The organism is Sphingomonas daechungensis (assembly GCF_014489495.1).
GTDB classification, from domain to species: Bacteria; Pseudomonadota; Alphaproteobacteria; order Sphingomonadales; family Sphingomonadaceae; genus Sphingomicrobium; species Sphingomicrobium daechungense.
Genome location: NZ_CP060780.1, coordinates 1,174,641 through 1,285,969, shown reverse-complemented (window position 1 = coordinate 1,285,969; position 111,329 = coordinate 1,174,641). Strand labels below are relative to the sequence as shown.

Below are 111,329 nucleotides of genomic sequence, written 5' to 3'. Positions count from 1 at the left end.
GAATATGCGTGGAAGGTACTCGACCGCCTTGGCATCGCTGCTGTCGTCGATCACCTGCACGATATCTTCGCGGCGGACCTGACCCCCAAGCCCGAGCTACACGGCTATCAAAAATTGCTCGACCAGTTCGGGATCGACCCGACGCAAGCGGTCATGGTTGAGGACATGGTTCGCAACCTGGGCCCCGCGAAATCGCTCGGAATGACGACAGTCTGGGTGGACAATGGGTCGGAGCGCGGCAACCACGGTTATGACGACGCAATCGTCGACGTTCGGGTGACAGACGTCGGCGAATGGCTCGAAAGTATCTTGAAGGACGATCGATGAGCGACAGCCTGCAGCAGACAATCGACGCCGCCTGGGAAGACCGCAATTCGGTCGGACCGGATACGAAGGGCGAGATTCGCTCGGCGGTCGACGGCGCCATCGCCGCGCTCGACAGCGGGGACCGCAGGATCGCCGAGAAGGTCGATGGCGAATGGGTCGTCAATCAGTGGCTGAAAAAGGCCGTCCTGCTTTCCTTTCGGCTCAATCCGATGGAGCATATTGCGGGCGGACCCGGCGGCTCGAACTGGTGGACAAGGTTCCGTCGAAGTTCGTCGGCTGGAGCGACAAGGATTTTGAAGCCGCGGCGTTCCGTGCGGTGCCCGGGAGCATTGTCCGCCGTGGCGCCTACATCGCACCGGGCGCCGTGTTGATGCCAAGCTTCGTGAACATCGGCGCGCGCGTAGGCGAAGGCACGATGGTCGACACCTGGGCGACGGTCGGAAGCTGCGCTCAGATCGGCAAGAACGTCCACATTTCCGGCGGCGCGGGATTGGCGGGGTGCTCGAGCCTCTACAGGCCGGGCCCGTTATCATCGAGGACGACTGCTTCATCGGCGCTCGCTCCGAGGTCGCAGAAGGCGTGATCGTCGAACAGGGGCAGTGCTGTCGATGGGCGTGTTCCTCGGCGCTTCGACGAAAGTCGTCGATCGCGCTTCGGGCGAGGTCGTCTACGGCCGCGTTCCCGCCTACTCGGTTGTGGTACCCGGCGCCTTGCCCGGCAAGGACGGCGGTCCCTCGCTGGCCTGCGCGGTGATCGTGAAGCGCGTCGATGAGCGCACGCGGTCGAAGACCAGCATCAACGAGCTTCTCCGCGACTGATAAGCTGAGCTTATGATCTGAAACCGCCCTTTTGTTGGCGGCCCGGCCCGGCGTCAGTCAGAATCCGGAGATGACGAAGCTCGATCAGGAAGCGTTTGAGAGCAAGCTCCGGGAAGCTGCGGAGCAGGCTGGATCGCATGATCAGCCGATGATCCGCAGCGTCATGAATCGTAGCGACTGGATGACCCTGATCGGCCTCGCGGTCATCTGGGAAGCGCATTCTTCTGCATCCACGTCGCCGTGCATTCGGTGCCGCCGCTCACTTACGTCTGGCTGCGTGTCACGATCGCGGCAGCCGCGCTTTGGGGTTATCTTGCCTGGCGCAGGGAACCGGCCGGCCTCCCGAAATCGGTCTGGGGTTCGATGATTCTCCTGGCACTACTCAACAATGTCATTCCGTTCGTCCTGTTCGGCTGGGGGCAAACCCACATCGCCAGTGGGCTCGCCTCGATCCTTAATGCCACCACGCCGATCTGGGGCGTCATCGTCGCCCACGTTTTCACGCAAGACGAGCGCATGACCCGCGGAAGATTGCCGGCGTCTTGCTTGGCTTTGGGGCGTCGCACTGATGATCGGCCCGGACCTGCTCGGCTCGATCGGCAACAACGTCCTTGCCCAGCTCGCATGTGTGACGGCAGCGCTGCTCTATGCGCTGGCTGGTGTTTGGGCGCGCCGCTTCAAGCGGCAGGGCGTCTCGCCCCTATCCGTCACAACCGGTCAGCTGACCGCCAGCGCCATCGTCATGCTGCCCGTGGCACTGATCTTCGATCGCCCTTGGGTGCAAGCCATCCCGCCCCTCAATGCCCTCGCAGCAATCGCCGTACTGGCCGTGATCTGCAGCGCTTACGCCTACATCCTCTATTTCCGCCTGATCGATTCGGCTGGCGCGACCAATGCGCTACTGGTCACCCTGCTGGTTCCGCCCGTCGCGATCGTCATGGGCGCGCTGATCCTGGGTGAAGTGATCGAACCGCGCGATTTCGCCGGTCTCGGCTTCATCGCCTTGGGCCTGGCGGCCATCGACGGGCGGCTCCTCAACCTTTTCCGGCGGCCGGAACCTCGGCGAGCAGCTTCCTAGCCTCGTCGCTGGTCCAGTCGAGGTCGCCGACGTAACGCCAGACTTCCTTTCCGTCCGCGTCGTACAGGATCGTGGTCGGCAGGACCTGCGCGTTCAGCGCGCCGGAAAGTGCCATCTTTGGATCGTGATAGGCGCCAAGGTCGTCGACCTTCAGCTTGGCAAGGAAAGCCTCGACCGAGCCTTGCTCGCCCATATCCTGGCTGACGGCAATGACGCCAAGAGTCCCATCCTTGTCATGCTCGCGAGTGATCGCGTTGATCGTCGGCAGTTCCTTGACGCACGGTGCGCACCAGGTCGCCCACAGGTTGACGAGGACTGGAGTGCCCTTGAAATCGGCCAGCGAAATTTCACCGCCGTCGGGATCAAGGAACTTCGCATCCGGTGCGGGCTGCCCCTTTTGGCCGCGATCGACACCCTTCACCGGAATTCCGATGGCGTCGTCCGCCGCATCGTTATTGGCGGCATCCTGCTGCTGTCCGCAGGCAGGCAGGACTAAAGCGATGGCAAAGAGTGGAAGCAGGGCTCGCATCCCGTGCGGATAGGAATTCGGCGCCGTCCCCGCAACCGCCACGGCCTTCGAGCGTCTGGCGCTCGCAGGGATCAGCGGCTAGGCGGAAATCATGCTTCGACGTCTCGCAGTCTTGGTGGCGATCGTGGCGCTTGGCGCCTGTGGTCGCGTGTCGCCGCTCTCCCCGGCGCAGGGGAAGCCGCTACCGGTGAAGCCGCTGATGGCGCAAACCACACCGACGGCCGACGATTTGCTGACCAGGCCGGCCATCGCCGATCCCCAGCGCGTCGATGAGCTGATCAAGAAATCGCAACCGCGGCAGGTCGACCCGTTCGACCTTCCACCTGCTGGCGGGGGAGCGGCACCTGCAGCTCCTGCCGGCGCGGACCAGGACACCAACCAGACAGGACCAGCGACACCGCAATGACCAATCGAGTTCGAAAGGCCGTGTTTCCCGTGGCCGGATTGGGCACGCGCCTGCTGCCCGCGACCAAGGCGATTCCGAAGGAATTGCTGACCGTCGTCGACCGGCCTTTGATCCAATATGCGGTGGATGAGGCACGCGAAGCGGGCATCGAGCAGCTGATTTTCGTCACCGGCCGAGGGAAGTCTGCCCTGGTCGACTATTTCGATGCAGCCTTCGAGCTTGAAACGACGATGCGCGAGAAAGGCAAAAGCCTCGACCCGCTGGAGCCGTCGCGAGTGCATTTCGGCGAGCTCGTCTCCGTCCGGCAGCAACAGCCGCTCGGCCTTGGTCATGCGGTCTGGTGTGCCCGCGAAGTCGTTGGCAATGAACCATTCGCGGTGCTCCTCCCGGACGATCTGATGTCCGGTACGCCCGGTGCGCTGAAGCAGATGGTCGAGGCCTGGGAGAAGGTCGGCGGCAACATGCTCGCCACCGAAGAGGTGCCGCAGGACCGGACGGGCAGCTATGGCGTTATTACGCCTGGAAAGACCGATGGAGCCGTCACCGAGGTGCTCGGTCTCGTCGAAAAGCCGAAACCCGAAGAGGCTCCATCCAACCTCGCAGTCATCGGGCGCTACATCCTGCAACCCGACGTCATGCGTATCCTCGACCGTGGGGATGTCGGCGCGGGCGGTGAAATCCAGCTGACCGATGCGATGGCCCAACTGATCGGCAAGCAGCCATTCCACGCCATCAAGGTCGACGCCGTTCGACACGATTGCGGCGACAAGGCGGGCTATGTGATCGCGAACCTGGCGCTGGCCTTGGAGCGCGACGACATCAGCCCCAAGATCCGCGAGTATCTGGACCGGGCTTAGTTTTCCGACGGCTCGACGAGGGCCTGCAGGCGGCGGAGCTCGGCTTCAGTCTCAAGCCAGCGTTGGCGCATCTCTCCGAGCTCAATGGCCCGGCCGACGACGCGTGCGTCGAGCGTCGCATTGTCGCTCTGTAACCTGGCAAGCACGCGGGACCGTTCGATTTCGCGTCCGATCCGAGCGATCAGGACTTCAAAGTGGAAAGGCTTGGCAATGACGGTGTCGGCTCCGCTCCGGTAGGCGAGCACTGCGCCCTCCGCGTCATGCTTTCCGGTCAAGAGGAAGATCGGGACATCGCGATGAACGGGATCGTCGCGAACCATTTGCACCAGCTCCAGTCCGCTGACTTGCGGCATCCGGAGCTCGGACAGGATCAGGTCGACAGGCAGCCGGTGAAGCTCGACAATGGCCGCGCTGACGGTCTCGGCCGTGGCGACGCGATAGCCACCTTCCGAAATCCGTCGCGCCAGGACGCCGAGGTACGCGCTCTTCGGCTGCACGATGAGGACGCGCGGGGCAGCCGCACGCGATGCTTCGTCCTCAATCGGAAACTCAAATTCCATGAGACCGGGGTTACCGGAAAATGGTTAACGCCCCGCCCAACGCCTCATGGCTCCAGTTCGATGTCCCAGTAGAGATAGTCGCGCCAGCTCTGGTGCAGGTAGTTCGGCGGGAAGCTGCGACCGTGATCCTGCAGCTGCCAGCTGGTGGGCCGGATCGGCTCCAGCTCGATGTGCATCCCGGCCTGCCGCGGCGTGCGCCCGCCTTTGCGAAGGTTGCACGGGCACAGGCGGTCGCGACATTTTCCCAGGTGGTCCGCCCGCCTTGTGCGCGCGGCACGACATGGTCGAACGTCAGCTCCTTGCGAGAACCGCAATAGACGCAGCTGAACTTGTCCCGGAGGAACAGGTTGAATCTCGTGAAGGCCGGATACTCGCTGGGCCGAACGAACTGCCGTAGCGCGATCACCGACGGAAGCTTCAACGCCATGCTCGGGCTGTGCACCTCGCGGTCGTAGTGAGCGACGACGTCCACACGCTCCAGGAACATGGCCTTGATTGCCGTCTGCCACGGCCACAGGCTCAGCGGATAATAAGATAGCGGCGTATAGTCGGCGTTGAGGACCAGCGCCGGGCAGCTTTCGGGATGGCGAATGATGTCGGGGTGATACATGACGCGGGCAATGGCCTTTCCTGTCCGCCCGCAACGAACAAGTCTCCGGCCCCGTCGCACTCAAGGTGGAGATGGGTCGCGTCGGGCCCGTCTTCCCTTGTTGCCCACCGGATGCCAACCCGATGTGACAGCATGAAGAATCGAAGATTGCTGAATCGCCGTCAAGAGTCCTTTGAGTCACACTCGAAATGATTGTGACGCGGTTCGCACCGTCGCCGACTGGACGGCTCCACCTCGGCCACGCGTTCAGTGCAGTTCTCGGTCGCGACAAAGGTGATCGCTTTCTTCTCCGGATCGAGGATCTGGACCAGGGACGCGGCCGGCCCGAGTTCGTCGACGGCATCTTCGAGGACATGGCATGGCTCGGTCTCGATTGGTCGGAACCGGTGATCTTCCAGTCCGGCCGGACAGAAGCCTATCGAACCGCGCTCGACCATCTGCGGGAGCTTGGTCTGGTTTATGCCTGCTTCTGCACCCGGGCCGACATCGCGCAGTCGCTGACTGCCCCGCATGGGGACGCTCACGCAGCGTATCCCGGCACGTGCCGGTCACTCCCGACGATCCGGACCGCAGAGCGACCACGCCTCACAGCTGGCGGCTCAGGTCTGCGGAAGCGATCCGGATCGGCGGGCCCCATCCTGGCGCGAAGACGGCGGGCAGCGCTTCACCTCCGCCATTGCCGAAGTCGACGACGTCATTCTCGCGAGGAAGGATGCTCCCGCGAGCTATCATCTCGCCTGCGTCGTGGACGATGCCGCCAGCGGGGTTTCACTGGTCGTCCGTGGTGCCGATCTCAGGTCCTCCACGCCGGTCCAGCGCTTGCTTCAGACCTTGCTTGGATTGCCGGAGCCGACCTATCTCCATCATCCGCTCGTCACTCACCAGGGCGGCCGGCGCTTGGCCAAGCGCGACCAGGCACCGACCCTCTTGGCGATGCGGACTTCGGGCATGGGCGGAAAAGAGCTCGCCGCCTTACTGGCTAAAGGCCAGCTTCCCCTTGGTTTCGCATTCTCGGAAGCCTAAATCCCACCCATGAGCATCATCCTCGTCATTCTGCTGATCATCGCGATGGGCGCAACCGCCTACGTCCTCGTCCGCGGCGTCATGGCCATGGCCTCCGGCAAGGACATCAGCGGTGAGCGGCAGCAGGACTACATGCGCAAGCGCGTGCTGTTCCAGGCGATCGCGATCATCCTCGTTGTCCTGATCCTGGCCGCCGCCGGCGCCTCGCGCGGCTGAGTGGTCAAGCTCAACAAGATCTACACCAGGACTGGCGATGCCGGAGAAACCGGGCTTGTCGACGGCTCGCGTATCCGTAAGGACGACCCGCTCGCGCAGGCGATCGGAGACGTCGACGAAACGAACAGCGCGATCGGGGTCGCTCTCCAGTCCATTAAGGACACCGCAGTCACGACGATGCTCGGCCGCATTCAGAACGAACTGTTCGATCTCGGGGCCGATCTGGCCACTCCCGGCGCGGATTTCACACCTGGGGAAATGACCCTGCGCGTCGTCCAGTCGCAGATCGATCGGCTGGAATCGGAAATCGACCTGATGAACGAGGATCTCGATCCTTTGCGAAGCTTCATCCTCCCCGGCGGGCAGGGTGGGTCTGCCCCGTTGCACCTCGCGCGTGCGATCGCTCGCCGTGCCGAGCGCAGCGCGGTCGAGGCGTCGCAGCGGCATTTGCTGAACCCGCTCGCCCTTATTTATCTCAATCGCCTTTCGGACCACCTGTTCGTCGCGTGTCGCTATCTCGCCAGGATCAGTGGCGGGGACGTGCTCTGGAAGCCGGGCGCCACTCGCACCTAGACCAAAGTCGGTAAGGCACTTTCCGAGGCAGGTGACGTTCTGTCTTCACCTCCAGAGACTCGGAGTTTTCGTTGTCGGTCAAGGCCATCGCCATCAATTGCAGCCTCAAGCGCAGCTCGGCGGAGCCCAGTTCGACCGACGCCATGATCCGGCTGCTTGGGACCGAGCTGGGCAAACATGACGTCACGCTCGGCGAAACGATCCGGATCGCGGACCACGATGTTCGACCCGGGGTGACCTCCGACGAAGGGAGTGGCGACGCCTGGCCCGACGTCCGCCGACGGATTCTGGACCACGACATCCTGATATTCGGAACGCCAATATGGCTGGGACAAATGTCGAGCCTTGCCAAGCAGGTGCTCGAGCGGATGGACGCCTTTCTCAGCGAAACCGACGAGAATGGACGCACGCCGAGTTTCGGGAAGGTCGCTGTCGCCGCCATCGTCGGCAATGAGGACGGGACCCATGCGACTACTGCCGGGCTCTTCCAGGCGCTCAATGACGTGGGTTGGACCATTCCCGCCTCGGCATCGAACTATTGGGTCGGCGAAGCGATGCAGAAGACCGATTTCAAGGATCTCCCCAACGTCCCGGATGCCGTTCGGCAGGGCGCGGCCATGCTTGCGTCCAATGCCGCTCACCTTGCAAAGCTGCTAAAGCAAGAGAGGTATTTGGGAGTCGACCAAGCCAAGTGAGCACAGCGCCGATCCTTGACGGCACCGGCCGGCCGGACGAGCTGGCCAATCGCCTGCGCGCCACGCGTGCGCTGAGCCTGGACCTCGCCTTACCCCTCTCCGACGCCGACGCGACGGTTCAGCCTTTCCCTGATGCGTCTCCGGCCAAGTGGCATCTCGCCCATACAACATGGTTCTTCGAGACCTTCATCCTTCGCGACCATGTGCCCGGCTATCAGGCCCATGATGAGCGCTTCGCGTACCTGTTCAATAGCTATTACAATGCCGAGGGCGAGCGCCATGCGCGGCCCAAGCGGGGAATGCTGAGCCGGCCGACTCTCGATCAAATCCGCGATTGGCGCGCCAGCGTCGATCAAGCACTCGAAAAGGCATTTCCAACCCTATCGACTCAGGCACTGGAGCTGGTTGAGCTCGGTATCAATCATGAGCAGCAGCATCAGGAGCTCCTGCTGACCGACATCCTCGCGACCTTTGCCGAGAACCCGCTTGAGCCTGCTTATGCGAAGCTCGACCCGGCGGCGTGCCACGCGGTCGAGCCTCTAAGCTTCCATCCCGGACGCTCCGGAATCGTCGAAATCGGCGCAACCGGCTCGGGCTTTGCCTTTGACAGTGAAGGGCCACGCCACCGGGTCTTCCTGCAAGGCCACGCCATTGCCAGCCGAAAGGTGACCAACGGCGAATGGGCGGACTTCATTGTCGGCGGTGGATATTCGACCCCCTCTCTCTGGCTCAGCGAAGGTTGGGACTGGGTTCAGCGTGAGGGCATCCGCGCTCCGCTGTACTGGCATGACGACGGGAGTGAATTCACGCTCGCCGGCCGCCGCGAGATCGATTTGGCCGCGCCCGTTGCGCATGTGAGCTTCTTCGAAGCCGACGCCTTCGCTCGCTGGGCCGGCGCCAGGCTCCCGACCGAGGCCGAATGGGAGGATTTCGCCGCTGGCGCCGATCCATTCCTCGGTAACCAGCTGGACGACGCCGGGGCCGTCCTGCCAACGCCCGGCGGCGACATTTTCGGTGACGCATGGGAATGGTCAGGCAGCGCCTATCTCGCCTTTCCCGGCTTTGCTCCCGCCGAGGGCGCGGTCGGCGAGTACAACGGCAAATTCATGTGCGGACAATTCGTCCTGAAGGGCGCCAGTTGCGCCACGCCACGCGGGCACAGCCGCGCCTCCTATCGCAATTTCTTTCCGCCAGCGCGCGCTGGCAGTTCACGGGGTTGAGGCTTGCTAAAGACAATTGAGGCGACCGATCCCGCTTTCCGCGACGATGTCCTGGCTGGCCTGTCCGCACCGATCCCGGCGGTGCCGGCCCGCTGGCTCTACGACCGGCGTGGGTCTGAGCTGTTCGACGAAATCACCCGTCTCCCCGATTATTATCCGACGCGGACGGAGACCGCACTCTTGGAGCGCGTCCTGCCCGAAATCGCAGAGCGCGTTCGCCCGAACTCTGCAGTGGTCGAATTCGGCGCCGGCTCGGCGACCAAGACACCGCTCTTGCTCGATGCGGTGAAGCCCGTCGCCTACATCCCGGTCGACATTTCCGGTGACTATCTTCGCGACAGCGCAGCGGAGGTTGCGGAGCGTTTCCCGTCCATCGCGGTCGAGCCCGTGATTGCCGACTTTGCGCGCCCCTTCGACCTACCGGACAGCATCGCAAGCCATCCTAAGCTCGGCTTCTTCCCGGGCTCGACGATCGGCAACTTCGTTCCGCGCACCGCAACGGACCTGCTCCGCAGCTTCCGCGATTTGCTCGGCTGCAGCTCCCAGCTCCTCATCGGCATGGACAAGGTCAAGCCGGTCGAGCGTCTGATTGCAGCGTACGACGATCCGACGGGTGTGACCGCCGCCTTCAATCTCAACCTGCTCGAGCGCATCAACCGGGAGCTGGACGGCGACATTCCGATCGACGCGTTCCGGCACGAAGCGCGCTGGAACGACATCCTCTCCCGGATCGAAATGCATCTGGTTGCGGTTCGCGATGTCACCTTCACCGTTGGCGGGCAGTCCTTCTCCTTTGCCGAAGGATCGTCGATCCACACCGAGAACAGCCACAAATATGGCCCTCGGGCTCCCGTGTGCTCCTCCTTGCCGGGGATGGACGCCCCTCGCCGAATGGAGCGACCCCGCCGGCGACTTCTCTGTCATTCTCGCCGAGGCGCTTCCGAACCGCTTTGCGCCGTAGATTGCGGCCCGGCTGACCTGCGGCTAAGCCCCAGCCATGGTGCTCGCCCTCTTTCAGATCGCCGACCTGCTGCTGCGGGTGCTCGGCTGGATCGTCATCATCCAGGTCATCCTGAGCTGGCTGATCGCTTTCAACGTGCTCAACACCAGCTCGCAGGGCCTTCGCGCGTTCGTCGGAGCGCTCGAGCGGATTACCGAGCCGCTCTATCGCCCGATCAAGCGGGTGATGCCCGACTTCGGCGGGATCGACTTCTCGCCGCTCGTGCTGCTGCTCGTTATCCAGATCCTGCGCATGCTGCTGAGCGGTGTCGCGGTGGACCTGATCAACGCGGGCGCATGACCGCACGGATCATTGACGGAAAGGCCGCAGCGGCGGACCTCCGGCAACGGGTCGGCCAGGTCGCCGCACGATTTCGCGAAACCCGGAGCCGCGCACCCGGCCTGGCGGTTGTGCTGGTCGGCGAGCACCCGCCAAGCGCCGCTTATGTTCGCTCCAAGATCAAGGCCACGCTTGAAGCCGGGATGGAAAGCTTCGAGCACCGCATTCCTGCCGAGACTTCGCAAGCCGATCTCATCGGCCTCATCGACCAATTGAATGCGGATGCGACGGTCGACGGCATCCTCGTCCAGCTTCCCCTGCCGAAGCATGTCGACGAGCAGGCCGTCCTGACGCGCGTCGACCCCTCCAAGGACGTCGACGGATTCCATCCGGTCAACGTCGGTCGTCTCTCGATCGGCCTTGACGCATTGGTCCCGTGCACGCCGCTCGGATGCCTCAAGCTCCTTCAGGGCGAGCTCGGCGATCTCAGCGGAATGGACGCGGTGGTCGTCGGCCGCTCGAATATTGTCGGTAAGCCGATGGCGCAGCTCCTGCTGCAGGCAAATTGCACAGTGACGGTCGCGCATTCGCGCACGAGGGATCTGCCCGGCGTAGTCCGTCGCAACGACATCGTCGTCGCCGCCGTCGGCCGTCCCGAACTCATTCGCGGCAGCTGGCTGAAGCCGGGAGCCATCGTCATCGATGTCGGCCAGGAGCGCGTCGAACAGCCGGATGGGACCCGCAAGCTGTTGGGAGACGTTGCTTACGGCGAAGCGGCTGAAGTGGCGGGAGCCATTACACCGGTTCCGGGCGGTGTCGGTCCGATGACCATCGCCTGTCTGCTTCGCAACACGGTTGTCGCGGCTCATCGCCGCGAGGGCCTGCCCGATCCGGAGGGTTTGTAATGCTTGGACTCCTGCTTGCAGCCGCGTCGGTCACCGCCGTCGATGCCGAACGAGCCTTCGCCGCCGACGCGCAGAAGCTCGGTCAGTGGACGGCGTTTCGCAAATACGCCGATGATACCGCCGTCATGTTCAACCCGCAGGCGGTTTGGGCATCGGAATTCCTCGCACCGCTCAAGGACCCGCCCAAGGCCATCGGCTGGGGACCGTCCGACAGCTGGGTCTCCTGCGACGGCCGAACCGCGATCAATCGCGGGCCGTGGACCTCCGCTTCCGGGAAATCCCACGGCTACTTCACGACTGTCTGGATGCGCGACGGCAAGGGCTGGAAATGGACCTATGACGGCGGCGACAGCCTGGCCAAGCCGATGCCGCTTCCGAAACAGCCCAAGGTCGAGCGCGCGAGTTGCACCGGCCGCGAGAAAATTCCGGGAGAATATCGCGAAGAGGTGAAGCCCACCGCGCGCATTGCTGGCAAGCCGCCCGCAGATGCCGGCCAGGGCCGGTCGGCGGACGGCACTCTCATTTACGAATGGCGCGTCGCTGCAAGCGGTGAGCGCCGCTTCGAAGCCAAGATCTGGAATGGGCGCGATTATCGCACGATCCTCGACCAGCACGTGAGCGCCCCCTCCGAATGATGGAGGTCTTCGGCCATGCGCTGATCACCTTCCTGGTCATCATCGACCCGCCCGGCTGTGCCCCGATCTTCGCCAGCCTGACGCGCGGGGACGATCCCGCATTCCGCCGATCCATGGCGATCCGCTCCTCGCTGATCGCCTGGTCGATCCTGATGTTCTTCGCCCTCCTCGGGCGACCGATGCTCAATGCGCTCGGCATCAGCCTAGCGAGTTTTCGGATCGCTGGCGGCGTGATGCTGTTCATGATCGCGCTCGACATGGTCTTCGAACGCCGGACCGAGCGCCGTTCGTCCCGCGCGCAATCGATCGAGGGGACGCCCGAGGCCGAGGACATCTCGGTCTTCCCGATGGCCATCCCGATGATCGCCGGACCAGGCTCGATCGCGAGCGCGATGCTGTGGGTTTCTCGCACCGAAGGCACGGTGGAGGTCCTCGCGGTCCTCGCCGCGATCACGGGTGTCATGGTCCTGACGCTGCTGGCGCTTCTGGCCGCCGGCTCGATCATGCGGCTGATCGGTGAGAAGCTGGAGGCGATGATTACCCGCATCCTCGGAGTCATTCTCGCCGCTTTGGCCGCGCAATTCATCATCGACGGCCTGAAGCAGAGCTTCCCTTCGTTGTAAGGGAACCCGGCCCGCCCCTCGAGCGCTTCTGCCGCTCGTTACCAATTCAAAGAGGAAACGCGCGATGAGGCTCACCATGAGGATCGGCGCTGCTGTCGGATTCGCCGCACTCGCGGCCTGCAGCCAGAGCGGTCAGGACAACTCGGCGGGCGCCGAGTCCACCGCCGAAGCATCGGCAGCGGAACCGTCCAATGCTTCCGGAGCGACCGGCGCGACGGACACGCTTGGCAATCAGCTCAACCAGCTGAACGAGACCGGTGAGGCAAACTCGGCCGAGACCTCTAACGGCGAGTAGGGTGGCGGCTGGTTACCAGCCCGCAATGAATGGAACTCAGTTAACTATCGGAAAATGTAGACGTTTTTCGATTCGTCGCCGTTACAGTTCAACTCATCGGAAACGGTTCGTCGAAACAGCCGGACTGCGGGTTGGTCTGGCATGATGAGTACACGCAAGACGTATCGCCTGGGCACCACCGCGATTGCCGCGGTCCTTGCCCTTTCTGCAACCCAAGTGGCTGCGCAGGAGGCTCCGGCCACCGAGGCGCCAGTCATCGAAACGCCGACGGTCACGACGACGGCCCCGACGACAACCGAGCCGGTGACGACTGTGGATCCACTCGCTCCGGCGGCGGAGCCTGAGGTGACCACGAGCGACACCGAGTCTGCGGCCTCGACCGCTGAACCTACCGAAGCGGCTCCGGCGAAGACGGTAGCGAAGAAGTCGGCGCCCAAGCCAGCGCCCTCGACGAGGGTCTCGTCGGTCAGGACGCCGGCGGTGACCGCTGTCGATGAGCCCGCCGAGATTGCGGCTGCTCCAGTTCCCGCCGCTCCGGCGCCCGAGCCGGTCGCCGAACCGAGCGCTCAGGTCGCCGATGCGACAGCGGCCGACAAGCCGAACCTGGACGAAGCCGTCCCGCTCGCCGGCGGCGCCGGTGCAGTGATCCTGGCTCTTGCCGGCGCAGGGATGGCGGTTCGTCGTCGCAAGCGCCGTGAAGACGAGGAAGAGTTCGAGCAGAGCTGGACCGAGGAGCGCGCGGTGGAGGCCGACGTTGCGCAGGAGCCGGAGCCTGTTTGGGATCCGCCCATTGTTGAGCCCAAAGCGGCGCCGGTCATCGCGACCACCGAAGTGTCGGACGATTTCGACACCTCGAAGTTTGGCCGTCACGTTCAGGCCGCCTATGCGGGCCCGACGCCCGAGAACCCTTCGCTATCGCTCCGCAAGCGCCTGAAAATCGCAGGTGAGCTGGATCGGCGCGAACGGCTGAACGGAAACGTTCCGGCTGGGCCGGCCACGCTGCCTCGGGCGGAAGCGCCGCAGTCCAAGAACTTCATGTTCAGCGGCGCCCCGAGCCACCAGAAGCAACCAGAGCCTCAGTTCTAACCAGAGTGGGGAAAGCAGGAGAGGGCGTCGCCGGAAGGCGGCGCCCTTTCGTTATGCGCGGTCGAACGCCGAGAGGATCGGGCAAGCTCCGCCGCGCTTGTTCTGGCAGGCGGTTGCGAGACCCGACAGCGCTGTCCGCGCATCGCTTAGTTCGGCGATCTTCGCATCCAGCGCCGCCACGCGGGCCGTCGCCAGCGCGCGAATCCGGGTCCTGTCGTCCGATTCACTAAGCTCGAGCAGCTCGGCAATTTCCGCAAGAGTGAAGCCCGCCGCCTGAGCCGAACGGATGAACTGAAGCCGCCTGACGTCTTCATCGCTGTAGCGGCGGATCTCCCCGTGCGGCTTTGGCGGCTCCGCCAGCAACCCGCGGCGCTGATAATAGCGCACCGTTTCGACGCCCACTCCGGCCGCTTTCGCAAGCCCGCCGATCGTGTCCGAATTATTCGCTTGATTCCGTACCATGGTACGGATGCCATATGTGATGAGCCCCATGACGGGCAAGAGGAGAATCTCGATGAAAAAGACCAACGACAAGGCGGTAGCTGACCAGAAGAGCGGATGTCATTGCAGCCCCTGCACCTGCAAGACCTGCAACTGCTAAGGCAGTAGGGCCGCGCCGGTCAGGAGGTGCGGCCCCAATCTCGTTTCATTTTCGTGTCAGGCAGCAGCCTCGGAGTTTCTAATTGCCCCGCTTGCGGTGCATCCACGACGCCATGAGCAGCAGCACGGTCACGATGCCGATCGCTCCGCCGGCCGTCGTCGTAATTGCGGATATGGCCGCAGCTTCGTCAGGAGCACGCCAGGCGCCGGATTTGGTCTGCCAGATCATCCATGCCGCGCCGAGAATGATCACGGCATCGATTACGACTAGCCCCACCAATGCCCGCGTCGACTTCTTCATGTCGCCCCCCTCAACTGTAACTATCGCCCACAGACATCGGCGCCGCCAGTCGATGAGATGCGGGTGAAGCTGTCTGGCGATGTTCGGATCATGATGCCCTGGCTGGTGCATTTCCTGAGCTGGAAGCGGACCTTTCGGGCACGAAAGTCGAGCGAAATGCGTCGAAACGATTCCAGCAGGTCCGTTCCGAGCAGAAGCGCCGGCTGATTCTGCAGCCCGAACACCTTGAACGGCGGAACGTCGGCAAAGGCCATCGGGACGTCGTGGAGCACGACCGGCCCGAGCCGAAGCTCCGCGATCTTCGCGATCTGAAGCTTGGCGACCTCCCCGGTGACGCCGGTCACTGGAACAGTGACGAACTTTCCACGGTTGCGCTTGATCAGCTTGTCGCGCAGCGCGAGGTTGCCGATCGTGATTTCGGACCCGGTGTCGATCACGGCATCGAGCGGAAGGCCGGCCGCGCGGACTTGGGTCAGGATCAGCTGGCCGCGCTGCCTTCGCGCGACGACGACGATTTCGCCGGGGATTCGCTTCCACGGAATCCGCGCGTCCTCGACCTTGATCATCTTCTTTTCGAAGTCCATCATCAGCCGCTGCTCGTTCAGAGCATCGATGCCGATCATTCCATCGCCGCCAAGGTCGCTCTCGGCGAGCGCCGGTAGCAGCAGATTGTTGAAGGTCGTCGTTCCAAGCGTGAGCTGCTCCACCTTCACCCGGTCGACGATATTGCGCGACGTCATGGCGTTGAGGATGGCCGGTTCGCCGAGTGGAAGTTGAAGATTGTTGGCGATGCGCAGCCCAACCACCGAAGTATCTGCTCCGCTGTCGACGATGAAATTGTAGGGACCCCGGCTGTTCACGAAGACCTGCACGCTAAGCCGCGTCTCCGTTTTGCGCGCCTTGAGATCCTGCCCCTCGATGGCCAGCGTCGGATCGTACTTCGCAGGCGGCAACGGAAGCACGTTCGGCGCGACGTCCGCAGGAACCGGGCGCGGCTTGCCGACCTTGGCCGGCTCCGCCGATGTGACCTCCCGCGCCGTTGCCGTCGGGACGGCAAACGCCATGGCGATCATAGCGAGGCGGTACGCAAGCAATTCGTCTCCCCTCAAACGAACTTGAGGGTATGCCTTACTTCCGGCGCGTGCCACGCAAACTCGACGTACGACCGAAATTGCGATGCGAACGCGCCGCGTATCGTTACGGTTGATGTGGAGCACGAGCTGTCGCAGCATGCTTCGCATCTGTTCTCGTAGGCAGGGGACGTTGATGGATTTCCATCCGCCGAAGGCGATCCAAAGCATAAAGGAACTCCCGCGCGAGATCCTGGTCATCGTGCTGGGCGTCAGCATCGCGCTCATCGGCGAAAGTCTCGTCGACGGCTATCGCTGGCGCGAGAAGGTCACGAACGCCGAAGAGGAGATGAAGCTGGAGCTGCTCGCGGACAATGGCCCGCAAGCGTTCGTCCGAGTTGCGATCGCCAAATGCCTCGACAGCAGTATCTCGAGAATTCACGAGTCTGCGGAAACGGCTTCGGCACCCGAGCTCCGCAAGCTCGCTCATGCCTACGCCCCGCCCTTCAGAACCTGGGACACCGAAGCCTGGAAGGCGCTGCTCGCTTCCGACGTCGCGAGCCACATGGACCCCGCCCGGCTGGTCGACTGGTCGGAGCCCTATCGCCTTTTCCCCATCATGACCCAGTGGAGCCAGCTCGAAAGCGAACTGGTCACCGAATTGCAGGAGGGCCTTCCGATCTCGGGCGACTTGTCGAGGGAAGATCTGCACCAGTTTCAGCGCACGGCCGCGTCTCTTCGCCGGGTGAACGCAAAGCTCGCCTCAAAATCGAAGCTGGTGCTCGTTCGGCTGAAGAAGAACGGCATGCCCTTGCCGGAAAGCGAGATGGCGGAACTTCTCGATAAGGCGCGCGGCATCTACGGTGAATGCGTTCGCGCGCCGGTCGTCGATGGCGAGGAAACCGAATCCGAATTCACCAATGAAGCGGAGATGCGGCGGGAAGCGCTCGAAGGTTCATGAGTCCGGCCATGCGCTACAGCCGGATGCCGATCGAGGTCGAATCCCCGGAAGAGTACGGCTACGGCAACATCCGCTTCAACCTGTCGGAAAGCTCGATCGCCGACCAATCGCTGGCCAGCTTCGGGCTGGAGATACCCGACCTCACTTTGCTCTACGGCGAACATCGCGGAAGTCCCGGACTGCGCGAGCTGATCGCGTCGGTCGACCCGTCGCTGGGCATCAATGATGTCCTCATCTGCGGCGGCGCGGCAGGGGCCCTCTTCATCGTTGCGACGGCCGTATTGGGAAAGGACGATCACCTGGTCGTTGTGCGTCCCAATTATGCGACGAACCTAGAGACCCCGCGAGCCATCGGCTGCGGCATCGCGCTGATCGACCTCGCCTTCGAGGATGGATTCGCACTCGATCCCGACCGGATCGAACAGGCGATCACGCCATCGACCAAGCTCGTCAGCATCACCTGCCCGCACAATCCGACCGGCACCAGCATCGCCGAGGCGGAGCTTCGGCGGATTGTCGAGATCACCGCCAGGCACGGAGTCTTGCTATTGGTCGATGAGACCTACCGCGACCTGTCGCTGGCGACACCGCTCCCGATCGCCGCCAGCCTCGGCAGCCACGTCATCAGCGTGTCATCCCTATCCAAGGCCTTCGGCGCACCGGGCATCCGGGTCGGCTGGATCATCAATTCCGACCCCGCGCTCCAGGAACTATTCCTGGCCGCGAAGGAGCAGATCAGCATCTGCGGCAGCGTGATCAACGAATGGGTTGCGGAGGGCATCCTCCGCCAGAAGCGCGCCTTTCTCACTCGCACGCTCGCCGAATGGCGCCGCCGCCTCGACCGCATCGCCGAATGGCTCGAGGGGAGGACCTGCTGGAATGGGTGAAGCCGACGGGCGGCGTCGTCTGCTTCCCGAGGATGACTGCGGAGCCGCCGGGCGGAACCGACGCATTCTACCGACGGCTGCTCCAGGAGCACGGCACCTATGTCGGTCCAGGCCACTGGTTCGAAATGCCCGACACCTATTTCCGGCTCGGCTATGCCTGGCCGACAGCTCAGGAGCTGGATAGCGGACTCGCCGGGATTTCGGCCGCACTTCGCGGCTAGGCGGTCGCCGCCGCGGGTTCCGGAAGAGAACAGGCCGCGTCGACGCCGAGGACGTGGGTTGCCCGGCCGAAGCCGATCCAGCCTGCGCAGCAATAGGTGAGGTCGACGATTTCCTCGTCGCTGAACACAGCCTTCATCTGAGACCACATCGTCTCGTCGTCCGCCAAGCCTTGGGGATCGAGACTCATGGCGCGCGCGTACTCGGCGGCCAGCCGCTCCTGCTCATCGAGACCATCGAGATCGCCGGCAAGCACCGCGGCGTAGAAGGCTTCGTCGGGCCGGCTACCGCGCACGCCCTCGCCCTCGCCGATGCCGAGGAGGAAACTGTGCCCACCGGTGCGGAAGGCCTTGCAGACTGTGCAGCCGTTGATCGCGGCAATGGCGATCCGCGCCGCCTCGAACACACGCATCGGCAGGATCGAATGCCTGTAAGTGGCGACAGAGAAAGCGCCAGCGGCGCCGAGCAACTCGGGCGCGTAGCGCTCGGCAAGATTGGGCATCGGCCCGGCCTGATCGTCGAAGGCGACTCGCATAATCTTGCCCTGCAGCGTCTCGGGGCATGAATCCTAAGTGCGGCGCGGCCTCGGCGCAAACTTCGGCGCTAGGCCGCTTCCGCCCTCTTTCCCTCAGCGAACGCAATCACCGCTTGCGGATGGAGGCCGCGGATCGCGCAAACGAGTTGCCGACCGAACACCTCAAGGCAGTACAGCCGCCCGCCTTCCTCGCACCGAAGGTCGAGATCGAACGCGGCCCACTGGGCATTGGGATCGCGCGAGTAGTGGCCGAGGACGTCGAACTGATCCTCCCACTCGGCCCGGCTGTAGCGGGCGCGAATTGGATCCGGCAGCGCCCAGTAGAACGTGTCGCGCTGCGTGATCCCGAACAGGGCCAGCGATGCCTCGTCGATAAGGTGCGGCAGTTCCTCGACAGCATCGTCAAGCAGTCGGTCGCGAGCGTGAAGAGCGAGCTGGCGCTCAACCTCGGATACTGGGGCGAGATCGCGAAAGATGATGCGGGTCATGAAGGGGGAATCGATGAGATTCCCGTCGGTTCCGTACACTCAGCTTGCGATGACAGGTCCCGCCATCGGCAGGTCCACTTCTGCCGTCAGGCGTGCGTCGATCCAGGCGACGATGTCGTCCAGTACCTTCTCGCGGCCGAGGTCGTTGAGGAGGTCGTGGTAGTGGCCGTCGTAGAGCTTGAGCGTCTTGTCGCTCGAGCCGGCCTCGCGGAAGAATTGCTCGCTGCCGTCGGGGCGAGTTGCATGGTCCGCGGTCCCGTGGAGGATCAGGACCGGCAGTGTGATCCGGCCGAACTCGCGCTCGAACCGCTCGCCGGCGCGGGCGAGAGCCGCGACGGTTGCCACCGGCTGCACCTCGTCGAGCGTGAGCGGGTCGGCGTTCAGCCGCGCCACCCAGTTCGGATCGCGCGAGAAGTCTTCCATCTTCAGCCTCAGCACATGGGCGTGCGGCGCGACGTGGCTGGCGCCTTCGAGCAGCTTCAACGCAAAATCCGGGGCGAACACCCGAAAGGCAAAGCTCTCGCAGATCAGGCCGGCGATGCGGTCCTGGTAGTCGAGCGAGTAGCTAACCGACGTCACGCCGCCCGCGCTGTGGCCGAGCAAATAGACGGGCAAGTCGGGATGCTTCGAACGGCCCAGCTCGACCGCCAGGCTGAGGTCGGAAACATAGTCGTCAACGCTCTCCGCATAGAAGCGCTCGCCGTCCGACTTGCCGCGGCCGCGCAGGTCGAGCGCGGTGACGGCAATGCCGCGCGAAGCGAACTCCTCGGCGGCGCGGATGTACTGGCCGCCGTGCGAGTTGACGCCATGGCAGATGACGAGGTTTGCGCGGACCTCTCCGTCGGGTTCCCAGTGGCGGGTGAAGATGCGGCCGGCGGTGCCGTCCAGCCATTGTTCGGAAAGCGTGCTCATCCTTGTCTCCTCAAACGGTTCACGGCTTGTCGAGAAAGGCGCGAACCAATTGCACGGTCGCGGCCGGATTTTCCTCCATGATCCAATGGCCCGAGCCGGGCACGATGCCGCCGGTGACGTTCGTCGCTCCCGCGCGCATCACCACCGCCATCTGGTCGCCGAAGCTCTTCTCGCCGCCGAGAGCGAGCACCGGCATGGTGAGCTTGCCCTTGCTGGCGAGCCAGGCGCGGTTGTCGATCGCATCCTGGTCGAAGGCGTGGAACTGCTCGAAGCCGGAATGCATCGCACCGGGCAAGGCGTAGAGCTTCGCATAATGTTCGCGGCTCGCCTCGTCGAAATGTTTCGGGTCGGCGGAGAAGTCGTTCCAGAAGCGGTCGAGGTAGATGCGCTCTCGGCCAGCGACCAGGCGCTCCATGTCCGGCCCGCCGAAGCGGAAATGCCAGAGCAACGGGTTCTTGAGGATCTCCTCCCACGGACCGACGCCGGGGACCGGAGCATCGATCAGGACGAAGCGGCGGACGCGGTCCGGATGCTCCATCGCGAAGGCGAAGCCAACCATGTTGCCGATGTCATGAGTGACGACATCGGCCTGACCGACGCCCAGCTTGTCGAGGACGACGGCGACGTCTTCGCCCTGCGTCTTCTTGTCGAAGCCGCCGGCGGGTTTCGACGACAGGCCGAGGCCGCGCAGGTCGGGGACGATGACCATGTGGTCGCGGACCAGCTCGGCAGCGAGCGGAGACCACATGTCGCCGGTTTCGCCATAGCCGTGAAGGAGAACAACCGCCGGTCCCTTGCCGCCGACGCGGACATGGATGGTCGCGCCGTTGGTCGTGATCTCCTGCGTGTGGAAGCTCGCGGGATAGGGCGGGACGGCAGAACTGGCGGGAACGGCGAGGGCGAGGGAAAACGCGAAGAACGCGAGGCGCAACGACATGGGCACTCCACCTGAAGGAGGGAGTCCGGCGCGAACCCCTACGCGACTCGAACGCGCGACCGGTCAGGCAATCGCTTAACCCAAATTAACGACAGGAGATATGTGCCTGGGCCGCGAATGGTCCCAATGTTCGCACTAACGGTGCACTTCTGTCAGCGGAGCCGGCAGCGATTTCCACGAACATGCCGGCCATAAACGGAAAGCGCCTTGCGCGTCGCGGCCTCCGGACTTCGCACGCTGCCACCGGCGAGCGCCCGGGTCAGCTCGGCCCGGCTTCGACCTTTTCCGTCACCATTCGCTCGAGCTCGTGGGCGGCGGCGGCCCCGCCGGCCATCACCCGCCAGTAGCGCAGTGTCATCACCGCCCGGCCTCCGCCACAGGCGAGACGCGTCGAACATGAGGCGGGACCAATCGGCAGTCTGATTGCGGTAGCTCATGGCGTTCCTTCGGCTTCGCGAGGCTAAGCGGCCCTGACCGCGCTTCGTTCCCATCGGCAAGCGCAGGATGAAGCACAAAAAGCGTCATGTAGGACAGCGAATTGCGAGCCGAGCTGACGCTGCGCCGCAACGGCCCGCCCTCCGATAGGCCGGATCAGCCCTTAACTTAACGGTCCCTAAACAGGGTGCGATTTCGTTCATCTGGCAGCAAGGTTAAGCTGAACAGTCGGCCGTCCGGAGCGTTCGCGCGGGGCTGCATTCCACAATCTGTTGAGTGCGTTGAATGTCGTTCTGACCGCCCGACGCGCCATGGCCGGACAGGGCTCCCGAACCCGTCCATCCGGTCCATTCGAAGGAGCGAATTCAAGTGAATATTTTCAAACGATCGACAGTTCCGTTGTTGCTAGCCGCGGTGGCGGTGCCGGCGTGGAGCGGCCTTGCCGCGCAAGTGCAGGATCCGAATGCGATTACCGTGACGGGCCAGATGCCGACCGATCTGGCCGGCCTGCCCAAGGGACCCGACGTCCAGGGCATCATTTCCGCGCGCAAGGGCGCGCTGATGCAGGTCACCGGGGCCGACGGCAACCGCACGCCGGTCCTTGTCGCCGAGGTCACCGACATCAAGTCCAGCGGGGGCTTCCTGGGCCTCGACAAGAGCAAGCTTGGCGCGGACTCGCTGCTCAACGGGCTGCCGGTCACGGTCAAGACCGTGCAATGGAACGGCGGCCTGGTGGCGAGCCAGGTGAGGCTCAGCAACAAGAACCTCGCGACTGCCTCGATGATCCGCAACGGGACCGCCCAGCGCTTCGGCGAGCACGATACGGCCATTGCCCAGAATGCGGCGGCGACCGAGGCGCTGCGCGGGCGCTTCGGCGATATCGACCAGTATAACGTCAAGGGCACGACCAACATCTACTTCGACACCGGCAAGTGGGCGCTGTCGCGTGACGAGGAACAGCAGCTGTGCGCGGCCGCGTCGCAAGCCAAGGGCATGGACAACGCGCTGCTGCTCGTCGTCGGCTACACCGACGCGGTCGGAAGCGAGGACTATAACCAGGTCCTCAGCGAGCGGCGCGCCGGCAAGGTCGTCAACTATCTGCAGCAGCATTGCGGCTGGGCGCCCTATCGCATGCTGACGCCGACCGGCATGGCCGAGGCGGACCCGGCGGCGGACAACAATACCGCCGAAGGCAAGGCGCAGAACCGCCGCGTCGCGGTGAACATCCTCGTCAGCAAGGCCGTCGAGGAACGCGAGGGCGGCTGAACCCTGTGGGGTGGGCTTCGGCCCACCCCCGATTTCGAAGGATGCCCATCGCCTGCCCGGTCAGCGCTTCCATTCCTCTAACGCAGGCGATGCCTTCGATTTCTCTCATGAACCCTCGCCATCTTGTTGCCGAGCCTCGGTCCACCACTCTTCTTCCCATTGGAAGACGTCTTTCGCCTCTCTGAGATCAGGCAATTTGGATGCGGGTGAAATGCCTGCGAAGGCCTCTATTTCGGCCAACGTTGACTGCACTCCTTCGACTGCTGTCAAAGCCGGACGCAGCACGGCCAAGACGCTGTACGAAAAGCCTCTCTCCTCTTTGTCCTCGAGCCGCGGAAGCCAATACCTTGCCTCCTCGTAGGTTGAGTGAAATTCAGCCATTCCAAGCAGTATGCTTGCGGGAAGCTTGCCGATCTGAGCGGAAAGGCCAGCAAAGATGGACGCTGGCGGCATTGGAACTAGCTCGAAAAAATGAGCATCGAACCCGTCACGGCGACGGCCGAGACCCTTCCCCTGATGACGCCTAGCCACCAAGTTGGCCATGCGCGCCGTAACTCGCTGAAGGGTGACCGCTTCAGCATAGAGTGCCGCAGCTATTGATTTGGCCTCATCCTTACGCAGGTCTGCGTCGCGTTTCCGGTTGAACCAGAAGCCAACGGAAGCCGCGATGAAGATGGCAATCAGCGCTAGGAAAGAACCGATTGCTGGCTGCCAATTCTGTAGTGCTGTCACCCAATAGCCTTTACTGACTGCAAAATGTTGGATTCTTTCAATGGGTTAGATGGTTAACCCAATAAGTCATTGGAATCCCGCTGAGAATCTTGACGATTGACCCAGAAAAGTCTATGTGTTGAGCCAATTCGGCTAAGGTCGAAGGGAGATCGTGAAACGCGATCGCGCGGGGCTTCAGGCCCCGCACTACTTTTACGGCAACCACTTCGTGCCATAACCAGGTACGCGCCCCTTGCCGTCTCGGTCGTAAATACTCCTCATCAGAATATCGGACAGCAAGGTACCAAAATCTTGCGGCGGTTGCTCCTCAGTTGGGAAATCTTCAATGCGCGATGTGCTGGGTGAGCCAAGACGTCCGCTAATTGCAATCCAGCAATGTCCGCATCTTTTGGCGCAAGCTTGAGTTCGCCAGTCGTTAGACGGGACTGGATTTGTTCGGGAGTGTGGAAGGCATTACCGCGTTGATAAAGTCGCCTGTAGGCTCGCCTTAAATGCTTGTCGTGTGTTGGGTTACGCGCTTCGCCGATTACGTCACCTACATGGCCATTCTTGGTTAGCCACTTTACGAAGCGCTCAACGAGGCACTCCATTACGTAATGATAAGGGCTATACTGCCAGACAACATACTTCCGTTTGTGTTCAAGCTTGTCGATTGACGCCGTGAACGCGCAAGTAACCCCTCGGCTACCAAAGCAGCTAGTCGCGCGTCGAATTCACGAGCAATCCTTTCATTTCGTAAAATTGCGAAATTGTTCTCCCGCCGTACGATTTCCCGACGATGCAGAACCAATGGCTTGGCTCTCGTATCTCCGAAGATTGATTCCTTGAGAAAGTTCAAGCGCCTGGTGACGTAGTTGTCGTGGCGGTCTTGCCTGATCACAAGACCGGTGAGACTGAGATATCGCTCATTAGGAGCCTTCTCGGCTGCAGCGAGGTCGCCATTTCCTGTTTCGTCGAAGAACAGGCGATACCGCTTACTTGGCGGAACGAATTCCATAGTTGGAAGGAGAGCACAGACATGCTCCCCGACAAGGATTCCAGCTACTCCGCTGCCGGCACGTAGAGCTCGCCGCCCCTTCGTGGAAGCGCTTGCTCATCTCGGCCATGCCTTCGTCCGCGTCCGCTGATGCCGCCTTCTGCTCCTGCATCCGAGCGAAGTCCCGCACCTCCTGAGTGATCTTCATCGAGCAGAACTTGGGGCCGCACATCGAGCAGAAGTGGGCGGTCTTGGCGCCTTCGGCGGGGAGCGTCTGGTCGTGGTACTGCTCCGCCGTTTCCGGATCGAGCGACAGGTTGAACTGGTCGCGCCAGCGGAACTCGAAGCGGGCGCGTGACAGTGCGTCGTCGTGCGCCTTCGCCGCCGGGTGGCCCTTCGCCAGGTCCGCGGCGTGGGCGGCGAGCTTGTAGGTGACGACGCCGACCTTCACGTCGTCGCGGTCGGGAAGGCCGAGATGCTCCTTCGGCGTGACGTAGCAAAGCATCGCCGTTCCGAACCAGCCGATCATCGCCGCGCCGATCGCGCTGGTGATGTGGTCGTACCCGGCGCAACGTCGGTGGTCAGCGGCCCAAAGTGTAGAAGGGCGCCTCGCCGCAGCTTTCCAGCTGCTTGTCCATGTTCTCCTTGATCTTGTGCATCGGCACGTGGCCCGGGCCCTCGATCATCACCTGGCAGTCGTGCTCCCACGCGGTCTTCGTCAGCTCGCCGAGCGTGTAGAGCTCCGCGAACTGCGCTTCGTCATTGGCGTCGGCGATGCTTCCGGGGCGAAGGCCGTCGCCCAGCGAGAAGGCGATGTCGTAGGCCTTCATGATCTCGCAGATCTCGTCGAAGCGTTCGTAGAGGAAGCTCTCCTTGTGATGGGAGAGGCACCATTTCGCCATGATCGATCCGCCGCGGCTGACGATGCCGGTGACGCGCTTTGCGGTCAGCGGCACGTAGGGCAGGCGGACGCCGGCGTGGATGGTGAAATAGTCGACGCCCTGCTCGGCCTGCTCGATGAGCGTGTCGCGGTAGACCTCCCACGTCAGATCCTCGGCGATGCCGCCGACCTTCTCCAGCGCCTGGTAGATGGGGACGGTGCCGATCGGTACGGGCGCGTTGCGGATGATCCATTCGCGCGTGTCGTGGATGTTGCGGCCGGTCGACAGGTCCATAACCGTGTCCGCGCCCCAGCGGATCGCCCACACCATCTTGTCGACTTCCGACGCGACGTCGGAGGCGACGGCGCTGTTGCCGATGTTGGCGTTGATCTTGACCAGGAAGTTGCGACCGATCGCCATCGGCTCGCTTTCAGGGTGGTTGATATTGTTGGGGATGATGGCGCGGCCGCGGGCGATCTCGTCGCGGACGAACTCAGGGGTGACGAAGTCGGGGATTGCAGCGCCGAAGTCTTCGCCGTCGCGTGGGGCGTTTAGCGCAGCCTCGCGGCCGAGGTTTTCGCGGATGGCGACATATTCCATCTCGGGCGTAACGATGCCGCGCTTCGCATAGTGCATCTGCGTGACGTTGGCGCCGGGACGGGCGCGGAGGACGCGCTTGCGGACGTTGGGGAAAGGCTGGACGCCGCCGCTGCGGTCGGGGCCGAGCTGACCGTTGTCCTCGGGCGGACCTCGCGCTGGGCGACTTCCTCGACGTCGCCGCGGGCGCGGATCCAGTCGCGGCGGAGCTCGGGCAGGCCGGCCATGATGTCGATGCGGGCCTTCGGGTCCGAATAGGGGCCGCTGGTGTCGTAGAGCGTGACGGGCGGCTCGCCGGACGAGGGTTCGAGGTCGACGGCGCGCATGGCGACGCCGAGGTTGCCGACGTGAATCTTGCGGCTGCCGCGAATGGCGCCGGTGGTGACTTTAAGCTCGGTGCGTGCCGGGACGTCGGCCATTGGACTCTCCTTCTCCCTACGCCGGTGTCAGCCGGATCAGGTTCGATGGGTCGCCAGCTCGTGCTGGCCTCTCAAGCGGCGATCACCGCTCCCCCAGGGAAGTCGTGTCCTTAGGCGCGTGAAAGGCGGCGCGCCAGCCGCTTACTTGCCGCCCGTCGCCTTGCGCGCTTCGTCCGCCGAAACGAGGCCATCCTTGTTGAGATCGGCGCGGTCGAAATTGGCCATGAAGGGTGCGCGGAACTCGGACTGGCTGACCTTGCCGTCCTTGTTGCGGTCGAACTTGTCGAGCGTCGCCTGGGCGTTGCCGGCAAGCTTGGCCATCGCCGCCGCCTTGAACTCGGCGAGGCTGACCTGGCCATTCTTGTCGCGGTCCATCTGCGCGAATTCCTGCTCCATCTTCGCGACGATCGGCTCGGCCGCCTTGCCGGCGACGCCCTGGATTTCGGCGCGGCTGAGGAAGCCGTCATTGTTCTTGTCACCGACGTCGAAGTTCTGGTCGATCTTCTTCTGCAGGTCGGCGCGGGTGGTCGGCTGGGGCGCCTGGGCGGACGAAACGGCCGCGGCCGAAAGGCCAAGCGCAAGGGTCAAGACTCTGAACACGACGCCTCCTGTGAGCGTGGAATGGCATCCCACATACCCGCCGCGGGATTGCGGAGGCGTGAATCGCCCACTTCCCTATTCTATCGTGTCGCGGCATCACGCGTCCAATGCGTGCGCTGACCCATCTCGATCGGCTGGAGGCCGAGAGCATCCACATCATGCGCGAAACGGTCGCCGAGGCCGATCGCCCGGTGATGCTCTATTCGATCGGCAAGGATTCAGCGGTCATGCTACACCTGGCGAAGAAGGCGTTCTTCCCAGGGCCGCTGCCCTTCCCGCTGCTGCATGTCGATACGACGTGGAAGTTCCGCGCGATGTACGAACTGCGCGACAAGGTCGGGGCCGATCCGGCAGTGAGGTTGATCGTCTACAAAAATCCGGAAGCCGAGCGGCTGGGTATCAACCCGTTCGAGCATGGGCCGGCGCACACCGACATGTGGAAGACCGAAGGGCTGAAGCAGGCTCTCGACCAGTACGGGTTCGACGCGGCGTTCGGCGGGCGCGGCGCGACGAGGAGAAGAGCCGGGCGAAGGAGCGCATCTTCAGCTTCCGCGACAGGAACCACCGCTGGGACCCGAAGCGGCAGCGGCCGGAGCTCTGGTCGCTGTACAACATGCGCAAGAACAAGGGCGAAGGCGTCCGCGTTTTTCCGATCTCCAACTGGACCGAGCTCGACGTCTGGCAATACATCCTGCGCGAGAATATCGAGATCGTGCCGCTCTACTTCGCCGACGAGCGGCCGGTGGTGGAGCGCGACGGCCTGCTGCTGATGGTCGATGACGAGCGCATCCCTCTGAACGGCGAGCAGCCGCAGATGCGGCGAGTGCGGTTCCGGACATTGGGCTGCTATCCGCTGACCGGAGCGGTGGAGAGCGCTGCGTGCACGGTCGAGGAGATTGTCGCGGAAATGCTGGTGACGACGACGTCTGAGCGACAGGGGCGGGCGATCGATCGGGACGCCGGCGCGGCGAGCATGGAGAAGAAGAAGCAGGAGGGCTACTTTTGAACGCCCCCGTGGACGTCGCGTCGTGGCTCGCCGAGCAGGAGCGCAAGGAGCTCCTGCGCTTCATCACCTGCGGCAGCGTGGATGACGGCAAGTCGACGCTGATCGGCCGGCTGCTCTACGACACCAAGCAGATCTTCGACGACCAGCTTTCGACGCTCGAGGCGGACAGCAAGAAGCACGGCACGCAGGGCGAGGGCATCGACTTTGCTTTGCTGGTCGATGGACTGTCGGCGGAGCGCGAACAAGGCATCACCATCGACGTCGCCTACCGCTTCTTCGCCAGCGAGAAGCGCAAGTTCATCGTCGCCGATACGCCGGGGCATGAGCAGTACACGCGGAACATGGTCACCGGCGCGTCGACCGCCGACCTAGCCGTGCTGCTGGTCGATGCGCGCAAGGGGGTGCTGACACAGACCAAGCGTCACTCCTACCTCGCCCAGCTGATCGGCATCCGGCATTTCGTCGTCGCCGTGACCAAGATGGACCTGGTCGACTTCGACCAGGCGGCGTTCGACGCGGTCACCGCCGATTACCGGCTGTTCGCGGACAAGATCGGGATCAGGGATTGGGTCGCAATCCCGGTCTCGGGCCTGGGCGGCGACAATATCGGCGAACGCAGCCAGCGCATGCCCTGGTACGATGGACCGAGCCTGCTCGAATATCTCGACACCGTTCCGCTCGACGTCGCTGCCGATGCGGAGAAACCGTTCCGCTTCCCTGTCCAATGGGTCAACCGGCCGGACCTGTCTTTCCGCGGCTTTGCAGGCCAGGTCGCATCGGGGCGGTGACGCGAGGCATGGACGTTCGCGTGCTGCCGTCCGGGCGGACGACCAAAGTTGCGCGGATCGTGACCGAAGACGGCGACCTCGACGAAGCAGTCGCCGGCCAATCGGTCACCCTCACCTTCGCCGATGAAGTCGATTGCTCGCGCGGCGACGTCATCGCCGCCGGGCACAATCCGCCGGAGGTCGCCGACCAGTTCGAAGCGACGATCGTGTGGATGGACGAGCATGAGATGCTGCCGGGCCGCGGCTACTGGATGAAGCTCGGCACGCAGACGGTCACGGCAACGGTCCAGCAGCCGAAGTACGAAGTGAACGTCAACACGCTCGAGCATCTCGCGGCCAAGACGCTGGAACTCAATGGCATCGGCGTGGCCGAGATTGCGACCGATCGCGAAATCGTGTTCGAGCCTTACGCGGTCGAGAATGGCTCGCCCAACCGCGCGCTCGGCGGCTTCATCCTGATCGACAAGCTGACCAACGCGACTGTCGCGGCCGGCATGTTGCACTTCGCGCTCCGGCGTTCGCTCAATATCCATCGCCAGCATCTGGACGTCAGCCGTGAAACTCATGCGACGCTCAAAGGCCAGAAGCCGGCGGTGCTGTGGTTCACGGGCCTGTCCGGGTCGGGCAAGTCGACCATTGCCAATCTGGTCGAGAAGAAGCTGGTTGCGCTTGGCCGCCACACATTCCTGCTTGATGGCGATAACGTTCGCCACGGCCTCAACCGCGATCTCGGGTTCACCGACACCGATCGCATCGAGAATATCCGCCGCGTGGGCGAGGTCGCCCGGCTGATGACCGATGCGGGCCTCATCGTGATGACCGCCTTCATTTCGCCGTTCCGCGCAGAGCGGGAGCTGGTGCGGAAGATGCTGCCCGAAGGCGAGTTCATCGAGGTGTTCGTCGATACCCCGCTGGCCGATGCCGAGCAGCGCGACCCGAAGGGCCTCTACGCCAAGGCGCGGGCGGGCGAGATCAAGAACTTCACGGGCATCGACAGTCCTTACGAGGAGCCTGACGATGCGGAGATTACAATCGACACAACCGCAATCAGTGCGGACGATGCGGCAACCACGATCATCGACGAATTGCGCAAGCGAGGGAGGCTTTAGAAACATGATAGCGGTCCGAAACAAAACTGCGATCCCGGCAGTTTCGATCCCCATGACTCGCTATCTGGCCTGCGCCGCGCTTCTCGCCTTCTCGACACCAGCCCTTGCCCAAGACGAGAACGACTATCGCGTTCGCGTCGGCCTCGGCGCCATGGTCCAGCCGGTCTTCATCGGCTCTGAGGACTTCCAAGTGCGGCCGATCGTCGACGCCGATTTCGCGAAAGGAACCAATCCCTTCGGCTTTGGATCGCCCGATGATCCAATCGGCGTGAAGCTGTTTTCGAAAAATGGCTTCTCGGTCGGGCCCGCGGTCAATTTGCAGCGAAAGAGGAGCGTCTCCGATCTCGATCTGCCGCTCAAGAAGGTCCGACGACGTTCGAGGGCGGCGGGTTCGTGCAATATATGGCGGGAGAATCCTTCCGCATTCGCGCGGACTTGCGAAAGGGCTTTGGCGGTCACGATGGCCTGCTTGGATCGGTCGGAGCCGACTACGTCTCGCGCGATGGCGACCGCTACGTCTTCGCGATCGGACCTCGCGTGCTCTTCTCGGACTCGAAATTCCAGCGCGCCTATTTCGGTGTCAGTCCCGCGGACAGCGTGACGTCTGGCCTGCCGCAATATCGACCCAGCGGCGGAATCTACGCCCTCGCCGCGACAAGCAGCCTGTCCTACCAGTTAAGCTCGCGGTGGGGCATTTTCGGCTATGGACGCTACGAGCGCCTGGTCGGCGATGCCGCCAAGTCGCCGGTCATTCGCGATCTCGGTTCACGTAACCAGCTTTCGGGCGGGATCGGCCTGAACTACACCTTCATCATCAAGCGCTGATCGGCGCTGGGCGTACTCAGTCGCCGCTGCCGGGATCGGCAGAGAAGTATTTGTCGAACTTGCCTTCTTCGCCCTTGTGCTCGTCGGCGTCTGCGGGCTGTCCTTCTTGCGCGTGATGTTCGGCCATTCGGCGGAATAGGTCGAGTTGAGCTCCAACCATTTTTCGAGGCCGCTCTCGGTGTCCGGGAGAATCGCTTCCGCAGGGCACTCGGGCTCGCAAACGCCGCAGTCGATGCATTCGTTGGGATTGATGACGAGCATGTTCTCGCCCTCGTAGAAGCAGTCGACCGGACAGACCTCGACGCAGTCCATATATTTGCAGCGGATGCATGCGTCGGTGACGACGTAGGTCATGGCAGGTCGGACTCCCTCTTTCGGGTCAATTCGCTAAGGGCGCGCGAAAGCCTCGTCAATCGCCGACCTCCTCGTAACAGAGCCGCGCCTCGCCCGGCGGGCCGCGGCGGGCCGGAAGGACGAGAACCTTGAGGACACGGATCTGGCCCTGGAGCGGCAAGGCGACCACACTGCCCACTTCGATCTGCTGGCTTGTCTTCTCGATCCGCTTGCCGTCGACCCGGACGTAGCCGGTTTCGATCAGGGCCTGCGCCAGCGTGCGGCTCTTCACCAGCCGGATGCGATGAAGGAAGAGATCGAGCCTCACGTCTTCAGCTTCGCGAGCTCCGCAAATGCGTGCGAACCGGCACTGCGCTGCTCGCGGCGGGGCGGTCGGCGGCCGCGCCATTTCCAGGCCTCGCCCGACCGGGCGAAGCCGACTTCGTCCATCAGCCTTGCGACCGATGCCTCGTCTAGCCCGACCGACGTCGCCAGCTCGGAATCGACGGGCTGGTCGCCACCGGCGGAGCGAACCTTGTGCGCGTGGCTGGCGAGGCGGTCGGCGAGGTCGATGCGAAGCCACTGCCGGCCAACGCGACGGTAGGCGAAGGCTGCTCCGCGTGCGTCCGCCTCACCATCGAGCGTCGATGCGCCAGGCGGCGGAAGCGCCGGCATCGGCTGGTTGGTACGCACCGACTGGAGGATCGCGCGCCATTGCTGGGATGCAGGCCTGAGCAGCGCCGGAACAAAGACGTCCAGCGGCCCGAGCCTGATGCCGAGCTTGTGAAGCGTCTTGCGGTCGTCGTGCTCGAGGATGGCGATCGAGGCTGCCAGCGCGCGGCGGGGAAGGACGCCGCCGGCATCGCCGAGCATCGCCGCAAGCGCACGGACACCTGCAGAGCTGGAGCGGTCGGTCGCTGCGAGACCCAGCTTCTTCAGCGATCGGAGGTTTCGTTCGACCTGCGCTTCCAGCCAGGTTTCGAGGCGTGCGCGAAGCTCGGCACGGCGGGCGGCAGAGAGCTGGTCGAGCGCGCGGCTGGTCCGGATCGCGGGTTCCAGCAACGCTCGGCCCGGAGCGAGCCGGGCCAGGACATTGCCCTGCCAACCCACGGCAGGCCGGCCGTCGGATTCGATGACAAGTTCGAAAGTCTGGTCCGGAGCCTCGACCAGCGACTTCGCGCGACGGTCGAGCTCGTCACCGAGGCGCCGCTCGGCCGCGGCCAGCAGCAGCCTCTTGTCGGCGAGGCGAGCCGAGGGGTCGACACGGAAGTCGAAGCCGGCGAGGTGGCCGATCGGTTCGGGACCGACGCTCACTTCGCCGTCGGCGGCAACCGTGACCGGCAAGGCGTCGCTGCCGCGTGCGCCGATGTCTCGGACAAGCACGGCGGTCCGGCGATCGACGAAGCGCTGGGTCAGCCGCTCGTGCAATGCGTCGGACAGGCGCGCCTCGACCTCGCGCGTGCGCTCGGCCCATTTGGCCGGATCGGCGAGCCAGTCGGCGCGGTGAGCGATGTAAGCCCAGCTCCGGACTCCGGCGAGGCGGTCGGCGAGCGCCTCGATGTCGCCGTTGACGTTGTCGAGCCGGGCGACCTCGGCAGCGAACCATTCGTGGGGCACGTGGCCACCTTCGCCGACATAGGAGAACAGGCGGCGGACCATGCGCGCATGGTGCATCGGGCCAACCTTGCGGAAGTCAGGCAGGCCGCACACTGCCCAGAGACGCCGGGCGGCGACGCCTCTCTTGGCAGCGACGACGGGATCCTGCGCAACCTGCTTGAGGACGGCAAGGTCGATGGCTTCGGGCGCCGGGCGAAGCAGCGGATCGTCGCTCTTCAGCTCGAGGCTGCGGATCATCGAGCCGACGTCGGTGAAGTCGAGCTCGGGATTGCGCCAGTAGATGAAGTCGAGCGGGCGGAAGCGATGCTCCTCGATCGCGGTGATCTCTTCGTCCGAGAATGTCGCGCCCTCGTCGCCGCCGAGGCCGAGCGTGCCGAAACTGCCGTCGCGCTGGTGACGTCCGGCGCGGCCGGCGATCTGCGCCATCTCCGAGATGGTCAGTCGACGGTCGCGGCGACCGTCGAACTTCTCGAGGCCGGCGAAGGCGACGTGCGAGACGTCCATGTTGAGGCCCATGCCGATGGCATCGGTGGCGACGAGGTAATCGACCTCGCCGCGCTGGAACATGGCGACCTGCGCGTTGCGCGTTGCTGGCGACAATGCGCCCATGACTACCGCCGCGCCGCCTCTGAACCGGCGCAGCATTTCAGCGAGCGCGTAGACTTGCTCCGCCGAGAAGGCGACCACGGCGGAGCGCGGCGGCAGGCGGGAAAGCTTGACGTTGCCGGCATAGCGAAGGGTCGAGAAGCGCGGGCGGCTGACGATCTCCGCCTCCGGGAGGAGTTCACGGATGATCGGCCTCAGCGTGTCGGAGCCGAGGATCAAGGTCTCCTCGCGCCCGCGCGCGCGGAGCATTCTGTCGGTGAACACGTGGCCGCGCTCCGGATCGATGCCGAGCTGGGCCTCGTCGATCGCGGCGAAGGCGAACTGGTCAGGAAACGGCCCTTCCTTCGGCCGATCGTCGCGGCCGGTGCGGACCGGCATCGATTCCGCGGTGCAGAGCACGTAACGCGCCTGAGGCGGCACGATGCGCTCCTCCCCGGTCAGCAGCGCGACCTGCTTCTCACCCTTGAGCGCCTTGACCCGCTCGTAGACCTCGCGCGCCAGCAACCGCAGCGGAAAGCCGATCACGCCGGACGAATGTGCGCACATCCGCTCAATGGCGAGGTGGGTCTTGCCGGTGTTGGTGGGCCCAGGATGGCCCGGACCGGAGCGTCAGGACGGCGCATTGCAAACACGAATGTGGCAGCGCTCCGAAGAAGCGCAAGGTTCCTTCGACGGGTGGAGCGATTTTAAACGGTCATTAACCGTGTTCTGCGCATCACGCCCTTGGAAGGGCGAGGAAATTTCAGATGCTTCATGCGCGGGATGCCTGGGAGGGCGCGGCCGAGACGGCCGAGATCGTCGTGTTCCCGCGAGCGTCCGCCGAAGAAACGCGCGAGTTCGGACGGCGCGCCGAGCGCAAGCCGGTCAATCTTGTCGTCGACCTTCATTCCGAGGAAATCGGCTGGCGCTGGTTCCGCGGCGCCGCGACCCTCGCCGGACTGTTCGCCCTCGCCTTCTTCCTGGCGCCCGGCTTTGAGACTTTCATCGCCAGCAAGGTCGCCGAAACGCCCAAGGGCACGATCCGCAATGCGCAGCTGAGCGACCTCGCCAACCCGGGCGCAGTCAAGGCGCCGATCCCCAAGCCAGTCGGAATCCAGGTCGGCGAGCTGAACGGCATTCGCCGCATCAACGGCGATGTCGCCGGCGGCTCTATTGGTCGCTGCGCAATGCCGGAGCGAGCCCGACCATTGCCGCGGATTATCTGAAGGCGATCGCGACCAAGATCGACGTCGGCGAAGTCGCTCCGTTCGACCGGTTCGATTTTGCCGTCATTCCGGGGAAGAATGGCGAGCCGGACACGTTGCTCTACGCCGGGCTCGACCGGGCGCAGTACAGCGATGTCCAGATGATGAAGTGGATCGTCAACAGTCAGACCGGCTGGTTCGACGGTGCTGCCGATCAGCAGGCTTCCGCAGGGCTGATGGCGCCTGTCGCCGGTCGCATCACTTCCAGCTTCGGCAATCGCTATCATCCCATCCTGCATTTCAACCGCTTCCACGCGGGCATCGACTTCGGCGCCGCCTGGGGCAGCCCGATCGTCGCCGCCGCCGATGGCCAGGTCGTCGGCGCGGGCTGGACGGGCGGGTACGGGCGTCAGGTCCGGATCGTCCACGAAGGCGGCCTGATGACCACCTATTCGCACATGAGCGCCATGGTCGCGCAAGCCGGGACGATGGTTCGGCAGGGGCAGGTCATCGGCTATGTCGGCTCGTCAGGCCTTTCCACCGGTCCGCATCTTCACTTCGAAGTCCGGATGGGCGGGCGTCCGGTCGACCCGCTCACCGCCCGGCTGGTGAGCAGGCCAGTTTTCGAAGGGCCGCAGCTGGCGGCGTTCAAGGCGAAGCTCAAGCAAATCGTTTCGATCCCGCTCAAGCAGAAGTCCGCGCCCGCGCTGCTCTAGGAGGGCGTATTGCGCAGAAAGCTCAGCAGCTGGCTGCGCTGGGCATGCGCGAAGACGCCGTCCTCGCGACGCCGGCTTGACCCCAGCAGGTACGCCTCGACCACAAGGGGGATCGGCGCCGGCAATTCCCCAGCAACTTGTTCGACTGGTCTTCTACGATTTCCCAGTCGACCGCTCCTTCGCCTTTCCTCCGCGAGAATCCGGTCCAGCCTGACCTTCAGTTCTACAACGTTCACGCCGCGAAGTTGGACCCTCGTCTCGGCTGCGTCCTCTACATATGTTAGGTGGTGTTAAAACCGTGGGGGAATGGCAGTGCCTGTTGAACTGAAGATTGCGGCGCTTGGCGCCGTATTGCTGCTCGTTCACATCTTCGCCGCAGTTCATCTGAAGACCCGGCAATATGGCACGAAGTGGAACATGGGTGCGCGCGACGAGGCGCAGCCGCCGCTCAATCCGGTCGCCGGACGACTGGCCCGTGCGCAGGCGAACTTCCAGGAGACCTTCCCGATCGCAGTGGTCGCGCTACTCGGCGTCGTGATCGCCGGGCGAACGAGCGCGTGGACCGCGATCGGCGGCTGGGTATGGCTGGGCGCGCGACTTATCTATCTTCCGCTCTACGCCTTTGGTGTGCCGGGGTGGCGGACGCTGGCATTTGCGGTCAGCCTGACCGGCCTTGCCCTGGTGCTGAGCCCGTTGCTTTTCGGCTAGTCGCCTCAGCGGCTGGCATCCGCTCAACAGACTGCTAAACCCCTCGTTCATGTCCGAAGTCGAAACCGTCGAAGCGCCCGCGACCGCAGCGGAGGTGACCAACCACCTCTATCTTGTCGACGGGTCCAGCTACATCTTCCGCGCCTATCACCGCCTGCCGCCGCTGACGAACCGGCACGGCATGAACGTCGGCGCCGTCTACGGCTACACGGCCATGCTGTGGAAGCTCGCCGACGGGCTGAAGCAGGCCGAGGGGCCGACCCATATGGCCGTCATCCTCGATGCGTCCGAACATACGCATCGCAACGAGATGTACGACCAGTACAAGGCGCACCGCCCGCCGCCGCCTGAAGACCTCGTCCCGCAGTTTCCTTTGATACGCGTTGCCACGCGCGCCTTCTCGATCCCTTGCATCGAAAAGGCGGGGCTCGAGGCCGACGACATCATCGCCTGCTACGTGATGGCAGCGAAGAATGCGGGCTGGAAGGTTACCATCGTCAGCTCCGACAAGGACCTGATGCAGCTGGTCGATGACGGGCATGTCGACATGCTCGACACCATGAACGATCGGCGGATCGACGAAGCCGCGGTCAATGAGAAGTTCGGTGTTGGGCCTGAGAAAGTCGGGGAAGTCCTCGCGCTGATGGGCGATAGCGTCGACAACGTCCCCGGTGTGCCGGGCGTCGGACCGAAGACAGCTACGCAGCTCATCCAGGAATATGGCAGCGTCGAAGGTGTCCTCGCCGCGGTCGAGGAGATCAAGAAGCCGAAGCTCAAGCAGAATCTGATCGAGCATGCCGACGATGCGCGGCTGTCACGCGAGCTGGTTCGGCTTGTGTGCGACGCTCCGCTGCCGGAGCCGCTCGAAGACCTTGCACTGAAGGGCATTCCACCCCAGCCGTTGCGTGAGTTCCTCGAGGAGCAAGGCTTCAAGACCCTGCTCAACCGCATGGTCGGCGGCCCGCAGCAGACCGGCGCGACCGTCCGCAATGACGTCATTGCGGCACTCGACCGCAAGCCGGTCTCAAAGATTGCGGAGCCGGAAGCTCCGGAGAAAATCGAGGTCGACGTCTCGAAATATGAGACGGTGACCGATGAAGCCGCACTCGACCGCTGGATCGAGGAGGCTCGCAAGCAAGGCTATGTCGCGGTCGATACCGAGACAGACTGCATCGACTGCATCATTGCCAAGTTCGCCGGGATCAGCCTCGCGACCGCGCCGAACCGCGCCTGCTATATTCCCGTCGGCCACGTCGGCGTGGACCTGTTGTCGGAAACGCCGAACCAGCTTCCGTTGCAGCTCGTCCTCGACAAGCTGAAGCCGCTGCTGGGGGACCCGTCGGTCCTGAAGATCGGACACAACCTCAAGTATGACTGGGTGATGTTCGACAAGTCCGGCATCGACGTCGCTCCGTACGACGACACGATGCTGATGAGCTTCGACCTCGATGCGGGCCGAAGCTTTGGCCACAATCTGACCGACCTCGCCAAGTCTCAGTTTGAGCATGACTGCATCAGCTTCAAGTCGCTGTGCGGGACGGGTGCCAAGCAGATCACTTTCGACAAGGTGCCGCTGAAGGAAGCGACCGAGTATGCCGGCGAGGACGCGGACATTGCGCTCCGTCTCTGGCAGCGGCTGAAACCCCGCATGACCACCGAGCATGCGGAGCGTGTATACAAGCGCGTCGACCAGCCCCTGATCCCTGTCATCGGGCGGATGGAACGTCGCGGCGTAAAGGTCGACCGCGACTACCTCGCCGGCCTCAGCAAGACGTTCTCCGAAGAGATCGCGAAGCTCGAGGCCAACATCTACGAGGTCGCGCAGGGCCCTTCACGATCGGCTCGCCGCAGCAGCTTGGCGACGTGCTGTACCAGCGGCTCGGGCTGAAGGGCGGGCGCAAGGGGAAGAGCGGGCACTATTCTACCGACGTCAACGAGCTGGAGCGGCTGGCAGGCGAGGGGGTCGACGTCGCGCGGCTGGTGCTCGACTGGCGTCAGCTGACCAAGCTGCGCTCGACCTACACCGAGGCGCTGCAGGCGCAGATCAATCCCGAGACGGGACGCGTCCACACCAGCTTCAGCCTGACCGGAGCGCAAACCGGGCGTCTATCTTCGAACGACCCGAACCTGCAGAACATTCCGATCCGCACCGAGCTCGGCCGCAAGATTCGCGACGCCTTCGTGGCCGAGCCGGGCTACGTGCTGATGAGCGCCGACTACAGCCAGATCGAGCTGCGCATCGCCGCGCACATGGCCGACGTTCCGCAGCTGAAGGAAGCCTTCCAGAACCGCGACGATATCCACAACATCACGGCCGAGGAGCTTTTCGGCACGGTGGACCGCGACACGCGCGGCAAGGCGAAGACGGTGAACTTCGCCATCCTCTACGGCGTTTCTGCGTGGGGCCTCGCGTCGCGGATGGGCGTTTCGAAAGAAGAAGGCTCCGCGATCATCGCGCGCTACTTCGAGCGCTTCCCGGCATTCGCGCCTACATGGACTACACGCTGAATTTCGTCCGGCAGAACGGCTATACGAAGACCTTGTTCGGCCGGAAGACGCACTTCTACCCGAACATCCGGTCACCCAATCCGTCGATCCGCGGCGGCGCCGAGCGGGCGGCGATCAACGCGCCGATCCAGGGGACCAGCGCCGACCTGATTAAGCGGGCGATGGCGCGGATGGACGATGCGCTTGCCGAGGCGGGCCTCGATGGCGTCCGCATGCTCCTGCAGGTGCACGACGAACTGGTGTTCGAGGTCCCTGACGGTCGCGAGGAAGAGGCGGCTGCCGTGGTTCGCCGCGTGATGGAGACTGCAGCGGAGCCTGCGTTGAAACTCGATGTTCCCCTCGACGTTGAGGTCGGCTGGGGTGAACATTGGGGCGCCGCGCATTGAGTACAGCAGCACCCGCCGACACTTCACCGCCCGCAGATCTTGCGGCGCTCGCCCGAGGCGGCCGGATCAACTTCCTGGGATTCTGCGTCCGGCTTGCCGCGCGGCTGCCGTTCCTGTTCATCGCCGGCCGCATTTACGGCGCCGAGGCGCTCGGACGGTTCGCCTACGCAATCCTGATCGTCGAGTTCGCGGCGCAGCTGGCGACGCTCGGCCTGAAGCGGGGCCTGGCACAGCAGCTCGCCAATACCGAGAAGGAACACGTGTGCGTGGCGTGGGACGGCCTGCTGGTTGCGGCGATAGGCTCGGCCATCGCCATGGGGATCCTGATGGTCTTCCCACAGGCGATGTTCCCGAACAGCGAGCTGACCGGGCTCGAATGGCTGCTTCCCATTACCATCATCGCGCTAGCTTGGTCCGACATCATGCTTGCCGCTCTGGCCTACCGTCACGACGTCACCTCGACCGTCCGAGCGAGAGCCATTGTCGAGCCGATCACCATCAGCGCCGCCGCCTTCGCCTGGTCCTACATTTCCCTGCGCGACGGCCTGATCATCTCTTACGTACTGTCGATGGTCGCCGCGCTGATCGCGTCGGTCGTTCCCTTCATGAGAAGCTACGGCGTAGCGCGGGGGTGGCGGCCATATCCACGGACCCTTTGGAAGATGGCCCGGCGAAATGTGCCGGTGGCTGCAGCTGACGCGGTCGAGTGGGGCTCACGCCGGATCGACATCGCGGTCCTCGGCCTGTTCTTCGCGCCGAAGGTCGTCGGCATTTATTACGTGGCGCAGAATGTCGCGTCCCTTCCGCCAAGCTGAAAACCAGCTTCGACCCGATCCTCGGCCCGGTCATCGCCCGGAACCTCAAGGACGGCGACAAGGCGGCGGTCGCAAAGCAAGTGCGGCAGGTCGGCTTCTGGGTCATCGGCGCGCAGCTTGGCGTTGCCCTCGCGCTCGCCATTCCGGGCGAAGCGGTGATGGGACTGGTCGGCCCGGCGTTCGTTGCGGGCACGGCGGCCCTCGCCTTCCTGCTCGGTGCCGAAGTCGTAGCGGCCATGGCGGCGGTGAGTGAGGCAGCGCTGATATACGTCGCGCGGCATCGCAACATGCTGATCAGCATCGCCATGCTGGCGCTCGAGGGCGGCCTCGCCGTCGCCTTGATCCTCGGCATGCGGGCGTTCGATCTTCCGGTCATGTTCCAGGCGACCGGGCCGGCGGTCGCCCTGATGCTGGCGCTGGCCTTTGCGGCAGTGGCGAAATCGCGGCTGCTGCGCGGCATTCTTGGCGCGCGCGTAAACGGCTGGCGATGGCCGTTGGTTTGGGCGGCCGCCGCCGGAACCGTGGTCGGCTGGCTAGCGACCTTCCTACCCGAGTGGGCCGAGCTGGTGTTCGGAATCCCCGGCATCCTCATCGCGTTTGGCGCAGTCCTCTGGACCAAGGGGTTCAAGGCCGAGGACCGCGAGCTGTTCCGGATGAAGAAGGCGGATATCGAAGAGCTTCAGGAGCTCGAGATACCCGCCCCGGAACGACTGGAGATGTCGTCCGCTAGTCGAACAATTCGTGGAGGAAGGACTTTCGCTTCCGTCCGTGCTTGTAATGGTCGCGATCGTAACCCGACCTTTGCTCAGTGAAGGGTCGAGGCTGCTGGGGGAGATCCGCGGCTGATCGCTCGATGATCTTGTCGAGTTCGCCGCGGTCCAGCCAGACGCCTCGGCAAGTCGGGCAATAATCGATCTCAATGCCCTGGCGCTCGGACATGACGAGCGTCGCGCCGTCGACCGGGCAGGTCATACCGTGTGGTGCGTTCACGATGTCTCTCCGATCAGGCGCTTTGGAATTGCGGCGTCAGCCGGAAGATCCGGTCCTTCACCCGCAGCTTCTTTTTCTTGAGCGTGGAGACCCTGAACGGGTCGGGCCAGCGGAGCTTCAGTTCGCGCCGAAGGGCCTCGTCGATGCGCTGGTGCAGTTCGAGCAATCGATACAAACGGGGACGCATATGTCCTTCCTCTCTATCAAACCAAGGTTCGATCGGAGGATCCGCTGTTGCTGGGGAAGTCGAACCGCCCTCGTCACGCATCGGATCATCCGATGCGGTCCGACATCACGCGCCACAATGGCTTGGGCGCGCCAGAGGGGCCCGGTCCGCTCGTAATAGGTGCGGTTGGAGTCGCGGGATTTCAAGAGCGGCGGGCCAGGCCGTTGCGGAAGCTGGCTCAGTGGCGGAAATGGCGCATTCCGGTGAAGACCATCGCCAGCCCAGCCTCGTCGGCAGCGGCGATCACTTCGTCGTCGCGAATCGATCCTCCGGGCTGGATGACTGCGGTCGCCCCGGCTTCGACAGCGGCGAGCAGGCCGTCGGCGAAGGGAAAGAAAGCGTCTGAGGCCACGGCCGATCCCACCGTTCGCTGTTCCGGCCAGCCGTAGGTTTCGGCCGCCTCCTTCGCCTTGGCGGCGGCAATGCGGGCGCTGTCGCGGCGATTCATCTGGCCTGCGCCGATGCCCGCGGTCGAGCCGTCCTTGGCATAGACGATTGCGTTGGATTTCACGTGCTTGGCGACCGTCCAGGCGAACAGGCAGTCGCGGATCTCGTCCTCGGTCGGCTGGCGCCTGGTCACCACCTTGAGTTCGTCGCGGGTGACGAAGCCGTTGTCGCGATCCTGCACGAGGATGCCGCCGGCGATCACGGCGACCGTGCCGCCCGGCCGCCTGGGATCAGGCAGTCCACCGGCCAGCAGAAGGCGGAGGTTCTTCTTCCTGGCGAAGATCGCCCTGGCGTCCTCGTCGGCATCAGGAGCGACGACGACTTCAGTGAAGATTTGTGTGATCGCTTCCGCGGTCGCCGCGTCGAGCGTGCGATTGGTAGCGACGATGCCCCGAACGCCGACACGCTGTCGCAGGCCAGCGCGGCGTTCCATGCATCGAGGAGAGTGTCGGCACTCGCGACCCCGCACGGGTTAGCATGCTTGACGATAACCACCGTTGGCGGACCGTCGCGGAATTCGGCGACGAGCTCGAGCGCGGCATTGGCATCGTTGAGATTGTTGTAGCTGAGCTCCTTGCCCTGGATCTGCTTCGCCTGCGCGATTCCGGGAGCATGCGGGCCGATCGGTTCATAGAGGGCCGCCTTCTGGTGCGGATTCTCGCCGTAGCGGAGCGGCATCAGCAATCGGCTGGCCCGAGTCCAGGTCTCTGGAAAGCGCTCGCGCTGGTCCGCGAAAGCGAACCACTGCGAAATGGTCGCATCATAGGCCGCCGTCAGCGCATAGGCCTTGGCAGCAAGGCGCTTGCGGAATTCGTATGACGTCGCGCCGTCATTTGCATCCAGCTCCGCGAGCAATTCGTCGTAGTCGGCCGGATCGGTGACAATGGCGACATGCGCGTGGTTCTTCGCCGCCGAGCGCACCATCGACGGGCCGCCGATATCGATGTTCTCGATGATCTCGTCACGGTCCGCACCGCGCGCCACAGTGGCTTCGAAGGGATAGAGATTCACCACGACCAAATCGATCGGTGCGATCGCATGCTCCTCCATCGCCGCAGCATGCTCCGGGTTGTCGCGGACACCGAGCAGGCCGCCGTGGACCTTCGGGTGAAGAGTCTTGACTCGGCCGTCCATCATCTCGGGAAATCCCGTCAGGTCGGAGATGTCGCGAACGTCACTGCCGAGCTCTCGCAGCTTTGCCGCGGTGCCGCCGGTCGAAACCAGCTCCACGCCTCGCCTGGCCAGGCCTTCCGCAAGGCGGTCTAAGCCGGACTTATCGGAAAGAGAGATGAGCGCCCTTTTGACGGGCACGAGATCGGTCATGTCTATTCCTTGTTTGGTTCAGCTCGAGCGGCGGAACTGCCAGGCAACCTCGCCGCCGATAGCGGCGACTTCGCCCTGAATCACCAATTGAGTTGTAGGCACCATCCGGCCGCGACTGTCGATCGTCAGGCTTTCCTCGACGGTGAGGTTCGCGCCGCGGCAGCGGAAGTTCCAGGGCGGGGCGCCCGGCGAGCGCAAGATCGCTCCCATGCGGTCGGCGGTAATCGTCGGCTCAACTCCGGGAGCGAGATGGAAACGGATGGCATAAGGCGCAGCATCGCGGATCTTGCGGCGACCCTTGGCGATCATCTGGTCGGCGCCGCGGATTTCCTTGCCGTCGTTGCCGAGCATCAGGCTGCGCTTGTGGACGAGGCCGAAGCCGCGCACGTAGCCGTCGTGGCTAGCTTCGAGCCGGCTGCAGTCATTGTCCTCCGAGCGTGAGATCGTCACGTCTTCGGCACCCTTGCCGAGCGAGCCGTCGGGCATGATCGCGGTCGAATTGGTATCGGAGACGACGAGCGTGCTGTGGGCGGCGGTCGTGCGGAGGCCCTCGACCAGCTCCGGCGGAAGTGCCGTTGGCAGCGCGCCGGGGCCGCCGCAATTGATCACCAGCCGCTGCGGTCCGTCCGACATTTCAAACGCCAGCGTCGACGCACAGCCGCTCGGTGCCATCTTTGCCGGTGGCGGCGGAGCGGCATCAATGACGATGACTGTGCCGAGCGCAGAGAGGCGGTGGTAACCCCAGCCGCGTGCTTGCCGAAGCGGCCGAGCGCGCAGGCCGCAACCTTCGATGAGGGCGTGGAGGCGGGCAGGCTCGCCATGGTTGCCACCCTGCCAGCTCGACAGTCCGCCATCGCCCATGGTGACGCCATGGAGCGCGGCTAATGCGGCGGCAGCGGCCGCCTCGATCGTATCGGGCAGGCTTTGCTTGGCGGCAAAATAAGACGCACGCAGCAGCGCAAGGCGATCGACGAGCAGCGCCTGCTGGGACGGGGTTCGGCTGATGAGGCCACCATCTTCGAACTGCGCAGTGGACAGCGCCCGCGCCAGTCCGGACTCGGCTCGGGCCACCCGCACTCCACCCTGGACCAGCAGCCCCGCGGTCACCAGGCCGGCCCAGGCCGTGATCCGGTCGAGACCCGGAAGCGCCTTGTCGGCATTGGCGTCGAGATGGCGCGCGCCGCGCACCAACGTGTTCAGCAGCGCCGAGCGGTAACCGGAATCGCGGCTCGACAGGATGTAGGGTGCGTAGGCGGTCCAGAAGAGGATGCGCTCGCCCCAAAGGTCCGGCCGCCATGCGTCGTCCACGCGCGTTCCGTGCGCAAGCAGCCATCCACCGGCGAGGGACTCGGCAACCCTCGCGCCCTTTTCGCGAGAGGAGGCGGCGGCGAGATCGCGAAGCCAGGAGAAGCCTTGCAGGGCATCGGCCATCGGGCCGCCCGTGCCGAGCGCGGCGAAGTCGAGATCGCTCAGCGAGACGGCTTCGCTGCCGAGGACGAAGCGGCCGGCAAGGAGCGCCTCGCCGCGCTGACGATCGCCCTGGACGTGGTCGCGGGGAACGGCAACGAGCTTGAGCGGCTGGCGGCCCGAGGCGAACAACCGCGAAAAGAGGGGGCGCTTGGCGAGCTTTCGAACGACGGCGCTTTGTGCCGATTGATCGGCGCTCATCCGTCTCCCCTAAGGGCCTGAATGTTGGCCTGGTAATGGGACGGTCCGCCCTTGAACGCCGCGGTTCCGGCAACGAGCACGGTGGCTCCCGCTGCCACAGCCTGCCGCGCGGTTTCAGGATCGATACCGCCGTCGACCTCGACCTGGACTTCGAGACCTTCCTTGGAGACGCGGTTGGCAATTGCCTCGATCTTGCGCAGTTGGCTGGCGATGAACTTCTGACCGCCGAAGCCCGGATTGACGCTCATGACAAGGACGAGGTCGATCTCGTCGAGCACATAATCGAGCATCTTGGCGGGCGTCGCCGGGTTCAGCGAGACGCCGGCCTTCTTGCCGAGTCCCTTGATGCGCTGGATCGTGCGGTGAAGGTGCGGCCCCGCTTCCGGGTGGACGGTGATGATGTCCGCGCCCGCTTCGGCGAATGCGTCGAGGAACAGGTCGATCGGCGAGATCATCAGGTGGACGTCAAACGGCTTTTGCGAATGAGGCCGAAGCGCCTTCACCACGCCCGGGCCGATGGTGATGTTGGGCACGAAGTGGCCGTCCATGACGTCAACATGAATCCAGTCCGCTCCCGCCTCGTCGATTGCGCGGACGTCCTCGCCAAGCCTGGCAAAGTCGGCAGAGAGGATCGAGGGCGAGATTAAGGGGCGGTCCATCGGCCCGATTAAACGCTAAGTTGCCATCCGGACAAGGCGCGCGACGAAGAAGCCGTCGAGGCCACCCTCGCTTTCGATCATGCCGGGCAGGATTCGAGCCCAGCCGCGCTCATCTGGCGTCACGAAGTCGGGAAGCTCGCCCGGCCTTGGTGGGTCGATATGAAAGCTGGGGTTCGCGTCGAGGAAGCTGGAGACGATCGCCTCGCCCTCTTCCGGCTCCAGTGAGCAGACGGCGTAAATCAGGGCGCCACCGGGCCGGAGCCAGGCGGCTGCGCGATCGAGGAGGCGGGCCTGAAGGTCGGCACTCTGCCGAATGATGTCTCCACGCGCCCGGTAAAGCACCTCAGGATGGCGGCGAAACGTCCCGGTCGCCGAGCATGGCGCATCGAGCAGGACGGCACCGAACTGCCGATCCGGTTGCCATTCGAGCGCATCTGCTGCGACGAGTTCGGCATCCAGGCTTGTTCGGGCCAGATTCTCGCGAAAGCGCTTCAGCCGCGATTCGGCCTGGTCGACCGCCGTCACCCTATGTCCGGCCGCAGCGATCTGCATCGTCTTCCCGCCGGGAGCGGCGCAGAGGTCGAGCACCTCATCAGCACCCGTCGGGATCAGTCGCGCCGGAAGGGAGGAGGCGAGATCCTGGACCCACCAGCGGCCCTCCGCAAAGCCGGGCAGATTCGCGACGGCACCGGCATCGGCGAGGCGAACGTGTCGGGGTGCAAGGCTTCGTCCTTCGGTCTGCTCGGCAAAGCTCTTTGCCGCCTCGTCAGTGGCGAAGGTCAGGTCGAGCGGCGGACGGTGCGCGATCTGGCGACGGGCCGACGAAACGACGTCATCGCCCCAGGCCTTGTTCCATCTTTCCTCTACCGCTTCGGGCAGCCGCGGCGCGTCGATGGCCGGCAGCCCGCGCCTGAGCAAGGTGCCGAGGACGCCGTGCACCAGCCGACGCGGACCGCCATCGACCAACGGCAAAGCGGTCGCGACCAGCGCATGCTCGGGCGTGCCGAGGCCGACTTTCTGCGCGAGGGCCAGGCGCAGAACCATTCGTGCCTTGCTGTCATCGGGAAGGCGTTGCCGGGTCGCGGTGTCGATCACGGCGTCCAGATCGGGCAACCGCCGCAGAACCTCTCCGGAGATGGCGACCGCCAGGGCCTGGTCCGGCGGCTTCAGCCCTTTCACGACCTGCGCGGCGGAATCGAGCGTGCGGCCTTTGCGCAGGACGGAATCGAGCATCTGCAATGCAGCCCGTCGCGCGGGAAGGCCTTCAACGCTTGGCATCGAGGGTCCCAACGCTCATCTACGCCACATGTCCAAGGGAAAGCGCCTGAAAGCGCCCGCTTATTTGTCGAAGTCGCAGCCCGTGCCCAAGCCGGAGCCGGTTGCAGACGCCGCGCCGCCAGAAGGCGAAGAGACGAGACTCGATCCGACCCGCTATGGCGATTGGGAGAAGAAGGGGATCGCGGTCGATTTCTAATGCGCCTCGGGCCGGGGCGGACGGGACAGCAGTTCCTGCAGCACCTGGTCGACTCCGGCGCCGCCCGACAGCAGCTTGGCGACGGCCGCGACCACCGGCATGTCGATCTTCATCTGTTCGGCGAGACGGGCCAGGACAGGCGCGGTGAACGCGCCCTCGGCCACCGTCTTGCGATTGCTCATCAATTCTGCAGCCGAGCGCCCTTCGCCGATGGCCTTGCCGAGAGAGAAATTGCGCGAGCTGGTGGATGAGCAGGTCAGGACCAGATCGCCCAGACCGGACAGACCGACGAGTGTTTCCCGCTTCGCTCCATTGGCGAGGCCGAACCGCGTCATCTCCGCAAAGCCGCGCGCGATGAGGGCCGCCCGGGCGTTCTGGCCGAGGCCCTTCCCATCCACGACCCCGCAGGCGATCGCGAGCACGTTCTTCACAGCTCCGCCGATCTCGGCGCCGGCCACGTCGTCGCTAAGGTAGACGCGAAAGGTCGGCCGGGCGATCCGTTCGCGCAGCGCCTCGGCGAAAGCGCCATCTTCGGCAGCGAGGGTGACAGCCGTCGGCAATCCCGCCGCAACCTCGTGGGCAAAGGTCGGGCCCGAAAGGACAGCGATGGGAGCACTCGGGCAGGCTTCCGCGGCGACCCGGTGGAGCATGGCTCCGCTATGCTCTTCAATGCCCTTGGAACAGAGAACCAGGGGTCTGCCAGCGGACGGAGCGACCTCGAGCACGGCCCGCATATGCTGGGCCGGAGTGACCACCAGCCAGGCGTCGCAGTCCGCCAGATCCGCAAGATCGCCCGTCGCCCGAACGCGCGGGTCGAGCTTCGATCCTGGCAAGAACACTTTGTTCTCGTTGTTCCCGTTGATGGAGTCGACGACCTCCGTCTCGCGAGCCCAGAGCAGGACGTCGCGTCCGCCACTTGCGCCGACCTGCGCCAACGCCGTCCCCCAGGCGCCGCCGCCGATCACTCCCACACGATCGAAGCTCATGCTTTCACCCCCGCCCCTCGAACCTTTTCGGCATCCGGGTCCAGCGGCCACCGTGCCCGCGCCGGTGCGTCGAGCGTGTCCACGAGACCGAGCGCGAACCGCTCAGCGCCCGCCCAGGCGATCATCGCCGCATTATCCGTGCACAGCCAGCCCGGAGGCACGCTGAAGCGACGGCCCTGCTCACCTGCCAGTTGCTGGAGCGCGGTACGAATTGCTCGGTTGGCGGCGACTCCACCGGCGATGACCAAGGTCGGCGCATCGATCCTTTCGAGAGCGATCCGCGTGCGATCGACCAGGCAGTCGACGACGGCTTGCTGGAACGATGCAGCAATGTCGGCCGGCGCGTAGGCGCCCGACGCGACGGCGCGCTGAACTGCGCTTTTCAGGCCGGCAAAAGAGAAATGCGGCTCGGCGGATCCGATCAATGGTCGCGGCAGGGGAACCGCCGCGGAATCGCCGTCCATCGCGAGCCGCTCGATTGCGGGACCCCGGGATAGGGCAGACCAAGCAGCTTGGCCGACTTGTCGAAAGCCTCGCCGGCCGCGTCGTCGATAGTCGTCGCAAGGCGCCGATATTCGCCAACCGCGCGAACCTCGAGCAATTGGCAGTGCCCTCCGGAAACGAGCAGCAGGACATAGGGAAACTCAAGGTCGGGATCGACCAGCCTGGGACTGAGCGCATGGCCTTCCAGGTGGTTGACGGCGACAAGCGGCTTGCCCGTGCCGAGCGCCAATCCCTTGCCGGCGAGCAGGGCGACCATCACGCCGCCAATCAGGCCGGGCCCCGCGGTCGCCGCGATGGCATCAAGATCGGCGACCGACTTGCCGGCGTCAGCAAGCACCGCCCGAACCAGGTCGGGTAGGATTTCGACATGAGCGCGGGCGGCGATCTCCGGGACGACACCGCCGAAGGGGCGGTGCGCCTCGTTTTGCCCGACGACCGCCTGCGCGAGAATCTGCCGGTCGCTCGTCACGAGCGCCGCGGCCGTATCGTCGCAGGAGGATTCGAGGCCGAGGATCAGCGCCATTGGGCGCGCCTTTGCCGCACGCGGCGGCGCTCGGCTAGTGGGCCGCGGGTTTGCGGCTAGCAGGGCGCGATGCAGCGTTCTCCGATTCTAGGCACGCGCGGGTCGCCGCTGGCCCTTGTTCAAGCGCACAAGGTCGCATCGGCGTTGGAGGTCGCGAACCGCTGGACCGCCGACTTCGTGCAGGTCCAGGTGGTCGAAACGACCGGCGACAAGGTCCAGGACCGGCCTCTCGCCGAGATCGGCGGAAAGCAGCTCTGGACCAAGGAATTGGACCGCGCGCTGATGGACGGCAAGGTCGACTTCTGCGTCCATTCCCTGAAGGACGTCGAAGCGATCCGGCCGCGCGAAATCAGCATCGCAGCAGTCCGGCCGCGCGGCGATGTCCAGGACCGGCTGATCGGCGCGGACTCCGTCGATGCGCTTCCCAGCGGTGCAACGGTCGGGACCTCCTCGCCCCGTCGCAAGGCGCAGCTGCTGTCGCTTCGGCCCGACCTCAACATCGTTCCACTGCGGGGTAACGTGCAAACGCGCCTCGCCAAGCTCGATGCGGGGAAGTGCAGGCCACATTGCTTGCCGGAGCCGGATTGCGGAGGCTCGGAATGGGCGGCGTCGGCACGCCGATCCCGCTCGAAGTCATGCTTCCTGCGCCGACCCAGGCAGTGATCGCCATCGAATGCCGCGCCGATGATGCGATGACCGCATCGATGCTGACGATCATCGACGACCGGACGACCCACACCTTGATCCGGGCCGAGCGTGCCTTCACAGCCGAGTTGGGCGGCAGTTGTCATTCGCCGGTCGCCGCCTTTGCAGAGATCGTCGACGGGAAAATCCGGCTGCGCGCGCAAGTCCTGTCGGAAGACGGCCGCGAGCAGGTCCGGGACGAAGCTCTGTTTGAATGCGACGATCCGGATGGCCCGCGGCGGCTCGCGCGGGCAATGCTGGGCGAGGCGCCGGAGTCGATCCGCTCGCTGTTCAGGGCCGGATGAGGCGGCTTTTCGTCTTCCGCCCTGAGCCTGCCTCACGGCAAACGATCGTCAAGGCGCAGGCACTGGGTCTGGATGCGATTCCCGTTCCCTTATTCGAGCTGGAGGCCCTGAACTGGTCTCCGCCCAATCCGCACGATTTCGACGGGCTGCTGCTGACCAGCGCCAACACGGTGAAAATGGCCGGCGACCGGCTCGATCGCTTTCGTACCTTGCCAGTGCACGCGGTGGGCGAAGGCACGGCTGTGGCGGCCCAGGTCGCCGGATTGGGGATCGCGACGGTGGGTAGCGGCGGAGTCGACGTGCTCCTGGCCGAGGTCGATCCGTCGGCGCGGCTCCTGCATCTTTGCGGTGAGGATCGCCGCGAGCCTGAGGTGAATGGGCGGACGATAGTTTCCTTACCCATCTATCGCGCGGCCGAGAAAACTTCGGTCGACGGAATCGGAGACCTTTCCGGACAGGTCGCGGTGCTGCATTCGCCGCGCGCTGCCCGAAGGCTGGCCGATCTGGTCGAAGCTGCAGACCGCGCGACGATCCGGATCGCGGCGATCAGCGAGGCGACGGCGGCGGCGGCCGGCGACGGCTGGGAAGAATTAAAGGTGGCCACTTCTCCAAATGACGCGGAGCTTCTGGCCCTCGCCGCCCGGCTGTGCGAAAGTTGAACGCAGGAATGGCAACTGCATCGAACAGGGCGGGGACGGGCTGGGGTACCCGATTCCTGATTGGATTGGCCCTCGTCATTGCCGGTGCGGCAGGCGCGGCATGGGGCTGGCGCGTTTCGACGGTGCCGCGCGCTTCCTTGGCGTCGCGCCCAAACCGGTCGTGGTCGCGGCTCCGAAGGCAGCGGCAATCCCCCGGCTCCGGCGCAGGACGAAATCGCGCCTCAAGCGAAAGAGGAAATCAACCAGCTCGAGAATCGTCTGGAGCGGGTCGAGACTGCCGCCGAACGTGTCGAAGGGTCCGCTGGGCGTGCGGACGCGCTGCTGATCGCATTCGCAGCACGGCGGGCGGTCGATCGCGGGGTTGCGCTGGGCTACCTCGAGCCGCTGCTTCTCGACCGCTTCGGCCAGACTCACGCCCGGGCCGTGGCGACCATCGTCACCGGCTCGCACTCGCCAGTCCGGCTCAGCGACCTGACGGAGCAATATCGCGCGCTTGGGCCCGAGCTCCGCGCAGCCGCGCCCGACGAAAGCTTTTGGGCGCAGTTCAGGCGCGAACTCGGCTCCATCATCGAGATCCGCCACGCCGATCGGCCTTCCACCCAGGCCGACGCCCGCTATGCCAAGGCTCTCGCCCACCTGCAGGACGGCGAAGTCGACCAGGCCCTGGCGGAGACCATGCGGCTGCCCGGAGCGGCAAACGCGCAGGACTGGATCCGGCAGGCCCGGCAATATGTCGCTGTCCACCGCGCGCTTGACGAGATCGAATCGGGCGCCCTTCTCGCAAAAAGCCAGCCGACAACGCTGTAGAGGGTTGGCAAATCCCTCCGCGGATGCGATTCCTTATCCTACGCCGGGTGGAACAGCCTGCGTTCAGCAATCGACGCTAAGCTGCTGGCGACACGGGATTTTGGTGGGGAGACGCGCCGTCATGACGTCACACTGGCTTAGCCTTGGCTTGGCAATCGTTGCGCTTGGTCAGTCGGGCTCCAGCACGATTGCGCAGGCCACTCCAGCGGCGGCGCTTCCGGCACCGCGTGCGATCCCGGCTGCGTCCGCCCACGCACCCAAGTACCTGGCCGATCGCATCGATGACCTCGGCAAAGGCTTCAACGGCCGGGTTGGCATTGCCGTGCGCTCCGTCGACGAAGGCTGGAGCACATCCTACAACGGCAACGAGCTGAACCCGCAGCAAAGCGTCAGCAAATTGTGGGTCGCGATCACCGCATTGGATGCGGTCGACCGGGGTCGGGTCAGCCTCAACGACAACGTCACCATGTCCCGAACCGATCTGACGCTCTTCCATCAGCCGATCGCGGCGAAGATCCTCGGTGGCGGAACGACGGTTTCGCTGGGCGACCTGATGTTCCAGGCGCTGACCAAGAGCGACAATACCTGCAACGACAAGCTGATGCGCTCGGTCGGCGGGCCCGAAGCCGTGAGGGCCATGCTGCGCGCCAAGGGTCTCGAAGGGATTCGCTTCTATGACGGCGAGCGCTCGCTTCAGAGCCGCATCGCCGGCCTGACGTGGAGCCCGAGCTATTCGATCGGCAATGCCTTCTATGAGGCCCGCAACGCCCTCCCGATGTCCATCCGCAAGGCGGCGTTCAATCGCTATGTCGACGACCCGTACGACGGCGCGTCGGCGAACGGGATCACCTTCGCCCTGGCCAAGCTGAAGCGCGGCGAGCTGCTGTCCCCGCCATCGACGGCGCGGCTGCTGCGAATCATGAGCCAGACCTCGACGGGGCCGAACCGCCTCAAGGGCGGGCTCAAGCCGGGTTGGTCGCTCAGCCACAAGACCGGCACCGGCCAGATCCTCGGCGCCTACCAGGCAGGCTATAACGACATCGGCATCCTGACCGCGCCGGACGGACGCAGCTATTCGGTCGCGGTGATGATCAAGAAGACGTCGGTGCCGCTGCAGGTCCGCATGACTCTGATGAACAATGTCGTCCGAGCCACGATCGCGCAGCACGAAATGCGCTTCAGCCCGGTGGCATCGCTTTAGCACGTCGAGAAGTGCTGGAGCGGGCGAAGGGATTCGAACCCTCGACCCCAACCTTGGCAAGGTTGTGCTCTACCCCTGAGCTACGCCCGCTCTGAGCTTAAGCCGCATCAGCCGGTTGGCTGCTCCGCGACAGGGTGGCGGGCGCCTAGCATGGGCCAGATGATTCCCGCAAGGGCTCATCCCAAGCTTTCCATCATGCTTGTGGCGAGCGCCTCGCCCGACCATATGGAGCGCTTCCTCGGCGACGGCAACGGAGAAGGATGAGCGTGGCGACCCTCGGCATGAGCGAAGCGGAACGCGAGGCGGTCGAACGCCTGAAGCGGGACGTCATCGATCCGTCGATGGACAGCATCGTGCTGCTCGACTTCTGGGCGGAGTGGTGCGGCCCCTGCAAGCAGCTGTCCCCCATCCTCGAGAAGATCGCGGCCGATTACGCCGACAAGGGCGTCAAGCTGGTCAAGATCGACGTCGATGCAGACAAGTTGATCGCCTCCCAGTTCCAGATCCAGTCGATCCCGACCGTCTATGCCTTCTTCAAGGGGCAGCCTGTCGCCGACATCACCAATTACCGCAGCGAAGGGCAGCTGAAGCGCGTCCTTGACCAGTTGATTACGCAGCTAAGTGTCAAGGGCGCAGCCGCGGAGCAGAAGGCCGAGATCGAGCCGTTGATCGCGATGGGCGAGCAAGTGCTGGGCGAGGGCGATGCGCCACGCGCCGTCTCCATCTTCCGCCAGATTCATGAGATGGCGCCGGAGGATCCCTCGGTGATCGGCGGTCTCGCCCGGGCTCTCTTGGCGAGCGGCGATGTCGACGGTGCTCGCGAAGTGATCGACGCCGCCACGGCCGAAGCAGCGACACATGCAGATGTCTGCCGAGCCCGCGCCGCTCTCGAGCTCTCGCAGGCGGCGCCGGAGTCCGACACGTCCGAGCTCGAAGCGCGGATCGCGTCCAATCCCGACGATCTCGATGCCCGGTTCGAGCTTGCCGGTGCGAAGATGGCGTCGGGCGATCGCGATGCCGCCGCGGATGCCCTCCTCGCCATCATCGAGCGTGACCGCGACTGGAACGAAGGCGCCGCCCGGGCGCGCCTTCTGCAACTGATCGAGGCGCAGGGCATTGAAGATCCATGGGCCCGCACTCAGCGGCGGAGGTTGTCCGCCGTCCTCTTTACGTGAGTGCGAAGCGGCCGATGAGGCTGCCGATCTTTCCCTTGCCGGGCGCGATCCTGTTCCCGCGTTCCCAGCTTCCGCTGCACATCTTCGAGCCTCGCTATCGGGAGATGGTCCGCGACGTTCTCGATGGCCCGGGCCGGATTGGGATGATCCAGCCCCATGCCTCCGAGAATGAAGGCGCGCCGCTTTATCCCATCGGCTGCGTCGGTGAGATCGTCGGCGTCGAAGAAATGGATGACGGTCGCTTCAACATCATCCTCCACGGCTGGAATCGCTTTCGGATGATTGCCGAAGCCGACCTCGAAACCGCTTATCGCAATGCCGATGTCGACACGGACGTGTTCGACGACGAGGAGCCGCCGCCACTGTCGCTGACCCTGCGGGCCGAAGTGGAGCGCGAGGCGCGCCGGCTGGGCGACGCCATGCGCCTGACTGTCGACTGGCAGGCGGTTCGCCGCCTCGACGACGAAATGCTGGTGAACGCCATTGCCCAGGTCGCCCCGTTCGATGTCGGCGCAAAGCAGGCGTTGCTCGAAGCGGCGACGCTCGACGATCGCGCCGATCTGCTCGTTCAATTGATGCAGTTCCAGCGCGCTGCGGTCAGCGGCGCCGAGATCCAGCCGACGCTTCAATAATCAGATCGGTAGTCCGCGAAGGAGCAATGGAAGCTCGCCGCTTGTGCCGCGGGCTTCGCTCATCAGGCGATTCTTGATCGGACCCAAGCGGTCGATTACGCCCATGCCGAAGCGGCGAACCGCCGAAGCCGTCTTCCCCGGAATGCCATAAACCCGCGTCAGGCTGTCGGTCGCGACTGCCACGGACAATGCGTCCAGCGATCGCCAGCGCTGATAACGCTCCAGCAATTGCCGGTCGCCGAGGTCGAGGCCGAGACGCGATCCTTCCACAAGAACCTGCGCCAAAGCCGCCGCGTCGCGGAAGCCGAGATTGAGGCCCTGCCCCGCGATCGGATGAACGGCGTGCGCCGCATCGCCAACCAGCGCGAGTCGCTGATCGATCATCCGCGCCGAATGATGGAAGCCTAGCGGATAAGTCGAACGGGGCGCGGCCAGTTCGATCTTGCCGAGAAAGCCGCCCATCGTCGCCTGCGCTTCGCCCGCGAACTGCTCGTCGCTGAGCGACATCCATCCCGCCGCATCGTCCTTTGGGACGGACCAGACGATCGCCGAGCGATGACTTCCGCCCTCGTCGGTCATGGGCAGCAGCGCGAACGGGCCGGTCGGGTAGAAGATCTCGTAGGCAATATTGCCGTGCGGTCGCTCGTGGCGGAGCGTGGAGACGACCGCCATGTGGTCATACTTCCAGCGCGCAATCGGAATCCCCGCTTCTTCCCGCATCGGCGAATTGCGGCCGTCGACGGCCGCGAGGACTGGGGCGCAAAGCCTCCGCCCGTCTTCCAGTGACACGACGACGCCGTGAGCCTCGCGCTCGACGGTGCGCGGCCTCGAATTCCACAGCAGCCAGAGATTGCGGCCGGCCTCCGCCCGCGCCTGCAGCGCAGCGCGCAGATGACGATTCTCGTGCATGACACCGAGTGGCTCGTCATCCTCCGGCTCGAAGGCGAGTCCACCAGGTTGAAGGCCGTCGGCGACCTGGATCGTCCGAATCGGGCAGCCTGGCTCCGGCAGATACTCCAGCACGCCGGTTGTTTCGAGCATTCGGACCGAGCTTGAGGATACGGCGCTGGTGCGGCCGTCGAACGCCTGCGTGGTTCGCACCGAAGGGTCTGCGGGGTCGATCAAAATTGCCGAAAGGCCGCTGGAATCGAGCGCCGACGCCAGCGCGAGACCGACGGGCCCGCCACCCAGGATGAGAACGTCCGCGCGGTCCATAGCGGTGTGCACTAACCTTCCGTCGCATCGGCGCCAAGGCATCGCTTGACCGAGGACTCGCCAAAGATGCATTCTACCCAAGGATTTGGGTGGGGATGGATTAATGGCGACCGCGGCCGTGCGGACCCATAAACGGGAGCTTGAGCCTCATTGGCGCGACGCCTTGCGTGCGTCGGTCAAGCGTCTCGCCGTTCGCACCTGGGGTGCGATGCTGTTCGGGCTGGCCGTCGCGACGGCGCTGGCACTCGCCACCCACAACACGACGGACCCGTCTTTCAGCACTGCCGCAGGTGGGCCGCCATCGAACTGGATCGGAAGCTTCGGCGCCTATGCGAGCGACGCCTTGCTGCTGCTGTTCGGCATGGGGTCGGTCTTCTTCATCCCGGTCATCGCGCTTGCTGGCATCCGCTTGATGAGGCTCGAGCCGACCGGTCGGATCGTTCGCGCCCTGTTGGTCGCAGCCGCGGGCGCGATCCTGATCGGGGTCGCCCTCAGCCTGACCAGCGCTTCAGCGGTTTCCGGTCTTCCCGGCGGGTGGGGCGGAGCGATTGGCCTGGGTGCGGCCTATGGCGTCGATTCCGCCATCGGCCTCATCCAGAATCCGGCCATTGCAGGCCCTGTCCGCCTGATTGCGCTTGTGCTTTTCGGGCTGGCCGGATTGCTGCTCGGCTATCTGTCGGTCGGGTTGCAGCAGACCGAGAAGGCATGGGTCGCCGGGATCTTCCGTCGCGATCCTCGGCCCAAGATCGCTGCACCGCGACGGACCACCGAAATCGCCGAGGAGCGTCCCGCAAGCGCCGCTCCGCCCAAGTCTCGGCCGGCGGTCGCGGTTGCGGAGCCGCCGAAGCCGGTGGTCGCGGCCCAATCTCGGGGAAGCAAGCGGCCTGCCGCCGCGCAGCAGAGCCTGGCGCTTGGCGACAATTACCAGCTTCCGGCGATCGACCTGCTCGCCGCGGCGCCCGAAAAAGGTAGCTCAAAGATCGACCGCGCCGGGCTTGAGCGCAACGCGCGACTGCTGGAGAGCGTGCTTGAGGACTTCCACGTCCGTGGCGACATCGTTGAGGTTCGCCCCGGTCCCGTGGTCACCATGTACGAGCTTGAGCCGGCGAGCGGGATCAAGGCCAGCCGGGTCATCCAGCTCGCCGACGACATCGCCCGCAACATGTCTGCATTGTCCGCACGCGTCGCGACCATTCCCGGCCGCAGCGTGATCGGCATCGAGCTTCCCAATCCGAAGCGCGAGACGGTCAGCCTGTCCGAGCTGGTCGGCAGCCAGGCATTCGAAGACCAGAACATGTCGCTGCCCTTGATCCTCGGCAAGAATATCGCCGGCGATCCGGTCATCGCCGACTTGGCGCCGATGCCGCATTTGCTCGTCGCGGGCACCACCGGCTCGGGCAAGTCGGTTGGCCTCAACTGCATGATCTTATCGCTGCTCTACCGGATGACTCCGGAAGAGTGCCGGATGATCATGATCGACCCGAAGATGCTGGAGCTCAGCATCTACGACGACATCCCGCATTTGCTTTCGCCTGTGGTCACCGAGCCGGGCAAGGCGATCCGTGCGCTCAAGTGGACGGTCGAGCAGATGGAGGAGCGCTATCGGATGATGGCGAACCTCGGCGTCCGTGCACTGCCGAGCTTCAACCAGAAGGTTCGCGAGGCGAAGACCAAGGGCTCCAAGCTCGGCCGACGCGTTCAGACCGGCTACGACGCCAGCAGCGGCCAGCCCCTCTATGAAGTCGAGGAACTGGAATACGAGGTCTTGCCGCAGATCGTCGTCGTCGTGGACGAGCTCGCCGACCTCATGATGACCGCCGGTAAGGAGGTCGAGTTCCTCATCCAGCGCCTCGCCCAGAAAGCGCGCGCGGCCGGCATCCACCTGATCATGGCGACGCAGCGGCCATCGGTCGACGTCATCACCGGCGTCATCAAGGCCAATTTGCCGACCCGCATCAGCTTCCAGGTGACCAGCAAGATCGACAGCCGCACCATCCTCGGCGAGCAGGGCGCCGAGCAGCTGCTCGGCAAGGGCGACATGCTCTACATGCCGGGCGGCAAGCAGATCATCCGCGTCCACGGCCCCTTCGTCAGCGACGAGGAGGTCCGCGCGGTCGCGGAGCATTGGCGCAAGCAGGGCGTGCCCGACTACATCCAGGCGGTCACCGAAGAACCGGAAGACGGCGGCTATCTGTTCGATGGCCAGCCGAGCGGCGAGGACGATGCGGAGACCCAGCTGTTCCGCAAGGCGGTCCAGATCGTCGCCGAAAGCCAGAAGGCTTCGACCTCGTACCTCCAGCGCCAGCTGCGCGTCGGCTACAACAGCGCGGCGAGGCTAATCGAGCGGATGGAGAAGGAAGGCCTTGTCGGCCAACCCGACCACGTCGGCCGCCGCGAAGTGCTGATCGATCCGGACGGGCACCCGATCTGATCGTTTCTGAACCTGAACGCGCGGGAACCGGCGGGTTCAGTCGGCATTCAATGGGCGATTGCCAGACCGGCCGAAAATTCCCAGGAGTTCACGAATGACATTCCCGACAAATTTCGCACGCGCCTTGGCGCCGATCGCGATTGTCGCTGCCGCGGTTCCTGCTCAGGCGCAGAGCGGCGACATCGCCAAGGTCGAGGCGCACCTGTCCGCCGTCCAGTCGATGACGGCCAACTTCACCCAGACGGATTCGAAGAACCGCGTCGCTCGCGGGACACTTCAGCTGAAGCGTCCGGGCCGCATCCGCTTTCAGTACCAGGGCAACGACATCCTGCTGGTCGGCAACGGCAACAAGCTGACGTTCGTCGACTATGAAGTGGGCCAGAAGAACAGCTGGGACCTCAACAAGACCCCGCTCGGCATCCTGCTGTCCGCGAACCCGGACATCCGCCGCATCACGACAATCGTTCCGCAGGCGGATCCCCGCATCCTGCTCGTTCGGGCCCGCGACGCCCGGCGGCCCGAGTTCGGGACGCTGCTGCTGGCGTTCGTTCGCAATCCGTCGGCGCCGGGCGGCCTGCTGCTCGAAGGCTGGACCGCGATCGACGCACAGAACAAGAAGACGACGATCAAGCTGGACAACCAGCGCTACAATGTCGCGGTCCCCGAAAGTGCGTTTTCGTACGCGGAACCCAAAAAACGCAGGTGACAGAAAAAGCGTAGCAATCTAAAACTGTTCATCGGCGCGTCAGGTTAGCCCTGCTAAACGACACGTCGATCCTGCGACGCCTGGGGTTTCCCCCTGTTACCCACGGCCCGCTAGATCCCTTGCGTGACGAACGCTTGGTCGGCCCTCGCTCCATGCCCCGGAGCGGGGCCTTTCCTTTGCGTGAAGTGCAGAACGGGCTAAGCGCGACACCGTGTCCAAGACCATCAAGATCGCCTCCTGGAACGTGAACTCCGTCCGAGCGCGGCTCGGCATCGTCGAGCGCCTGCTGCGCGAGGAAAAGCCGGATGTCCTTTGCCTCCAGGAAACGAAAGTCACGGACGATATCTTCCCGGCCGATCTGTTCAGGAAGCAAGGCTACGTGCACCGCGTCCTCAGGGGCCAGAAGATGCACCATGGCGTGGCGATCCTGTCCAGGGTGGAGCTTCGCGATTCCGGAAGCCATGACTGGCAGGACAACGGTGAGGCAAGGCACGTCGGAGTCAGGCTTCCGTGCGGCCTCAGGCTGGAGAACGTCTACGTCCCAGCGGGCGGCGACATCCCCGACCGGACCGTCAATCCGAAGTTCGGCCAAAAGCTCGACTTTATCGAACGCATGACCCGCTGGTCCGATGGCCTGCGCGAACCGACGCTGATCGTCGGCGACTTCAATGTCGCTCCGCTCGAGTGCGACGTGTGGAGCCACAAGGCCCTGCTCGATGTCGTCAGCCACACGCCCATCGAGGTCGATGCCTTGAGCCGCCTCCAGCAGGCTCACGGCTGGGTCGACATCGGTCGCCGCTTCGTCCCCGCGCCGGAGCGCAACTTCACTTGGTGGAGCTACCGCTCGCCCGACCATACCAAGAACGACCGCGGACGCCGCCTCGACCACATGTGGGTGTCGCCGGGTGCGTCGGAGCGCGTCCTGGCGCATCGGGTGCTCGAACCGTGCCGGAGCTGGGAACGCCCGTCGGACCATGTGCCGCTGATCTGCGAGATCGCCATTTGAGCCGCGAGCACGCGGTCGAACGGGCGATCGCGGCGCTGCGAACCGGACGCGCCGTCACTATCGAGGGTGACGAGCCGCTTTCGTTCGTGTCGATCGAGACGGCGACCTCCGAAGCTCTCAAGACTCTCGATCCCAAGGCCAAGGCGCAATTGCTTCTGAGCGGAAGACGGGCGGCGGCCCTGTCACTCGCTAATGAGCGCGACGCCGCGGACCCCGCCGAGCCGGTTCTTCTCGCAAGGGAGTCATGGCTCGACGGAAAAGCCGCTCTCACACTCGCCGACCCGGCACAGGATTTCGCGCGGGCTCCGATCGGTCCGCTGCACCCTCTGCCTATTGATACTGCGGACAGCGCGAAGGCAGCGCTTGCCTTGACCCGCGCGGCCGGGCTCCTGCCTGCGGCGTGGGTAGTCCAGGCGAACGATGGAGCGGTGGCGATCGCGCTCGATCAGCTCACCAACGAGAACCTCCGGCCCGAGGTGACACTTCTGTCGCGCGCGCGCCTGCCACTCGAAGACATGCCGGACACGCAGATCTTCGCCTTCCGCGGGTCGGACGATGGCCAGGAGCATGTGGCGCTGCTGGTTGGCGCCTTTGGCGGAAAGCCGCCGCTGGTTCGCCTGCACAGCGAGTGCCTGACCGGCGACGTGTTCGGCTCGCTGAAATGCGACTGCGGACCGCAGCTGAAGGAGGCGCTCCGCCTCATCGGCGAGTCCGGCGGCGGCGTGCTTCTTTACCTCCGGCAGGAGGGGCGCGGAATCGGCCTCGCCAACAAGCTTCGCGCCTATGCGCTGCAGGATCGCGGACTCGACACCGTCGACGCCAACCTGAGGCTCGGCTTTTCCGATGACGAGCGTGAATATGCCCATGCCGCCGCCATCCTGCGTCAGCTCGGGATCGACGAGGTGAGGCTGCTGACCAACAACCCGAACAAGGTCGCGGCGCTGGAAGCGGAAGGCATCAGGGTCGCGGAGCGCGTTGCGCACCACATGCCGGCCAATCCTCACAATGCCGATTATCTTGACGTGAAGCGCTCGAAGAGCGGCCACCTGGCTTAGCCGGCGAGCCCCACAAAGGTCGCCAGTCCGAGGAAGGCGAGGAAGCCGAGCGAGTCGGTCATCATCGTCACGAATATGCTGCTGGCCACCGCCGGGTCGGCGCCCGCCCGCTCCAGCGCCAGCGGTATCAGGGAGCCGGCCAGCCCGGCGACGAGAATGTTGAACAGCATGGCGGCCGCAATGACCGCACCGAGCTGGACGCTTCCCAGCACAAGAGTCACGCCGACACCGATCAGCAAGGCAATGGTCAGGCCGTTCAGCATCGCCACCCGGAGTTCGCGGCCAACCGCGCGCCAGCGATTCGAACCGGTCAGCTGGTTGGTTGCGATCGCGCGGACTGTCACTGCCAGCGTCTGCGTTCCGGCATTCCCGCCGACGCCCGCAACGATCGGCATCAGCACCGCAAGGATCGCCAGCCGCTCGATCGAATGCTCGAACTGCCGGATGATGAAAGCCGCGACGAGAGCCGTGAGCAGGTTGGCGACCAGCCAACGGACGCGCGCCTTGTAGCTTTCAGTGACCGGCTCGTTGATGTCGCCTTCGTCGCCCGCACCGGAGAGCAGCAGGACGTCCTCGCTCGCTTCTTCCTGGATGATGTGAATGATGTCGTCGACAGTGATCATGCCGACCAACCGCTCGCTGTCGTCGACGACTGCGGCGGACACGAGCGCGTATTTTTGGAAGCGGAGCGCCACGTCTTCCTGATCCATATCCACCGGGATCAGCGTCTGCTCACGTGCCATGATATCGCCGACCAGCGTCGAGCGCGGGCTGCGCAGGATCGTCGACAGCTTACAGGTGCCCACTGGGTGGTGGTTCGGCGAGACGACGAACACTTCCCAGAAATCGTCCGGAAGGTCGGCCTCGGACCGCAAATAATCGATGACCTGCCCGACCTTCCAATGTTCGGGGACAGCGCAAAGATCGCGCTGCATCAGGCGGCCGGCGGATTCTTCCGGATAACTGAGCGCTTCTTCGACCGCAGCGCGGTCGTCCGGCTCCATCTTCTCGAGGACGGCCTGCTGGTCTTCCTCGTCGAGATCCTCGATCAGGGCGACCGCGTCGTCGGTCTCCATCTGGCCCGCGAGGTCGGCGACCTGCTGCGGCTCCATCTCGTCGATCAGGTCTTCGCGGACGAAGTCGTTCAGCTCCGACAGGACGTCCGGGCTGATGATCCCGGCCAGCGCCTTGACCAGCCCCTCGCGCTCGTCACGACGCGCAAGCTCGATCAGGTCGGCGACGTCGGCCGGGTGAAGCGGCTGCACGAGCCGCCGCGCGGTCTCGTCATCGCCAATCTCGACGGCGTCGAGCACTTCTTCGACGAATTCCGGCCGCAGCCGATCCTCATCGTCGATCGGTGCCTGAGCCTTGGGCTCGGGGCCGCGGTGGCGATGTTCTCGCTCTCGCTCATGCCTTGGACCCCCAGCTCAACCCGTGCCCGCCGTCCTATTGCCGCGCCTGCACTGGCGCAACCCGCCTGGGCCGCCTAAATCGCCGCCCAGCACCTTTCCAGACCGGAGCCAGCGCAATGTCCGATAACGAACGCCTCGTCTTTCATCTCTCCAGCGGCGGCGATGTCGTCATCAAGCTTCGTCCCGACCTCGCCCCCGGTCACGTCGAGCGCATCAAGGAGCTCGCGAAGAGCGGCTTTTACGACGGCGTTCCCTTTCATCGCGTGATTCCGGGTTTCATGGCTCAGGGCGGTGATCCCACCGGCCGCGGCACCGGCGGATCTGACCTGCCGAACCTCCGCGCCGAGTTCAGCCGCGAGCCGCACGTTCGCGGAGTCTGTTCGATGGCCCGTACGCAAGACCCGAACAGCGCCAACAGCCAGTTCTTCATCTGCTTCGACGATGCCCGCTTCCTCGACAACCAGTACACCGTCTGGGGCGAGGTCGAGAGCGGCATGGAATATGTCGATGCGCTTCCCAAGGGCGAGCCGCCGGCCAACCCCGGCAAGATCGAAAAGGCCGAAATCCGCGAGGCGGCTTGAAGCATGGCGCCGCGGCCAGTCACGCTGATTACCGGCGCATCGGCTGGCCTCGGAGTCGAGTTCGCGAAGCAATGCGCCGCGCGGGGGATGAGGTCGTCCTTGTCGCCCGCCGCAAGGATCGCCTGAACCAACTTGCGGCTGAGCTCGGCAAGGCGCATGTGATCGCCGCCGACCTTGCCAAGCCGAAGGCGCCCGCCGAGCTGCTAAAGGAGATCAGGTCCCGCGACCTGTGGGTCCGCACATTGATCAACAATGCGGGCTTCGGGCTGCGCGGCCGGTTCGACACATTGCCGCTCGATCGCCAGCTGGAAATGATCGATCTCAACATCCGGTCGCTGACCAATCTCGCCTTCGTCGTGCTCGACGACATGCGGGCGAACGGCGGCGGAGCGATCCTGAACGTGGCCTCGACCGCCGCCTTTCAGCCTGGCCCAAACATGGCCGTTTACTTCGCCACCAAGGCCTACGTCCTCTCATTCACCGAGGCGCTCCACGAGGAGTGGAAGGATCGTGGAATCAAGGTCAGCGCGCTCTGCCCCGGTCCCACGCGAACGGAGTTCGGCGACGTCGCAGGCATCAAGGCACTCGGCAGCTTCGACCGGCTGGCGATGGATGCGGGCCGGTGGTAAAGGCCGGCCTGGACGGCCTCGAAAGCAATTCGGCCGTCGTCATTCCCGGCATCGCAAACAAGGCTGGCGCGCTGTCGGCCCAGCTTGCCCCGCGGTCGGTCGTTCGCAAAATCGCGGGTCTTTGAAGTTCTAAGGGGCTTTTCTCCCCGCCGGTGGTTCCCACATTGAACTCTATCCAGTGGCCGTCGTTACGGATACGGCACGAGAGCGGAGGAAGTTGAGTGGCCGAAACCGACACCCTTGAGCGCACCACGGCGCAGCGCGTGCAGGTCGCCAACCTGCCGCCGGCCGACGGTGGACGCGGATTCGCCAGGCTTCCGCTCGACCTGATGAAGTCGCTTGGGATCAACGAAGGCGACGTGATCGAGATCATCGGCAAGCGCACCACGACCGCGCGCTCGCTGCGCCCCTACCCCGACGATGCTGGCCTCGCGATCATCCGCCTTGATGGTTTGCAGCGTTCCAACGCGCGGGTCGGATCCGGCGATTATGTGGAGATCAAGAAGGCGCAGTCGAAGCCTGCAACCCGCGTGGTCTTCGCCCCGGCGCAGGACAATATTCGTCTCCAGGGCTCAGCGAACGCGCTTCAGCGGAGCTTTGCCGGACGGCCTCTCGTCGAGGGTGACGTGGTCGCGACAACCGGTCATCAGCGGATCGATTCGAACATGCCGGAGGAAGTCCGGCAAATGCTGAACGCCCCCGCATTCGCCTTGCAGGAGGTGCGTCTGCAGGTCGTGTCGACCGTGCCGAAGGGCATCGTCCACGTCGACACGAGCACGCAGATCGAGCTGCTTCCTGAGTTTGCCAAAGGCGACGGCGAGCGCCGCGCCGACGTCACCTATGACGACCTCGGCGGCATGCGCGACACCATTGATGCGTTGCGCGAGATGGTCGAGCTTCCCCTACGCCACCCCGAGCTGTTCCAGCGCCTCGGCGTCGATCCGCCCAAAGGCGTCCTGCTCCATGGCCCGCCCGGCACCGGGAAGACACGGCTCGCTCGCGCGGTCGCCAACGAAAGCGATGCCCGTTTCTTCCACATTGCCGGTCCGGAGATCATGGGTTCGGCCTATGGCGAGAGCGAAAAGAAGCTCCGCGAATTGTTCGAGCAGGCGGCCGCCCAGGCGCCTTCCATCATCTTCATCGACGAGATCGATTCCATTGCGCCGAAGCGGAGCCAGGTCACCGGCGAGGCGGAAAAGCGGCTCGTCGCCCAGCTGCTTACGCTGTTGGACGGGCTCGAGCCGCGCCAGAACCTAGTGGTGATCGCCGCGACTAACCGCCCCGAGGCGATCGACGAAGCGCTCCGTCGACCGGGCCGCTTCGATCGTGAGATCGTCGTTGGCGTCCCCGATGAGAAGGGCCGCCGCGAGATCCTCGGCATTCACACGCGGGCATGCCGCTCAACGCTGACGTCAATCTCGATGAGTTGGCGCGGAACACCTACGGGTTCGTCGGCGCCGATCTTGCCGCGTTGACGCGTGAAGCAGCGCTTGAGGCGGTCCGCCGGATCATGCCCAAGCTCAACCTCGAAGACGACACGATCCCGACCGAGGTCCTCGATGCCCTCTCGGTCGAGCCGAGCGATTTCATCAACGCCCTCAAGCGCGTGCAGCCGTCGGCGATGCGCGAGGTCATGGTCGAAACGCCTTCCGTCAGCTGGGACGACGTCGGCGGACTCGACGCCGCACGCGATCGCCTCAAGGAAGGCGTCGAGCTGCCGCTCAAGCATCCCGAAGCATTCCGCCGCCTCGGCATCCGCCCGCCAAGGGCTTCCTGCTCTACGGTCCTCCCGGCACCGGCAAGACGTTGCTGGCGAAGGCGACCGCACGCGAAAGCCAGGCGAATTTCATCGCCACCAAGTCGTCCGACTTGCTCAGCAAATGGTACGGCGAAAGCGAACAGCAGATCGCCCGCCTGTTCGCCCGCGCCCGCCAGGTCGCGCCGACCGTCATCTTCATCGACGAGCTCGACAGCCTGGTCCCCGCGCGCGGGGCGGCTTGGGCGAGCCGCAGGTGACCGAGCGGGTGGTCAACACGATCCTCGCCGAAATGGACGGCCTCGAAGAGCTCAACAATGTCGTCCTGATCGGTGCCACCAACCGCCCGAACCTGATCGACCCGGCGCTGCTCCGCCCCGGTCGCCTGGACGAGCTGATTTATGTCGGCACTCCGGACACAGCCGGGCGCCGCCGCATCCTTGCCATCCACACCGAGGACATGCCGTTGGCCCGCGACGTCGATCTTGAATCGCTTGCTCAGCGGACCGAGCGGTTCACCGGCGCAGACCTCGAGGACCTCGTTCGCCGCGCGGGCCTGACCGCACTCCGGCGCGGGCTCGACGCCGACGAAGTCACGATGGCGGATTTCGAGGCTGCGCTGGCCGACACCCGCGCGTCGGTGACCGCCGAAATGCTGGAGGAATATGACCGCATCCAGGAGACGCTGAAGAGCGAGGCCGTCCGGCCGGGCGGCATCGGTTTCGTCCTTCCGGGAATGCTCCGCTCGCGCGGCGGCGACGGCAAAGGCTCAATGGGCTAGAGGCTGGGGAGCGCCCTCCGCGACCAGAAGGCCAGCGCCAGCAGGAGCAGCGAAGACACCGCGAACGGCAGGTTCGGGTTGACGAGGTAGACCGCCATCCCGAGCGCCGGCGCAGCGACCCAGCTGATGCCGTTCGCCGCGGTAATGAGCCCCGCGACGCCGCCCTGCGCAGCCATGGGCACCGCAAGCGACGCGCCTCCGGTAAACCCCGGGCGTGTGAACCCGAAACCCAGTGAGGCGAGCGCGAACGACAATGTAATGCCGTAAAGGTCGCGCGCCACGATCGCTTCGGCCAGCCCCACAGCGGCGACGATCGAGCCCCAAAAGATCAGCGCCTTCGGTTTCAGGTTCAGCCTCGGAATCAGGCCCCATTGCGCCGCCAGGGTCGCCGAGGCGCCCGCCATCATCACGATCGCGATCGACGCCTCCGACCCGTGCGGCTCCAGGTGAAGCCGGTCGATGACGAAGAAGCCGATGCACGTCAGCGTCGCCGCCTGCGCATGACCCGCGGCGACTCCGGCCACGATCCACGAGCGAACTCGCAAGTCCTTCCAGCTCAGCCTCTTTCCTCTTGGAGACGTCGCCGCGACGACGCTCGCACCGGTCGGAGTCGAGGCGCCGGACGGATAGCTCATTGCTGCGCCCCGCCCGATGCGGCGGCCGTAGCGGTCATTGGGCAGCCACAGCAGGACCGCCACGAAGACCGCGAGCGCAATCAGCGCGAAGGCGAACATCGGCCCCGCAAGTCCAATGACCGGAAGCACGAACAAGGGCGCGATAGCCGGGCCGATGATCGTCCCGAGGCCGAACGAGCTGGACAGGGCCGACAGCGCGGCCACCCGGCCGCTTCGCCGCGTCTTTGCCGCCAGATACGCTTGCGTGGCCGAGGGCGTCGCGCTCCCGAAGGTGCCGTAAATGGCGCGAAAGCAACCGAACAGGAGGAACGTCACTCCGCCGCCGATCGCTCCGATCAGGCCGAGGTGCAGGACGGTCCCGCACAGGACCGTCGAAACGATGAAGCCGGTGAGGCCGAGCAGGGTCAGAGCCTTGCGTCCGTGATGGTCGCTCTTTTCCGCCCAGTACGGCGCGCACACGACCCACAGCACCGCCGACCAGGTGTAGGCGAGCGCGACCCAGAAATCGGAAATGCCGATCTCGCGCCCGATCGCCGGCATCACCGATTGCAGCGCGGTATTGCCCGAAGCAGCGACGAGCATCGCCGCGTAGAGCAGCAGGAAATGCGCGCGCGCCAGCGCGGTCGTCCCGATCTTCTGCCTTCCGGTTTCGTGAAGCACGTCTCGCTCTAGACCCGGAACAGCGGGCGGCAAAACGTCCGAAACGGATCAATCTTGAGGCGCTTATCCCCTTGACGCATGTAAACATAAGCAGTACATATGATGCATGAGCAAGGCACCTACACTCCGCCAGTTCCAAGATCGGTTCCCGACCGAGGATAGCTGTTTAGACCACCTGTTTCAGGTCCGGTACGCCGGGACCGATTGCCCAAGTGTGGCCGTCCGGTGAAGTACAGCCGCGTGAAGGGCCGCCGCTCGTACCAGTGCCAGTGGTGCGCCAATAACCTGTATCCGACCGCCGGAACGCCGTTCGATCGCACTCGCACGAGCCTCCGCGACTGGTTCTACGTCATGTTCCTGTTCACCACGACGCGGAACGGCGTGGCCGCCAAGAAGGTGCAACGCGACATCGGCGTCACGTACAAGACCGCATGGCGCATGTGCCACGAAGTACGGAAGTACATGGGTATGTTGGACAGCAATGACCCGTTAGGCGGCGTTGGCGAGACGGTCCAGATCGATGAGACGTACATCGGCGGCAAGTCCAAGGCGGACGGTACGAGCCGCATGACCTCCAAGCATGTTGTCATGGGCATGCTGGAGTGCGGCGGCGAACTTATTACCAAGGTCGTTCCGGGCAACAGCAAGCACCAGCTTCTGCCGGTCGTCCAAGAGCATGTGCTTCCCGGCACGACCGTTCATACCGACACGCTGCGCTCGTACATGGGTCTTAAGGACATGGGCTACCGCCACGACAAGGTGAACCACACGTTTGAGTACGTCAGCAAAACCGGTTGCCACACGAACACCATTGAAGGCTTCTGGAACATTCTGAAGCGCGGCATCAATGGTACGCACATTCACGTTAGCGCTAAGCATCTCCCGAAGTACCTTGGGGAGTTTGAGTACCGCTGGAACATGCGGGACGTTCCGCACCTGATGCTCGACCGCCTGATGTTCTCATTCACTCGGTAGATCGAGCGGCAAAACACCCGCCCTCGTAAGATCGTCCAGCTCGCGCCCGAGCAGGTTTTTCGCAACCTCCCCGACACTGCCTCCGTGCAGACCCCGTTTCGCCAGATATTCCAAGCGTGCGTGGGATGGAGCCGAAATCCTGAACTCGACTCGCTTCGACTCGTTGGCATTCCGCTGGCGGCCCATACGGCCTTTTAACCGCTAGTTGTCCGCTATCAAACCGGCAACTGTCCGCTACTTAGCGGTTGCATAAACCTTTAAGTTTGAGTAATGCACAACGTACCAAACAAAAGGGACGGCCCTCCCGAAAGAGAGACCGTCCCATGCGCGGACCCGGTAGGACTCGAACCTACAACCGTGCGATTACAAGGCGCCCGCTCTACCTATTGAGCTACGGGTCCAAAGTGGGTCAGTCGAAAGGCTGGCCCACTTTTCGTTATGAACGACCTCGGAAATTAGGACAACCGCTAAAGGTTGAAAAAATCACCACTTGAGGCACAATATCTTGTGGATTGTTTCAGCCCCGAGGCGGCTTGTCGCGCTCGCTCGGCTCCGGACTGTTCTCGTCCCGTTCCTTCCGCTTAGGCGGTTCGCCGGAGGCCATAGCCTTCAAGAGGCGGTCAAACTTAGTCTGCCAATTCATCCGGCTGCATCCTTCGGCAATAGCGCCTGCCTCGCGTCTTTGGTGATCCAGTGAAGCGTCTCGTTCTCCCTGGCGCTGAAAAGTAGGCTCATGTGGTAGAATTTGCAGCCGTCAAAGTCACAATCGACGAACTCAATTGCCTGTGTAGACCGGCGCGCTGGGTCGGGATCAACCTCGATGCAGTCAACTCCGTCCAGCGTGTGACTGTTGCGCATCAGCGAGGGCTTCGAGGGATCGGAAGTTATTCCGACCATGGCCACGCCGGGACCGATGATTTCACAATCTATGAACCTCTTGCCTAACACATAGCGCCGTCCGAGCGGGGCAAGGTCACGAAGGTACAGCCGCTTGTTCTCATACACCGTCGCCATCGGATCGAATGGCGAACTGTCTCCCGTCAGTCGCGCCCGGTGCTTCGCCTCGATCCGCCAAAGCTTAGTGCGCGCAATCGCGCCAAACGAGATCGAAGAGACAAAGAAAGCCAAGAGGCCTGCGGTAAACCACCCCCATGCGCCGTATTGGCTGATTAGCCCCACGCTGCTTGCAAGGTACCCGCTCACGAGGCCGACGAACCCTGACGGGACAATCGTCCAGAATGTAACGGCGTTCGAGGCGCGGCTAATCCAGCGGTCGATGAACTCTTTTGCCATAAGCTAACCCCCGTCCCGATGTTGTCCTGATTAACAACATCAGTGGCAAGTCCCGGCCTATAGCAGGCCACGGTTACATGCTCCAAGGGGATAAACCCCATCTTGAGAAACAACCGATGTTGTGCGATCCCAAGCGCGCTCGGTGATTCTGTGGGTGTTGCGTATGCGCCGAGCGATCCTGATTCCTGCTGCACCGACGACCCCGCGCTAACCCGCCCCCATCGGTCGCTCCCATGCTTGCTGCTGACGTGCTGTCGCGCATTGCAGCTGAGCTCGCGCTTTTTGCGAGCGTCGGCTTCCTTCTGCTTGGCCTCAACGACCTTGCAGTCGACATCATCTACCTGACCCGCAGGTTGTGGCGTTCGCGAACGGTCTACCGTCGGTACCGCAAGGCCTATGCGAGCTTTTTCTGCTTCAACAAGAACCCGGGTTTCATGGCGATCTTCGTGCCCGCCTGGGAAGAATCCGCGGTCATCGCAGCGATGCTCAAGGCAACGTTGAAGCGTCTCGATTACCCCGACTACCGCATCTTCGTCGGCTATTACCGGAACGACCCGGCGACGGGCGCCGCCATCGCCAGCATCGCGGATCCCCGCATCACGTCCGTCGAGGTCGAGGCCGACGGCCCGACCACGAAAGCCGACTGCCTCATCATCTGTACGACGCCCTGATCGCTCATGAGACGGTGACCGGACGCCGGGCAAAGGCCGTCGTCTTGCATGACGCCGAGGACCTCGTTCACCGCTACGAACTGCGCGTCTTTGACGGGCTGATCGGACGGGCAGCCGTGGTCCAGCTTCCGGTCCTTCCGCTGGTGGACCGTAATTCACGCTGGATCAGCGGACATTATTGCGACGAATTCGCCGAGGCTCACATCAAGGAGCTGGTGGTTCGCGAAGCCGTCGGCGCGGCCATTCCGCTTGCCGGGTCGGCTGTGCGATCGAGCGTGTGCCGCTCGCCAAGCTTGCCGCTCAGCACGAAGGGCGGCCGTTCGCGGGCAAGAGCCTGACGGAGGATTATGAGATCGGTCTCCGTTTCGGCGGGCTTGGACTGAAGACCATGTTCGTCCGGATCCCGTCCGAGCCGGGTGAGCCGGGCGTCGTTTCCAGCCGCGGCTACTTTCCTTCGACGCTGGGCGCCGCGGTCCGCCAAAAGGCGCGATGGCTGGGCGGGATTGCCTTCGCCGGCTGGGATCGGCTCGGGTGGAGCGGCGGCCTTGGCGAGCGCTGGATGCGGCTCCGCGATCGGCGCGGGCCGCTCGCGGCGTTGCTGATCCTGGGCGCGTATTCGGCAGCGTTCCTGTGGTCGCAGCTCTGGCTTGCCGGCCTCCTCGGAGCCCCGATCCAGGTTCGGATCGAGCCCCTCCTGGCGATGCTCCTCACCATCAACGCCTGGCTCTTGCTGTGGCGAGTCCTGATGCGCGCCTGGTTCACGGCTTCCGCCTACGGGCTCGAAGAAGGCCTGCTGTCGATACCACGGCTGTTCGTCGGGAATCTGATCGCAGTCCTCGCGGCGTTCCGTGCCTTTTCGCGTCATGTCGGCGGCCGCTCTCAGACCTGGGAGAAAACGCAGCACATTTTTCCCAAGGAGGCCGTGCTGTGAGCGCACCGGTCCGCTTTCTATTGGTCGCAGTCACCGGCTGGGCCCTGGTTCGAAGCGTGACGCTGGGGGCGCTGCCTGGGCCGGAAGCATTCGCCGTAACGAAGGCGGAGGCAGCTCCGGTTCCGCCCATCGTGCCGACACAATTCCCGCCAATCACTCCAGTCGGGATGGATATCGATCAGGTTCCGGCGGAGTATCCGGCATATCCTACTTATCCGAACGGACCCGCCTATGCCGGTCAAGCGCAGCCGCCCCGGTATCTCCCTGCGCCGGTCTATTATTACCCCGCCTCCGCGCCTTCCCGGGTGGTGCACGTGCCCTTGCCACCGGCGAAGCCGCAACTGGCGGAGCCCGAAGCTGAGCCGGCGCAATTCTACGCTCCTGTTCCGCAACTCGATCAGTGGGACCTGGCGCAAGTCGCTCGGGGCAATTTCTCCGGTCCACCGCGCCAGAGCACTCCGGTCCCCGCAGGGATTCCGCAGTTCATTCCAAAGAAGCACCTCGATCGCCTGCAATTCAGCGCCTGGGCGATGTTGCGCGGGCGGCCGGGCACAGGTTCGCTCGCCAGCGGCGGAACACTGGGCGGTAGCCAGGCGGGCGGAAGGCTGACCTATGCCTTCGATCCCCGGATCGCAGCGTCACTACGATCAAGCAGCCCCATCGGTGGCGCGCGGGGAGGCGAGGTCGCCGCCGGCGTCCGCTTCACACCCATTCCCTCCATACCTTTCGCGATCACCGCTGAACGCAGGCAGGCCATCGGCAAGTTCAGCACCGGCCGATCGGACTTTGCCTTGTTTGCCGAGGGTGGGATCTACCAGCGGCCGATCGGATGGGATTTCATGCTCGACGGATACGCCCAGGCGGGAGTCGTCGGGCTGCGCGAGCGCGATCTTTTCGCCGACGGCGGACTCGCCGTTTCGCGACCGGTGTGGGGACGCTTCTCGGCCGGCTTTGGCGTCTGGGGCGGCTATCAACCCGGCCTCTATCGCGTCGATGCCGGGCCACGCATCTCCATGCGGGTACGTCCGAACATCAGCGTCCACGTGGATTGGCGGCAGAGATTGGCAGGGACGGCGGAACCATCGTCCGGGCCGGCCGTCACGCTGGGCGCAAACTTCTAGACGCGAAGCTTCAAATCGGCCGTATGGCTTGGCCATCCGCTGTCTTTGCCGCTAGTCCATAGCGGCCGATGGACATCTACCTTCCGATCGCCGGCCAGTCGGTCAACGCGCTGCTGATCATCGCGCTTGGCGGGGTCGTTGGCATCCTGTCGGGCATGTTCGGCGTCGGCGGCGGTTTCCTGACGACGCCGCTGCTGATCTTCTACGGCATCCCACCATCGGTCGCCGTTGCGTCCGCCACGACGCAGATCACCGGCGCCAGCGTAACCGGCGCCATGGCGCACATGCGGCGCGGCGGCGCGGACATGCAGATGGCGGGAATCATGATCGTCGGTGGCCTCGTCGGCTCGCTGGTCGGCGCGGCGATCTTCCGCGCGCTACAGGCCAGCGGCCAGATCGATGTCGTCATCGGCGGCCTGTATGTCCTCCTGCTCGGCTACATCGGCTATCTGATGCTGAAGGACGCGCTCATCGCCCTGGGGATCCTGCAAACCAGCGCTCCGAAGTCGCGGCCGCGGCACAATCGCTGGGTCGCCGCGCTTCCGCTACGGTGGCGCTTTTACAAGTCGGGCCTGTACATCTCGCCGCTTGCGCCGCTGGCGCTCGGATTTGGGGCGGGCGTCCTGACAATGCTGCTTGGCGTTGGCGGCGGGTTCATCCTGGTGCCGGCAATGATCTACATCCTCGGCATGCCGGCTCGCATCGTCATCGGCACCTCGTTGATCATCATCCTCGTCATCGCCGCGGGCACGACGATGGTGCATGCGCTGACCACCCGTGCCGTCGACATCGTCCTGGCCGGGCTGCTGCTGCTCGGCGGCGTGGTTGGCGCGCAATATGGTGCGACGCTCGCCACCAAGATGAAGCCGGACTACCTCCGGCTCGCCTTGGCGGTCGTCATCCTTCTGGTCGCCGGTCGCATGCTGCTCGGCCTGACCTGGCGGCCGGACGACATCTTCACCGTGGAATACCTGTGAAGCCGGTTCATGCACTGGCGCTGGCGGGCGCTTCGCTGGCCCTGATGGGGCAGGCGAAGCCGGTCCTGGTGCCGGACGTTTCCGCGCGGCGGATCGAGATCCGCTACAGCTTCACCGGCGCCCAGCTCCTGCTGTTCGGTGCGATCCTTTATCCCAAGGGGCGCATTCCCGAACACGATCCGGACATCGCAGTCGTGCTGCGAGGGCCCGTCCAACCGATCCTGGTGCGTGAGAAGCAGAAGATCGCGGGCATCTGGATGAATGCCGATTCCGCCCGTTTCCGCTCTGCACCGTCATTCTATGCGGTGGCGTCCTCGCAGCCAGTCTCGAAACTTCTCGATGAGCGAACTGCGGCGATCTACGAGATCGGCCTTCAAAATTTGCAGCTCTCCCCGGGATCTGGCGCCGTTCCGGACAGGGCGCGCCACTTCGAAGCCGGGTTGATCGACCTTCGGAAGCGCCGCGGCGTCTATTACGAAGACCCCCGGGGGTGGAGATCACCGAGGGCGTGCTTTACCGGGCGCGCATCTCGATCCCGAGCCAGGTCCCGGTCGGGACTTACTCGGCGGAGACCTTCCTGATTCAGGACGGTCGGGTGCTCGCGGTCGCGACGAAGGACATCGAGATCGGGAAGACGGGGTTCGAGCGCTGGGTCTCGCTGGTCGCTCGACGGCACGAGGGGCTCTACGGGATTGCGGCGGTCTTGATGTCGCTCGGGCTCGGCTGGGCGGCCGCGATGATCTTCCGCCGCCGCTTCTAAGCCTAAGGCAAATCTTAACCGCTCGCGCTTACTAGGCTTGTCCCACCAGAGTTAACGAGCGTTGGGACGGCGAGAAAATGGACGATCAACCGAATCTGCAGAGTTTCGTCAACGAAATCAGCAGCTTCAGCGACGAAGGCCCGGCTCCAAAGACGGTTGCACCGCTGGCGACGAACGTCCAGGCGATCGGCGAGGTGATGGAAATTGCCGGTTCGGGCTCCAGAATCCGCATGGATAATGCGGTGCTTGCGGCCCTTCTCAACCATAGCGACCCGTCGATCGCCATGTCCGGCCAGGTCGGCAGCCAGGTGAAGATGGCGGTCGGCAACAGCTGGCTGATCGCTAACGTCCGAACCATGAAGGGCGAAGGTGGCGAGGTGGTCGCGGCCATCGACTTCCTGGGCGAGGGCGTCCGCGACGCTCGCGGCGGCATGTCCAACTTCCGCCGCGGTGTGACCCGCTATCCGATCCCGGGCGACAAGGTCCTTCCCGTCTCGACCGACGACCTCCGTGCCGTGTTCGCGGCCGACGACAATCCGCATATCGAAATTGGCACGGTCTATCCGACCGAAGAGATCCGCGGCGCCCTTTATGTCGATCCAATGCTGTCGAAGCACTTCGCGGTGTTGGGATCGACCGGTACCGGCAAGTCGACCTCGGTGTCGTTGATTCTCCACCGCATCTCGGAGCTCAGCCCGAGGGCCATATCGTGATGATCGACCCGCACGGCGAATATTCGGCTGCGTTCAAGGATTGCGGCGAGCTTTTCAACGTCGACAATCTGCAGCTTCCCTACTGGCTGATGAACTTCGAAGAGCATTGCGAGGTCCTGCTGACCACGCACGGTTCCGAACGTCAGCGCGATGCCGACATCCTGGCGAAGATCCTTCTCGCAGCCCGCACCAAGGGCAAGAATGTCGAGCAGCTCGGCAAGGTCACCGTGGACTCGCCGATCCCGTATTTGCTGACCGACCTCAACGCGATCCTCGTCAACGAGATGGGCAAGCTCGACCGCGCGGGCGATACGCTTCCCTACCAGCGGCTGAAGACGAAGCTCGAAGAGCTCCGCGCCGATCCGCGCTACACCTTCATGTTCTCCGGCATGCTGGTTTCGGACTCGATGGGCAGCTTCCTTGCGAAACTGTTCCGCCTGCCGAGCCACGGCCGCCCATCTCCATCGTCGACGTTTCCGGTGTTCCGTCCGAGGTCACTTCGGTCGTGGTTTCGGTGCTTGCCCGTATGGTGTTCGACTATGCGATCTGGTCGCGAACCGAGCCGCAGCGTCCGATCCTGCTCGTTTGCGAAGAGGCCCATCGCTACGTTCCGAAGGACGAGAACAGCGGCGCCCAGGCCGTTCGCAAGATCCTCGAGCGTATCGCCAAGGAAGGTCGTAAGTACGGCGTCTCGCTGGGTCTGATCACGCAGCGTCCGTCCGACTTGGCGGAAGGCGTGCTTTCCCAGTGCGGCACGATCATCTCGATGCGTTTGAACAACGACCGCGACCAGGCCTGCGTTCGTGCAGCAATGCCTGAAGGCGCGCGCGGCTTCCTCGACGCCATCCCGGCGCTCCGCAACCGCGAATGCATCGTCTGCGGCGAAGGTGTTGCGATTCCGATCCGCGTCCGCTTCGACGATCTCGAGCCGGAAAAGCGTCCCGCCTCGTCCGACCCGAGCTTCGCCGCCCTGTGGCGCGAGACCGGCGGCGAAGACGGCATCATCCAGCGCACGATCAAGCGCTGGCGTGGACACGGCCGCTAAGACATTCCGTTAGGGTACGAGGACGGTGTCCTCGGCGTCGTTCGCAGTCTTGGGAAAATCGAGCGTGTAGTGAAGCCCGCGGCTTTCATGCCGCGACAAGGCCGAGCGGATGATGAGATCCGCAACCTCCACCAGGTTGCGAAGCTCGATCAGGTCCGGCGTCACGCGAAAGTGCCGGTAGTAGTCCGTGACTTCCTGTCGAAGCAGGTCGATCCGGTGCTTGGCGCGCTCGAGCCGCTTGGTCGTGCGGACGATGCCGACATAATTCCACATGAAGCGGCGGATTTCGCCCCACGTCTGGGTGATGACGACTTCCTCGTCGCTGTCGGTCACTCGGCTTTCGTCCCATCCGCGAACTTCCGGAACGTCCGAGAGCGAGTCCCAATTGCCAAGGATGTGCTGCGCGGCCGCTTCGCCGAAGACAAGGCATTCGAGGAGGCTGTTGGACGCCAGGCGATTGGCGCCGTGGAGGCCCGACTGAGTCACTTCTCCCGCAGCATAAAGCCCGGGTGCATCGGTACAGCCGTGAAGGTCCACCATCACGCCGCCGCACGTGTAATGCTGCGCGGGAACGACGGGAATTGGATCCCTCGTAATGTCGATGCCTAGGCCGAGCAGCTTTTCGTAGATGTTCGGGAAGTGCTCCTTAACGAACTCCGGCTCGCGGTGCGAAATATCCAGGTGCACGTAGTCGAGGCCCAGGCGCTTGATCTCATGGTCGATGGCCCGGGCGACGATGTCGCGCGGCGCAAGCTCGGCACGCTCGTCGAAGCGGGGCATGAACCGCTCGCCCGTTCCCGGGATCTTGAGCTGCCCACCCTCGCCCCGAACTGCCTCCGTGATGAGGAAGTTCTTGACTTCCAGATTGTACAGGCAGGTCGGGTGGAACTGCATGAACTCCATGTTGGAGATTCGGCAGCCCGCTCTCCAAGCCATGGCGATTCCATCACCGGTCGCACCGCGTGGCGCTGTGGAGAACAGGTACGCACGCCCTGCCCCACCGGTTGCCAGAACCGTTGCCCGGGCGGTCAAGGCTTCGACGCGCTTCTTCGCCCGATTGTAGGCGTAGAGCCCGTGAACGGCGCCGCTGGTCGAAAAGTTCGAGGCATGCCGGCCGGTAATCAGATCGACGGCCACCATGTCCGGGACGAGCTTGATATTGGGGTGCTTGGCCGCCGCGGTTTCCAGCGCGCGCTGAACCGCGGCGCCGGTTGCATCGGCGACATGCACGATCCGGCGATGGCTGTGACCGCCCTCACGCGTGAGATGTAGCCCGTCTTCATCAGTGGCGAAGGGAACGCCCAGCTCGACCAGCCTCTCGATCGCCCGCGGCGCCGATTCGACGACATGCTCGACGACCTGGCGGTCGTTGAGCCCGGCGCCGGCGATCATGGTATCGTTGATGTGGGCTTCGAAGCTGTCTCCCTCTTCCAGTACGGCGGCGATCCCGCCCTGCGCCCAGCCCGTCGCGCCCTCCCCGAGAGCTCCTTTGGCGATCACCGCCACCTTGCGGGTCTCGGCAAGGTTGAGCGCCGCCGTTAGGCCGGCAGCTCCTGATCCCACAACGAGGACGTCGGCAGTCGCGCTCATCAGGCGGGTTCGCACGTCAAGCTTAGAAAGACATCCTCCAGGTCCGGCTCGCGGGTGCGGACGTCGACGATGGCGAAGCCGTCGCGCTGGACGGCCGCGAGCACCTGGCCGGCATCGACCTTGTCCTTGCGATAGGTGATTTCGAGAGTTCGCTCGTCAAGCAGGTTGATATTCTCGAAGCAGGCATTGGCCGGGACGGAATCGATTTCGCGGTCGAAGGTCACGACCACGGCCTTTTCCTGCGCCTTGGAAACGAGCTGCCGCGTCGGCTCATTGGCGATGACTCGGCCATGATTGATGATGGCGATCCGGTCGCAAAGCTCTTCGGCCTCTTCGAGATAATGCGTCGTCAGGACGACGGTCACCCCCTGAGCATTGAGCTGCCGGACATATGCCCAGAGCTGGCGGCGCAGCTCGATATCCACGCCCGCGGTGGGCTCATCGAGCACGAGGATCGGCGGCGAGTGGACCATCGCTTTCGCCACCAGGAGGCGCCGCTTCATTCCCCCGAAAGAGTCCGCGAATAAGCGTTCGCCTTGTCGGTCAGGTGCATCGCCGCGAGGAGCTCACCGGTCTTCCGCTGTTCCTTCGGGATTCCGTACAGGCCGGCCTGGATCTCCAGCGCCTCCTTCGGCGTGAAGAAGGGTCGAACAGGATTTCCTGCGGGACGATGCCGATCGAGCGCTTCGCATTGCGCGGATGCTGGTCGATGTCGAAGCCCCAGATCGAAGCCTTGCCGCTGCTCTTGACTACGAGGCCCGCAAGGATGTTGATCAGCGTCGACTTGCCCGCGCCGTTGGGGCCGAGCAGGCCGAAGATCTGGCCGGCGGGAACATCGAAGCTGACATCGTCGAGCGCCTTCTTGCCGTCGGAGTAAGTCTTCGACAGCGATTCGATCCGGATTGCAGCAGACGCGTCCATTGGGCGCGCATAGCGGCCAGTCGCCCCAGCCGACAAGCGAGTGGAAAGGTGAAAGGTAAACGCGCGCTTTACCCTGTCTGTCAGACGCATCTTGAGAAGAAAGGGTTACCACCGCGTTTGTAATGAGTTTGCGCTTCTTACCCTTGCTGTCAGCGGGGCTGCTGTCGATTGCGACCGCGGCTCCGCTTTCGGCTGCACCCAAGGCGGCTGTTCCACCCGCCCGTGCTTCGGTCGATATCCGCAAGGCAACGCAGGTCCGGCTGCTCAACGACCTGAACTTCGGTTACCTCAGCGTGACCACGGCCGGGACCGCGGTGATGAACCCCAACACCGATGCGCTGACGACGACCGGCGGTGTGGTGAAGATCGGCGGCAATCCCTATTCCGCTTTGTTTGAAGGCGTTTCGCCCGTGAAGGGCGTCGTCATCGTCCGCATTCCGAAGAATCCGATCACCTTGGTGCGCGTCGGCGGGACCGAGACGATGACCGTGTCGAACTGGACCGTGGACGGCAGCAACAGCCGCAACGTCAATTCCAAGGAGCCGTTCGACTTCAAGGTCGGTGCGACTCTGTTCGTCAACGCCAACCAGGTCGAGGGCGTATATGCCGGGACGTTCACGGTGGACGTTCAATACCCCTGACATTCCACGCCGGCCCGTCCTAAGACGATGTTAACTAGACTTGTCATATACGGCTCGGCATCGGCTGGGGGCGGTGGCGTTTGCTATGAGTTCGGTTCGACATTTTGTCCTGCTTTCAGCAGCAGTCCTTGGGCTGGCGATGGGATCGCCGGCCTTGGCGGCGCCCAAGGCAGCATCTCCGCCGGCGACGGGCAAGCTGCGGATCGGTCGGCCGATCACCCTCACCTGGATCAAGGACCTCGATTTCGCCGCCCTTCGAGTGACCGCCGCCGGGTCGGCGACGATCAATGCCGACACCGGGGCAATGACCACGTCCGGCGGCGTCCAGCAAATCGCAGGGAGTCCGCAACCGGCAGAATTCCAGATCGCCGCCGCCCGGGCCGCAATCCTGTTCGTGACTCTCCCGAGTGGATCGGTCACGCTGACGCGTGTCGGCGGAACGCAGACGATGACGGTCTCGAACTGGGATCTCGACGGTCTGCTCGGTATCCGGATCATCCCGCAGAACGGCGTCCTGAACTTCAAGGTGGGCGCGCGGCTCAACGTCAACGCCAACCAGACCGAGGGAACATACATCGGGCAATTCAACGTCACGGTCGACTATCTCTGACCGAGCGCGGTTGAACGGGCGGCACGCCGCAGCTACCTGAAGGGCATGGACCAATCCGCCAAAGCCGCTGATTCCTTGCCGCCGCCAGAAGTTTTCAAGGTCAAGACGCTTCAGGTCGCCTGCGACGGCTCCGGCGAGGTTGCCCCGGCGCTCGGCCACCCGCGCGTGTTCCTGCGCATCGAGCCCGACCTGGGCTTCGTCGAATGCGGGTACTGCGACCGCCGTTTCGTCCTTGAGGGGGACCCGCGGACACGCTCGCATGAGCGCCTCCGATCCGCGCCGCTTCCTTTACAGAAGCCTGGACCCTGACGGCGCAAGGCAGCTCGCGTCCAAGCATTTGTCCGGATGCGACGATGGCGAGCTGTACTTGCAATATTCGGCGAGCGAGGCGTTCGGCTTCGACGACGGGCGGCTAAAGACCGCCGACTACAACACTGGCTCCGGGTTCGGCCTCCGCGGAGTTTCGGGAGAAACAACGGCGTTCTCGCACGCCAACGAGATCAGCGCGGGCGCGATTGACCGCGCTGCGGCGACGCTGAAATTGCTCGATCCTGCGAGGGCCAGACGGCGCCGCCGCCGCTGCGCACGAACCAGGCAATGTACACTGCCGACGATCCGCTTTCGCTGATTCCGTTCGCCGAAAAGGTGGCGCTCTGCCAGACCATCGACGCCGCCGCCCGCGCTCGCGATCCGCGCGTTGCGCAGGTCGCCGTTTCGCTCGCGGCAAGCTGGAGCGTGATCGATATCGTCCGCGCTGACGGCTTCGTCGCGCATGACGTCCGGCCGCTGGTGCGCCTCAACGTGCAGATTGTCGCCCAGGACGGAGATCGCCGGGAGACAGGGCATCACGGTCTCGGCGGCCGCTATCTCTATGACGACCTGTTCAAGCCGGAGACGTGGAACCGCGCGATCGACATCGCGCTTGCGCAGGCGCTGACCAACCTTGAATCCGTTGCGGCGCCGGCTGGAGAAATGCCGGTCGTGCTTGGTCCTGGCTGGCCGGGCGTGCTGCTCCACGAGGCGGTCGGCCACGGGCTGGAAGGCGATTTCAATCGCAAGGGCACTTCGGCTTTTTCTGGCCGCATCGGCGAAAGGGTCGCCGCGCCCGGCGTCACGGTGATTGACGACGGAGCCATCGGAAGTCGCCGCGGGTCGCTGACCATCGACGATGAGGGCACGCCGACCCGCCGCAACGTTCTCATCGAGGACGGCCTTCTGAAGGGCTACATCCAGGACCGACTGAACGCCCGGTTGATGGGCGTTGAGCCGACCGGCAACGGCCGCCGCGAAAGCTTCGCCCACGCCCCGATGCCGCGCATGACCAATACCTTCATGCTCGCCGGCAACGACAATCCGGGCGAGCTCACGGAGCGGGTGAAGGACGGGGTCTACGCCAAGAGTTTCGGAGGCGGACAGGTCGACATCACCAGCGGCAAGTTCGTCTTCTCTTGCACTGAAGCTTACCGAATCCGGAACGGCCGCATTGCCGAACCGATCAAGGGCGCAACGCTGATCGGGGATGGCCCGACGGTGCTGACCCGGATCAAGGGCATCGGCAACGACCTCGAGCTCGACGAAGGCGTCGGCATTTGCGGCAAGGGTGGACAGTCGGTCCCGGCCGGCGTCGGACAGCCGACATTGCTCATCGACGGGCTGACCGTCGGGGAACCGCCACCGCATGACCGACTGGCGACGCGACGTTCTGACCTACTGGTTCGGGCTGGATCCCGCGCAATGGTGGCGGAGCGAGCCCGCGGTCGACGAAGAGATTCGTGAGCGGTTCCTCCCACTTTGGGAGAGCAAGAGGCAGCTTCCTGTGAGCTCGTTTCTCGACGACCCGCTGACCGCGCTGGCGGGCGTCATCCTGTTCGATCAGTTCCCCCGGAACATGTTCCGCGGCGACGCCGAGCAGTTCGCTACGGACATCCTGGGACTGGGCATCGCCAAGGCAGCCGTCGATCTCGGTTTCGATGAGCAGCTCGAGCCCAAGGAACGTGGCTTCCTCTATTTGCCGTTCGAGCACAGTGAGAACCTCGCCGACCAGAAAAGGTCCATCCAGCTATTCACCGCGCTCGGCGACGAGAACCTGCTCGGCTACGCCAAGAAGCATCACGACGTGATCGAGCGGTTCGGACGGTTTCCCCATCGGAACGCCATGCTTGGGCGTACTCCGCGACCGGCCGAAGTGGCCGCCGGCGATATCGTTCCCTGGTGAATGAGCCTCGTCGAGCTCGCCCGGTTCGAAAATCGCATTGAGGCAGAGCTCGCTCGGCTGAACCTCCAGGCGGAGGGGATCGAGGCCGTCCTGTTCGACGCCGACATGCACAGCTTCGGGTGGGGGCCGATGATCCCGGTACGCTTGATGGTTCTGGACGAAGACTTGGCCGACGCGCGCCAGGTTCTCGCGACCGGCTAGAGCAGGTGCGCGATCGGCGTCGGGTCGACGCCGACGGCCACCAGCCGACGCTCGATTTCGTCGCGCGGCATTCCCTTGTCGGCTTTCGCCAATGCCCAGGTCAGTGCCGAACGCGTTCCGCTGCGACAGAAGGCGAGAACCTTTCCGGAGGCGGCCGCAAGCGCATCGTTCATCGCGTCCGCGTCAGCCGGACCGATCCCACGGATGATCGGCACGGCGCGATAGGCGATGCCGGCCGCTGTCGCCGCTTGCTCGATCTCCAGGCCGCGCGGCTGACCCGGCTCTTCGCCATCCGGGCGATTGTTGATGATCAGGGTGATGCCTTCGCCAGCCAGGGCCGCGATGTCGCCGGGCTGGACCTGACCACTGACCGACAAGACGTCATCCAGCTGGCGTGTCATCCGACTTCTCCGTTTCCGCGGCGACGGCCGCGAGCATGGCTTCTCCGTAGCGGGCAAGCTTGACGGCACCAACCCCCTGCACCGTGCCCAGCTCCCCAAGCGATCTCGGGCGCGAAGCGGCAATTTCCCGCAATGTCGAATCGTGGAAGATGACATAGGGCGGGACGCCCGCGTCCGCCGCGAGCTTCCGCCGTGCCTCCCGCAGGGCGTCAAACATCGGATCGGCCGGTCCCTGACGACGAACGCGAGAGCCGCGCCGACGCGGAGGCGGCACCGCAATAGTCAGCTCCTGCTCGCCTTTCAGGATCGGCTTGGCGCCGGGACCGAAGCTTAGTCCACCGTACGCATCCGCTCGCAAAGCGTCGCGCGCGATCAGGGCACGAGCGACCGGCCGCACCAATGCGACTTCGTCGGCGTCTGCAATCCCGAACACGGACAGCCGATCATGGCCGAAGCTTCGCACCTTCTCGTTGTCGTTCCCGGCCAGCACATCGGCGAGGTGCGCAACGCCGAACCGCATCTCGGTACGGAAGGCGGCAGAAAGAAGCTTGCGCGCAAGCTCCGTCGCATCGATCGTCTTGGGAGGATCGATGCAATTGTCGCAATTGCCGCAGGCCTCTGGCGTGTCCTCGCCGAAATGCTTGAGCAGGATCGCGCGCCTGCAGCCCGCAGTCTCGACGAACGCAGCCAGCGCGTTCAACCGCTCGCGCTCCTCCGGCCGGCGATCGGGCTCAACCTCCTGCTCGATGCGGGTGCGGGCGCGAGCGAAGTCTTCGGCGCCCCAGAACAGCCAGGCTTCGGCGGGATCCCCGTCACGGCCCGCACGACCGGTCTCCTGATAATAGGATTCGATCGACTTCGGGATTCCAGCATGAGCGACGAAGCGCACGTCCGGCTTGTCGATGCCCATGCCGAACGCAACGGTCGCCGCCATCACCATCTCCTCGGACGCGACGAATGCGGATTGATTGCGTGCCCGGATCGAGGGGTCGAGACCGGCGTGATAGGCGAGCGAGGGGCGCCCGGTGGACGAAAGCTGCTCCGCAATCCGCTCCGACTTGTCCCGGCTCGGCGCGTAGACGATTCCCGCTCCAGTCTGGCTCGCGAGCAGCAGTTTCAGCTGTGCATTGAGTCCGTCGCGCGGACGGACGTGGTAGCGGATGTTGGGCCGATCGAACCCGGCGATGACCAGCCCGTCCTCCGGAACTCCGAGCTGGGCGAGAATGTCTTCGCGGGTCCGCCGGTCCGCTGTCGCCGTCAGGGCGAGACGGGGAACGTCCAGATTCTCATCCAGCAACGTTCGCAGCTGGCGATAGTCGGGCCGGAAGTCATGACCCCACTCGCTGACGCAGTGCGCCTCGTCGATCGCGATCAGCGACAGGTTCACCCGGCTGACGAGCCGCCGGAACGAGTCCATATTGGCCCGCTCCGGCGCGACGTAAAGAAGGTCGAGCTCGCCTGCCTTGAAGCGCTCGATCGTCCGCTCACGGTCCGTATCGGCGGATGTCAACGAAGCCGCGCGAAGCCCAATCGCACTGGCACTCCGGATCTGGTCATGCATCAAAGCGATCAGCGGCGAGATCACCAGCGCCGTGCCCTCTCGTGCGACCGCCGGAAGCTGATAGCAGAGCGACTTTCCCGCGCCGGTCGGCATGACGGCAAGGGTGCTGCGCCCAGCAAGGACGCGCCCGATGACCTCCTCCTGCACTCCTCGGAAGTGATCGAACCCGAACGTGTCTTTCAGGATTGCCAGCGGGTCGGTCATTCCACTCTTACGCTACTCCGCCGCTTCGGCGGCATCTTCCAGAACCCGTTCGGCCGCCTGACGGTACCAGAGGTCCGCGTAGAGGCCACCCTTGTCCAGCAATTCCTCGTGCGTGCCGAGCTCGGCGACCTTGCCGTTCTCCAGCACCGCGATGCGGTCTGCGCCAACGACCGTCGAGAGCCGGTGGGCAATGATGATGGTCGTGCGATTGCGGGCAATGCGTTCGAGTGTTTCCTGGATCGCCTGCTCGGTCCGGCTGTCGAGCGCGCTTGTCGCTTCGTCGAGGACGAGGATCGGCGGATTCTTGAGCAGCGTACGAGCGATGGCCACGCGCTGCTTCTCTCCGCCTGATAGTTTGAGTCCGCGCTCGCCGACCATGGATTCGTAGCCTTGAGGCAGGGCCTTCACGAAATCGTCGATCGCCGCGCCCTTCGCAGCCTGCTCGATGTCTTCGGTTGACGCCTGCCCGCGACCGTAAGCGATGTTGTACCCGATCGTATCGTTGAACAGCACGGTATCCTGCGGGACGATTCCGATCGAGGAGCGAAGCGATCGTTGGGCGACGTCCGCGATCGGCTGGCCGTCGATGAGGATGCGGCCCGCGGTCGGATCGTAGAAGCGGTACATCAGCCGCGCGAGGGTCGACTTGCCAGCACCCGAGGGACCGACGACCGCCAGGCTCGACCCCGCCGGAATGTCGAGGTCGATGCCCTTCAGGATCTCCCGCTCCGGCTCGTATCCGAAATGCACGCCTTCGAAGCGGACGTTGCCGCGCTTCACTTCGAGCGCCGGCGCGCCAGGCTTGTCGATTACCTCTGCCGGCGTATCGAGAAGGCTGAACATCGCCTCCATGTCGATCAGGCCCTGACGGATCGAGCGATAGACCCAGCCGAGCATGTCGAGCGGACGGAAGAGCTGCATCAGCAGCGAGTTCACAAGCACTACGTCGCCCGGCGTGAACTGCCCGCGGCTCCACCCCCAGACCGTGAAGATCATCGCGCCGGCCATCATCAGGTTGGTGATGAAGCTCTGGCCGATATTGAGCCATGCCAAGGATGTCTCGTTGCGGACCGCCGCTTTGGCGAAGGCGGAAATCGCCTCGTCGTAGCGCTTTGCCTCACGCTCCTCGGCCCGAAGTACTTGACCGTTTCGTAGTTCAGAAGAGAGTCGACGGCGCGGCCGATCGCCTTGTTGTCCACCTCGTTCATGTCGCGCTGGATCTGCGCGCGCCAATCGGTGACCTTGCGCGTGAAGGCGATATAGACGGCGACCATCGCCAGCGTCGCCGCGACCAGTCCGGCGCCGAACTTCACGAAGAAGATGACGCAGATCGCAATTAGCTCGATCGCTGTCGGAGCGATGTTGAACAGGATGAAATAGAGCATCATGTCGATGCTCTTGGTCCCGCGCTCGACCACTTTCGTCAGCGATCCGGTCCGCCGCTCAAGATGGAAGCGCAGGCCGAGGTCGTGGATGTGCCGGAAAACCTGCCCCGACAGGCGGCGCGCGGCGCCCTGCCCGACCTTCTCGAACAAAGCGTTGCGTAGGTTATCCGCGAGAACGCCCGCGAAGCGCGCCACCGTGTAGGCGACGACCAGCATGGCGACGACGCCAAACACGACCTGCGGGCCGGACATGCGGTCGATCACCGCCTTGTAAGCGAAGGGCATGACCAGGGTTGCGGCCTTGCCGGCAAGCACCAGGATGACTGCCGCGACGACCCTGGCCTTGATCTCGAACTGGCCGGCTGGCCACAGCATCGGCAGGAAGCGGACAAGCGTGCGGAACCCCGCGTCGGTCTTCGGTTGCTGCTCCGCTGCTTCGGCCATTCCCTCCTAGGTAGGTGCCCCGGGAGCGAGCCGCAAACGCCGGTTGCGAAACAATCGGAACCGGCTTGCCGCTCGGCTGTTCAGCGCTGCAACAACGGAACGGAATTTCCTCATGGAACCAATCTATTATGTGATTGCGATCCTCGGCTGTCCTGACGATTCCGCGCAGTGCACGCCGGTTGCTACCATGCCCACGCATTATGCGTCGCAGGAGGCTTGCTCCGCGGGAACGCACCAGGCGCTCCTCCAGAACAATGCATTCGACTTTCCGACCTTGGTCGCAGAGTGCCGCGTGACTGACCCCCGCACGATCGCACAGCAGGACGATTCCGTGCGCGTTCCCGTCAACGCCCTCCGCGGATGATCAAAATGTCCGATGTCATCGAACCCATGGTCCACGAGGACCGGCTGCCCGGTCATGAAAGCAAGCTCGAGCCGAAGCCGGATTGGGAGCCACGCTATGCCGGATCGGATCGCCTGAAGGGCAAGGTTGCGCTGGTAACGGGTGCAGACAGCGGGATTGGCCGCGCGGTTGCAGCCTTGTTCGCGCGCGAAGGCGCGGACGTCGCGATTGCCTACCTCTGCGAGCATGACGACGCCAAGGAGACGAAGGCGATTGTGGAAGGGAAGGCCGGAAGGCGATCGTCATCGCCGGCGACCTCGGCGACAGGAGCTTTTGCGACCAGGTCATCCAGCGAACCGTCGATGAGCTCGGTGGCCTCGACATCCTCGTCAACAACGCCGGCGAGCAGCACTATGACGAAGACATTCGCGACATCACCGAGGATCAGCTGAAGCGCACGTTTCAGACCAACATCTTCAGCATGTTCTACCTGACGCAGGCGGCGATGCCGCACCTGACGGAAGGCTCGGCGATCGTAAATTGCACGTCGGAGACGATGTACAAGGGTTCGCCCGGCCTGCTCGACTACAGCGCGACCAAGGGCGCCATCACCGCCTTTACCCGCTCGCTGGCCAAGAACCTGGTCGAGCAAGGCATCCGCGTGAACGGTGTAGCGCCGGGACCGATCTGGACCCGCTCAATCCTTCGGGCGGACAACCGCCGGAGAAGATCCCTGAGTTCGGCAAGAGCACGCCGATGAAGCGGCCCGGCCAGCCCAATGAGGTCGCTCCCTCATTCCTGTTCCTAGCCTGCGACGATTCCAGCTACATGACCGGGCAGGTTCTCCATCCCGACGGCGGAAACACCTCCTCTACCTGACTCGGGGTTGGGATATTTCCCCAACTCTCAGCCGGAAATTCAGCAATGCGTCAGGCGAAAGTTGCCCGCTGCACTGTGAAATAACGATAATTTCCATTTGGCACGCTCCCTGCATTGAATGCTGCATGACCCGTCGAGGGTCAAAAAAGGGAGATTGAACAATGCTTACTCTGAACGACGCACGCTCGACTGCCACCGCTTTCGCAGCCGCATTCATCACTGCCATGCTGTTCGTCAGCTCGGCCACCAGCATGCTGCCGATTGCCTAACAACTTCAGACGAATAGGAATTCGAAGTGAACAATCGTTTTGTCCTCAACCGGTCTCAGGGGAAGGTCATGGGCGTCGCCGCCGGCCTCGCCGACTGGACGGGTGTCGATGCATTGCTGATCCGTCTCGGCATGGTCGCCGCGCTGCTGCTGACCGGACCGGTCGTGATCCTGTTTTATGTCCTGACGGGCTGGTTGGCCTCCGATCGTTGATCCGGGGCCAACCTTTCCTAACCTATTGTTGTGAACGGCGCCGACCCTTTCCAGCTCAGCTGTTGTCGGTGGGCCATCCCATTGGCTAGAGCATGAAGACATCGAAGGAGAGTCGCATGCGCAACTGCCTTACCGGATTGGTCCTCATCGCGATCGCCGCCGGGCCCGCGTCAGCGGCGCTTCCCACGGGCGCGAAGGCTCCCGACTTCACCACCACCGGCGCGCTTGGCGGCAAACCGTTCAAGCTCAACCTCGCGGCCCAGCTCAAGAAGGGACCGGTCGTTCTCTATTTCTATCCGAAGGCCTTCACGCAGGGCTGCACGCTGGAGGCGCATGCCTTCAGCGAAGCGGAGAAGGATTTCAAGAAAGCGGGCGCGCAGGTGATCGGCATGTCGGCGGATGACCTGCCAACCCTCAAGAAATTCTCGGTCGAGGGCTGCCGGAGCGCATTCCCGGTCGCGACGGCCACTCCGGCAGTGATCAAGGCCTATGACGTCTCGCTGAAACAGAAGCCCGAACTGACCGACCGGACGTCCTATGTAATCGGTCGCGACGGGAAAATCGTCTTCGTCCACTCCGACCTAAACTGGAGCGAGCATGTGACGAAGACGCTCGCTGCGGTGAAGGCCCTCAAGCGCTAGGCTAGGGCTTCACCCGCCACATCAGGAACGGCGAATCCTTGGGCAGCGCTACCGGCGTAAGCCAGGACGGGACCTTGCCGGCCACCAGCTGATTGTAAAAGCCGTTCTTCGCCTCGGCCGGAAGATGGTCGCCGTCGACATATTCGGGCAGATCAACACATAGTCCGAACGATATTTCGAGACGATGGCGTGCGCTTGCGGCTCACCTCCGCGGAATGCCTTCATGACGTCAGCAATCTGGTCTCCGTTGCGATGATAAGGACCTGTCACCGTGTCATGGTGAGTGACGGTGATCAGCCGCGGGCCGAGATCGACGAAGGTGAAAACCATGCCTTTCGGCTGCTTGGCGACCGGCCTCATGCCCATAGGGAGGCACACTGCCGGTTGGCCTTGTCGATGGAGCGTTCGTAGGCCGTCTTCTTCTTGACCGGATAGAAGAAGCTGGCCGACGGAATCGCGGCGCCAAGGCCGATGATAATCAGAAGGAACGTGCCGAGGACCCGGATGACGGAGTTCTTGGCATTCCAGGCTTTCGGCACTGCCACCCAAAGCAAGGCCGTCGCTCCGGCGAGCCCGAGCACCTGTGCAGCCGGTCCCGTGCGGGTCTGCCATAGCAGCAGGAGGATTGCAGCAAGCCCGGGGGCAGCGACCGCGAGGATTCGACGCAGGAGGTCGGGATCGGACCGCTTCGTCCAAGCCAGAAGTCCCCAACCGACTAGCCCGGTCAGCGGGATCGCCACCACCGCGGACGCCGTTTGCCAGCCGTGCCGATTCAGGGACGCGCTTCCCGCACGTGGCTCATCCAGAGCTGGTAGACTTCCGGTGATATCCCTTCGAGCCGGGTCAGGCAGTGCGGCCACACGAGGGCATGGAAAGCAGCAACGATGATCCCGCGCCGAGCGCCAGGACAAAGCGTAGCTTCCAGTCCTTCGCTTCGACCATGCTGAGGCCCAGCAGCAACGCCGAACCCAGTAACGCGTCGGATAGCCAGACCGGGGAAAGCGCGTCGCAGACCGGAAGACGGTTCGCGTAGGACGCGAAGGCCAGGAAGCCGAACGCGGTGCCTCCTCCAAAGGTGACGGCGTAGCTCGAGAGCCGACGCCTCTCCCCAGATCGGCAACCCAAAAGAGCGCCATCGCGCCCGCCGTCACGGCGAGGTAGATGATCATTTCCAGGCCGATCCACAGCGACATCGCCGATGCGATGCCGGCAATCGCGCCGCCCTCGCGCGCTTCGGATCGGCAATCCCGGCTACGGCCAGCGCCAGCAAGGCAAGCTGCCAGCCGTGGTGATCGATCCGCGTCGGCGCGTACATGTTGAGGGCCGAGCCGGCGAAAAACAAAGCGACGAAAACCAGCGGGTAGGCATGGCGATCGACGAGGCGCCGGACGATCAGCGCGAGCGAGAAAAGCAACACCAGGAGCGGCAGCAACGGCGCGATCGCGATCGCAGTCTTCTCCGCAGCGATTCCACCAACGATCGGGCGCAGCGCGAGGATGATCCCGCAAGAGGAAGGTCGACGAGGCGTGACCAGTGAATGTTCGCACCATAAGGCGGGTTCAGGCGATACTGTCGAAGGTCGAACCAGTCCTGCCCGCAAGTAGGGCTCTGACCTGGCTCATCCTCAGATTGTCATCCGTGTCGCCCAGCGCGAAATACTGGATCGAAGTCCATCTCTGGATCAGAAAATAGCCGCAAAGGCCAAGCCAGACGCCGACCACGATCCATTTCCAGTAGCGGTCGGTGAACTCGAGTAGGCGGTTCAAGCTTGGCCCTTTTTAAAGGTTTCCTGCTGTAGCGGGGCGCGGCTACAGAGCAAGCAGACCGTCTTCCAATGCTATCCTCGCTAAACCCCGATCAACGCCGCCTCTTCGGCCAGCTCATTCGCTTCGTGATCAGCGGAGCGTTCGTCACTGCGCTCGGCGTTGGAGTGTACGCAATCGTGGCGCTGGTGCTGCGTTGGCACCCACAGCTGGGCAATTTCCTCGCGTACGTCATCGCGGTCGGCACCGGATACTTCATGCACAGCAAGTGGAGCTTCAAGGGCCACGGCTCGGAGAGGACTCACGGTACAAAGATGCGCTTCGTAGTAGTGTCGGTGATCAGTTATGCCCTCAACAGCTTCTGGGTCTGGCTGCTGTTCACGCACCTGCAGCTTGGCCGCGCAGCGCCGATTCCGCCGATGCTCTTCATTACACCTGCCGTGACCTTCACGCTCAATCGCCAATGGGTTTTCCGCTGATGGATCGCTCGGTCTACGAAGCCATGGCAGAACACGACGAGCGGCATTGGTGGTACCGGGCCCGCCGTGAAGTGGTTGCCGCGCTCATTTGCCGGAAGGTGACTCTTCCGAAGGACGCGCAACTGCTCGAGATTGGCTGCGGCACTGGCCACAACCTCGCGATGCTTGGCGAGTTTGGGAGCGTCGATGCATTGGAGGTCGATGCAATCGCGCGCGAATTGGCGGAGGAACGGCTTGGTCACAAGGTCCTGTCGTCGCCGCTGCCCGAACTGAAGGGCGTTCCTAGCGATCGCTACGACATGGTCGCTGCCTTGGACGTCGTCGAACATATCCCCGATGACAAGGCGGCCCTCGATGGAATTGCGCGGGTTCTAAAGCCCGGCGGGAAGCTGCTCGTGACCGTCCCGGCGCACCAGTGGATGTGGTCTGCGCACGATGTCGTGAACCATCATCAGCGTCGTTATTCCAAGGCTGCCTTGACCCGGCTGTTCGAGCAATCGCCACTGAAGCTGGAAGCGATCGGCTATCTCAACAGCCTGTTGTTTCCGGTCGCGATGGCGGAGCGCCTGGCGTCCAAGCTTCGCGGCAAGGACGACGCGAACCTCGCGCCTCCGGCCGAACCCATCAATCAGGCCTTGGAGCGGATTTTCGCGCTGGAGCGGCGAGTGATCGGTCGTGTGCCGCTTCCGCCCGGGCTTTCGCTCTTCGCCGTCGCTTCGGCGACGTAGCCCAGCTTCCCAGCCGCCGGCTCTCCCCGGCAATCTCCTGCACAATGTACAGCGGCCGGCCTTTCACCTCGTTGTAAAGGCGGCCGATATATTCGCCCATCAGTGCCAAAACGAACATTTGGACCGCGCCGAGCACGACCACCACGAGCATCAGCGAGGTCCAACCCTGGATGTTCTGCCCCGAGATCCAGGCGTAGGCGATATAGCCGATCATCAGCAGCGAACCGAGCGAGAGCGCCAGGCCGGCATGGCTGGCGAGCTTCAGCGGTGCTGACGAAAAGCCCGTGAGGGCGTCGAACGCGAAGCGCACCATCTTCCCCAACGGGTATTTCGTATGGCCAGCGAAACGCTGGTCGCGGTCGTAAGGAAGCGGGACCTGCCGGAAGCCGATCCAGGCGACCATTCCGCGAATGAAGCGCGACTGCTCGGGCATCGCCAGCAAGGCCTCGAGCGCCCGGCGGCTCATCAGCCGGAAGTCGCCGGTGTCGACGGGAATCTCGATCTCTGTCGCGCGTGACAGAAGGCGATAGAACCCGTGCGCGGTGGCGCGCTTGAACGCCGTCTCGCCGGCGCGGCTGCGTCGAACACCATAGACCACGTCGGCATCCTGATCGTGCATGGTTTCGAGCATTGCCGGAAGCAGCTCGGGCGGATCCTGGAGGTCTGCGTCGATGATCAGGATCTTCTCGCCCCGGCACAGGTCGAGGCCTGCGGTCAGCGCGAGCTGATGGCCATGATTGCGCGACAGGTTGATCGCGACGACGTGATCGTCGGCCGCAGCAATCTGCCGCATGACGTCCCAGCTGCGGTCGCGCGAGCCATCGTTGATGAAGACCAGCTCATAGTCCTGCCCCGCCGCGGATTGCGCGGCCGCCGACAGCCGCCGGTGAAGCTCTGGCAGGCACGCTTCCTCGTTGAAGCAAGGGACGACGACTGAAAGGCCGGTCATTTGTCGATACGATAGAGCATCGAGCGTGAGCCTTTCCAGACCGGCGTCATCCCACTGACGAGTTTCATATCATAAGGCGCAACGTCGACGATCCAAACATAGTCGAACTTGTCGCGCGGAAGATTCTTGAGCGCGGTATCGATCTTCCAATCCCCGCGAAGCCTGTTGTTCACGATCCGCCACTTCCTCGCGATCCGGCACCTCGACGGCCGGACGATCTCCGTCGGATCAGACGAAAACGCTCCCGCATCGTATCGGATGTTCATCAGGTTGGTGCCGGCAATGTCCCACTGGTCGTTCGAAAAGCCCTGCCGGCGAACGATCACCATCGCCCCGAGGTGGCTATTTCGCGGCATCGACCACCAGTCTACGCAACCTTGGCCGACCAGGCTGGCGACCTTCGCGCCCATCGGAACGTAGTTCAGCGCCTCAAGCTTATTCCGATGGTCGTTCGCAGCCATCGCGAAGCTGGCCGTCGTCGTGGCGATCCGCGCGAGATAGAAAGCCATGCCGAGGACCGCGAGCACGTTCGCCGTGCGCTTGTGGGTATCGGAACGGAAGCGGATGGCCAACAGGACCAGTGCGAAGAGGAAAGGCGTCAACCGCATGTCGGCATAGGCGGAACCGAAGATGATCCGCGGAAGCATGATGAACACCAGGAACATCACGAGCGCGGAGAAGCCGAGGTTTCGCGAGAAGCCCAGCCGGGGATTGCGGATGCACTCGACCATCACGGCGACCAGAATCGCTGCTGAAATCAGGTCCCAGTTCTTCCAGCGATCGCGAAAGATCATCTTTAGCCACTGGAACTTTGCCTCCCAGTTGAACCAGTCGGCCGTCTGTCCGGGAGGAGCGTCGCTGCGCCAGACGAGCATGAAGACGATCGGAAGCGCCAGGCTCGAGGCATGAAGAGCCGCGCGGTAGCCGGCGCGAAACCAGTTGGCGCCGCGGTCGTGCTGACGAACGGCCTCAGCCGAGAAGCACAGCATTCCGAGCGTTCCCCACCCGAACGTGTGGGTGATGAAGATGAAAACCGAAATCGGAACGAACAGCGCGGCTCTCAGCCGGGTTTTCCCGAGGCGGCCGAGCCTCAGCCAGAGACCGAACGCGAGAAACGCGAGCGCCATCGACAGGGAGAAGTTCACGAACCCGAACAGGAACGGGTGCGAATAAGCGAGCGGCAAGGCAAAGATCGCCGTTGGCGGGATCCGGTTGTGCACTTCCCGCGCCACCCACAGGAATCCGGCCACGGTCATCGGCGGGATCGCGAGGATGATGAGCTTCACCGCCAGTTCGAGCCCGAAGATCGGAGCGAGCAACTGCACCAGCAGGTCGACGCCAAGGTTGCCGATCGCGGCCCAGTGAAATTCGTAATATTGCGAGAGCCACGGTGAATCGCCGAGGTCGAGCTGAACCCTGTATCGGCCCATGTGGCCGAGTAGATCGACCAGGGCGGCACCGGCGGATACAGCAGCGGCACCATCGAGATCAGGATCAGCAGCGCGATGAACGGCCGCGTCTCCCACCACGGGCGCGGTCCGGGCGGCCGCGGCGGCGCGGCAGTCATCGTCATGATTGGCCCCCGTCATCCGGCCGCCGTACCTACCTCGTGAAAATGCTTCGACACGCAAATGTCATAAAGGTCGGCCTTGCCACCGAAGGCGCGCACCATTCAAGAAGGATACAGCTTACATCTCTTAACCGGATGACACTTTCTTTTGAGGGAGGACCACTCCGATGAAGACGATATTGATTGGTGGAGCCGTGTTGCTGGCCTCGGTTGCGGCAGCCGCGCAGGTCGCGCCCACAGCGCCAGCGGCCCAACGCACGCACACCCGCGCCGATGTCCAGGCCAAGGTCGCCGAGCATTTCGCGAAAGTCGACGCGAACCATGATGGCGCCATTACCAAGAACGAAGCCGATGCGGCCTCGCAGGCTTTCCGCGCCAAGTTCGCCGCCAAAATGGACAATCGCCGCGACGACCGCCGCGAGAATGCCTTCGAGCGGCTCGATGCCAATCGCGATGGCTCCGTGAGCCGGGCCGAGTGGGATGCCGGAGCTGCGCAGCGCGAGCAGCGCATGGCGTCGCGCGACAAGGACGGCGACGGACGTCCGGACCGAGGAGGCCGCGGAATGCATGGCGGAATGGCCAACTTCGGCGGTCACATGTTCGAGATGGCCGACGCCGACAAGGACGGCCGCGTGACTTTGCAGGAAGCCCAGGCTGCAGCCCTCAGGCATTTCGACATGGCCGACGCCAACAAGGACGGCCAGATCACGCCGGATGAGCGCAAGCAGCTGCATCAGCGCATGCGCACCGAGCACCGCGGTTAATCTGCTCCAATCGATCTTGGAGGCCCGGCGTTTTCGTCGGGCCTCTTACTTTACGGGTTCGGCAGCTTCCGCCTTGCGTGCCTGACTTGGCCGCTTCTTCGCTGCGGGAGCCATCAGCGACTTGCGATAGCGGGCCTCGGCCTCTGCCATGTAATCGCGCGTAATCGGCACTGCACGGCGATCGCGGATGTATTGCACCTGGTAGTTGCAGGCCGCGCCGCTCTCGAACATCACGATCCCGCCGGCGAGATAGAATTCCCACATCCGGAAGAACTTCTCGTCGTAGAGCTTTACCACCTTGTCATGTGCGTTGGTGAACCGCCGTAGCCATTCGCGCAACGTGTAGGCGTAGTGCAGCCGAAGCATCTCGAAGTCGCTCGCGATCAGCTTCACCTTCTCGGTCGACGTCGACATCTGCGACAGGCTCGGCAGATGGTAGCCAGGAAAGATCCATTTGTCGGTGAACGGATCTGGCGTCCCGGGGCCGCCCAGCTTGCCGATCGTGTGCAGCAGCATGACCCCATCGTCGGTCAGCAGATCGCGGCACTTGGCGAAGAATTCGTCGTAGTGGGCCGCGCCGACGTGTTCGAACATGCCGATCGAGACGATCCGGTCGAAGTGGCCGTCGAGATGGCGATAATCAATCAGCTCGAAGCGGACGCGATCTGAAACGCCGGCGTCCCTGGCGCGCTGCCGGGCGACCTTCAGCTGCTCCTCGGACAGCGTAATGCCGAGGACGTCAACGTCGGCGACGCGATTGAGATAGAGTGCCGTCCCGCCCCAACCGCAGCCGATGTCTAGCACCTTCTGGCCGGGCTTCAGGTAGAGCTTCGCCGCGATGTGAGCCTTCTTGTCTTCTTGCGCCTGCTCGAGCGTGTTGTCGGGATCGGTGAAGTAGGCGCAGCTGTACTGAAGGTCGCGATCCAGGAAGAGCTCGTAGAGCTGATTGCCGACGTCATAGTGGTGCGCGACGTTCCGCCGGGATTTGGTCGGGTCGTTGCGGCGGAAGAAGCGCTTGAACGCCTTGGCTTTGCCCTTCCCCAGCCCCTTTCGCTTGCCCTGTTCCCAGGGCTTCGCGCCGACAATGAGCTCGAGCAGGTCGAGGATCGTGCCATCCTCGATCGTCAACCGGCCGTCCATGTAGTGCTCGCCAAGCTTCAGCCGCGGGTTGCGGAAGAGTTCGAAGGCAGCGCGACGGTCGTGAAGCCGAACAGTGACGTGCTTGCCGCCGCCCGGTCCGTATGTCTCTCGTCCGCCATCCGGCTGGACGAGGGTGATGCTGCCGACCGGCAGGATCTGTTCAATGAAACGTCCGATCAAGGCCATCCGCACCTCCGCAACGGAACGGACCTGCCACGTTGCGGTGGCGCGGGCAATCAGGCGGCTTCGCGAGCCTTACGCTTACGTTCGGCAGCGGTCTTCAACTGACCGCACGCCGCATCGATGTCGCGGCCGCGCGGTGTGCGCACCGGCGCCGAGATGCCGGCTTCGAAGACAATGTTGCTGAACGCCTTGATCCGCTCCGGCGTCGAGCATTCGTAAGCTGCGCCCTGCCACGGATTGAAAGGAATCAGGTTGACCTTGGCCGGCAGCCGGTACTGGCGGATCAGTCGAACGAGCTCGCGGGCATCGTCGTCGCTGTCGTTCTTGTCCTTCAGCATCACATATTCGAACGTGATCCGCCGGGCGTTGTTTGCGCCCGGGTAAGCCGCGCAGGCCTCCAGCAATTGGTCGATGCCGTACTTGCGATTGAGCGGGACAATCTCGTCGCGGACTTCCTTGGTCACCGCGTGCAGCGAGACAGCGAGGTTCACGCCGATTTCCTCGCCAGCGCGCTCCATCATCGGGACGACGCCGCTCGTCGACAGGGTGATTCGGCGCTTCGAAAGGCCGAGGCCATCGCCGTCCATTACGATCTTGAGCGCGTCGCGGACGTTCTCGAAATTATAGAGAGGCTCGCCCATGCCCATCATCACGATGTTGGTAAGCATGCGGCCTTCGGGCTGGCTCGGCCATTCGCCAAGGGCGTCGCGGGCAAGCATGACCTGGCCGACGATTTCCGACGGCTCGAGGTTGCGGACGAGCTGCATCGTACCGGTGTGGCAGAAACGGCAGTTGAGCGTGCAGCCGACCTGGCTCGACACGCACAAGGTTCCGCGGTCGGCATCCGGGATGAACACCATTTCGAAATCATGACCGTCGTGGGTCTTGAGCAGCCACTTTCGCGTTCCATCGGTCGAGACCTGGGCCTCCACCACCTCGGGCCGGGTAATCGCGAATCGCTCGGCGAACCATGGACGCTGCGCCTTCGCGATGTCGCTCATCGCCTCGAAGTCGCTGACGCCGCGATTGTAGATCCAGTGCCAGATCTGCTTGGCGCGGAGCTTGGCCTGCTTCAAATCGAGTCCCGCCTCTTCCAGGGCGGTCCGGATCCGGTCTTTCGACAGGCCGACGAGCTCCACTCTGCCGTCGGCGCGCGGGGTCGCGACCCGTGGCACGGGCACAGGGTCAACGGGGCCGGGGATCGGCATGATGGCGGTATCGGCACTCATGGAAGGCGGCCTACCTAGGGATTGCGGCCTGATTTTGCCAGCTTGGCCGTCGCGCAACGGGCGGCCGCCGCATCGATGGCAGTCGCGGCGCCTTCGAGCAGATAGCGATCGATGAACCGAGCGCCCGCCTGGTCGCGGGACTCGATCCGCATCCCGCCGGCTGAGCGAGCCGCGGCGATGATTGCCGCCTCCTGCGCCGGATCGCGGCTCCACGCCCAGCCGCTGCCGGCGGCTAGGAGGAAGGGTTGGTCGCCGACGGTGAGAATCACCGTGGAGCCGGGGCGCGGCATTCGGCTGAGTTGGGCGAAGAATTGGCCGTGACGGGGGCCGGATACGTCAAAGGCAAAGCCGGCTCGCGCCTGGACCTTGCCCTTTTCGGCAATGCGGACGGCTCGTGTCGCGGCCTCGCAGCTATTCCCGCGATCGAGTGCCGCCCACTGGCCGCCAGCAAAGATCGGCGCGAAGGCCGAGGCGGGCGCCGCCAGGATCAGGAACAAGGCTGCGAGCCAACGCATGAAATGGAGACTAGCCTCGCTCAATCCTCGAACAAGGCCGTTCCGACGCGGACCACGGTCCCGCCGAGCATCACGGCGGGCTTGAAGTCCGATGACATGCCCATGCTGAGGCCGTCGACAGCAAGATCTCGCGCCAGTTTCGCGAGCAGTGCGAAATAGGGCCCGGGCTCCACATCCTGCGGCGGAATCGCCATCAGACCAGCGAGCGGCAGCGGCGAGGAGCGGACAGCCTGAACCAGCGACCCGACCTCATCGATCGCGCAGCCGCCCTTCTGCTCCTCCTCGCCGATATTCACCTGGACGTAGACGGACGGGACGCGGCCGGCTTTCTCCGCTTCCTTGGCCAGCGCCTCCAGAAGAGAGGGACGATCAAGCGAATGGACAACGTCGAATAATTTCACCGCTTCCGCAGCCTTGTTCGATTGCAGGCGCCCGATGCAGTGCAGGCGCACATCCGAATGACGAGCCAGAAGCGAAGGCCACTTCGCCAGCGCCTCCTGGACCCGGCTCTCGCCGAAGTCGCGTTGGCCCGCCTCGATGAGGTCCTCGATGTCTTCCACGGAGCGGGTCTTGCTTACCGCGATCAGCCGGACGTCGGCTGGGTCCCGGCCGGCGAGCTTCGCGGCGGCGGCAATCTGGTCGAGGATCGTGTGGCGGCGCTCGGCAGCGTTCATCGGGCGAGGCTATAGAAAGCGGCATGACCTCCCGCCAGAGACCTTGGCCCCGAGCCTGGCTGATGACCGACGAGCGAATGGGCGAACGCCTGTGGGACGCCATCGACCGGCTGCCGATCAAGCATGCCGGTATCGTCTTCCGACATTATTCGGTCTCACCCGAGGCGAGGAGGGTGCTGGCGGACGGATTGCCGATATTTGTCATCGGCGGAGCCTTGCGCTGGCCATTGCCGCAGACGTCGATCTGGCCCGCACGCTGGGAGCAGATCTCGTCCACAATCCATCCGGGCCGACGATCGACCTGCCCTTCTCTCGGTCGGTGCATTCGGTCGAAGAAGCAGAGGATGCCAAGGCGGACGGCGCAACGCTGGTGTTCGTCTCGCCCGTTTACCCAACTCGGTCGCATCCCGGCGGCAAGGCGCTGCATCGGCCGCAAGCGCTGCGGATCGCCAAAGCCGCCGGCGTTCCGGCAATCGCTCTTGGCGGCATGGACGAGCTCAAATCGGCGCGACTGGAGCGCGAGGGTTTTTACGGCTGGGCTGGAATCGACGCCTGGTTAGGCGGTCGCGACGCTTAGAACTTGAACGCGGTCCCGACGTAAACCGCCTGGCTGTCGCGGCGGCTGTCGCTCACGACGGCATTACGGTCGCGCTCGACATTGTAGCGGACACCGCCCGTGAGGGCGATGCGCTGGCTGATGTTGTAGGCACCGCCGACGTCGAGTGAATAATTCTCGCGGTCGCGAAGAGCAGGAACCTGGCTGTCGCGCTCCGCGCCCACGGCGACGCGACCGGTGAAGCGCTTGAGCGAATAGCTGACACCGACGACGGCGCTCTCCTTGTTGCCGAGCGACGGGTTGCGCGACTCGGTCTTGGCGACGTCGCCAGAAACCGCGAAGCTGCGCCAGCCAACAGCGACGCCGAGGTTGTAGCTGGCCGGCGTAAGCGCAGTGATCGGCGAGGCCGAACCGTCGCCGACTCGAACCGCCGAGTTCGGACGCGCCCGAATCGCCACGCGAACCTGCGACGGGCGGCTCTTGGCAGCAGCAGGAGTGAACTTGAAATCGGTGAGTGACAGGCTGCGGCTGCCGACCGACGCCGCCAGCTTCGGGTCAGCGCCTGCAGGGGTGAAGTTGGAAAGCGGGTCGAAGCTGAGCGCTACGGCCGGTGCCTTCTTCTTCGCCGGTGCCGGTGCGGCGATCGCGGGCGACAGCAGAAGACCCACCGCGGAAACCGCGGCGAGCAACTTTGCGCTCCGTGAATGACCGAGAATCGGCACCCAAATTCCTCCTGTTTCGACTCCGATATAGTCTGGCGAACCTGAAGGTTCCATGACGTTGTTTGATTCCGTCCCGCTCTGTTGCACAGGTAACACAGAATCGCGAGATTCACGCTGCTTGCCCCTGCTACGCCAGTATCTATAACGCCCCTTCGTCCGAGTTCACCTCAGAAGGATTCCCGATGCTTCGCCTGAAGACCGCCGCTGCTGCGCTTCTCGTCATCGCCGTGGCCGCGCCAGGCTGTTCGCGTAATCGCGACGTGCCGATCGAGCTTGCCCCGTCGCGCATGACGACGATCGGCGTGAATGCCTACCTCTGGCGGGCGGCGCTCGACACTTTGTCGTTCGCTCCACTCCTTCAGGCCGATTCGAGCAACGGCGTGATCATCACCGACTGGTACACCAATCCCCAGTCCCGAATGAGCGGGTCAAAGTCACCGCGTCCATCCTCGACCAGGACCTTCGCGCTGACGCTCTGCGCGTGACCGCGTCGCGGCAGGTCAACCAGGGCGGCAACTGGGTAAACGCGCCTGTCTCTGCCTCGACCGTCCAGAAGCTCGAGGACATCATCCTGACGCGTGCCCGCGACATCCGCCGCACGACCGTCAGGGATAAGGCCGAGCATATGACCGGCCGTTTCGATCCGGCCGTTGCGGACGTCCGCTGGCAGGCCCGGTGGGACGAGGCTCGCAGCTTCGTCGCCGACAGCGCGAGCCTCAAGCCGAAGACCTACGTCCTGGAGATGTTCCCCTATCCGTCGGGGCGCATCCACATGGGCCACGTCCGCAACTACACCATGGGTGACGTGCTCGCCCGCTTCCGCCGGATGCAGGGCCGCGAAGTGCTTCATCCGATGGGCTGGGATGCATTCGGCATGCCGGCCGAGAATGCGGCGATGGAGCGCAAGGTCCATCCCGGCGAGTGGACTCGCCAGAACATCGCGACCATGCGCGAACAGCTGAAGCGCCTGGGCTTTGCGCTCGACTGGAGCCGCGAGCTCGCCACCTGCGAACCCGATTATTACGGACATGAGCAGGCGCTGTTCCTCGACCTGTTCGAGGCCAGCCTGGTCTATCGCAAGGAGAGCGAGGTCAATTGGGACCCGGTCGACATGACCGTGCTCGCCAACGAGCAGGTGATCGACGGCAAGGGATGGCGCTCCGGCGCCCCGGTGGAACGGCGGCGCCTGTCGCAATGGTTCCTGAAGATTACCGACTTCGCGGAAGAGCTACTCGAGGGGCTCGGCGAGCTCGACAACTGGCCGGACAAGGTCAAGCTGATGCAGGAGAACTGGATCGGCAAAAGCCGAGGCCTGCAGTTCCGCTTCCGCCTGGCCGATCCGGTCAATGGCACGGACTCGGTCGAGGTCTTTACCACCCGACCGGACACGATTTTCGGCGCCAGCTTCGTCGCCATTGCGCCCACCCACCCCATCGCCGAAGCGCTTGCGGCAGGTGATCAGTCCGTCGCCGACTTCATCGCAGAATGCCGCAGGGGCGGAACCAGCGCGGCGGAGATCGAGACGGCCGAAAAGAAGGGCTTCCAGACCGTGATCGAGGCAATCCATCCGCTCGATCCCAACTGGCGCCTGCCGGTCTACATCGCGAACTTCGTGCTGATGGAATATGGCACGGGCGCCATCTTCGGCGTCCCTGGTCATGACCAGCGCGACTTCGAATTTGCGAGCAAATACGCGCTGCCGATCAAGCGCGTCGTCGCCTCGAGCCTTGAAGAGGCCGGCCAGCCAATCGTCGGCGAGGCCGAGGCGATGGACGGCGTTGCGGTGAACTCCCAGTTCCTCGACGGCCTGAGCACGGAGCAGGCCGAGGCCGAGGTCATCCGCCGCGCCGAGGCGGGAGGCTGGGGCGTTGGGACGACCGCCTATCGCCTCCGCGACTGGGGTGTGTCGCGCCAGCGTTACTGGGGCACCCCATCCCGATCATCCATTGCGATGCGTGCGGGGCGGTCCCGGTCCCCCGCGACCAGCTCCCGTCGTGCTGCCGGAGGATGTCAGCTTCGATCAGCCCGGCAATCCACTGGACCGGCATGAAAGCTGGAGAAACATCCCCTGCCCGTCGTGCAAGGGCCAGGCGCGTCGCGAAACCGACACGCTGGATACGTTCGTGGATTCCAGCTGGTATTTTATGCGCTTCGCCAGTGAGCCGGCAGACAAGCCGTTCGATCGCGAAGAAGTCGAGCAGTGGCTTCCGGTCGATCAATATATTGGCGGCGTCGAACACGCGATCCTGCATTTGCTCTATGCCCGCTTCTGGACACGGGCGCTCAACCACATCGGTCGCCTCGGCATGGCCGAGCCGTTCAAGGGCTTGTTCACGCAGGGCATGGTCACGCACGAGACCTATCGTGCTGGCGACGGCAGCTGGCTGAGCCCGGACGAGGTCCGGAAGACCGGAGACGACTGGATCCACATCGAGAGTGGTGTTCCGGTCACCCTCGGCCGCGTCGAGAAGATGTCCAAGTCGAAGCGCAACACCATCGATCCGGAGCCGATCATCGCCCGCTACGGCGCTGATGCGGTGCGCTGGTTCATGCTCTCCGACAGTCCCCCGAGCGCGACCTCGAATGGTCTGAGGGCGGCATCGAAGGCGCCGCGCGTTTCGTCCAGCGCGTCTGGCGCCTGGCGACGACTGACACGGCCGGCGAGGGCGCGGATGAAGCGCTCGAGCGGAAGCTGCACAAGACCATCGCGGCGGTTACGGAAGCACTCGACGGCCTGCAGTTCAACAAGGCGGTGGCACAGCTTTATGAGCTGGTCAGCGCGATCGAGAAGGCCAAGCCGTCGGCGACCCGGTCCTCCACCATTCGCTCTCTCATTCGGCTTGTTGCTCCTGCAACTCCACATCTGGCCGAAGAGGCGTGGGCCGCGTTGGGTGAAGCCGGCATGGTGGTCGATGCGCCGTGGCCCGAGTTCGATCCGGGCTGCTGGTCGAGGATCAAGTCACATTGGCGATCCAGGTCAACGGCAAGCTCCGCGACACGCTGGATGCTCCGCGTGGCCTGGACCGGGAGGCCGCAGAAGCGCTGGCGCTCGCCTCCGAGAAGGTGCAGCGTCTGCTCGAAGGAAATGCGCCGCGGAAAGTGATCGTTGTGCCCGATCGACTGGTGAACATCGTCGCATGAAGCATGCGCTTCTCGCTGCTGCCGCGCTTGGCCTTAGCGGATGTCAGCTGCAGCCCGTCTACGCCGGGGGTGCGAACGGGCCGGTTGCTTCGACGCTGTCGACGATTTCGGTCAGCACGATGGAAGGCCAGGTCGGCTGGCTCATGTACACCAAGCTCAAGGATCGTCTCGCGGCGTCAGGGTCGAACCAGACGAGATACCGGCTCGACGTGAAGCTGGACGACGATATTACCGGCTTCGGCATTCGTGGCGATCGCGCGGTGACCCGGGAGCGGCGGACGTTGAGGGCGCGTTTTCAGCTAGTCGACGTCTCGACTGGCGCCGTTGTGCTCGATGCGACTGCGGGTTCGGATGCCGGCATCGACGTCGTCAGCTCCGAGTATGCGACGGTTGCGGCTGAGCAGACCGCCGCCGAGCGGCTCGCGGACGTGGTTTCCGATCAGATCGTAGCCCGCCTGGCGCAATTCGCCGCGAGCAACCCAACCGCCAAGTGAAAGCCGCGAAGGGCAGCATCGGCCGATCGGTCGACCAACCGAACCCCTCCATCCGCTTCTACCTCTTCCATGGGACGGATGAATCGCAATCCTCTGCGCTTGGAGAGCGTCTGGTCGTCGCGCTGAAGGCCAGCAAGCAGGCCATTGCGCCCGCCAGCTTGAGGTCGGATCCGGCCTTGTTGACCGACGAAGCGGGCGCGATCGACATGTTCGGCGGCTCGAAGGTGATCTGGCTACAACCGGCCGGCGAGGAAAGCCTGGCCGCGGTAGAGGCCCTTTTGAACGCGCCCGCGCTGGAGAGCCCGGTTGTGGCGATCGCGGGCCGGCTGACCAAGACGTCCGGCTTGCTGAAGCTCGCCGATTCCCATCCGCGCGCCCTTTCGCACGTCTCCTACGAACTGGACGCGCGGGATGCGGAGCGCCTGGTGACCGAACTCGGGCGTACCGAAGGTCTTCGCATGCAGCCAATCATTGCCGCGCGAATCGCCGAGGGCTGCAGCAACGACCGTCGGATGATCGCACAGGAGCTGGCGAAGCTCGCTTTGTATCTCGATGCTTCCCGAACGCGCCGAAGGAGCTGGAGTCTGAGGCGCTGGACGCCGTAGGGGCGGCGATCGGCGGCGATTTCCTGGACATCGCCGACCTGGCGTTGTCGGGAGACGTCCGGAGCCTAGGCGAGACACTGGCGGACATGGATGAAGGCGGGCGGGACGCCATTCCCGTGATCCGTTCGCTTCAGCGGCGGCTGTTGATGCTTGCGCCGATCCGCGCGCGAGTCGACGCTGGGGAAAGCGTCGCTGCTGTCATGACGTCAATGGGCAAGGCTCTGTTCTGGAAGGATAAGCCACTTGTCGAACGCATGCTCGGCATGTGGGACTCCTCTGGCCTGGCCCGGGTCGCGGAGCGCGCTGGGGACTTGGAGCGAAGGCTGATGCGTGGCGATGCTCCGTCGCCGGCCGAAGCGCTGGGCGAAGAACTTGTCGCCATCGCCCGGCAGGCGCGGCGACGCTGATCCCTAAATCGGTTCGCCGGTGAGCCGCTGACAAATCATGTCGAGCTGGTCGAGGCTGCTGTAACTCAAAGTCACGACGCCCTTTTGGCCGTTGTGGGCGATCTGGACCTTCAGGCCAAGCGTATCTCCAAGCTGCCGTTCGAGCGCGACCACATCCGCGTCGACGTTCTTGTAGTTCCGCGCACTGCCCCTGGCGATGTCGTGCCCTGCGCCTGGCCGTTCGACCCGTGCCCGTTGCTCCGCCTGCCGAACCGAAAGCCCCTTGGCGATCACCTCCTTGGTCAGCGCCTCGGGATCGGGGGCCGTCGCAACTGCCCGGGCATGACCCATAGTGATATCGCCTCGCAAAAGCGATTGGCGGACAAACTCTGGAAGGTCGAGCAATCTCAATAAGTTAGCGACATGGCTCCGGGACTTGTGAACGAGCTTCGCGATATTGTCCTGGGTATGACCATGGCGATCGATGAGCTGCCGGTATCCCTCGGCTTCTTCGATCGCGTTCAAATCCTCGCGTTGAACATTCTCGATCAAGGCGATTTCGGCGGTGTTCGAATCGTCGATCTCGCGAACGATGGCGGGGATCGTGTGCAGTCGCGCCTTTTGGGCCGCTCGCCATCGCCTTTCACCAGCCACGATCTCGAAGCCGTCGCCATGTGGACGAAGCAGGATCGGCTGGAGAACGCCGCGCTCCATGATCGAGTCGGCCAACTCGTCGATCGCCTCCTCGTTGAACTGTACGCGCGGCTGATCCGGGTTCGGCCGAATCCGACCGATCTCGATCTCGCGAACTCCGCCGGGGCGATTCGGCGCGACGTCGGACTTGCTTGAAGGGGAGGCGGCTTGTTCGCCCAGCAGCGCAGAAAGGCCGCGACCAAGGCCGGAGCCTGGGCGATTCGTACTCATGCTGCCTCCGCCTGGCGCGGCAGGCGTCCCATCAGCTCACGGGCGAGGTGAACGTACGCTTCAGACCCCGAGCATTTCAGATCGTAGATCAGGGCCGGCAGGCCGTGGCTGGGCGCCTCGGACAATCTCACGTTGCGCGGCACGACCGTATCGAACACCGCGCGGCCGAGACAGGCTCGGACGTCATCCGCAACCTGTTGGGACAATTTGTTGCGGCGATCGAACATCGTCAGCGCAATACCAAGGATCTGGAGCTCAGGGTTGAAAGCGAGACGAATGCGCTCAACGGTCTGGAGAAGCTGGCTTAACCCCTCGAGAGCGAAGAACTCGCACTGCAGAGGTACCAGAAGATGGCGGGCTGCAACCAGGCCGTTGACCGTCAGGAGACCAAGCGAGGGCGGGCAGTCCATCAGGCAGATGTCCCAGCGACCGGCCGGGACAGCGTCCAGCGCCCGTTCCATCCGGCGAGCGCGATCCTCCAGGGAAACGAGTTCCACTTCGGCCCCGGAGAGATCCATCGTCGCGGGTAGCAGCTCTAGCCGTGGAACACGCGTCTGGACTGCCGCCTCAGCGACTCCAGCCTTGCCGATCAAGACGTCGTAGCTCGACAGCTCGCGGCTCGCCTGGTTGACGCCGAGCCCGGTAGAAGCATTGCCCTGCGGATCAAGGTCGATCAGGAGGACCTTCCAGCCGATCGCGGCCAGTGCTGTCGCAAGATTGATGGCGGTGGTGGTCTTGCCGACCCCACCCTTCTGGTTCGCAACGGCGACCCTGATCATGGACTCTACTTGGCCCCCACCCTTGTCAGCACCAGGATCTCGGATTCGGGATCGGTGCAGCTCCGTTCGACCCGAACGTCACAGTGCCAGTTTCGCTTGGCCAGCGCCAGTTCCGATTGCGCGCTTCTGCCTTTCGGGAGAACCCACACCGTCTCTTTGTGGGAGAGGTGCTCGGCGATAGCAATCAGTCGATCCAAAGCTGCGACGGCGCGAGCGGTAATCACGTCGAACTTGCCCTGCGCGCGCTCGACCTTCGAGCATTTCACCGTGACCTTTTCTCCTAGGGAGAGGCGGTCGATACATTGCGCAAGGAATTCTGCACGCAGGCGTCGGGGCTCGATAAGGGTAACCGGCCCGCTCGCCAGAAGGGCGATCACGATGCCCGGGAGTCCCGCACCGGAGCCTATGTCCGCCCAGGCGGCTCCCGAAAATGGTTCGAAACGTAAGAGCTGAGCGGAATCGAGGATGTGGCGATCCCAGACCGCTTCGAGCGTCGAGGGGGCGATCAAGTTCTGCCGTCTAGCTTCTTCTTTGAGCAGTTCGATATACGCTTCCAATTGCTCCAGTGTTTCACGTGGAACATCTTTGCCGGAGGCGGCTCTTAGTTGCTCAATCATGCTGCTCGGCGGCTTGCAGCAACATAAAGAGCGGACAACGCAGCCGGCGTGACGCCACGAACGCGAGACGCTTGGTCCAGCGTTTCTGGACGAGCAGCGCTTAGTCGTTCGCTCATTTCATTCGAAATGCCAGGTATCGCCCGAAAATCGAGGTTGGCCGGGATTTGCACGGTGCGATCGCCAAGTACAGCAGTCCATTCCCGCTCCTGGCGCTCCAAGTATGGAGCATAAAGGGCATCCGCGGCGCCTTCGGGGGTCATGTTCCACGTGGAACAGCCGCGAGCCTCGAAATGCTCACGAATCTGCGCTCTACGCGAGTCACCCACGCAGTGTGCTGCCAAAGCCTGTTGCCCGAGCCTCGAGGTTGAATTGTCGGCGCGAAGGGCAAGTCGGTATTCGGCCCGTGCGGTCATCATACGATACGGTTCGCTGACGCCCTGAAGCGTCAAGTCGTCGATCATCACACCGATGTAGCTCGTCCGCCGGTCGAATCGCACGGAGTCGAGATCGAGCGCCTTCGCCGCCGCATTGAGCCCCGCGGCCAGCCCCTGAGCGGCCGCCTCCTCATATCCGGTCGTGCCATTGATCTGGCCGGCGAGGAACAGGCCCGCAATTTCTCGGGTTTCCAGGGTGGATGAAAGCGTACGCGGATCGACGAACTCGTACTCCACCGCGTACCCACAGCGAACAATTTCGACCCGCTCCAGCCCGGAGATACTGCGCATGAACGCGAGCTGCACCTCTTCAGGCAAGGACGTGGACACACCATTAGGATAGACCAGAGCGTTGGTAAGGCTCTCAGGTTCCAGGAAAATCTGATGCCCATCACGATCGGCGAAGCGGCGGACCTTATCCTCGATCGACGGGCAGTAACGTGGACCCCTCCCCTCGATCGAACCCGAAAATAGCGGCGAACGGTCGAAACTCGAGCGAATGATGTCGTGCGTCGTCTCATTGGTTCGCGCAATCGCGCAAGCTAGCTGCGGCGGTCGGAAGCCGTCGTCGATCGCCGACATCGTCCAGGGATCGTCGTCACTGGGCTGCGGCTGAAGCCGGGCCCAGTCGATCGTGCGTCCATCGAGACGAGGTGGCGTGCCTGTCTTGAGCCGGCCCTGCGCGAGGCCGATCTCTCGAATCTGTGCGCCGAGAGCGACGGCTGAGCTTTCGTCGCGCCGCCCCCGGACCGAATCCGGTCACCGACGAAGATGCGCGCATCGAGGAACGTGCCGGTCGCAATGACGAGAGCGCGGCATTCGATGAGCCCCGATTCGGTCTTGAGGCCGACGATGCGACCACCGACGACCACTAAAGCAATCGCTTCGGTCACGATCAGCTCGACGCCCGACGCACCCACGAGCTCGCACATGGCCGCTCGATACAGGGAGCGATCCGCCTGAACGCGCGGACCCTGGACAGCGGGGCCCTTGCTGCGATTGAGCATCCGGCGGTGGATAGCCGCTCGATCCGCTGCTCGAGCCATGAGACCGTCAAAGACGTCCAGTTCGCGGACCAGATGCCCCTTTCCGACACCACCGATGGACGGGTTACATGACATCTGACCGACGTCCTCGTCGCGGAACGTGACCAAGCCCACACGTGCGCCCCGCCGAGCCGCGGCCGCCGCGGCTTCGCATCCAGCATGGCCGGCTCCGATGACGAGTACGTCGAACATGCTGATGCGCTTAGCGAATTTGCCGAAGATCGAAAATCGTCTCAGACGACTGTTTCACGTGAAACATTACTTTCCGAGGCAAAACCGTCCGAACAGAGCGTCCAGTACGTCCTCTACCCCCGCTCGCCCAGTGAGCCGGTCAAAAGCCGATCGCGCGAGGCGGAGATCCTCAGCGGCGAGTTCGAGATCTTCCACGGCAACAACGCGTTGCAGAGCCTCTCTCGCTTCGATCACGTGCGAGGCGTGTCGCCTATTGAAAGCAACTTCGCCTTCACCCGGCAGAACTTCCGTAGCGAGGCGAGAAGCTTCGCTGAGCAACTCTCTCAGCCCCGCCCCGTCACAGACGAAACCGCTAGCGAATCCCCCGGGACATCGAACCGCTCTGCTAAGTCAGAACGCGAATGAACCAGAATCCGGCGGTCGTGCACAGGCGCATCCTCTGGGTCCCCAAGCCAAAGAAGCACGTCCGCGCTCTGGGCCAGGTTTCGCGCGCGCTCGATCCCAATCCGTTCAACCCTCTCTTCGCTCTCTCGAAGTCCTGCCGTGTCCGTCAGAAGTACTGGCACTCCGCGGATCGAAAGCGGGACTTCGATATGATCGCGCGTTGTCCCCGGGACATCGGTAACGATTGCCTTTTCCTGTCCAGCTATCGCATTGATTAGGCTTGATTTTCCAGAGTTTGGCGGGCCGGCTACGACGATCCGAACACCGTCCTTCAAAGGCTCGACCCGCGGGCGATCCAGCCACGCTCCAAGCTCAGCCGCCAAAACGCCGCAGTCATCGGACAAGCTCGGATCCGACCCAACGTCGTCCTCGTCAGCATAATCGATTGCCGCTTCCGCCCGGGCCGACAATCCGAGGAGCCGCGCTTGCCAGTCTTCGACGATACGCTTGAGCCTACCCTCCGCGAGTGCAAGCGCAGCCTTGCGCTGGGTCTCCGTCTCCGCCTCCAGCAAGTCGGCCAGCCCTTCGGCTTCGGTGAGATCGATGCGGCCACTTTCGAAAGCGCGGCGCGTGAACTCGCCGGGAAGCGCGTCCCGCAAGCCATCCAGGCCTCTCAAGGCCAAGAGAACCGCGTCGACGATGGCCCGGCCTCCATGGCAGTGCAGTTCGACGACATCCTCACCGGTAGAGCTATGCGGCCCGTCGAATCGCAGCACTAAGGCCTCGTCCAGCAGTTCGCCCATGTCATCGCGGAGGATCCGCACGGCGGCGTGCCGTGGCTCCGGCAAGGTCCGAGCTAGTCTTACGCCGGCCTCGTGCGCCCTCGGGCCGCTAATTCGGATGACGCTGACGGCCGCGGGCGGACGGCCGCTGGATAGCGCAAAGATCGTTTCGGAATTCACGTGCGCCGCTTAGCGCACCGGGAGCGCTCAGGCGAACAGCTGGCCGAGGCCGACCTCCGGATGGACCCAACCATCGTAGATCATCTTCACCGCGACATAGACGATGACGAGCAAGCCGACGTAGCCGATCCAGCGGTACCGCTCGATGTAGCGAGCGATCACGTTGGCCGCGACACCCATCAGGAGCACTGCGAACACAAGGCCGACGATCAGAATGCCCGGATGGTCGCGCGCGGCTCCAGCCACAGCGAGCACATTGTCGAGGCTCATCGAGACGTCCGCTATGGCCACCGCCCAGACGGCGCCGGAGAAGCTCTTTGCGGGCTTCAGCCCGAGTGTTCGTCACCCAGGATCTCTTCAGACCCGGCCGATTCCCCGTTGTGACGCAGTTCCCGCCACATCTTCCAGGCCACCCACAGCAGAAGAAGTCCGCCAACGAAGATAAGTCCAATAATCTGAAGAAGTTGGGTGACTATCAAGGCGAAGATGATGCGGAGCACGAGGGCGGCGAGGACGCCGATGAGGATGACCTTGCGGCGCTGTTCCGGGTTCAGGCCGGCGGCAAGCGCGCCAACAACAATCGCATTGTCGCCCGCCAGAACGAGGTCGATCATCAGAACCTGAAGGAAGGCGGCGAACGCTGCCGGCTCGGTGATATTCGAGAAATCGTGGACGATGGCGGCCCAGATGTTGGCCGGTGCACCGTAATGCGCGGCGACCGATCCCAGGGTCGTCATGAGAATCTCGAGCAACTTTCAATCCTCTTTGCGAAACGTGCAGTCCAAGCGCCTCGGGCGGCCTTTGTTCCCGACTAGACCAAGCCCAAGGCGTCCCTCAAGCCCAGGACGTGCTCGCCACCGACCCATCCCTCATGGATCATGTTGAGAGCCACATAGAGGATCACTGCCAAGCCGATATAATTGATCCAGTGATATCGCTGGATGAGCCGGGCGACGTAATTCGCCGCAAATCCCATGAACAGCACCGAAAAAGTAAGCCCAATCACGAGAAGCGCCGGATTGTCGCGCGCGATCGACGCGACCAACAGCACGTTGTCCAGGCTCATGCTGAGATCTGCGATGGTGATCTGGATCGCGGCTTGAAGAAACGTCTTGGTGCGGGGCGGCCCTTCAATCTCGGGCGTATCGGGATCGTCACTGATCACCGGCGCACGCGGATGCATCTCCCGCCACATGTTGTAGGCAACCCAGAGCAGGAGGAGGCCGCCGGCAAATACCAGACCCGTGACACGTAGGAGCTGCGTGGCGATCACCGCAAAGGTGATTAGGAAAGCGAGCGCCATCCCTACCCGAGCATCAGAACTCGGCGACGGTCCTTCTCCGGTAGCCCAGACGCCAGCGATCCCATGATGACGACATTGTCACCGGCCATGGTGAGGTCGCCGACTATGATCTGGCCGAGCTTGGCCATGCCCGTCGCAGTAAAAACGCTGGAGAAACTGAATCCTGTGATCATCTTCGACGACTAACGCTCCGGCCGCAAAATGAGGCACGCACCGGCCCGCACATGGCTGGCCGGTGCTTTAGCGCAGCTTACTGGTTCATTGAGGCGAAGAAGTCCTCGTTCGACTTGGCGTCCTTCATCTTGTCGAGAAGGAACTGCATCGCGTCGACCGTACCCATCTGCATGAGGATGCGGCGAAGCACCCACATCTTGCTGAGAGTGCCCTGCTCGACCAGCAGCTCCTCCTTGCGGGTGCCGGACTTGCCGACATCCAGCGACGGGAAGATGCGCTTGTCGGCGACCTTGCGGTCGAGAACGATTTCGCTGTTACCCGTGCCCTTGAACTCTTCGAAGATGACTTCGTCCATCTTCGAGCCGGTGTCGATCAGCGCGGTCGCGATGATGGAAAGCGATCCGCCTTCCTCGATGTTGCGCGCAGCTCCGAAGAAGCGCTTCGGACGCTGAAGTGCGTTGGCATCGACACCGCCGGTCAGCACCTTACCGGAGCTCGGCACGACCGTGTTGTAGGCGCGGCCCAACCGGGTGATGGAGTCCAGAAGGATCACGACATCCTTCTTGTGCTCGACCAGGCGCTTGGCCTTTTCGATAACCATTTCAGCGACTTGGACGTGGCGCGAAGCCGGCTCGTCGAAGGTCGAGCTGATCACCTCGCCGTTCACCGAGCGCTGCATGTCGGTGACTTCCTCCGGCCGCTCGTCGATGAGCAGGACGATCAGGAAGACTTCCGGGTGATTGTCGGTGATCGACTTGGCGATGTTCTGGAGAAGCACCGTCTTGCCGGTCCGCGGCGGAGCGACGATCAGCGCACGCTGGCCTTTGCCGAGCGGAGCGACGATGTCGATCACGCGGGCCGACTTGTCCTTGACCGTCGGATCCTTGGGATCGAGCTCGATCTTCGACGTCGGGTAGAGCGGCGTGAGATTGTCGAAATTGACCCGATGGCGCACGGCCTCGGGGTCGTCGAAATTTATGGCGGTGACCTTGGTCAGGGCAAAGTAGCGCTCGCCTTCCTTGGGAGCGCGGATTTCACCTTCCACGGTGTCGCCGGTGCGCAAGCCAAAGCGCCTGACGACGCTCGGTGCTACGTAGATGTCGTCCGGTCCGGCGAGGTAATTGGCCTCGGGAGAGCGGAGGAAGCCGAAGCCGTCGTTGAGGACTTCGATCGTCCCCGACCCCATGATCTCGGCACCGGTTTCGGCGCGGACCTTGAGGATGGAGAACATGAGATCCTGCTTGCGCAGGGTGGACGCGCCTTCGACACCAAGCTCTTCGGCCATGGTGACGAGTTCTGCGGGGGTTTGTTTCTTGAGATCTTTCAGATGC

Annotated in this window: 101 protein-coding genes, 2 tRNA genes, 28 pseudogenes and 1 riboswitch (2 of these 132 cut by a window edge); of the genes and pseudogenes, 74 read left to right on the top strand and 57 right to left on the bottom strand. The window is 64.0% G+C overall.

Translation table 11 applies throughout. The annotated features are described in order from the left end of the window. From H9L15_RS06880 to H9L15_RS17250, 4 genes and pseudogenes are all read left to right on the top strand, one after another. Positions 1–327 carry the 3' portion of an HAD-IA family hydrolase gene (locus H9L15_RS06880; protein ID WP_317617611.1) on the top strand. Its footprint begins 246 nt before the window's first position, so 327 of the gene's 573 nt are visible here — the last part of the coding sequence; its start codon lies beyond the left edge, outside the window; its stop codon occupies positions 325–327. Next, positions 324–1,145 (top strand): annotated as a pseudogene (dapD, locus tag H9L15_RS06875) (2,3,4,5-tetrahydropyridine-2,6-dicarboxylate N-succinyltransferase). Before H9L15_RS06880 ends, dapD begins: the two are co-directional and overlap by 4 nt. A 240-nt stretch (positions 1,146–1,385) precedes the next feature. Then, positions 1,386–1,610: pseudogene (locus H9L15_RS20260) on the top strand (EamA family transporter); the annotation flags it as partial. 103 nt (positions 1,611–1,713) lie between these two features. Continuing rightward, positions 1,714–2,223 (top strand): DMT family transporter, encoded by a 510-nt coding sequence (locus tag H9L15_RS17250; RefSeq protein ID WP_223276579.1) that lies wholly within the window; start codon positions 1,714–1,716, stop codon positions 2,221–2,223. Here H9L15_RS17250 and H9L15_RS06865 read toward each other — a convergent pair. Continuing rightward, the gene (locus tag H9L15_RS06865) at positions 2,180–2,752 is read right to left on the bottom strand and encodes a TlpA family protein disulfide reductase (protein WP_187715628.1); all 573 of its coding nucleotides are present in this window, start codon (positions 2,750–2,752) and stop codon (positions 2,180–2,182) included. The two genes, H9L15_RS17250 and H9L15_RS06865, sit on opposite strands and share 44 nt — an antisense overlap. Positions 2,753–2,843: 91 nt before the next feature. Between H9L15_RS06865 and H9L15_RS06860 the strand changes: the two genes are divergently transcribed. Beyond that, positions 2,844–3,158 carry a hypothetical protein gene (locus tag H9L15_RS06860; RefSeq protein WP_187715627.1) on the top strand — a complete coding sequence of 105 codons (315 nt, stop codon included), beginning with the start codon at positions 2,844–2,846 and terminating at the stop codon, positions 3,156–3,158. After that, positions 3,155–4,015 (top strand): UTP--glucose-1-phosphate uridylyltransferase, encoded by an 861-nt coding sequence (locus H9L15_RS06855; protein ID WP_187715626.1) that lies wholly within the window; start codon positions 3,155–3,157, stop codon positions 4,013–4,015. The genes H9L15_RS06860 and H9L15_RS06855 overlap by 4 nt, the downstream gene beginning before the upstream one ends. On the opposite strand, the gene H9L15_RS06850 is transcribed toward H9L15_RS06855, so the two are convergent. Beyond that, positions 4,012–4,575: a response regulator gene (locus H9L15_RS06850; protein WP_187715625.1), complete on the bottom strand. Its 564-nt coding sequence runs from the start codon at positions 4,573–4,575 to the stop codon at positions 4,012–4,014. The genes H9L15_RS06855 and H9L15_RS06850 overlap by 4 nt on opposite strands. Before the next feature lie 44 nt (positions 4,576–4,619). Next, positions 4,620–5,185 (bottom strand): annotated as a pseudogene (locus H9L15_RS06845) (HNH endonuclease). Between the two features lie 188 nt (positions 5,186–5,373). On the opposite strand from H9L15_RS06845, the pseudogene H9L15_RS20255 reads away from it, so the two are divergent. From H9L15_RS20255 to H9L15_RS06785, 13 genes and pseudogenes are all read left to right on the top strand, one after another. Further along, positions 5,374–5,631: pseudogene (locus tag H9L15_RS20255) on the top strand (glutamate--tRNA ligase family protein); the annotation flags it as partial. 64 nt (positions 5,632–5,695) lie between these two features. Further along, the gene (locus H9L15_RS20250) at positions 5,696–6,208 is read left to right on the top strand and encodes a glutamate--tRNA ligase family protein (protein WP_398286817.1); all 513 of its coding nucleotides are present in this window, start codon (positions 5,696–5,698) and stop codon (positions 6,206–6,208) included. A 9-nt stretch (positions 6,209–6,217) separates the two neighbouring features. Then, the gene (locus tag H9L15_RS06835; RefSeq protein ID WP_187715624.1) at positions 6,218–6,424 is read left to right on the top strand and encodes a twin transmembrane helix small protein; all 207 of its coding nucleotides are present in this window, start codon (positions 6,218–6,220) and stop codon (positions 6,422–6,424) included. Next, the gene (locus H9L15_RS06830) at positions 6,425–6,997 is read left to right on the top strand and encodes a cob(I)yrinic acid a,c-diamide adenosyltransferase (RefSeq protein ID WP_187715623.1); all 573 of its coding nucleotides are present in this window, start codon (positions 6,425–6,427) and stop codon (positions 6,995–6,997) included. It abuts the gene before it with no gap. A 71-nt stretch (positions 6,998–7,068) separates the two neighbouring features. Further along, complete coding sequence (locus H9L15_RS06825) at positions 7,069–7,692, top strand: flavodoxin family protein (RefSeq protein ID WP_187715622.1); 624 nt, start codon at positions 7,069–7,071, stop codon at positions 7,690–7,692. An 11-nt stretch (positions 7,693–7,703) separates the two neighbouring features. Then, positions 7,704–8,932: pseudogene (gene egtB, locus H9L15_RS06820) on the top strand (ergothioneine biosynthesis protein EgtB). Continuing rightward, positions 8,916–9,873 (top strand): annotated as a pseudogene (egtD, locus tag H9L15_RS06815) (L-histidine N(alpha)-methyltransferase). Before egtB ends, egtD begins: the two co-directional pseudogenes overlap by 17 nt. A 36-nt stretch (positions 9,874–9,909) precedes the next feature. Further along, a complete protein-coding gene (locus H9L15_RS06810) occupies positions 9,910–10,212 on the top strand; it encodes a YggT family protein (RefSeq protein ID WP_187715621.1) in 303 nt (100 codons plus the stop codon). Further along, positions 10,209–11,096: a bifunctional methylenetetrahydrofolate dehydrogenase/methenyltetrahydrofolate cyclohydrolase FolD gene (gene folD, locus H9L15_RS06805; protein WP_187715620.1), complete on the top strand. Its 888-nt coding sequence runs from the start codon at positions 10,209–10,211 to the stop codon at positions 11,094–11,096. The genes H9L15_RS06810 and folD overlap by 4 nt, the downstream gene beginning before the upstream one ends. After that, entirely contained in the window at positions 11,096–11,731 is a 636-nt protein-coding gene (locus tag H9L15_RS06800) for a hypothetical protein (RefSeq protein WP_187715619.1), read from the top strand. Before folD ends, H9L15_RS06800 begins: the two co-directional genes overlap by 1 nt. Beyond that, positions 11,728–12,354, top strand: a complete 627-nt coding sequence (locus tag H9L15_RS06795) for a MarC family protein (protein ID WP_187715618.1) — start codon at positions 11,728–11,730, stop codon at positions 12,352–12,354. Before H9L15_RS06800 ends, H9L15_RS06795 begins: the two co-directional genes overlap by 4 nt. Before the next feature lie 64 nt (positions 12,355–12,418). Continuing rightward, on the top strand, positions 12,419–12,649 hold the full coding sequence (locus tag H9L15_RS06790) for a hypothetical protein (protein ID WP_223276578.1): 231 nt from the start codon (positions 12,419–12,421) through the stop codon (positions 12,647–12,649). 141 nt (positions 12,650–12,790) lie between these two features. After that, complete coding sequence (locus tag H9L15_RS06785; RefSeq protein ID WP_187715616.1) at positions 12,791–13,735, top strand: hypothetical protein; 945 nt, start codon at positions 12,791–12,793, stop codon at positions 13,733–13,735. 51 nt (positions 13,736–13,786) lie between these two features. Here the strand turns inward: H9L15_RS06785 and H9L15_RS06780 are convergent, their stop codons facing one another. The 3 genes from H9L15_RS06780 to H9L15_RS06770 form a co-directional block, all read right to left on the bottom strand. Then, on the bottom strand, positions 13,787–14,197 hold the full coding sequence (locus tag H9L15_RS06780; RefSeq protein WP_187715824.1) for a MerR family transcriptional regulator: 411 nt from the start codon (positions 14,195–14,197) through the stop codon (positions 13,787–13,789). Between the two features lie 217 nt (positions 14,198–14,414). Further along, positions 14,415–14,636 (bottom strand): hypothetical protein, encoded by a 222-nt coding sequence (locus H9L15_RS06775; RefSeq protein WP_187715615.1) that lies wholly within the window; start codon positions 14,634–14,636, stop codon positions 14,415–14,417. A gap of 20 nt (positions 14,637–14,656) precedes the next feature. Then, complete coding sequence (locus H9L15_RS06770) at positions 14,657–15,730, bottom strand: retroviral-like aspartic protease family protein (protein ID WP_187715614.1); 1,074 nt, start codon at positions 15,728–15,730, stop codon at positions 14,657–14,659. 172 nt (positions 15,731–15,902) lie between these two features. Here H9L15_RS06770 and H9L15_RS06765 point away from each other — a divergent pair, with 172 nt between their 5' ends. Genes H9L15_RS06765 through H9L15_RS17245 form a run of 3 tightly spaced genes read left to right on the top strand, consistent with a single transcriptional unit; the run spans position 15,903 to position 17,775 of the window. Then, positions 15,903–16,667 carry a hypothetical protein gene (locus tag H9L15_RS06765; protein ID WP_187715613.1) on the top strand — a complete coding sequence of 255 codons (765 nt, stop codon included), beginning with the start codon at positions 15,903–15,905 and terminating at the stop codon, positions 16,665–16,667. A gap of 8 nt (positions 16,668–16,675) precedes the next feature. Beyond that, positions 16,676–17,554: a pyridoxal phosphate-dependent aminotransferase gene (locus H9L15_RS06760; RefSeq protein ID WP_223276577.1), complete on the top strand. Its 879-nt coding sequence runs from the start codon at positions 16,676–16,678 to the stop codon at positions 17,552–17,554. After that, positions 17,521–17,775, top strand: a complete 255-nt coding sequence (locus tag H9L15_RS17245; protein WP_223276576.1) for an aminotransferase class I/II-fold pyridoxal phosphate-dependent enzyme — start codon at positions 17,521–17,523, stop codon at positions 17,773–17,775. The genes H9L15_RS06760 and H9L15_RS17245 overlap by 34 nt, the downstream gene beginning before the upstream one ends. On the opposite strand, the gene H9L15_RS06755 is transcribed toward H9L15_RS17245, so the two are convergent. The 4 genes from H9L15_RS06755 to H9L15_RS06740 form a co-directional block, all read right to left on the bottom strand. Then, positions 17,772–18,308 (bottom strand): carboxymuconolactone decarboxylase family protein, encoded by a 537-nt coding sequence (locus tag H9L15_RS06755; protein WP_187715612.1) that lies wholly within the window; start codon positions 18,306–18,308, stop codon positions 17,772–17,774. The genes H9L15_RS17245 and H9L15_RS06755 overlap by 4 nt on opposite strands. Before the next feature lie 68 nt (positions 18,309–18,376). Beyond that, complete coding sequence (locus tag H9L15_RS06750) at positions 18,377–18,835, bottom strand: hypothetical protein (RefSeq protein WP_187715611.1); 459 nt, start codon at positions 18,833–18,835, stop codon at positions 18,377–18,379. Continuing rightward, entirely contained in the window at positions 18,836–19,708 is an 873-nt protein-coding gene (locus H9L15_RS06745; RefSeq protein WP_187715610.1) for an alpha/beta hydrolase, read from the bottom strand. It abuts the gene before it with no gap. 19 nt (positions 19,709–19,727) lie between these two features. Then, a complete protein-coding gene (locus H9L15_RS06740; protein ID WP_187715609.1) occupies positions 19,728–20,645 on the bottom strand; it encodes an alpha/beta fold hydrolase in 918 nt (305 codons plus the stop codon). Positions 20,646–21,449: 804 nt separating this feature from the next. Here H9L15_RS06740 and H9L15_RS06735 point away from each other — a divergent pair. Beyond that, positions 21,450–22,346 (top strand): OmpA family protein, encoded by an 897-nt coding sequence (locus tag H9L15_RS06735; RefSeq protein WP_223276575.1) that lies wholly within the window; start codon positions 21,450–21,452, stop codon positions 22,344–22,346. A 105-nt stretch (positions 22,347–22,451) separates the two neighbouring features. Here H9L15_RS06735 and H9L15_RS06730 read toward each other — a convergent pair whose 3' ends face one another. From H9L15_RS06730 to H9L15_RS06720, 4 genes and pseudogenes are all read right to left on the bottom strand, one after another. Next, complete coding sequence (locus H9L15_RS06730; RefSeq protein ID WP_187715608.1) at positions 22,452–23,078, bottom strand: hypothetical protein; 627 nt, start codon at positions 23,076–23,078, stop codon at positions 22,452–22,454. A 260-nt stretch (positions 23,079–23,338) separates the two neighbouring features. Further along, a complete protein-coding gene (locus H9L15_RS20245) occupies positions 23,339–23,668 on the bottom strand; it encodes a DUF3800 domain-containing protein (RefSeq protein ID WP_398286809.1) in 330 nt (109 codons plus the stop codon). A gap of 451 nt (positions 23,669–24,119) precedes the next feature. Further along, positions 24,120–25,951: pseudogene (gene thiC, locus H9L15_RS06725) on the bottom strand (phosphomethylpyrimidine synthase ThiC). Beyond that, positions 25,948–26,057: riboswitch (TPP riboswitch) on the bottom strand. It overlaps the preceding pseudogene by 4 nt. 35 nt (positions 26,058–26,092) lie before the next feature. Beyond that, entirely contained in the window at positions 26,093–26,551 is a 459-nt protein-coding gene (locus H9L15_RS06720) for an EF-hand domain-containing protein (protein WP_187715607.1), read from the bottom strand. Between the two features lie 107 nt (positions 26,552–26,658). Here H9L15_RS06720 and cysD point away from each other — a divergent pair. The 3 genes and pseudogenes from cysD to H9L15_RS06705 all read left to right on the top strand — a co-directional run bounded on the left by cysD (position 26,659) and on the right by H9L15_RS06705 (position 30,279). Continuing rightward, positions 26,659–27,557 (top strand): annotated as a pseudogene (cysD, locus tag H9L15_RS06715) (sulfate adenylyltransferase subunit CysD). Next, a pseudogene (gene cysN / locus H9L15_RS06710) lies at positions 27,554–29,454 on the top strand (sulfate adenylyltransferase subunit CysN). Before cysD ends, cysN begins: the two co-directional pseudogenes overlap by 4 nt. 402 nt (positions 29,455–29,856) lie before the next feature. After that, positions 29,857–30,279: a MipA/OmpV family protein gene (locus tag H9L15_RS06705; RefSeq protein ID WP_262984962.1), complete on the top strand. Its 423-nt coding sequence runs from the start codon at positions 29,857–29,859 to the stop codon at positions 30,277–30,279. Positions 30,280–30,295: 16 nt separating this feature from the next. Here H9L15_RS06705 and fdxA read toward each other — a convergent pair. From fdxA to H9L15_RS06690, 3 genes and pseudogenes are all read right to left on the bottom strand, one after another. Next, positions 30,296–30,633, bottom strand: a pseudogene (fdxA, locus tag H9L15_RS06700) (ferredoxin FdxA). Positions 30,634–30,688: 55 nt separating this feature from the next. Then, positions 30,689–30,940, bottom strand: coding sequence for an RNA-binding S4 domain-containing protein (locus H9L15_RS06695; protein ID WP_187715605.1), 252 nt, complete (start codon positions 30,938–30,940; stop codon positions 30,689–30,691). After that, entirely contained in the window at positions 30,937–33,381 is a 2,445-nt protein-coding gene (locus H9L15_RS06690) for a DEAD/DEAH box helicase (RefSeq protein ID WP_187715604.1), read from the bottom strand. Before H9L15_RS06690 ends, H9L15_RS06695 begins: the two co-directional genes overlap by 4 nt. Positions 33,382–33,581: 200 nt before the next feature. On the opposite strand from H9L15_RS06690, the gene H9L15_RS06685 reads away from it, so the two are divergent. The 5 genes and pseudogenes from H9L15_RS06685 to H9L15_RS06665 all read left to right on the top strand — a co-directional run. Further along, a complete protein-coding gene (locus tag H9L15_RS06685) occupies positions 33,582–34,040 on the top strand; it encodes a hypothetical protein (RefSeq protein WP_187715603.1) in 459 nt (152 codons plus the stop codon). Between the two features lie 95 nt (positions 34,041–34,135). Then, entirely contained in the window at positions 34,136–34,735 is a 600-nt protein-coding gene (locus tag H9L15_RS06680) for a M23 family metallopeptidase (RefSeq protein ID WP_187715602.1), read from the top strand. Between the two features lie 312 nt (positions 34,736–35,047). Further along, the gene (locus H9L15_RS06675; RefSeq protein WP_187715601.1) at positions 35,048–35,443 is read left to right on the top strand and encodes an MAPEG family protein; all 396 of its coding nucleotides are present in this window, start codon (positions 35,048–35,050) and stop codon (positions 35,441–35,443) included. Between the two features lie 49 nt (positions 35,444–35,492). After that, positions 35,493–38,337 (top strand): annotated as a pseudogene (gene polA / locus H9L15_RS06670) (DNA polymerase I). After that, positions 38,334–39,817 (top strand): annotated as a pseudogene (locus H9L15_RS06665) (lipopolysaccharide biosynthesis protein); the annotation flags it as partial. The pseudogenes polA and H9L15_RS06665, both read left to right, overlap by 4 nt. Positions 39,818–39,878: 61 nt before the next feature. On the opposite strand, the gene H9L15_RS06660 reads toward H9L15_RS06665, so the two are convergent. The 6 genes and pseudogenes from H9L15_RS06660 to H9L15_RS06635 all read right to left on the bottom strand — a co-directional run bounded on the left by H9L15_RS06660 (position 39,879) and on the right by H9L15_RS06635 (position 45,698). After that, positions 39,879–40,124, bottom strand: a complete 246-nt coding sequence (locus tag H9L15_RS06660; RefSeq protein ID WP_187715822.1) for a TFIIB-type zinc ribbon-containing protein — start codon at positions 40,122–40,124, stop codon at positions 39,879–39,881. 31 nt (positions 40,125–40,155) lie between these two features. Further along, entirely contained in the window at positions 40,156–40,410 is a 255-nt protein-coding gene (locus tag H9L15_RS06655) for a YdcH family protein (RefSeq protein ID WP_223276574.1), read from the bottom strand. Between the two features lie 136 nt (positions 40,411–40,546). Beyond that, a pseudogene (gene purH, locus H9L15_RS06650) lies at positions 40,547–42,138 on the bottom strand (bifunctional phosphoribosylaminoimidazolecarboxamide formyltransferase/IMP cyclohydrolase). A gap of 18 nt (positions 42,139–42,156) precedes the next feature. Further along, positions 42,157–43,806: a heparinase II/III family protein gene (locus H9L15_RS06645; protein ID WP_187715600.1), complete on the bottom strand. Its 1,650-nt coding sequence runs from the start codon at positions 43,804–43,806 to the stop codon at positions 42,157–42,159. Beyond that, entirely contained in the window at positions 43,803–44,465 is a 663-nt protein-coding gene (rpe, locus tag H9L15_RS06640; RefSeq protein WP_187715599.1) for a ribulose-phosphate 3-epimerase, read from the bottom strand. The genes H9L15_RS06645 and rpe overlap by 4 nt, the downstream gene beginning before the upstream one ends. A gap of 15 nt (positions 44,466–44,480) precedes the next feature. Then, entirely contained in the window at positions 44,481–45,698 is a 1,218-nt protein-coding gene (locus tag H9L15_RS06635) for an RsmB/NOP family class I SAM-dependent RNA methyltransferase (RefSeq protein WP_262984937.1), read from the bottom strand. A 73-nt stretch (positions 45,699–45,771) separates the two neighbouring features. Here H9L15_RS06635 and H9L15_RS06630 point away from each other — a divergent pair, with 73 nt between their 5' ends. Then, positions 45,772–45,939, top strand: coding sequence for a DUF1674 domain-containing protein (locus H9L15_RS06630; protein ID WP_187715597.1), 168 nt, complete (start codon positions 45,772–45,774; stop codon positions 45,937–45,939). Here H9L15_RS06630 and H9L15_RS06625 read toward each other — a convergent pair. Together H9L15_RS06625 and tsaD are read right to left on the bottom strand one after the other, a co-directional pair. Further along, positions 45,936–46,925, bottom strand: a complete 990-nt coding sequence (locus H9L15_RS06625; protein WP_187715596.1) for an NAD(P)H-dependent glycerol-3-phosphate dehydrogenase — start codon at positions 46,923–46,925, stop codon at positions 45,936–45,938. The genes H9L15_RS06630 and H9L15_RS06625 overlap by 4 nt on opposite strands. After that, a pseudogene (tsaD, locus tag H9L15_RS06620) lies at positions 46,922–47,952 on the bottom strand (tRNA (adenosine(37)-N6)-threonylcarbamoyltransferase complex transferase subunit TsaD). Before tsaD ends, H9L15_RS06625 begins: the two are co-directional and overlap by 4 nt. 69 nt (positions 47,953–48,021) lie before the next feature. Between tsaD and hemC the strand changes: the two are divergent. The 4 genes and pseudogenes from hemC (at position 48,022) to H9L15_RS06600 (ending at position 51,608) form a co-directional block, all read left to right on the top strand. Then, positions 48,022–48,941: pseudogene (gene hemC, locus H9L15_RS20240) on the top strand (hydroxymethylbilane synthase). Further along, a complete protein-coding gene (locus H9L15_RS06610; protein WP_317617608.1) occupies positions 48,851–49,600 on the top strand; it encodes a uroporphyrinogen-III synthase in 750 nt (249 codons plus the stop codon). Before hemC ends, H9L15_RS06610 begins: the two are co-directional and overlap by 91 nt. Positions 49,601–49,660: 60 nt before the next feature. After that, the gene (locus H9L15_RS06605; RefSeq protein ID WP_187715594.1) at positions 49,661–50,407 is read left to right on the top strand and encodes a hypothetical protein; all 747 of its coding nucleotides are present in this window, start codon (positions 49,661–49,663) and stop codon (positions 50,405–50,407) included. A gap of 121 nt (positions 50,408–50,528) precedes the next feature. Continuing rightward, positions 50,529–51,608 carry a serine hydrolase gene (locus H9L15_RS06600; protein ID WP_187715593.1) on the top strand — a complete coding sequence of 360 codons (1,080 nt, stop codon included), beginning with the start codon at positions 50,529–50,531 and terminating at the stop codon, positions 51,606–51,608. A gap of 15 nt (positions 51,609–51,623) precedes the next feature. On the opposite strand, the gene H9L15_RS06595 is transcribed toward H9L15_RS06600, so the two are convergent. Continuing rightward, positions 51,624–51,698: transfer RNA gene (locus tag H9L15_RS06595), tRNA-Gly, on the bottom strand. A gap of 170 nt (positions 51,699–51,868) precedes the next feature. Between H9L15_RS06595 and H9L15_RS06590 the strand changes: the two genes are divergently transcribed. Next, positions 51,869–52,783: a tetratricopeptide repeat protein gene (locus tag H9L15_RS06590; RefSeq protein WP_223276573.1), complete on the top strand. Its 915-nt coding sequence runs from the start codon at positions 51,869–51,871 to the stop codon at positions 52,781–52,783. A gap of 14 nt (positions 52,784–52,797) precedes the next feature. Further along, positions 52,798–53,415 (top strand): LON peptidase substrate-binding domain-containing protein, encoded by a 618-nt coding sequence (locus tag H9L15_RS06585; protein WP_187715592.1) that lies wholly within the window; start codon positions 52,798–52,800, stop codon positions 53,413–53,415. On the opposite strand, the gene H9L15_RS06580 is transcribed toward H9L15_RS06585, so the two are convergent. Continuing rightward, complete coding sequence (locus H9L15_RS06580) at positions 53,416–54,630, bottom strand: UbiH/UbiF/VisC/COQ6 family ubiquinone biosynthesis hydroxylase (protein WP_187715819.1); 1,215 nt, start codon at positions 54,628–54,630, stop codon at positions 53,416–53,418. A gap of 103 nt (positions 54,631–54,733) precedes the next feature. Here H9L15_RS06580 and H9L15_RS06575 point away from each other — a divergent pair, with 103 nt between their 5' ends. From H9L15_RS06575 to ribA, 4 genes are all read left to right on the top strand, one after another. Next, complete coding sequence (locus H9L15_RS06575; protein WP_187715591.1) at positions 54,734–57,061, top strand: FtsK/SpoIIIE family DNA translocase; 2,328 nt, start codon at positions 54,734–54,736, stop codon at positions 57,059–57,061. A gap of 94 nt (positions 57,062–57,155) precedes the next feature. Beyond that, on the top strand, positions 57,156–57,767 hold the full coding sequence (locus tag H9L15_RS06570) for a LolA family protein (RefSeq protein ID WP_187715590.1): 612 nt from the start codon (positions 57,156–57,158) through the stop codon (positions 57,765–57,767). A 211-nt stretch (positions 57,768–57,978) separates the two neighbouring features. Further along, complete coding sequence (locus H9L15_RS06565) at positions 57,979–58,773, top strand: exodeoxyribonuclease III (protein ID WP_187715589.1); 795 nt, start codon at positions 57,979–57,981, stop codon at positions 58,771–58,773. Further along, positions 58,770–59,828, top strand: coding sequence for a GTP cyclohydrolase II (ribA, locus tag H9L15_RS06560; protein ID WP_187715588.1), 1,059 nt, complete (start codon positions 58,770–58,772; stop codon positions 59,826–59,828). Before H9L15_RS06565 ends, ribA begins: the two co-directional genes overlap by 4 nt. Here ribA and mgtE read toward each other — a convergent pair. After that, a complete protein-coding gene (mgtE, locus tag H9L15_RS06555) occupies positions 59,825–61,183 on the bottom strand; it encodes a magnesium transporter (RefSeq protein ID WP_187715818.1) in 1,359 nt (452 codons plus the stop codon). The two genes, ribA and mgtE, sit on opposite strands and share 4 nt — an antisense overlap. Between mgtE and H9L15_RS06550 the strand changes: the two genes are divergently transcribed. From H9L15_RS06550 to H9L15_RS06535, 5 genes and pseudogenes are all read left to right on the top strand, one after another. Continuing rightward, on the top strand, positions 61,079–61,318 hold the full coding sequence (locus tag H9L15_RS06550) for a hypothetical protein (protein WP_187715587.1): 240 nt from the start codon (positions 61,079–61,081) through the stop codon (positions 61,316–61,318). The two genes, mgtE and H9L15_RS06550, sit on opposite strands and share 105 nt — an antisense overlap. A 38-nt stretch (positions 61,319–61,356) precedes the next feature. Then, positions 61,357–61,821, top strand: a complete 465-nt coding sequence (locus tag H9L15_RS06545; RefSeq protein ID WP_187715586.1) for a peptidylprolyl isomerase — start codon at positions 61,357–61,359, stop codon at positions 61,819–61,821. 71 nt (positions 61,822–61,892) lie between these two features. Next, a complete protein-coding gene (locus H9L15_RS06540) occupies positions 61,893–62,450 on the top strand; it encodes an SDR family NAD(P)-dependent oxidoreductase (protein WP_223276572.1) in 558 nt (185 codons plus the stop codon). Next, complete coding sequence (locus H9L15_RS18675) at positions 62,444–62,575, top strand: hypothetical protein (RefSeq protein ID WP_262984936.1); 132 nt, start codon at positions 62,444–62,446, stop codon at positions 62,573–62,575. The genes H9L15_RS06540 and H9L15_RS18675 overlap by 7 nt, the downstream gene beginning before the upstream one ends. A gap of 96 nt (positions 62,576–62,671) precedes the next feature. Further along, positions 62,672–64,987: pseudogene (locus tag H9L15_RS06535) on the top strand (CDC48 family AAA ATPase). Here H9L15_RS06535 and H9L15_RS06530 read toward each other — a convergent pair. Continuing rightward, positions 64,984–66,282: an MFS transporter gene (locus H9L15_RS06530; RefSeq protein ID WP_223276571.1), complete on the bottom strand. Its 1,299-nt coding sequence runs from the start codon at positions 66,280–66,282 to the stop codon at positions 64,984–64,986. The pseudogene H9L15_RS06535 and the gene H9L15_RS06530 overlap by 4 nt on opposite strands. A gap of 106 nt (positions 66,283–66,388) precedes the next feature. Here H9L15_RS06530 and H9L15_RS06525 point away from each other — a divergent pair. Then, positions 66,389–67,257, top strand: a pseudogene (locus H9L15_RS06525) (IS1595 family transposase). A gap of 328 nt (positions 67,258–67,585) precedes the next feature. On the opposite strand, the gene H9L15_RS06520 reads toward H9L15_RS06525, so the two are convergent. Both H9L15_RS06520 and H9L15_RS06515 read right to left on the bottom strand, forming a co-directional pair. Continuing rightward, positions 67,586–67,658: transfer RNA gene (locus H9L15_RS06520), tRNA-Thr, on the bottom strand. 238 nt (positions 67,659–67,896) lie between these two features. Beyond that, positions 67,897–68,550: a hypothetical protein gene (locus H9L15_RS06515; RefSeq protein WP_187715585.1), complete on the bottom strand. Its 654-nt coding sequence runs from the start codon at positions 68,548–68,550 to the stop codon at positions 67,897–67,899. A gap of 233 nt (positions 68,551–68,783) precedes the next feature. Here H9L15_RS06515 and H9L15_RS19465 point away from each other — a divergent pair, with 233 nt between their 5' ends. The 7 genes and pseudogenes from H9L15_RS19465 to H9L15_RS06490 all read left to right on the top strand — a co-directional run bounded on the left by H9L15_RS19465 (position 68,784) and on the right by H9L15_RS06490 (position 74,768). Then, positions 68,784–69,221 (top strand): glycosyltransferase, encoded by a 438-nt coding sequence (locus tag H9L15_RS19465; RefSeq protein WP_317617606.1) that lies wholly within the window; start codon positions 68,784–68,786, stop codon positions 69,219–69,221. Between the two features lie 14 nt (positions 69,222–69,235). Beyond that, positions 69,236–69,559, top strand: coding sequence for a glycosyltransferase (locus H9L15_RS19460; protein ID WP_317617605.1), 324 nt, complete (start codon positions 69,236–69,238; stop codon positions 69,557–69,559). Then, a complete protein-coding gene (locus H9L15_RS19455; protein WP_317617604.1) occupies positions 69,499–70,152 on the top strand; it encodes a glycosyltransferase family 2 protein in 654 nt (217 codons plus the stop codon). Before H9L15_RS19460 ends, H9L15_RS19455 begins: the two co-directional genes overlap by 61 nt. After that, entirely contained in the window at positions 70,149–71,273 is a 1,125-nt protein-coding gene (locus H9L15_RS06505; protein ID WP_187715584.1) for a hypothetical protein, read from the top strand. The genes H9L15_RS19455 and H9L15_RS06505 overlap by 4 nt, the downstream gene beginning before the upstream one ends. Positions 71,274–71,341: 68 nt before the next feature. Beyond that, a complete protein-coding gene (locus H9L15_RS06500) occupies positions 71,342–72,250 on the top strand; it encodes a sulfite exporter TauE/SafE family protein (protein WP_187715583.1) in 909 nt (302 codons plus the stop codon). Between the two features lie 44 nt (positions 72,251–72,294). Then, positions 72,295–73,010 (top strand): annotated as a pseudogene (locus H9L15_RS06495) (TIGR02186 family protein). Positions 73,011–73,207: 197 nt separating this feature from the next. Then, positions 73,208–74,768, top strand: a pseudogene (locus H9L15_RS06490) (ATP-binding protein). A 9-nt stretch (positions 74,769–74,777) separates the two neighbouring features. On the opposite strand, the gene nadB reads toward H9L15_RS06490, so the two are convergent. Beyond that, positions 74,778–76,358 (bottom strand): L-aspartate oxidase, encoded by a 1,581-nt coding sequence (gene nadB / locus H9L15_RS06485; RefSeq protein ID WP_187715582.1) that lies wholly within the window; start codon positions 76,356–76,358, stop codon positions 74,778–74,780. Continuing rightward, a pseudogene (locus tag H9L15_RS06480) lies at positions 76,358–77,279 on the bottom strand (ABC transporter ATP-binding protein). The gene nadB and the pseudogene H9L15_RS06480 overlap by 1 nt, the downstream one beginning before the upstream one ends. Positions 77,280–77,401: 122 nt before the next feature. Here H9L15_RS06480 and H9L15_RS06475 point away from each other — a divergent pair. The 6 genes and pseudogenes from H9L15_RS06475 (at position 77,402) to H9L15_RS06450 (ending at position 80,946) form a co-directional block, all read left to right on the top strand. Next, positions 77,402–77,920: a DUF4402 domain-containing protein gene (locus H9L15_RS06475; protein ID WP_187715581.1), complete on the top strand. Its 519-nt coding sequence runs from the start codon at positions 77,402–77,404 to the stop codon at positions 77,918–77,920. Positions 77,921–78,005: 85 nt separating this feature from the next. Then, positions 78,006–78,530, top strand: a complete 525-nt coding sequence (locus H9L15_RS06470; RefSeq protein WP_187715580.1) for a DUF4402 domain-containing protein — start codon at positions 78,006–78,008, stop codon at positions 78,528–78,530. Between the two features lie 45 nt (positions 78,531–78,575). Further along, the gene (locus tag H9L15_RS06465; RefSeq protein ID WP_223276570.1) at positions 78,576–78,839 is read left to right on the top strand and encodes a zinc-finger domain-containing protein; all 264 of its coding nucleotides are present in this window, start codon (positions 78,576–78,578) and stop codon (positions 78,837–78,839) included. Continuing rightward, positions 78,790–80,195, top strand: a pseudogene (gene tldD / locus H9L15_RS06460) (metalloprotease TldD); the annotation flags it as partial. The gene H9L15_RS06465 and the pseudogene tldD, both read left to right, overlap by 50 nt. A 13-nt stretch (positions 80,196–80,208) precedes the next feature. Next, positions 80,209–80,745 (top strand): DUF924 family protein, encoded by a 537-nt coding sequence (locus tag H9L15_RS06455; protein WP_187715579.1) that lies wholly within the window; start codon positions 80,209–80,211, stop codon positions 80,743–80,745. After that, a complete protein-coding gene (locus H9L15_RS06450; RefSeq protein WP_187715578.1) occupies positions 80,746–80,946 on the top strand; it encodes a putative signal transducing protein in 201 nt (66 codons plus the stop codon). Here the strand turns inward: H9L15_RS06450 and H9L15_RS06445 are convergent. The 3 genes and pseudogenes from H9L15_RS06445 to H9L15_RS06435 form a co-directional block, all read right to left on the bottom strand. Then, positions 80,943–81,347: a TIGR01244 family sulfur transferase gene (locus H9L15_RS06445; protein WP_187715577.1), complete on the bottom strand. Its 405-nt coding sequence runs from the start codon at positions 81,345–81,347 to the stop codon at positions 80,943–80,945. The genes H9L15_RS06450 and H9L15_RS06445 overlap by 4 nt on opposite strands. Continuing rightward, the gene (gene recQ / locus H9L15_RS06440; RefSeq protein ID WP_187715576.1) at positions 81,328–83,112 is read right to left on the bottom strand and encodes a DNA helicase RecQ; all 1,785 of its coding nucleotides are present in this window, start codon (positions 83,110–83,112) and stop codon (positions 81,328–81,330) included. The genes H9L15_RS06445 and recQ overlap by 20 nt, the downstream gene beginning before the upstream one ends. 12 nt (positions 83,113–83,124) lie before the next feature. Continuing rightward, positions 83,125–84,941 (bottom strand): annotated as a pseudogene (locus tag H9L15_RS06435) (ABCB family ABC transporter ATP-binding protein/permease). A 112-nt stretch (positions 84,942–85,053) separates the two neighbouring features. Between H9L15_RS06435 and H9L15_RS06430 the strand changes: the two are divergent. From H9L15_RS06430 to H9L15_RS06415, 4 genes and pseudogenes are all read left to right on the top strand, one after another. After that, positions 85,054–85,305: a hypothetical protein gene (locus H9L15_RS06430; protein ID WP_187715575.1), complete on the top strand. Its 252-nt coding sequence runs from the start codon at positions 85,054–85,056 to the stop codon at positions 85,303–85,305. A 5-nt stretch (positions 85,306–85,310) separates the two neighbouring features. Beyond that, positions 85,311–86,163 (top strand): annotated as a pseudogene (locus H9L15_RS06425) (SDR family oxidoreductase). Between the two features lie 295 nt (positions 86,164–86,458). After that, a complete protein-coding gene (locus H9L15_RS06420) occupies positions 86,459–86,644 on the top strand; it encodes a PspC domain-containing protein (RefSeq protein WP_187715574.1) in 186 nt (61 codons plus the stop codon). A 116-nt stretch (positions 86,645–86,760) separates the two neighbouring features. Next, positions 86,761–87,285: a peroxiredoxin gene (locus tag H9L15_RS06415; RefSeq protein WP_187715573.1), complete on the top strand. Its 525-nt coding sequence runs from the start codon at positions 86,761–86,763 to the stop codon at positions 87,283–87,285. Positions 87,286–87,333: 48 nt separating this feature from the next. Here the strand turns inward: H9L15_RS06415 and H9L15_RS06410 are convergent, their stop codons facing one another. The 5 genes from H9L15_RS06410 to H9L15_RS06390 form a co-directional block, all read right to left on the bottom strand. After that, positions 87,334–87,615 (bottom strand): hypothetical protein, encoded by a 282-nt coding sequence (locus tag H9L15_RS06410; RefSeq protein ID WP_223276569.1) that lies wholly within the window; start codon positions 87,613–87,615, stop codon positions 87,334–87,336. 26 nt (positions 87,616–87,641) lie between these two features. Next, complete coding sequence (locus H9L15_RS06405; RefSeq protein ID WP_187715571.1) at positions 87,642–88,025, bottom strand: hypothetical protein; 384 nt, start codon at positions 88,023–88,025, stop codon at positions 87,642–87,644. Positions 88,026–88,128: 103 nt separating this feature from the next. After that, positions 88,129–88,410 carry a hypothetical protein gene (locus H9L15_RS06400; RefSeq protein WP_187715570.1) on the bottom strand — a complete coding sequence of 94 codons (282 nt, stop codon included), beginning with the start codon at positions 88,408–88,410 and terminating at the stop codon, positions 88,129–88,131. A 40-nt stretch (positions 88,411–88,450) separates the two neighbouring features. Then, complete coding sequence (locus H9L15_RS06395; RefSeq protein ID WP_187715569.1) at positions 88,451–88,702, bottom strand: hypothetical protein; 252 nt, start codon at positions 88,700–88,702, stop codon at positions 88,451–88,453. Between the two features lie 142 nt (positions 88,703–88,844). Further along, positions 88,845–89,051 (bottom strand): hypothetical protein, encoded by a 207-nt coding sequence (locus tag H9L15_RS06390; protein ID WP_187715568.1) that lies wholly within the window; start codon positions 89,049–89,051, stop codon positions 88,845–88,847. Between the two features lie 68 nt (positions 89,052–89,119). Here H9L15_RS06390 and H9L15_RS06385 point away from each other — a divergent pair, with 68 nt between their 5' ends. Together H9L15_RS06385 and H9L15_RS06380 are read left to right on the top strand one after the other, a co-directional pair. Further along, positions 89,120–89,527: a GtrA family protein gene (locus tag H9L15_RS06385; RefSeq protein WP_187715567.1), complete on the top strand. Its 408-nt coding sequence runs from the start codon at positions 89,120–89,122 to the stop codon at positions 89,525–89,527. Then, entirely contained in the window at positions 89,512–90,255 is a 744-nt protein-coding gene (locus H9L15_RS06380) for a class I SAM-dependent methyltransferase (protein ID WP_317617603.1), read from the top strand. Before H9L15_RS06385 ends, H9L15_RS06380 begins: the two co-directional genes overlap by 16 nt. Here the strand turns inward: H9L15_RS06380 and H9L15_RS06375 are convergent. Continuing rightward, positions 90,152–91,204 carry a glycosyltransferase family 2 protein gene (locus H9L15_RS06375; protein WP_187715566.1) on the bottom strand — a complete coding sequence of 351 codons (1,053 nt, stop codon included), beginning with the start codon at positions 91,202–91,204 and terminating at the stop codon, positions 90,152–90,154. The genes H9L15_RS06380 and H9L15_RS06375 overlap by 104 nt on opposite strands. Beyond that, entirely contained in the window at positions 91,201–92,793 is a 1,593-nt protein-coding gene (locus tag H9L15_RS06370; RefSeq protein WP_187715565.1) for a hypothetical protein, read from the bottom strand. Before H9L15_RS06370 ends, H9L15_RS06375 begins: the two co-directional genes overlap by 4 nt. 148 nt (positions 92,794–92,941) lie before the next feature. Here H9L15_RS06370 and H9L15_RS06365 point away from each other — a divergent pair, with 148 nt between their 5' ends. Then, entirely contained in the window at positions 92,942–93,538 is a 597-nt protein-coding gene (locus H9L15_RS06365) for an EF-hand domain-containing protein (protein ID WP_187715564.1), read from the top strand. A 45-nt stretch (positions 93,539–93,583) separates the two neighbouring features. Here the strand turns inward: H9L15_RS06365 and H9L15_RS06360 are convergent, their stop codons facing one another. Genes H9L15_RS06360 through H9L15_RS06345 form a run of 4 tightly spaced genes read right to left on the bottom strand, consistent with a single transcriptional unit; the run spans position 93,584 to position 97,279 of the window. Continuing rightward, on the bottom strand, positions 93,584–94,864 hold the full coding sequence (locus H9L15_RS06360) for an SAM-dependent methyltransferase (RefSeq protein WP_187715563.1): 1,281 nt from the start codon (positions 94,862–94,864) through the stop codon (positions 93,584–93,586). 50 nt (positions 94,865–94,914) lie between these two features. Next, complete coding sequence (gene rlmN / locus H9L15_RS06355; protein ID WP_223276568.1) at positions 94,915–96,090, bottom strand: 23S rRNA (adenine(2503)-C(2))-methyltransferase RlmN; 1,176 nt, start codon at positions 96,088–96,090, stop codon at positions 94,915–94,917. A 14-nt stretch (positions 96,091–96,104) separates the two neighbouring features. After that, positions 96,105–96,605 carry a hypothetical protein gene (locus H9L15_RS06350; RefSeq protein ID WP_187715562.1) on the bottom strand — a complete coding sequence of 167 codons (501 nt, stop codon included), beginning with the start codon at positions 96,603–96,605 and terminating at the stop codon, positions 96,105–96,107. Between the two features lie 20 nt (positions 96,606–96,625). Then, the gene (locus tag H9L15_RS06345) at positions 96,626–97,279 is read right to left on the bottom strand and encodes a YggS family pyridoxal phosphate-dependent enzyme (protein WP_187715561.1); all 654 of its coding nucleotides are present in this window, start codon (positions 97,277–97,279) and stop codon (positions 96,626–96,628) included. A gap of 91 nt (positions 97,280–97,370) precedes the next feature. Between H9L15_RS06345 and H9L15_RS06340 the strand changes: the two genes are divergently transcribed. Next, a complete protein-coding gene (locus tag H9L15_RS06340; protein WP_223276567.1) occupies positions 97,371–97,856 on the top strand; it encodes a thiamine phosphate synthase in 486 nt (161 codons plus the stop codon). Here the strand turns inward: H9L15_RS06340 and H9L15_RS06335 are convergent. After that, positions 97,853–98,557 carry a porin gene (locus tag H9L15_RS06335; protein WP_223276566.1) on the bottom strand — a complete coding sequence of 235 codons (705 nt, stop codon included), beginning with the start codon at positions 98,555–98,557 and terminating at the stop codon, positions 97,853–97,855. The two genes, H9L15_RS06340 and H9L15_RS06335, sit on opposite strands and share 4 nt — an antisense overlap. Positions 98,558–98,739: 182 nt before the next feature. Here H9L15_RS06335 and H9L15_RS06330 point away from each other — a divergent pair. The 5 genes and pseudogenes from H9L15_RS06330 to H9L15_RS06310 form a co-directional block, all read left to right on the top strand. After that, a pseudogene (locus H9L15_RS06330) lies at positions 98,740–99,164 on the top strand (DUF3576 domain-containing protein); the annotation flags it as partial. Between the two features lie 18 nt (positions 99,165–99,182). Then, a pseudogene (gene leuS, locus H9L15_RS06325) lies at positions 99,183–101,698 on the top strand (leucine--tRNA ligase). Beyond that, positions 101,695–102,192 carry an LPS assembly lipoprotein LptE gene (gene lptE / locus H9L15_RS06320; protein ID WP_187715558.1) on the top strand — a complete coding sequence of 166 codons (498 nt, stop codon included), beginning with the start codon at positions 101,695–101,697 and terminating at the stop codon, positions 102,190–102,192. Before leuS ends, lptE begins: the two are co-directional and overlap by 4 nt. Beyond that, the gene (locus H9L15_RS06315) at positions 102,189–102,797 is read left to right on the top strand and encodes a DNA polymerase III subunit delta (RefSeq protein ID WP_187715557.1); all 609 of its coding nucleotides are present in this window, start codon (positions 102,189–102,191) and stop codon (positions 102,795–102,797) included. The genes lptE and H9L15_RS06315 overlap by 4 nt, the downstream gene beginning before the upstream one ends. A 44-nt stretch (positions 102,798–102,841) precedes the next feature. Beyond that, positions 102,842–103,204, top strand: a complete 363-nt coding sequence (locus tag H9L15_RS06310; RefSeq protein WP_187715556.1) for a DNA polymerase III subunit delta — start codon at positions 102,842–102,844, stop codon at positions 103,202–103,204. Between the two features lie 3 nt (positions 103,205–103,207). Here H9L15_RS06310 and H9L15_RS06305 read toward each other — a convergent pair whose 3' ends face one another. The 9 genes and pseudogenes from H9L15_RS06305 to rho all read right to left on the bottom strand — a co-directional run. Then, on the bottom strand, positions 103,208–104,107 hold the full coding sequence (locus tag H9L15_RS06305; protein WP_187715555.1) for a ParB/RepB/Spo0J family partition protein: 900 nt from the start codon (positions 104,105–104,107) through the stop codon (positions 103,208–103,210). Further along, the gene (locus H9L15_RS06300) at positions 104,104–104,886 is read right to left on the bottom strand and encodes a ParA family protein (RefSeq protein ID WP_187715554.1); all 783 of its coding nucleotides are present in this window, start codon (positions 104,884–104,886) and stop codon (positions 104,104–104,106) included. The genes H9L15_RS06305 and H9L15_RS06300 overlap by 4 nt, the downstream gene beginning before the upstream one ends. A gap of 5 nt (positions 104,887–104,891) precedes the next feature. Then, a complete protein-coding gene (gene rsmG, locus H9L15_RS06295) occupies positions 104,892–105,503 on the bottom strand; it encodes a 16S rRNA (guanine(527)-N(7))-methyltransferase RsmG (protein WP_187715553.1) in 612 nt (203 codons plus the stop codon). Further along, positions 105,500–107,175, bottom strand: a pseudogene (mnmG, locus tag H9L15_RS06290) (tRNA uridine-5-carboxymethylaminomethyl(34) synthesis enzyme MnmG). Before mnmG ends, rsmG begins: the two are co-directional and overlap by 4 nt. Positions 107,176–107,241: 66 nt before the next feature. Further along, a pseudogene (gene mnmE / locus H9L15_RS06285) lies at positions 107,242–108,521 on the bottom strand (tRNA uridine-5-carboxymethylaminomethyl(34) synthesis GTPase MnmE). A gap of 27 nt (positions 108,522–108,548) precedes the next feature. Further along, positions 108,549–109,258: pseudogene (locus H9L15_RS06280) on the bottom strand (TerC family protein). A 74-nt stretch (positions 109,259–109,332) separates the two neighbouring features. Further along, entirely contained in the window at positions 109,333–109,824 is a 492-nt protein-coding gene (locus H9L15_RS06275; RefSeq protein ID WP_223276565.1) for a TerC family protein, read from the bottom strand. Positions 109,825–109,826: 2 nt separating this feature from the next. After that, positions 109,827–109,997 carry a TerC family protein gene (locus H9L15_RS17240; protein WP_223276564.1) on the bottom strand — a complete coding sequence of 57 codons (171 nt, stop codon included), beginning with the start codon at positions 109,995–109,997 and terminating at the stop codon, positions 109,827–109,829. A gap of 77 nt (positions 109,998–110,074) precedes the next feature. Beyond that, positions 110,075–111,329: the 3' portion of a transcription termination factor Rho gene (rho, locus tag H9L15_RS06270; protein WP_187715552.1), read on the bottom strand. The gene runs 2 nt beyond the window's last position; 1,255 of the gene's 1,257 nt are visible here — the last part of the coding sequence; its start codon straddles the right edge of the window (only 1 of its three bases is visible, at position 111,329); its stop codon occupies positions 110,075–110,077.

Excerpts from the sequence above, each read along its gene's own strand:
- H9L15_RS17250 (WP_223276579.1), top strand. The coding sequence starts at position 1,714 with ATGATCGGCCCGGACCTGCTCGGCTCGATCGGCAACAACGTCCTTGCC.
- H9L15_RS06865 (WP_187715628.1), bottom strand. The coding sequence starts at position 2,752 with ATGCGAGCCCTGCTTCCACTCTTTGCCATCGCTTTAGTCCTGCCTGCC.
- H9L15_RS06860 (WP_187715627.1), top strand. The coding sequence starts at position 2,844 with ATGCTTCGACGTCTCGCAGTCTTGGTGGCGATCGTGGCGCTTGGCGCC.
- H9L15_RS06855 (WP_187715626.1), top strand. The coding sequence starts at position 3,155 with ATGACCAATCGAGTTCGAAAGGCCGTGTTTCCCGTGGCCGGATTGGGC.
- H9L15_RS06850 (WP_187715625.1), bottom strand. The coding sequence starts at position 4,575 with ATGGAATTTGAGTTTCCGATTGAGGACGAAGCATCGCGTGCGGCTGCC.
- H9L15_RS20250 (WP_398286817.1), top strand. The coding sequence starts at position 5,696 with ATGGGGACGCTCACGCAGCGTATCCCGGCACGTGCCGGTCACTCCCGA.
- H9L15_RS06835 (WP_187715624.1), top strand. The coding sequence starts at position 6,218 with ATGAGCATCATCCTCGTCATTCTGCTGATCATCGCGATGGGCGCAACC.
- H9L15_RS06810 (WP_187715621.1), top strand. The coding sequence starts at position 9,910 with ATGGTGCTCGCCCTCTTTCAGATCGCCGACCTGCTGCTGCGGGTGCTC.
- folD (WP_187715620.1), top strand. The coding sequence starts at position 10,209 with ATGACCGCACGGATCATTGACGGAAAGGCCGCAGCGGCGGACCTCCGG.
- H9L15_RS06800 (WP_187715619.1), top strand. The coding sequence starts at position 11,096 with ATGCTTGGACTCCTGCTTGCAGCCGCGTCGGTCACCGCCGTCGATGCC.
- H9L15_RS06795 (WP_187715618.1), top strand. The coding sequence starts at position 11,728 with ATGATGGAGGTCTTCGGCCATGCGCTGATCACCTTCCTGGTCATCATC.
- H9L15_RS06790 (WP_223276578.1), top strand. The coding sequence starts at position 12,419 with ATGAGGCTCACCATGAGGATCGGCGCTGCTGTCGGATTCGCCGCACTC.
- H9L15_RS06785 (WP_187715616.1), top strand. The coding sequence starts at position 12,791 with ATGATGAGTACACGCAAGACGTATCGCCTGGGCACCACCGCGATTGCC.
- H9L15_RS06780 (WP_187715824.1), bottom strand. The coding sequence starts at position 14,197 with ATGGTACGGAATCAAGCGAATAATTCGGACACGATCGGCGGGCTTGCG.
- H9L15_RS06775 (WP_187715615.1), bottom strand. The coding sequence starts at position 14,636 with ATGAAGAAGTCGACGCGGGCATTGGTGGGGCTAGTCGTAATCGATGCC.
- H9L15_RS06765 (WP_187715613.1), top strand. The coding sequence starts at position 15,903 with ATGGATTTCCATCCGCCGAAGGCGATCCAAAGCATAAAGGAACTCCCG.
- H9L15_RS06760 (WP_223276577.1), top strand. The coding sequence starts at position 16,676 with ATGCGCTACAGCCGGATGCCGATCGAGGTCGAATCCCCGGAAGAGTAC.
- H9L15_RS17245 (WP_223276576.1), top strand. The coding sequence starts at position 17,521 with ATGGCTCGAGGGGAGGACCTGCTGGAATGGGTGAAGCCGACGGGCGGC.
- H9L15_RS06755 (WP_187715612.1), bottom strand. The coding sequence starts at position 18,308 with ATGCGAGTCGCCTTCGACGATCAGGCCGGGCCGATGCCCAATCTTGCC.
- H9L15_RS06745 (WP_187715610.1), bottom strand. The coding sequence starts at position 19,708 with ATGAGCACGCTTTCCGAACAATGGCTGGACGGCACCGCCGGCCGCATC.
- H9L15_RS06740 (WP_187715609.1), bottom strand. The coding sequence starts at position 20,645 with ATGTCGTTGCGCCTCGCGTTCTTCGCGTTTTCCCTCGCCCTCGCCGTT.
- H9L15_RS20245 (WP_398286809.1), bottom strand. The coding sequence starts at position 23,668 with ATGGAGTGCCTCGTTGAGCGCTTCGTAAAGTGGCTAACCAAGAATGGC.
- H9L15_RS06705 (WP_262984962.1), top strand. The coding sequence starts at position 29,857 with ATGGCGGGAGAATCCTTCCGCATTCGCGCGGACTTGCGAAAGGGCTTT.
- H9L15_RS06690 (WP_187715604.1), bottom strand. The coding sequence starts at position 33,381 with ATGTGCGCACATTCGTCCGGCGTGATCGGCTTTCCGCTGCGGTTGCTG.
- H9L15_RS06685 (WP_187715603.1), top strand. The coding sequence starts at position 33,582 with ATGCTTCATGCGCGGGATGCCTGGGAGGGCGCGGCCGAGACGGCCGAG.
- H9L15_RS06660 (WP_187715822.1), bottom strand. The coding sequence starts at position 40,124 with ATGACCTGCCCGGTCGACGGCGCGACGCTCGTCATGTCCGAGCGCCAG.
- H9L15_RS06655 (WP_223276574.1), bottom strand. The coding sequence starts at position 40,410 with ATGCGTGACGAGGGCGGTTCGACTTCCCCAGCAACAGCGGATCCTCCG.
- H9L15_RS06645 (WP_187715600.1), bottom strand. The coding sequence starts at position 43,806 with ATGAGCGCCGATCAATCGGCACAAAGCGCCGTCGTTCGAAAGCTCGCC.
- rpe (WP_187715599.1), bottom strand. The coding sequence starts at position 44,465 with ATGGACCGCCCCTTAATCTCGCCCTCGATCCTCTCTGCCGACTTTGCC.
- H9L15_RS06635 (WP_262984937.1), bottom strand. The coding sequence starts at position 45,698 with ATGCTCGATTCCGTCCTGCGCAAAGGCCGCACGCTCGATTCCGCCGCG.
- H9L15_RS06630 (WP_187715597.1), top strand. The coding sequence starts at position 45,772 with ATGTCCAAGGGAAAGCGCCTGAAAGCGCCCGCTTATTTGTCGAAGTCG.
- H9L15_RS06625 (WP_187715596.1), bottom strand. The coding sequence starts at position 46,925 with ATGAGCTTCGATCGTGTGGGAGTGATCGGCGGCGGCGCCTGGGGGACG.
- H9L15_RS06610 (WP_317617608.1), top strand. The coding sequence starts at position 48,851 with ATGCGACGATCCGGATGGCCCGCGGCGGCTCGCGCGGGCAATGCTGGG.
- H9L15_RS06600 (WP_187715593.1), top strand. The coding sequence starts at position 50,529 with ATGACGTCACACTGGCTTAGCCTTGGCTTGGCAATCGTTGCGCTTGGT.
- H9L15_RS06590 (WP_223276573.1), top strand. The coding sequence starts at position 51,869 with ATGAGCGTGGCGACCCTCGGCATGAGCGAAGCGGAACGCGAGGCGGTC.
- H9L15_RS06585 (WP_187715592.1), top strand. The coding sequence starts at position 52,798 with ATGAGGCTGCCGATCTTTCCCTTGCCGGGCGCGATCCTGTTCCCGCGT.
- H9L15_RS06580 (WP_187715819.1), bottom strand. The coding sequence starts at position 54,630 with ATGGACCGCGCGGACGTTCTCATCCTGGGTGGCGGGCCCGTCGGTCTC.
- H9L15_RS06575 (WP_187715591.1), top strand. The coding sequence starts at position 54,734 with ATGGCGACCGCGGCCGTGCGGACCCATAAACGGGAGCTTGAGCCTCAT.
- H9L15_RS06570 (WP_187715590.1), top strand. The coding sequence starts at position 57,156 with ATGACATTCCCGACAAATTTCGCACGCGCCTTGGCGCCGATCGCGATT.
- H9L15_RS06545 (WP_187715586.1), top strand. The coding sequence starts at position 61,357 with ATGTCCGATAACGAACGCCTCGTCTTTCATCTCTCCAGCGGCGGCGAT.
- H9L15_RS06540 (WP_223276572.1), top strand. The coding sequence starts at position 61,893 with ATGCGCCGCGCGGGGGATGAGGTCGTCCTTGTCGCCCGCCGCAAGGAT.
- H9L15_RS06515 (WP_187715585.1), bottom strand. The coding sequence starts at position 68,550 with ATGGCAAAAGAGTTCATCGACCGCTGGATTAGCCGCGCCTCGAACGCC.
- H9L15_RS19465 (WP_317617606.1), top strand. The coding sequence starts at position 68,784 with ATGCTTGCTGCTGACGTGCTGTCGCGCATTGCAGCTGAGCTCGCGCTT.
- H9L15_RS06500 (WP_187715583.1), top strand. The coding sequence starts at position 71,342 with ATGGACATCTACCTTCCGATCGCCGGCCAGTCGGTCAACGCGCTGCTG.
- nadB (WP_187715582.1), bottom strand. The coding sequence starts at position 76,358 with ATGAGCGCGACTGCCGACGTCCTCGTTGTGGGATCAGGAGCTGCCGGC.
- H9L15_RS06475 (WP_187715581.1), top strand. The coding sequence starts at position 77,402 with ATGAGTTTGCGCTTCTTACCCTTGCTGTCAGCGGGGCTGCTGTCGATT.
- H9L15_RS06470 (WP_187715580.1), top strand. The coding sequence starts at position 78,006 with ATGAGTTCGGTTCGACATTTTGTCCTGCTTTCAGCAGCAGTCCTTGGG.
- H9L15_RS06465 (WP_223276570.1), top strand. The coding sequence starts at position 78,576 with ATGGACCAATCCGCCAAAGCCGCTGATTCCTTGCCGCCGCCAGAAGTT.
- H9L15_RS06455 (WP_187715579.1), top strand. The coding sequence starts at position 80,209 with ATGACCGACTGGCGACGCGACGTTCTGACCTACTGGTTCGGGCTGGAT.
- H9L15_RS06450 (WP_187715578.1), top strand. The coding sequence starts at position 80,746 with ATGAGCCTCGTCGAGCTCGCCCGGTTCGAAAATCGCATTGAGGCAGAG.
- H9L15_RS06445 (WP_187715577.1), bottom strand. The coding sequence starts at position 81,347 with ATGACACGCCAGCTGGATGACGTCTTGTCGGTCAGTGGTCAGGTCCAG.
- recQ (WP_187715576.1), bottom strand. The coding sequence starts at position 83,112 with ATGACCGACCCGCTGGCAATCCTGAAAGACACGTTCGGGTTCGATCAC.
- H9L15_RS06430 (WP_187715575.1), top strand. The coding sequence starts at position 85,054 with ATGGAACCAATCTATTATGTGATTGCGATCCTCGGCTGTCCTGACGAT.
- H9L15_RS06415 (WP_187715573.1), top strand. The coding sequence starts at position 86,761 with ATGCGCAACTGCCTTACCGGATTGGTCCTCATCGCGATCGCCGCCGGG.
- H9L15_RS06410 (WP_223276569.1), bottom strand. The coding sequence starts at position 87,615 with ATGGTTTTCACCTTCGTCGATCTCGGCCCGCGGCTGATCACCGTCACT.
- H9L15_RS06385 (WP_187715567.1), top strand. The coding sequence starts at position 89,120 with ATGCTATCCTCGCTAAACCCCGATCAACGCCGCCTCTTCGGCCAGCTC.
- H9L15_RS06380 (WP_317617603.1), top strand. The coding sequence starts at position 89,512 with ATGGGTTTTCCGCTGATGGATCGCTCGGTCTACGAAGCCATGGCAGAA.
- H9L15_RS06375 (WP_187715566.1), bottom strand. The coding sequence starts at position 91,204 with ATGACCGGCCTTTCAGTCGTCGTCCCTTGCTTCAACGAGGAAGCGTGC.
- H9L15_RS06370 (WP_187715565.1), bottom strand. The coding sequence starts at position 92,793 with ATGACGGGGGCCAATCATGACGATGACTGCCGCGCCGCCGCGGCCGCC.
- H9L15_RS06365 (WP_187715564.1), top strand. The coding sequence starts at position 92,942 with ATGAAGACGATATTGATTGGTGGAGCCGTGTTGCTGGCCTCGGTTGCG.
- H9L15_RS06360 (WP_187715563.1), bottom strand. The coding sequence starts at position 94,864 with ATGGCCTTGATCGGACGTTTCATTGAACAGATCCTGCCGGTCGGCAGC.
- rlmN (WP_223276568.1), bottom strand. The coding sequence starts at position 96,090 with ATGAGTGCCGATACCGCCATCATGCCGATCCCCGGCCCCGTTGACCCT.
- H9L15_RS06350 (WP_187715562.1), bottom strand. The coding sequence starts at position 96,605 with ATGCGTTGGCTCGCAGCCTTGTTCCTGATCCTGGCGGCGCCCGCCTCG.
- H9L15_RS06345 (WP_187715561.1), bottom strand. The coding sequence starts at position 97,279 with ATGAACGCTGCCGAGCGCCGCCACACGATCCTCGACCAGATTGCCGCC.
- lptE (WP_187715558.1), top strand. The coding sequence starts at position 101,695 with ATGAAGCATGCGCTTCTCGCTGCTGCCGCGCTTGGCCTTAGCGGATGT.
- H9L15_RS06305 (WP_187715555.1), bottom strand. The coding sequence starts at position 104,107 with ATGAGTACGAATCGCCCAGGCTCCGGCCTTGGTCGCGGCCTTTCTGCG.
- H9L15_RS06300 (WP_187715554.1), bottom strand. The coding sequence starts at position 104,886 with ATGATCAGGGTCGCCGTTGCGAACCAGAAGGGTGGGGTCGGCAAGACC.
- rsmG (WP_187715553.1), bottom strand. The coding sequence starts at position 105,503 with ATGATTGAGCAACTAAGAGCCGCCTCCGGCAAAGATGTTCCACGTGAA.
- H9L15_RS06275 (WP_223276565.1), bottom strand. The coding sequence starts at position 109,824 with ATGGCGCTCGCTTTCCTAATCACCTTTGCGGTGATCGCCACGCAGCTC.
- H9L15_RS17240 (WP_223276564.1), bottom strand. The coding sequence starts at position 109,997 with ATGATCACAGGATTCAGTTTCTCCAGCGTTTTTACTGCGACGGGCATG.